Genomic DNA, 109,120 nt, shown 5'->3' with positions numbered 1-109,120 from the left:
CCGCCGGAACCATGCGCGAGATGCGGTCCTGCTCGGCCGCGTAGGGTGTTCCGGCCGCCACCTTGGCCTTGAGATCCGAGAGCGCCTGCGACAGGGCCGAGGTCGCCTGCGCCTCGCCCGTTCCGCCGGGCGCGGTCTTGAGGCTGGCCACGTCCTTTTCCAGGGCGTCGATCCTCTGACCGAGGGCGGCGAGCGCTGCCGTATCGACCGGGCCTGCGGCACCGGAGGTGCCCGGCTGCGGCGAGGAAACGGATTTGCGGAAGGCGGCGAGATCGGTCCGGGCGCTTTCCAGCGCCTGCTCCACGGCGGCAAGCCGCTGCTCCGACTGGTCCAGGCGGGCGGCAAGATCGGCCGTCTGCGCCGAAGCGGCGCGCGCGGCTTCGCCGGCCTGTGCGGCCGCATCGCCGACGGAGGCGGCGGAGCCCGCCGCGGCGTCTGCAGCCTGCTTCACGGCGGCGAGCTCGCCGGAGAGCGACCCGACATTGGTTTCGAGCGCGGCCACCTGGGCCCGCAGGGACCGCATCTCGTCCGAAGGAAGATAGGCGGAAAGGACGTCGCGGTAGAGCCAGCCCCCGGCGAGCGCGCCGAGGATCAGCGCGGCGATGATCCAGCCTGCCATGCCGCCGCGCCTGCGCCGGGGTGCCGGGGCGTGCGGCGGAAGCGGCGAAGCCGTGCTCTCGTCGGGCTCATCCGCGGCGGCGGGGCGCGGGGCGTCGGCCTCGGGCCGGATCTCCTCGGCCTCGAGATCGATCACCTGGGGCCCTTCGGGGCCGGTGTCCTCGTGTCTCTGATCGGTCATCCTCTAGGGCCTAAAGGCTTCCCCCGATTTGATCAAGCAGCGCCAGCATGGAGGCCTCCTCGGGCGCGGCGGCGGTGCGAACGGGCCATGCGCCCGGCAGGGCGGCGGCGACGTTGCGCGAAAGGCACAGGTGGATGACCTTGCCCGCCGCCCCGCCGAGCCCGGCCGCCTCGACAAGGCTCCGCCAGATGCGGGCAGTGCGCGGCGAATAGAGGAGCACGGCGTCGAGCGAACCTTCCCGCAGCGCCGTTTCCGCCGCACCGAGGCTGCCGGCGGGAACGGCATCGTAGAGCACCACGCGGCGGCAATCGAAGCCCGCGGATGCGAGCTGCCCCGCGAGGTCGCCCGCCGTCTCGGCTCCCGAGAGATAGAGGATGGGGCCGGCGTTCGGATCGAGCGCGCTCCGGATGAAGGCGGCGAGCCCGTCGACGTCGCCGCCATGTGCCTCGGCCGTGAAGCCAGCCTGCGTGGCAGCCTTCAGTGACTGCGGCCCTACGGCCAGCATGCGAAGGCCGTGAAGGTCATGGCCGGAAGGAAGCGCGCGGATGCCGTTGGCGCTCGTCACCGCCACGGCCTGCCAGGGGAGGGCGGGAATGGCAACGCCCTGGCGCGGGCGGATCGCCAGCAGCGGCGCCATCACGGCCGCGTGGCCCAGCGCTCCGAGCTTCACGGTGAGCGGCCCGGCATCCTCCTCCGGCCTGGTGACGGCGATGCGCATCAGAAGGCGATGAGGCTGCCGCCCTCGGCCTTGACCTGCTCGCCCGCATCCCGACCCATGCGCGCGGCATCGGCGGGAGAGCCCTCGCGGGTCGTCTCGAAGCAGTGGAGGCCATCGGGCGTCAGGGCATGGCCGCGGAACTTCAGGCGCCCGTTCTCGATCACGGCGTGCCCGGCGAGCGGCGTGCGGCAGGAACCGTCGAGCGCCGCGAGGAAGGCCCGTTCGCAAGTGACGGCGATCGCCGAAGCCTCATGGTCGAGGGGGGCGAGCAGCGCCCGCGTCGCCACGTCGTCTTCGCGCGCCTCGATGCCGATGCAGCCCTGCGCCACGGCGGGCAGCATCTGCTCGACGGGCACCGCACAGGTGATCTTCCCGGCCATGCCCAGCCGGTTCAATCCGGCGCAGGCGAGAAACGTGGCCTCGGCCACGCCCTCCGCCAGCTTGCGGAGCCGGGTTTCGACATTGCCGCGGAAAGGGATCACCCTGATGTCGGGGCGCAGGCGCTTCAGCTGGGCGGCGCGGCGTACCGAGGAGGAGCCGACGGTCGCCCCCTGCGCCAGATCGGCGATGGACCTTGCCACGGGGCTCAGGAAGGCGTCGCGCGCATCCTCGCGCGGCAGCAGCGCGGCCATGACGAGCCCGTCGGGGAGCCGGGCGGGCATGTCCTTCATCGAGTGGACGGCGAGATGGATCTCGCCGGCGAACAGCGCCTCCTCGATCTCCTTGGTGAACAGGCCCTTGCCGCCGATCTCGGACAGGGGCCGGTCGCGCACCCTGTCTCCCGTCGTGGTGATGACCACGATCTCGACGTCGGCATCCGTGAGCCCGTGGGCCGCCATGAGCCGGCTCTTCGCCTCGTTCGCCTGGTAGAGGGCGAGGGGCGAGCCACGTGTTCCAATCCTGAGTTTCGGCATTTGCAAGTCGGTTCCGGCGGATGCTAGACGGTCGGCGTCTCTCTTAGCTGCAAAGCCCGGTGCCGTCACCCGTCCATGGAACATGCCCCGACCCATATTCTCGGCATCGAGACCTCCTGCGACGAGACCGCGGCGGCCGTGGTGCGCCGCGATGCGCTGGGAAGGGGCGAGATCCTCTCCAACGTCGTGCTCTCGCAGCTGGAGGAACACGCGCCCTATGGTGGCGTGGTGCCGGAGATCGCGGCGCGGGCGCATGTGAGCCACCTCGACGGGCTGGTGGCGCAGGCGATGAAGGAGGCGGGGCTTTCCTGCGAGCAGCTCGACGGTGTGGCGGCGACGGCCGGGCCGGGCCTGCTCGGCGGGGTGCTCGTCGGGCTCACCATGGCCAAGGCGATCGCGCTCGCGCATCAAAAGCCGCTCCTCGCCGTCAACCACCTCGAGGGCCACGCGCTGACGGCGCGGCTCCTCGCGGATGTCGAGTTCCCCTATCTCCTGCTCCTCATCTCGGGCGGCCACACGCAGTTCCAGATCGTCGAGGGGGTCGGGCGCTACCACCGCCTCGGCACCACCATCGACGATGCCCTCGGCGAGGCCTTCGACAAGGTGGCCAAGCTCCTGGGGCTCGGCTACCCGGGGGGGCCGCAGGTCGAGGCCCATGCCCGCCGCGGCAATCCCGCCCGCTTCGCCTTCCCGCGGCCGCTCAAGGGCCGGAAGGACTGCAATTTCTCATTCTCCGGCCTCAAGACGGCGGTGCGCGAGACGGTGAACGATCTCGGCACGCTGTCCGCGCAGGACGTGGCGGATGCCTGCGCCTCCTTCGAGGCGGCGGTGGCCGAGACCGTGGCGGACAGGCTCGCCGTGGCGGTGCAGATGTTCCGCGCGGCGCACCCGGCCGTGGAGCGCCCCGCGCTCATCGTCGCGGGCGGGGTTGCCGCCAACCAGAAGCTGAAGGCGGTGTTCGAGCAGGCCGCCGGGCGCCACGGCCTCCGACTCATCGTTCCGCCGGCGAAGCTCTGCACCGACAATGCGGCGATGATCGCCTGGGCAGGGGCAGAAAGGCTGGCGCTGGGGCTCGTCGACGATCTCTCCTTTGCGGCCCGCGCCCGCTGGCCGCTCGACCAGGCGCAGGCCCCCGTCTACGGCTCCGGCAAGCTGGGGGCCAAGGCGTGAAGATCGGCGTTCTCGGCAGCGGCGCCTGGGGCACGGCGCTGGCGCATGTGGCGCGGCAGGCGGGACATGAGGTCCAGGTCTGGAGGCGCGGTGGCCCCTGGGAGCCCCTTGGAGGGGCCGAGGGCTTGATTCTCGCCATACCAGCACAGGGGGTACGGGATGTCCTGTCAGGCCTGAAATCAATCGTTACGAACCGCAGGGCGCTCATCATCGCCGCCAAGGGCATTGAGCAGGTCACGGGCCTGTTCATGAACGAGGTCGTGGCCGAGGTCGTGCCCCGGGCGGAGGCGCTCGTCCTTTCCGGCCCCTCCTTCGCGGCGGACGTGGTGAAGGGGCTTCCCACCGCGGTGGTGATGGCGGCGGAGCGGCTCGAGGAGGCGAGGCGCTGGGCGGAGGCGCTGTCGCTGCCTGAGTTCCGCATCTATGCCTCGGATGATGTGAGGGGTGTTGAGATCGGCGGCGCGCTCAAGAACGTTCTCGCCATCGCCTGCGGGATTTCCGATGGCCGCGGGCTTGGCGACAGTGCCCGTGCCGCGCTGACGACGCGGGGCTTCGCGGAGCTCACCCGTTTCGCGGCGAAGCTCGGCGCGAGGCCCGAGACGCTGATGGGGCTCTCAGGCCTGGGCGACCTGCTGCTCACCTGTTCCTCGCGCCAGTCGCGCAACTATTCCTTCGGCTTCGCCATCGGCGAAGGGAAAACTGTCGGCGAGGCGCTCAGCCTGTCGCGCGGCGTGGTCGAGGGCGCCTTCACGGTGAAGATCGCCCAGGCGCTCGCCCACCGGCACGGCGTCGACATGCCGATCGTGGAGGCCGTCCACGCCATCCTCGACGAGCACCGCCCGCCCGACCAGGAAATCGCCCGGCTTCTCGCGAGGCCGCTCGGACCCGAAATCAGACAAGGATGACACCATGCTCTTCGCACTGATCTGCACCGACAAGCCCGCCAGCGTCGATCTCCGCATGGCGGTGCGGCCGGACCATTTGAAATATCTCGAAAGCCTCGGCGGCGCGCTGAAGGCGGCGGGACCCTTCACGACGGAGGAGGGTTCTCCCACCGGCAGCCTCGTCGTCATCGAGGCGGCGGATAGCGCGGCGGCCAGGGCCATCGCCGATAACGACCCCTATGCCAGGGCCGGGCTGTTCCACTCGGTCGAGATCAGGCCGTGGAAATGGCTGATCAAGAACCCGGAGGCGGCGTGATGGCCAATTACTGGCTGTTCAAGTCCGAGCCCGAGGTGTGGTCCTGGGAGCAGCAGAAGGCAAAGGGGGCCGCGGGCGAGGAATGGACGGGGGTGCGCAACTACCAGGCGCGCAACCACATGCGGGCGATGAAGCTCGGCGAGAAGGGCTTCTTCTATCACTCGAACGACGGCAGGGCGGTGGTCGGCATCGTCGAGGTGTCGAAGCTGGCGCACCGGGATTCGACCTCCGACGCCGACACCTGGGAGTGCGTCGACATCCGCGCCGTGGCCGACATGCCCCGCCCCGTGACGCTGGACGAGATCAAGGCAGACCCGAAGCTCAAGGACATGGTGCTGGTGAAGAACTCGCGGCTCTCCGTGCAGCCCGTCAGCGCGGCGGAGTTCAGGCACATCTGCAAGCTCGGCGGCGCCAAGGTTTGATTCCCGACCGCGCCGCCTTCATCCGCGCCAACACCTCCGTGATGAGCCCGCCGCTGGTGCCGGAAATCTCCCTCCACCTCGCGCACGAGGCGGTGCCGCTCTGGCAGAAGACGGAAGAGGAACTGGGCGGCATGGGGTTGCCGCCACCCTTCTGGGCCTTCGCCTGGGCGGGCGGGCAGGCGCTGGCGCGGCACGTCCTCGACCGGCCGGAACTCGTGCGGGGCAAGCGGGTGATCGATCTCGCCTCGGGTTCGGGCCTCGTCGCCATCGCCGCGCTGAGGGCCGGGGCGGCCGGCGTTCTCGCCGCCGACATCGACCCCTTCTCGCTCGAGGCGATCCGCCTCAACGCGGCGCTGAACGGCGTTGCGCCCGAGGTCACGGGAGAGGACCTGCTCGGGGCGCCCGCGCCGGATTGCGATGTGATCCTGGTGGGCGATCTCTTCTACGAGAAGGACCTGGCGGAACGCGTCTTCTCCTGGCTTCTCTCCGCCGGGGAGAGGAACATCGCCGCCCTGATCGGCGATCCTGGCCGGAGCTATCTGCCGCGCGCCGACCTCACGAAGCTCGGCGAATACCGCGTGGCGGTGACGCGCGATCTCGAGGATGCCGAGATCAAGCTGACGTCGGTTTGGCGGCCGAGCCGGTATTGTTGAGATAGAGCGCCCCCATCAGCACGGCGAGCGAGACGAAGAGCCAGACATCGGCCCCGCCATAGAAGGAAAGGGCGATCACCACCGCCGCGGGGGTGGAGAGATAGACGGCCTGCACCGTGAAGACCGCGCCCTTTTCCTGGATGAGGGTGAAGAAGGCGATGCGCTCTACCGTCCACATGGCGCAGGCCAGCAGGATCGTCCAGTAGGCGGCAGGCCCCAGCTGGTCGGCCGACCAGGGCGGCGCCAGGAGGAGAAGGAACGGCAGCGCCACGAGGCCCGACCAGATCGATTCGGCAACGCCGGCCGCCATGGCATGGGCGCGCGGCGGCCACCAGATGGCGGCGAACCAGTTGTAGGCCGAATAGAGGAGGGGCAGCGAGAAGGCGGCGATCAGCCACCAGGAGACCTTGCCCGACAGCATGCCTTCCCGGGTGACGACGAGGATGGCGGTCGAGACGAAGCCGAGCAGGATCGCCAGCAGGCGGCGGGCCGCGGCATTTTCGCGGCCGGTCGCCAGCGCCACAAGGTAGTTGACGATGGGAGCTGTCGAGATGATGAGGGCGAGCTCGGTCGGGGGCACGTGCCGGGCGAAGACGAGGCCCAGGCCGAAGGGCACGTTCATGAGCACCGCGCAGCCGAGCCCGAAGAGCTGAAGCCTGCTTCCGCCCCACCAGTCGATGCCGCGCATGTGGCAGATCGCCGCCAGGATCACGCCCACCCCCGTTCCGGTGAGGAAGATCACATGGGACACGGGCATCCCCAGCATTCCCCAGTGCCTGTAGAGGGTCGGAGAGACGCCCCAGAACAGGCCGAGGGAGAGGAAGAGGGCGAGGTGCCGGGGGGAGGTCATGCCGCTTCTTAGACAGGAGTCTCATTGCAGGCTATAGATCGTGCAGCCAAAAGACACCCCAATATCGGCATGCCTGGGAGGAATGCGCCTATGTCCGAGAAGCTGTATCCGGTTCCGGCCTCGTGGAAGAAGAAGGCCTTGGTTGACGATGCCGCCTACAAGAAGATGTATGCGGACTCGATCAAGGATCCTGCCAAGTTCTGGGGCAAGCAGGCCAAGCGCCTCGATTGGTTCAAGGCGCCGAAGAAGATCAAGAACACGACCTACGAATATCCGAAGGTCTCGATCAAGTGGTACGAGGACGGCATCCTCAATGTCGCCTACAACTGCATCGACCGGCACCTGAAGAAGCGCGGCGACCAGGTGGCCATCATCTGGGAGGGCGATGATCCCTACTACGACAAGAAGATCACCTACAACGAGCTCTACGAGAACGTCTGCCGCTTCGCCAATGTCCTGAAGAAGAACGGCGTCAGGAAGGGCGACTGCGTCACCATCTACCTGCCGATGATTCCCGAGGCGGCCTATGCCATGCTGGCCTGCGCGCGGATCGGCGCCATCCACTCGATCGTGTTCGGCGGCTTCAGCCCGGACTCGCTGGCCAGCCGCATCAACGACGCCAATTCCAAGCTCATCATCACGGCCGACGAGGGCCTGCGCGGCGGCCGCAAGGTGCCCCTCAAGGTCAACACCGACGAGGCGCTGAAGCGCTGCGCGGGCAACGAGAAGGTCATCGTGGTGCGCCGCACCGGCGGCCAGGTGGCGATGATCCCCGGCCGCGACATGTGGTACCACGAGGAGGCAGCAGGGGTGCCGGCCGAGTGCAAGCCGGAGAAGATGAAGGCGGAAGACCCGCTGTTCATCCTCTACACCTCCGGCTCCACCGGCAAGCCCAAGGGCGTGCTCCACACCACCGGCGGCTATCTCGTCTATGCCGCGATGACGCATCAGTACGTCTTCGACTATCACGACGGCGACATCTACTGGTGCACGGCGGATGTGGGCTGGGTCACTGGCCACAGCTACATCGTCTATGGGCCTCTCGCCAACGGCGCCACCACGCTGATGTTCGAGGGCGTTCCGAACTATCCCACCAACTCCCGCTTCTGGGAGGTGATCGACAAGCACAAGGTCAACATCTTCTACACCGCGCCCACCGCGATCCGCGCCCTGATGGGTGCGGGTGAAGGGCCGGTCGCCAAGACCTCGCGCAAGTCGCTGAAGCTCCTCGGATCGGTGGGCGAGCCGATCAACCCGGAAGCCTGGGAATGGTATCACCGGGTGGTGGGCGACGAGCGCTGCCCCATCGTCGACACCTGGTGGCAGACCGAGACCGGCGGCATCCTGATCACGCCGCTGCCCGGCGCCACCAAGCTCAAGCCCGGCTCGGCGACGCGGCCGTTCTTCGGAATCAAGCCGGCGCTGGTCGACGACAAGGGCGAGATCCTCGAGGGCGACACGTCCGGCAACCTGGTGATCCTCGATTCCTGGCCGGGCCAGATGCGCACGGTGTTCGGCGATCACGACCGCTTCGTGCAGACCTATTTCTCGACCTACAAGGGCATGTATTTCACCGGCGACGGCTGCCGCCGCGACCGGGACGGCTATTACTGGATCACCGGCCGCGTCGACGACGTGATCAACGTCTCCGGCCACAGGTTGGGCACGGCTGAGGTCGAATCGGCCCTCGTCGCGCACCCCAAGGTGTCGGAAGCCGCGGTCGTCGGCTATCCGCACGACATCAAGGGCCAGGGCATCTACTGCTATGTCACGCTGATGGCGGGCGAGCAGGGCGACGAGGCGCTGCGCAAGGATCTCGTCGCCCATGTGAGGAAGGAGATCGGCCCGCTCGCCACGCCCGACAAGATCCAGTTCGCGCCCGGCCTGCCGAAGACCCGCTCTGGCAAGATCATGCGCCGCATCCTCCGCAAGATCGCCGAGGACGATTTCGGCTCGCTGGGCGACACCTCGACGCTCGCCGATCCGGGCGTGGTCGACGACCTCATCGAGAACCGGCAGAACAAGCGCGGCTGATCCGCACCACGTGCTCTCCGAAAGGGCGGGAGGAACTGGCCTCTCGCCCTTTCCGTTTTCCGGTCATGATTCTGCCCGCTGCACCGGCTTAGTCCCGCGCGGGAGGGCAAGGAGTGGAAGATGGACCGGAGAACATTCATTCTGGGGGCCGCCGGCGCGGCGGCGATGGGGCGAGGCGCCCTCGCCTATGCGGGCCGCGCCGTCGTCGACCTCGAAACCCCGGAACGCCCGGGAACGCTGATCGTCAACACCGGCGAAAAGGCACTGTTCCGCGTGCTGGGCGAGGGGCTGGCCATGCGCTATCCGGTTGCCGTGGGCAAGGAAGGCCATGACTGGGCCGGCGTCGCGGAGGTGGGCCGCAAGGTCAAGTGGCCGAGCTGGACGCCGCCAGCCGCGATGATCGCCCGCAAGCCGGAACTCGCGAGATGGGCGAACGGCATGCCGGGCGGGCCCGACAACCCGCTGGGAGCGCGGGCACTTTACCTTTACGCCAGCGGCAGGGACACGCTCTTCCGCATCCACGGTACGAACGAGCCGGACTCCATTGGCCAGGCGGCATCATCCGGCTGCATCCGCATGCTGAACGCCCATGTCGAGGGCATCTACGACCAGACGCCGCTCGGAACCAAGGTCATCGTGCTTTAACCCCTCACGGCGCTGTGTCTTGCCGTAGCTGGAGCTTCTGCATAAAACACGTCCCCAAGAAAACGATGTCAGGGGACGGAGTTGTGAAGAGACGTGGATTTCTGTCGATCCTGGGCCTGGCGGCGCTGGCGCTGCCCGTGGCGAGCGCACCGGCGCAGGCTTTCCTGTTCGACTGGGAGGAATACCGCCGCACGGGCAAGCGCCGCACCGGCGAGACGCTGAAGAAGAAGACCAAATCCGCCCGGAAGACCGAGAAGAAGACGCCCAAGTACAAGGGCCGCGAGATCGTCGAGTTCGACAGCCCCGAGAAGCCGGGCACGATCATCGTGCGCACGCGGGAGCGCGCGCTCTATCAGGTGATGCCCAATGGCAAGGCCAAGCGATACCTGGTCGCGGTCGGGAAGGAAGGCTTCGCGTGGTCGGGCGTCGCCCGCATCGGCATGAAGCGCAAGAACCCGACCTGGACGCCGCCCGAGGCGATGATCGAACGCATGCCGAAATACGCCAAGTGGCGGAACGGCATGCCCGGCGGCATCCCGGAGAATCCGCTGGGCGTGCGGGCACTCTACCTCTTCGACAATGGCGGCGACACGATGTACCGCATCCACGGCACCAATGCCCCGTCCTCGATCGGGACGGCGGCTTCCTCCGGCTGCATCCGGATGCTGAACAAGGAAGTGGTCGAACTCTTCGACAACACTCCCCTCGGCACGAAGGTCATCGTCCAGTAAGGCGTCAGGCCCTCGAAGCCTCGCGCACCCATTGCACGATCTGGCCCGCCGGCATCGCGCCGGACTGCCGGGCCACCTCGCGCCCGTCCCGGAACAGGATCATGGTGGGGATGGAGCGGATGCCGAGGGCGGCGGCCTGATCGGGTGCCGCCTCGGTGTCGAGCTTGGCGAAGCGGACGTGGGGTTCCATGGCCTCCGCGGCCTTGCGGAACTCGGGCGCCATCATCTTGCAGGGTCCGCACCAATCTGCCCAGAAATCCACCACCACCGGAATGGTGTTCCGGTTGATGTGCTTCTCGAAGTTGCCGGCGTCAAGCGTCGCGGGCTGCCCATCGAACAGCGGCGCGCGGCACTTGCCGCAGCGGGCCTCTCCGGCCGCCTTGTGGGGCGGCACCCGGTTGACGGCGGCGCAGGCGGGGCAAACGATCTCGGTCATGGCGGGCATCCTTCAGGCTTGTCCCCTATCTGGTGAGCCTGCCGCATGCCAGCCATGATCTGCGTCAAGCGGTCTCAAGGGCGAGCCGGTCTATGCCTTTCGACGTATTTGCGATAGTGCACCGCACAAGGTACAAATTCGCTCCGGGAACGGGAAAAGTCACATGGCACAAACCAGCAACGCAGGGCGGCCCCTCTCTCCGCACCTGCAGATCTACCGCGGCGGGCTCACCATGGCGATGTCGATCGTGCATCGCGCCACGGGCATCGCGCTCTATGCCGGAACGCTCCTCCTCGTGTGGTGGCTCACCGCCGCCGCGACGTCGGAGGCCTATTTCGATACCGTCCAGCGCGTGTTCGGAAGCTGGATCGGGCAGCTCGTGCTGTTCGGCTTCACCTGGTCGCTCATCCACCACACGGCGGGCGGCATCCGTCACCTGATCTGGGACACGGGGCGCGGCTTCGATCTCCCCACCGTCGAGCTGGGAGCGCGCATCACGCTGGCCTCCTCCATCGTCATCACGATTGCCCTCTGGGCGATCGCCTACGGAGTGATGTGATGCTGCGCAAGACACCGCTCGGCAATGTCCTGGGCCTCGGCTCGGCCAAGGCCGGCACCGAACACTGGTGGGCCCAGCGGGTGACGGCGATCGCCGGCATTCCCCTCACCGTGTTCCTCATCGGTTTCATCCTGGCCCATCTGGGCGCCAGCCGGGCCGAGATCGTGGCGAGCCTGCAGAACCCGCTGGTGCCGATCCTGCTCGCCCTCACCATGGTCAATCTCCTCTGGCACATGCGGCTCGGCATGCAGGTGGTGATCGAGGACTATGTTCACGCGCCGCGCAACAAGTTCGCCGCCCTGCTGCTCAACTCCTTCTTCACCGCGGCGATGGGCGTCGCGGCGCTCTATGCAATCCTCAAGATGAGCTTCGGACTCTGATGGCTGTTGTCGATACCAGGAAAAAGGCGCCGAAGAGCTTCTCGGTGGGCGGACGCGCCTATCCGGTGGCCGATCACACCTTCGACGTCGTCGTGGTGGGCGCGGGCGGGGCCGGATTGCGCGCCACGCTCGGCGCCTCGCAGGCAGGGCTCCGCACGGCCTGCATCTCCAAGGTCTTCCCGACGCGCTCGCACACGGTGGCGGCCCAGGGCGGCATCGCCGCCTCGCTCTCCAACATGGGGCCGGACGACTGGCGCTGGCACATGTACGACACGGTGAAGGGAGCCGACTGGCTGGGCGACCAGGACGCGATCGAATATCTCTGCCGCAACGCGCCGACCGCCGTCTACGAGCTCGAGCATTTCGGCATGCCCTTCTCGCGGACCGAGGACGGCAAGATCTACCAGCGCCCCTTCGGCGGCCACATGATGAACTTCGGCGACGGGCCGCCGGTGCAGCGCACCTGCGCGGCGGCCGACCGCACCGGCCACGCCATGCTCCACACGCTCTATGGCCAGAGCCTGCGCCATTCGGCTGAGTTCTTCATCGAGTTTTTCGCGCTCGACCTCATCATGGAGAACGGTGCCTGCCGGGGCGTGGTGGCCATGAACATGGAGGACGGCTCGGTGCACCGCTTCCGCGCGCATGAGACGATCCTGGCGACCGGCGGCTACGGGCGGGCCTATTTCTCCGCCACCTCCGCCCATACCTGCACGGGCGACGGCAACGCCATGGTGCTGCGCGCCGGGCTTCCCTGCCAGGACATGGAATTCGTGCAGTTTCATCCGACCGGCATCTACGGCGCGGGCTGCCTCATCACCGAAGGTGCGCGCGGGGAGGGCGGCTATCTCACAAACTCCCAGGGCGAACGCTTCATGGAACGCTATGCGCCCTCGGCGAAGGACCTCGCCTCGCGCGACGTTGTCTCGCGCTCGATGACGATCGAGATCCGGGAGGGCCGCGGCGTGGGCGAGCACAAGGACCACATCCACCTGCATCTCGAGCACCTCGATCCCAAGGTGCTGCACGAGCGGCTGCCGGGCATTTCCGAATCCGCCAGGATCTTCGCCGGCGTCGACGTGACGCGCGAGCCGATCCCGATCCTGCCGACCGTGCATTACAACATGGGCGGCATCCCCACCAACTATCACGGCGAGGTGCTGGCGGGAGACCCTTCCGACCCGGAGAAGACAGTGCCCGGCCTGATGGCGGTGGGCGAGGCGGCCTGCGTCTCCGTCCACGGCGCCAACCGGCTGGGATCCAACTCGCTGATCGATCTCGTGGTGTTCGGGCGTGCCGCGGCGCTGCGCTGCGCGGAGCTGGTGAAACCCAATTCGCCGCACGCCGACCTTCCGGCGGATGCCGCCGAGATGGCGGTGGCGCGGCTCGACCACTACCGCTTCGCCGCGGGCGGCACGCCCACGGCGGAACTGCGGCTGCGCATGCAGAAGACCATGCAGGAAGACGCCGCGGTGTTCCGCACGGGCGAGACGCTGGCGCAGGGCGTGAAGCGCCTTGCGGATGTCTGGCAGGGGATCGACGACATCCGTGTCACCGACCGTTCGCTCGTCTGGAACAGCGATCTCGTCGAGACGCTCGAATTCGAGAACCTCATCCTGCAGGCGGCGGCCACGGTGGTGAGCGCGGAGGCCCGCCAGGAAAGCCGAGGCGCGCATGCCCGCGAGGACTTCCCCAACCGCGACGACGCCACGTGGATGAAGCACTCGCTCGCCTGGGCCGACCGCGAAAAGAAGACCGTCGCGCTGGGCTATCGCCCGGTCCACGACTTCACCATGTCCGGCGACATCGACTACATCCAGCCCAAGGCGCGGGTTTACTAGCGGAAATCAAAATGGCCGAATTCACGTTACCGAGGAACTCGAAGGTCCAGCAGGGCAAGGTCTGGCCGAAGCCGGAGGGAAAGCGGCTCAGGGACTTCAGGATCTACCGCTGGAACCCGGATGACGGGCAGAACCCGCGGATCGACACCTATGCGGTCGACATGGACAAGTGCGGCCCGATGGTGCTGGACGCCCTCATCAAGATCAAGAACGAGCAGGACCCGACGCTCACCTTCCGGCGCTCCTGCCGGGAAGGCATCTGCGGCTCCTGTGCCATGAACATAGACGGCACCAACACGCTGGCCTGCCTGAAGGCCTGCGACGAGGTGAAGGGCGACATCCGCATCTATCCGCTGCCGCACATGCCGGTGATCAAGGACCTGGTGCCGGACCTCACCCGCTTCTATGCCCAGCACCGCTCGATCGAGCCCTGGCTCAAGACCGTGACGCCGGAGCCGCAGGCCGAGTGGAAGCAGTATCCCGAGGACCGCAAGAAGCTCGACGGCCTCTACGAATGCATCCTCTGCGCCTGCTGTTCCACCTCCTGCCCCTCCTACTGGTGGAACGGCGACCGCTACCTCGGCCCCGCCGCCCTGCTGCAGGCCTATCGCTGGCTGATCGATTCGCGCGACGAGGGCACGGGCGAGCGCCTCGACGACCTCGAGGACCCGTTCCGCCTCTACCGCTGCCACACCATCATGAACTGCGCCAAGACATGCCCGAAGGGCCTGTCGCCCGCCAAGGCCATCGCCGAGATCAAGAAGATGATGGTGGAACGGCGGGTCTGATCCGGGAGGGCCTGGTCCGTCCACCCTTGGTTCAACTGGTGCCGCATTGCAAAAGCGATTATAGCGTGCGGCATCCTAGCTTTGAGAAGAGGCCCAGATGTCGCTCGACAGCTTCAAGTGCCGCAAGACCCTTCGGGTTGGCGCCAAATCCTACACCTATTTCAGCCTGAAGGCCGCCGAGAAGAACGGGCTCAAGGGCATCTCGCGGCTTCCCTATTCGCTGAAGGTGCTGCTCGAGAACCTGCTCCGCCACGAGGACGGTCGCTCGGTGACGAAGGACGACATCCTGGGCATCGCCAAGTGGCTCAAGAACCGCGGCAGGGAGGAGAAGGAGATCGCCTTCCGCCCGGCCCGCGTGCTGATGCAGGACTTCACCGGCGTTCCCGCCGTGGTCGATCTCGCCGCCATGCGCGACGCCATGAAGGGGCTGGGCCAGGACCCCAAGAAGATCAACCCGCTGGCCCCGGTGGACCTCGTCATCGACCATTCGGTGATGGTGGATTTCTTCGCCAACTCCAAGGCCTTCAGGCAGAACGTCAACCTCGAGTATGACCGCAATGGCGAACGCTACACCTTCCTCAAATGGGGGCAGGGGGCCTTCGACAATTTCCGCGTGGTGCCGCCCGGCACCGGCATCTGCCACCAGGTGAACCTCGAGTATCTCGCCAAGACGGTTTGGACCAAGACCGAAACGGTGAAGGGCAGGGCAGTGACCTATGCCTATCCCGACACGTTGGTCGGAACGGATTCCCACACCACGATGGTCAACGGCCTTGCCGTGCTCGGCTGGGGCGTGGGCGGCATCGAAGCCGAGGCCGCGATGCTCGGCCAGCCGATCTCGATGCTGATCCCGGAGGTCATCGGCTTCCGGCTCGAGGGCGAACTGCCCGAGGGCACGACCGCGACCGACCTCGTGCTGACCGTCACGCAGATGCTGCGCAAGAAGGGTGTCGTCGGCAAGTTCGTGGAGTTCTGCGGGCCGGGCCTTGCGCACCTCTCGCTCGAGGACATGGCGACGATTGCCAACATGGCGCCCGAATATGGCGCAACCTGCGGCTTCTTCCCCATCAATGCCGAGACGATCGGCTATCTCAAGGGCACCGCGAGGCCCTCGGCCCAGGTCGCCCTCGTCGAGAAATACGCCAAGGCGCAGGACATGTTCTGGACGGCCAAGGCCGAGGAGCCGGTGTTCACGGACACGCTGGAGCTCGATCTCTCGACCGTCGTTCCTTCCATGGCCGGCCCCAAGCGGCCGCAGGACCGGGTGGAACTCAGCAGCGCTGCTTCGGGCTTCGCCCAGGTCATGGCGGAAGAGTTCAAGAAGGCGGAGGAGCTTTCCAAGCGCTGCAAGGTCGAGAACGCCAATTTCGACCTCGGCCACGGCGACGTGGTGATCGCCGCCATCACCTCCTGCACCAATACCTCGAACCCCAGCGTGATGATCGGCGCGGGTCTGCTGGCGCGCAACGCGGCGAAGCGGGGGCTCACCTCGAAGCCGTGGGTCAAGACCTCGCTCGCCCCGGGATCGCAGGTCGTCACGGAGTATCTCGATTCCTCCGGGCTGCAGAAGGACCTCGACAAGATCGGCTTCAACCTGGTGGGCTATGGCTGCACCACCTGCATCGGCAATTCCGGCCCGCTGCCCGAGAACATCTCGGAATCGATCCGCAAGAACGACCTCGTGGCGGCCGCCGTGCTCTCGGGCAACCGCAACTTCGAGGGCCGCGTGAACCCGGACGTGCGCGCCAACTATCTCGCCTCGCCGCCGCTCGTCGTGGCCTATGCGCTGGCGGGCTCGCTGAACGTGGACCTGACGAAGGACCCGATCGGCCATGACAGGAAGGGCCAGGCGGTGTTCCTGAGGGACATCTGGCCCAGCGCCAAGGAGATCGCTTCCTTCGTGCGCAAGAACGTCACCCGCAAGGCCTTCGCCAAGCGCTACAAGGACGTGTTCCGCGGCGATGCGCAGTGGCGAAAGATCAAGGTGACGAAGGGCATGAACTATGCCTGGGACCCGGAAAGCACCTATGTGGCGAACCCGCCCTATTTCGAGGGCCTCACCATGGATCCGCAGCCGGTGAAGGAGGTCGAGAAGGCTCGCATCCTCGGCCTCTTCCTCGACTCGATCACGACGGACCACATCTCGCCCGCCGGCGACATCAAGGCGGCCTCGCCCGCCGGCAAGTACCTGAACGCGCGCGGCGTGGAGAAGATCGATTTCAACTCCTACGGGGCGCGGCGCGGCCACCACGAGGTGATGATGCGCGGCACCTTCGCCAACATCCGCATCAAGAACCAGATGGTGCCGGGTGTCGAAGGCGGCATCACCAAGCATTATCCCGGCGGCGAGACGCTGCCGATCTACGATGCCGCGATGAGATATGCCGCGGATGGAACGCCGCTCGTGATCTTCGCCGGGAAGGAATACGGCACCGGCTCCTCGCGCGACTGGGCTGCCAAGGGCACGCGGCTGCTCGGGGTTCGCGCCGTGATCGCCCAGAGCTTCGAGCGCATCCACCGCTCCAACCTTATCGGCATGGGCGTCGTTCCCCTGCAGTTCCGCGAGGGCGACAGCTGGCAGACGCTCGGCCTCAAGGGCGACGAGCAGGTGACGATCCGGGGGCTGGCCGAGGGCCTGAAGCCGCGCGCCGCCCTCACCGTCGAAATCACGCGCGCCGACGGCTCACGCAGCGAGGCGCAGGTTCTCTGCCGCATCGATACGCTGGACGAGCTCGATTACTACAGGAACGGGGGCATCATGCCCTATGTGCTGCGCAACCTCGCCCGGGCGGCCTGAATCCGCCCAACGCATTCGTGAAGACGTGCCGACGGCTCGTGAGTGGTGCTCGCGGGCCGTTTGGTTCATATAGTCGGCATGCCTCTCCCGCCTGCCATCTCCCGCCGCCGCTGCCTTGCCCTGGGGGCCGGCCTCGGCGCGGCCTGGTTCGCCGGCGGCGCCGCCGCCGCCGCACCGCCCGTCGAGGTGGTGGTGGAGCTGTTCAGCAGCCAGGGCTGCAAGTCCTGCCCGCCGGGTGACAGGCTGCTCTCGGAGCTACGCGACATGCCGGGCGTGCTGGCGCTCACGCTCCACGTGGACTACTGGGACTATCTCGGCTGGAAGGACACGCTGGCGAGCCCGGATTTCTCGCAGCGGCAGTATGACTACGCCAAGGCCCGCGGCGACATGGATGTGTTCACGCCGCAGATGGTGATCAATGGCGAGACGCCGATCGTCGGCAGCCAGCGCTCGGAGGTTCTGGCGGTGGTCGAGCAGTCGCGCAGGAGGAGCTGGCCGGCCGCGGTCAAGGTTTCGGACGGCGGCAGCGAAATGGTGATCGACATCGCGGCCTCCGATGGCGCGCATGACGCAACGCTTTGGGTGATGCCCGTGCTCGGGCGAACCACGGTCAAGATCGAGAAGGGCGAGATGGCGGGCCGCGAAATCGCCTACACCAACGTGGTGCGGAGGCTCGTGCCCGCGGGAATGTGGAAAGGCGGCGCCACGCGCATCGCCCTGCCGAAGGACGGCCTGCTGACGGCCGACGCCACGGCCTGCGTGGCGCTGCTGCAGAAGGGCAAGGTCGGGCCCATACTGGGCTGCGCCTGCTGGGGCAGCGTCACCAGCTGACGACGCTGCGAGGGGCGGGACCCTCTCCCGCGGCGGGCCGCCAGGGAGAGGGCAGGACAGGGCGGGAGATCAGGCCGCGCGCAACATCAATTCGCCGATCACCGCCGCATAGTCGTTGGCGGGAAGCGACGGGCGGATGGTGTCCGAGAGAAGGGCATTGAACACGGTGTCCGGCATTGCCTTCTGCAGCTTGACGAGAAGCATCACACGCTCGCCGTGGTTCAGGGCCGGGGCCATCAGCGCCAGGGCCGCCGCCATCTTCTGCGGCGGAATGGCGGACACGATGCGGCCCTCGATGGCGTGGAGTTCCTCGTCCGTGAAGGCATCGTGCAGCGCGGTGAGAAGCTCCGTCTCCTCCTCGTTCATGTGCTCGATGTCGTGGGCGGCGAACAGCGCATAACGCTTGTAGAGCGCGGCACCGGCGCGCTCGCGCTCGGCTCCGGAGGCGGTTTCCAATGCCCGCATCAGCGCCTCGAGTTCAACGAAGCTCCGCTCATGATCCTCGTGGTCGTCCGCCGCATGGGCCGAGGCGCCGGGAGAACGTTCCTCGAGGGCACGGTGGATCTCGCGGTTCTCGCCCTCGAGATGGGACTTGCCGAGGGCCAGCAGGTTGCGGAGCTCGGCCATCAGGGTCTCGGTCTTCAGCCGGTCGCGATAATCATGCGAGCCCAGTGCGGCGAGCATGCGGCAGTGGCCAAGCCGCAAGGCCTTGTGAATGGCGTGGTAGAAGTTGGGGCGGGTCTCGTCCGGAACGCGGTTCTTCAGCATGGCAGGGTTCCCTTCATTCGGTTGACGGGCACCGGTTAGACCGTTGAAGGGCGATCTGTAGTGATATGAATCACACTCGACAACGAATGAAACAGAAATTTCAGAAAGGGCCGCAGCAGGAGCGCCGCGCCATCAACCTGCCGGGGAAGCGGGCTGGCTGGCGATGGCGGTGGTGAGCTTTGCCAAGGCGGCGGGCCTCTCCGAGGGGCTGAAGGCTGGCCCCGACAAGCTCATGCAGGTTTCGAGTTCGTCCCGGCTGAGCGTGCGCAGGATCCGGCCTTCCATGTCGCGCAGTTCGTCGTCGGTGAGGGCCTGGTGGAGGAGGCCGAGGAGTGCGGTTTCCTCCGCATCCATGCGCGCCATGTCGGAGGCGGCAAACAGCGCGTAGCAGCGATAGAGCGATTGGCCCGCGATGTTCCGGCGCGCCGGAGCGGCCACCTGGACGGAACGCACCAGCGACTGAAGCTCTGCCAGCGCGGCGAGATGGCCGGCGTGGTCTTGTTTCGCATGGGCGGCAATCTCCGGCGCCTTGGAAACGGCGCGGTCGAGTTCCGCTTGCTCCGCTTCCGCGTGGCGCCGGTTCAGCGCCAGAAGGCCGCCAAAGCCGGCGAGAAGCTCGGCCGTCGACGCGGCATCGGCGAAATCATGGGCGCCAAGGGCCGCGAGCATCCGGCAATGGCCGAGCCGCAGCGCCTTGTGGAGATCGTGGAACGGGTTGTGCCGGCACTCGTTCGGCATGCACTTCGTGAGCCTCGGATACGGCAAAATGGGATCTCCACCGGTGGACAAGCACCCCTGGATAGCCCAGCTGCCGAACGGCGGATGTGACGGATATCACACCCGCCCCGAAGGCGCTCGAATGCCTCAGGCCGCCTTGCGGATGAGCCCGCGGTTGATGAGGCTCTCGGCGATCTGCACGGCGTTCAGTGCCGCGCCCTTGCGCAGGTTGTCGGAGACGACCCACATGTTGAGGCCGTTCTCGATCGTGGCGTCCTCGCGGATGCGGGAGATGAATGTGGCGAAGTCCCCCACGCATTCGACCGGCGTCACGTAGCCGCCGTTCTCGCGCTTGTCGACCACCATGCAGCCCGGTGCCTCGCGCAGGATCTCGCGCGCCTCTTCCGCCGAGATCGGCTGCTCGAACTCGATGTTGACCGCTTCCGAGTGGCCGACGAACACCGGCACGCGCACGCAGGTGGCGGTGAGCTTGATCTTCGGGTCGAGGATCTTCTTGGTCTCGACCGTCATCTTCCATTCTTCCTTGGTGTCGCCCGAGTCCATGAACACGTCGATATGGGGGATCACGTTGAAGGCGATCTGCTTGGTGAACTTCTTCGGTTCCGGCGCGTCGGTGACGAAGATGCCCTTGGTCTGGTTCCACAGCTCGTCCAACCCCTCCTTGCCGGCCCCCGAGACGGACTGGTAGGTGGAAACGACCACGCGCCTGATCTTCGCCACGTCATGGAGCGGCTTCAGCACCACCACGAGCTGCGCGGTGGAGCAATTGGGGTTGGCGATGATGTTGCGGCGGTTGGGCCTCGCCATGTACTCCGCCAGCACATGGGCATTCACTTCCGGCACTACGAGGGGCACTTCCGGGTCGTAGCGCCAGCAGGAGGAGTTGTCGATCACGATGCAGCCCTTGGCGCCGATCTTCGGCGACCATTCCTTGGACACCGCGGAACCTGCCGACATCAGGCAGAAATCCACCTTCGAGAAGTCGAACTGCTCGAGATCCTGGCACTTCAGCGTCCTGTCGCCGAAGGACACCTCGACACCCATGGACTTTCGCGAAGCAATGGCGTGGCACTCGTCCACCGGAAACTGGCGTTCGTCGAGGATCGAGAGCATTTCGCGGCCCACATTGCCCGTGGCGCCGACGACTGCAACCTTGTAACCCATCTTCATTCTCCTAGAAGCAAGCCGTCCAGCCCGTCCCCCGCGAGCCGTTCCGGCTCCGCTCTCGGGCAAAGGGGGTTCGGCCCTCCACCCCCGCGGGGGAAGGCCGGGGGAGAAGGCTCACGCCGTTTTGGTGGTTTTCGTGAGTTTCACGCGAACGGCCCGTGCAGCACGGCCCGCGAATGCGGCGCGCCAAAGACCGATGCTGGCAATCCCTGAGGCCATGTCCTGCCTGTCCGTGAACGGGGGCGTTCTAGCACGCGCGGCGCCCGAGTCAACCGGCCCGGCGAAAAGGGGTTGGCAGCCGCCGTTCTCTCGGCTATCTAGCCCCCGCGGTCACATCAGGCACGCCTGAACGCGGAGAGGTGGCAGAGTGGTCGATCGCGCCGCACTCGAAATGCGGAGTACGGGTGACCGTACCGGGGGTTCGAATCCCTCCCTCTCCGCCACTTTAAAGTTGCAAACTCCCAAACACTCCATATGAGCACCGAAATTCCTTTCGGTTTCAAAAAGGTTTGGCGGAGGCGACCGTACTGCTGAGACTGCGTACGAGTCGGAAATCGGTCTCAGAAGCACGTCCGTCTCATTCCGACCGGACTTTCGTGAAATTGGTACGGTCTGAAAATGCTGGGCTAGACCAGTTATTTGGCGTTTTGAGGCGCCCGAACTTTTGTGCGCGTTTCTCTCCCGTTCGGAAGGGATTAGAACTAGTGGAGCGGATCAGGCCCGGAGTATGATCTGGTGGCGCAGCTTGAGACCGTCTTAGCGAACGCCTGCATTTGCCCTGCGGAAATCAGCTGACGCTGTCGTCTTCGATCTTTTCCGAATCGGCAAGCACACCCAATATGCACCTCTCAGTACGCATCGGTGATCTCGGGTGTCGGTAGCAGATCGATTTAAAACCCTTCTCAGCAACATCACACTGAGCCAAGTTCAGCTCGACGACGGGTCAACGAAGAGGGGGAGCGTATGTGCTCCTCTCAACGCAAAATACTATTCGTCGTCCTCAAGTACTGACAACAGCCAGTATGTGGGCTCTTGGGGCAAGTATACGCGGATTAGGCCCCCCAGAGATGTGGATGTCCTGTTCAGGCTACCCTATTCAGTATTTGAGCGTTACGAACTCAAGATTGGCAACAAACAATCCCAGCTTCTTCAAGAGATTAAGTTGGAACTGCAGAAATCGTTTCCCCGAACCGAAATACGTGGGGACGGACCTGTGGTCGCCGTCCCCTTCCAGACCTACTCAGTCGAACTACTGCCTGGTTTCAAGTTGCAGAACGGACAATATTGGATTCCCATAACGACTGGAGGAGGGACATATAAGAACTTCGATCCAGAAGCCGAAAGCAGTCATATTCAAGCGTCGAATTCCAAGTGGAATAACAATACTCGCGACCTAATTCGCATGTTGAAATGTTGGCAGTCGTATTGTTCAGTCCCACTTAAGTCGTTCTATCTCGAGCTCTTGGCTGTCAATTTTTTGGATCAATGGCAGCACGCCGGTCAATCGGCGACCTTCTATGACTGGATGATTCGTGATTTTTTCCTTTGGCTGTCAAAGCAGGGAACAACCACACTGTATGTCCCAGGAACTTACGAACCTATTCGCTTGACGAGCGATTGGGTGTCCAAAGCGCAGAGTGCTTTTGAGCGATCTGCCAAAGCTGCCCACTATGAGAGCGAGGACTCACACATTCTCGCAGGTATCGAATGGCAGAAGATATTCGGAAAGGACATACCGCTCGCATGAATGAATCACTTTCGAATGCACTAAAAACTCTATGCGCGGAGCAGAGAGAGCGTTGTCTCTATAGCTCAACGACGCTTCTCATATGGCTGCGAGCCCTCCGCTACCTGAGAATAGCCTTCGTAGTGGTCCCAATCGTTTTGGGAGCAATTGCAGGGTGGGACCTTCTCAAAGGTAGCAGTAATTATGCAGGACTTACAGCACTGTCGGCTTTGTTGGCCGGGCTGGTGCCAGCGATTTATACTGCTTTGAAGCTCGATGAACATTTGCCTACTGCGGCGCGCTTGGCAGGTGAGTACAAGAATCTGGAGATCGTCTTCGCCGACTTAGAGAGAGCCGGCCCTCACAAGCTTATTGGCGACTTTGAGACGGATTACAGAGCTGCGCGTGAGAGGTTAGAGGCAGCCAACGGTGAATCTTACACTGCCCCTGAGTGGTGCTTTCGACGGGCTCAGAAAAAAATCAAGCATGGCCACTATGACTTTGCGAAAACGTGAAGGTTGTATTGGTTAGTCTGATTGATTAGCCGTGCTCTCTCATGCGATTTGAGCCTTCGCTGAATACCTGATTTTGCTGTTCAGCCCATGATAGGAGTGTGGTGGCGATTAACTCGGGCAGTTTGAGCGAAGGTGGAATGCGCTTCTCTATGAGAATTTCAAGAACTTGCGGCGCCAGATACGACAGTCTCATTGTACGACTAACGAACCGCTCCGTTACAAATTCCATCTTAGCCAGTTCGCCTGCCGTGGCAACTTCCCCGCTCTCCAGCTTCCGCCGCCACGCCCACGCCCGTCCGAGTGCCCTCAGGATGTGAGGAGTCTGGACCCGCACCTGTTGCTCCAGAATATCTTCTGGTGGCAGGATCTTGGGACGACCGTTGCGGCGACGGTTGCTGAGGGGAATGACGACCCGGATGTTGTCGTTGACGCTGGTCATTGTTCTGCAGCCCCCAACGCTGTGCTGACAGTCAATTCCCTGGCCAGCATCGAAATGCCGTTGTTGCGAAGGTCGACTGCAAGGCCGTTGGCGCTGACGGTCACACGGTCGACGAGGAGCCTAACGACACGTGACTGCTCCGCCGGAAACAGCGTCTCCCAGAGGCCATTGAATTTCCGGAGTGCCTCGACCATAGATCTTTCGTCGATACAGCCGTCGCCCTTCCGGCACGCCTCAATGACCCTTGCGACTACGTCGGGCGTCGCAACGAGGCGCCGCAACTCTGCGACTACGGCACCTTCCACCATTGCCGCAGGAAGTCGCGCAGGGCCCGCGCCGTCAGGTATGTCGCGATTCCGCAGCAGATCCATCGAGACATAGTAGTGGTAGAGGCGTTCGCCCTTTCGGGTGGAGGTCGGTGTCATGGCGGTGCCATTGGCGGCGAAGATGATGCCTTTGAGCAGGGCGTGGGTTCCGACGCGGTTCTTGGCCCCTCGGGCGCGGGGGCTTTCCTTCAGGATGGCGTGGACGCTGTCCCACAGGTCCTGGGAGATGATGGCCTCATGTTCGCCGGGGTAAGAGGACCCCTTGTGGACCGCTTCGCCCAGATAGACCCGGTTGTTGATGAGCTTGTAGATGAAGCCCTTGTCGATCTGCTTGCCGCGCTTGTTATGCACCCGTTCGGTCAGCAGTGCCCGCGCCAGCGTGGAGGCAGAGCCCAATACCACGAAGCGCTCGAATATCATCCGGACGGTCTGGGCCTCGGCTTCATTGACCACCAGCTTCCTATCCCTGACGTCATACCCCATGGGAACAAAGCCGCCCATCCACATACCGCGCTTGCGGGAAGCTGCGAACTTGTCCCGAATGCGCTCGCCGATAACCTCCCGCTCGAACTGGGCGAAGGAGAGGAGGATGTTGAGGGTCAAGCGCCCCATCGAAGTTGTGGTGTTGAAGCTCTGGGTGACCGAGACAAAGGTGACGCTGTTCCGGTCGAACACCTCGACCAGCTTTGCGAAGTCCATGAGCGAGCGGCTGAGGCGGTCGATCTTATAAACGACGATCACATCGATGAGGCCGGCCTCGATGTCGGCGAGCAGCTGCTTCAGGGCAGGGCGCTCGAGGGTGCCGCCGGAGAATCCACCATCGTCATAGCGCTCCCGGATGGCTGCCCAGCCCTCCGACCGCTGGCTGGCGACATAGGCCTCGCAGGCCTCGCGCTGGGCGTCGAGGGAGTTGAACTCCATGTCGAGGCCCTCTTCCGAGGACTTGCGGGTATAGATGGCGCAGCGGGAACGTTTCGGCATCTGGACGACGGATGGCTTGCTCATGCCAGCTTCTCCCTCTTCTTCTCGCGCATGCCGAAGAACCGGAAGCCGTTCCAGTTAGTGCCGGTGATTCCCTTGGCAACCGAGGAAAGGGAGCGGTATTTTCGTCCCTGCCATTCATAGCCGTCCCTCATCACCGTCACGGTGTGTTCGGCCCCATCCCACTGACGAACCAGCTTCGTGCCGACAACCGGGTTACGTGGGTCGGCCACCATGCTCTTGCGGGTGATCTTGCCCTCCACCTCATCGGCCAGGAGGTCCAGCACCCTACGCGTTTCCCTGGTGAGGCCGCCATAGGTCAGTTCCTGGATTCGGTACCCGATCCGAAGCTCTAGGAACGCACGGGCATTGTTCGGGGCAGGGGTGCCGAACAGGGCCTCCCACTTCGCCTTAAGCTCCTTGACCGACAGGCGTTGCATGGCGGCCAGCTGGGCCAGCACGGCGTCGTCGGTGCCAGCATCCTCGCCTGGTCGCGGCAGTGCGGTAGCTTTAGGTGTCGTCGCAGATCGCATCATCATCCTCCAACTCGGTTGCGTGGTTTGCGAGGGTGACCACCGCTCTCGGCGGTTGATAAGTCGACAACTGTCTGGGGCCGCGGCGGAGATAAAGAACTGGACTGTGCGGCAAACATGCGGATGAGACCGGCAGCCAGTATATGGCTCACTTCTGCGAGACGGTTGTCCGGGGACATGCGATCCGGATGGAGAATGAACTTCATGCTTCCATAGTAGGAATTGCACCCATCCGTTTTGCCACAAGGTCCCGGGAGGGCAGTTCAAAACCGGCTGCCAGCAGCCCTTGCGTTGAGCAGTATGGATGTCTACATTCCTGGTGTTCCCCAACATGTGAACCGCAGGGCCGTGATCCCTGGCGGGATCGAAGGTCCGAGAGCAGGAGATCTCGATGACCACTATCGTGCTTGTCTCGCAAGCTTATGCCTTTGCCGCGGAGCGGCACACGAGCCAGCGGCGAAAGGGCGTCAGGGAGGAGCCCTATGTCAATCACTTGCTGGAAGTGGCCGCCCTGGTCGCCGCGGCGACGGATGGCTCTGACCTCAACCTGATTGCAGCTGCAGTGCTCCACGACACGATCGAAGACACTGACACCACCCGTACGGAGCTGGAAGGAACGTTCAACCGCGACATCGCGGAACTCGTGGCCGAGGTGACGGACGACAAGAGCCTGCCGAAGCAGAGACGCAAGGACCTTCAGGTCCTGAATACCCCCAAAAAGTCGTCACGCGCAAAGATGATCAAGATCGCCGACAAGATCTCGAACATCCGGTCGCTCGTGAACTCGCCGCCCGGAAACTGGCCCCCGGAGCGCAAGAAGGATTACCTGGACTGGGCGCGGCGGGTGGTCGAAGGCGCCCGCGGGATCAACGCCTGGCTAGACGATGTGTTTGACGAGGCAGCGCGCGAACTCGAAGCCGATCTGCTCGGTGGGAAGCCGGCCGGGACGTAGCCAGCGCCATCAGCAAGTAACCCCGATCACCCTTGAGTAAACCGCATCGCCGGTTATCCACAGCTTGTCCACAGCGGGCTCGTGCGATTGCGCGTTTACTAAAATTCCTATGGACAGGAACCTTCGCTTATGGAACAAAAAAGGAACAAATTTCGTGAGAGGATGCGTTCCATGTCCCCGATCATCGCCTGCTTCCGCCATTCCGCCCTGAGCCATGAGCCGGTGCAGCTGTCCAATCGCGAGATCTGGACTGTGGCCCAGCAGGTGCGGAGACAGCTCCCCGGCGAACCGCTGGCGCGACGACTGGATCTTGCCGCCATGGAGGAGAAGGCCTCGCGGTTCGAGGTGAATGGCATCCGGTACGACGTCCTCTGGGACTTCGACCATGACGTCCGCAATGCCGAGGACGAGGAGGTGCTGGGGGTTACCGAGTACCATGACGCCACGCCGCTCCATGTGCTGGTGTCGATCAACGGGCCCCGCCTGAACACCTCGGAGACCCTGCTCCGCTCCACCGTTGCTCATGAACTGGGCCATGTCGTCTTCGATGCGCCGGTCTGGCTCAGCAGGCCCGGCGAGACCTTCGTGCGGGTCGCCTCGGAGATCAACCCACGCCCGGCCATGGCGTGGAACCCCATGGAAATGCGGGCCAACGAGTTCATGGGAGGTCTTCTCGTGCCAGCACCCCTGATCCGCGTCGACTGGTTGCGTCAAGCCAAGCGCAACCGGCTGCCAATGTCCGAGAAACCATCCCAGGTCATCCCGGGGGCGCCGGCGGTCGATGGCCGCTCGCTCAATCCGGAGCAGGCGATGGAACTGATGTTCGAGCTCGGCGAACTCTATGGGGTTTCCGCTGAATTCATGAGGGTGCGGCTGGCGCGCTACGATCTTCTGCGCACGCCGCGGCCCAGGACGTTTCACTGAGGGGACAGGCCATGGCCTTTGGACAGTGGATCCGCGCCAGGCGCGAGGAAGCCAACATCATGCTGATCGACTTCGCCCGCGACATCAACATCTCGCCGGCCTACTGGTCGCGGATCGAGCGGGGGCTCGAGAAGGCGCCCAAGGACCAGCTGATCATCTCGGCTTGCCGGAGGCTGGGGCTTGGCACCGACCGCGCCTTCATCGAGGCCCAGCGGCTGCCACCCGACATGCAGGACGACATCTCGGTCGCGGTGTCGGTCTACCGGCAGTTCAAGGCGCTGAACCGCTGATCCTCTGAACCACACCACATCCTGACCGATTTCACCGCGGTCTCCGGGCCGCCGAGGGCAGACGTGCATGTGCGCGTTTGCGCATGTGCGCAATCAAGCAATCCCGTGGGGAGGCGGACTTGTCGAATACGGCCACCAGATGTCAGACCACCCGGGAGAACATCAGCCGCCGGGACCTCCAGGTGATGATGACGACCGCCGCCGCGCAGTCACGGAAGTTGGCGCGGTCGCTCAGGCTGTCGCAGGCGGAGCAGGAAGACGCCGAGCAGGACATCCTCGTTATGCTGGTCGAGCGCTGGCACTATTTCGATGATAGCCGCGGCAGCAACGTCGCCTTTGCCATTCGCATCGGCCGGCAGGCCGCACAGGTGATTGCCGACCGTATCGTCGCGGGCTGGGATCGGGAGACCGTCAGTCTCGATGCCTCTCTCGATCCGGACGGCGAGGGTGGCTTGAGCCTCTCCGATACACTTGTGGACGACGCACTTCCCTCCGAGGCGGCGCTGGTCGAGGCAATCGCGGTGAATGATGTGTTGGGTGCCCTTCCGGATGACTATGGGCTGGTCGCCAGTTCCATCCGCGAGACCGATGGCGATGTGGGCGAGGCTCAGCGCCTGTCGCGGCTCTCCTCCAGCGAATTCCACCGCCGTCTTCGCGAACTCCGCTACCGGCTGGTCGCGGTGGATCTCGCACCGCGGCGCTGGCTGATCCGCCCATGACCTCCTGGGAAGACGCGAGGGCCCGCTCGCTACTCTAGGGGCAGAGAGGAACGCCGGGCACGCAAGCTCCGGGACCGCCTCCCTCCGACATCACAGGGTTCAGCGGCCGCAAGCGCCTTGCGGCTGAACGAGAAAGGTTTGACCGATGCTTGCCCGCCCCGACCAGGTACCCCGCCACCATGTTCCAACCCTCTCGGCGATCGTCGAAGAGAATGGCTTCGTCGACTGGCTGATCGACGCCGAGCCCGGAGAGACGCTCGTCTACTACCGCGGCCACCTCTCGCATGACCGCATGCCCTCGGTGAGTGGTCTCACCGACCGCGAGCGCCGCAAGCTCAGCGATGTCGCGGACCGCGTGCTCTCGACCGAATCGATGGGGCTCGTCATCCCGGTCCAGCGCAGGGTCGGAAACCACGACTGGCTTTACCTCGCGGTCCGCACGCGGGGCGCACTCCACGCCCTCCGCCGTCCGACGTCCCCCAGTTCCCGTGGCCGGAGGCTGCAGCATGCTTGAGGCCCAGGACCCTGCAACACGCCTTTCGGGTATCAGGTCGATGAACGTCGGCGAACTGGCTGTCCTTCCCGCCGCGACCCTCGCCAACCTCAAGAGTGAGGTCGAGCAGGTGCTCGAGGAGGCCCAGCGCCTCGACGACAAGCTCGATGCCGCCCTCGACTACCGTTATGGGCCCCGGGCCCGCCAGGCCCGTGCGGCGCTCGAGAAGGACACCGGCACCGTTCGCTTCGAGGACAACGGTTTCGTGGTCGTCGCCGATCTGCCGAAGCGCGTCAAATGGGACCAGCAGCGGCTGAAGGAAGTGGTCGAACTGATCCGCGCCGGCTGGGGCGAGGACCCTGCGGATTATGTGAAGATCAGGTTCGAGGTGTCCGAGCGTGCCTACGAGGCATGGCCGGCCCGCCTCAGGGAACTCTTCGGCGGCGCCCGTACCGTGGAGACGGGACGCCCGAGCTATCACCTTCTCCCGCCTGACCACGGGAGGCGCCTGTGAGCCTGCGCCTCGTCACCGCCGACATGCGGCTCTCGGCCGCCATGGCCAAGACCACGATGACGATTCTCGGACCCAGCGGGGTGGGCAAGACCAGGCTCGCCGTCACGCTGCCAGGCCCCGACACCCTCTGCCTCGACTTCGAGGCGGGCCTCATGTCGGTCCAGGACTGGGATGGTGACAGTATTCCGATCAGGAGCTTCGAGGATGCGCGCGACCTTGCCTGCCTCATCGGCGGGGTGAACCCGGCCGCGGACCCGCAAGGGTACTACTCGGAGGGGCACTATACCCATGTGGCCAGGAGTTACCCGGACCTGGCTCAGCTCGTGACGGCGAAGCGCTACATCTTCGTCGACTCGATTACCGACCTGACACGGCAGGCCATGGCCTGGTCAAAGCAGCAGCCGGAAGCCTTTTCCGATCGGACGGGAAAGCCCGACGTGCGCGGCGCCTATGGCCTGCTCGCCCGCGAGGTGATTACGCTCCTGAAGCATCTCCAGCATGCCGAGGGGAAAACCACTATCTTCGTCGGAATCCTCGAGCAGGTGACGGACGAGTTCAACCGGTCGAACTGGCAGCCACAGCTCGAGGGCGGAAAGGTTGCCCGCGAGCTTCCGGGCATTGTCGACCAGGTCGCCACCTTGGGCCTGTTCGAGCCGGACGGCGACGGCTGGCGGCACGACCCTGCCAAGGGCCGGACCCGCCGCCTCGTCTGTCAGACAGTGAACCCCTATGGCGTTCCCGCCAAGGACCGCTCCGGCAAGCTCGATCTGACCGAGCCTGCCGATCTCTCCATCCTTCTCTCCAAGATCCACTCTCCCCGGAAAGGTTGATCCCCATGACCTATGACATGAACGACGCCCAGCCGCAGGTGATGGGCGAACTGATCCCGGACGGTACCTACGCCCGGGTGGCGATGCATATCCGCAAGGGTGGTGTCGACGGCGCCGGCGACCTCGACAAGGGCCTCCTCAAGGCCTCGAACCAGCCGGGAAGCGATGTCCTGTCGCTCGACTCCGAGTTTACGGTGCTCGAGGGACCCCACGCGCGCCGGAAGTTCTGGCAGGCCTTCACGGTATCGGGCGGCAAGCTCGACGAGGAGGGCCAGTCGATCGGCTGGAAGATCTCGAAGTCGACCTTCCGCGCCATGATCGATAGCGCGCTGGGGCTCAACCCCGAAGACATGAGCGAGGCGGCGAAGGCGAAGCGCGTGCTCAGGGGTCTCTCGGACCTTGACGGTATCAGCTTCGTCGCGAAGATCGCCGTCGAACCGGGCCGCGGCGCCTACCGCGACCAGAACCGGCTCGCCCATGTGGTTCTGCCCACGGCACCCGAATGGCAGAAGGTGATGAATGGCGAGCCTGTCGCCGCGGCGCCGGCCAGCAGTCCGCGGGCGGAGAAACCAGTGACTGAGAAGCCTGCCTGGGGGCAGGGCGGCGCGACAGCCCGCCCTGCTGACCCGAAGCCCTCCTGGGGCGGCGCGCTCAGCGGTGGCGGCGCGGCTCAGCCTGGATCCGCCCCTCCCCGGCCGGCAGCTCCCGCGCAGCCCGCCAGGGCCGCACCGGCGTGGCTCAGCAGCTGAGCCTCGCCCCATGACCGAGGACGAGTGGCAGGCGCATGTGACGCGTGAGGCAGCAAGGGAGATCGGAGGATGGCTCGAGGCAAGAGGCCGGCTCGACCAGCCCATCCGGTCTCTCACCATGCGCGATCTCGAGGCGATCGCCGACAATGTGATCTCCCGCTTCATTGTCCTGGCCTCCCGCAGGATCGCGGCGAAGCCGGAGGAGACAGCCGTGCTCAGGAGCTTCCTGCTGGCGGGCTAGGTCCGTGCGCGCTCTGCGGCCGCGAGGCCCGGGGCTTCGGCTACTGCCGCGAGCTGCGTCGCGACCGCTATCCGCAATACCGCTTCTGCTCGATGCGCTGCCTCGAACAGGGCTCGAGCCTCGCTCTGGAGAACCACGGCATGATCGACAAGACGGATATGGAACAGCGCGCCATTCGCGATGCGCGCGCCTTTCTCGCGGCAACGCTCACCGAACTGGGGCTCATGGAACCCTTCTTCGACCGCTCGCCCGCCGACATCGACCGCATCATCGAGACCTGCGTCGACGGCTTCCAGGATTCCATGCTCCGCCAGTCGGGGCGGGGTGACGTACCCTTCTGAGGCTTGCATGCACCTCGATCTCAATCATGGCTCCGGCTCGATCTACACGGCTGCGGAGCTGCCGCTCAGCGCCCGCGTCAATCAGCTCATCGACCGGGCGCTCCTGGCACAGCATGCCTCGCAGCCCAAGCGCAGCTATCTCGGCGTCAGCCGAATCGGCGAGGCCTGCAGCCGCCGGCTCGTCTACGAATACACCCATACCCCTGAGGATCCCGACAAGGGGTTCTCCGGCCAGGCGCTGCGGATCTTCGCGGCCGGGCACGCCTTCGAGGACCTCTCGATCCACTGGCTGAAGTCAGCAGGCTTCGAACTCCTCACCCAGCGCCGCGACGGCGGTCAGTTCGGCTTCGAGACCGCCGGCGGCCGAATCAGGGGGCATATCGACGGCGTGATCATCGGTGGTCCCGATGTCGGCATCGCATGGCCAGCACTCTTCGAGCACAAGGCGCTCAAGCACAAGTCGTGGTCAGACGTCGTGAAGCGCGGCGTCGAGCTGTCGAAGCCCGTCTATTACGCCCAGCTCCAGCTCTACATGGCCTACATGGAGCTCGGGGTGGCGCTCTTCACCTGCCTGAACAAGGACACGCAGGAGCTCCATCACGAGCAGGTACCCTTTGTGCCCCATGTGGCACAGGTGCTCTCCGACAAGGCCGCCGATATCATCCGTGCCGCCGAGGCCAATGACCTGCCGTCTAGGATCGCCGCCAGTCCGGAATTCCATGTCTGCCGCTTCTGTGCCTTCTCCACGCGCTGCTGGAAGGATGCTGGATGAGCGCGGTACTCATCGATCTCAACGACGTCCAGCCGCCTCGTGCAGGCCGCGCGGCACACTACGACCTCGACCTCGTGGTGCAGCGGCTTCGCGAGACGGCGGAGGCCTGGGTGCCGAAGCTGTTCCCCAATGGCCGGCGCCTAGGCGATGAATGGCGGCTGGCCAACATCGGGGGTGCCGAACCTCGTAGCTACGGATCCTGTGTCATCAGCCTGAAGGGACCGCATGCCGGGGACTGGCATGACTTCGATGGCGACCAGGGCGGAGGTCCCATCAATACGCTGGCGCATGCAACCGGCCTCGATGGCGCAGCCCTCATCGGGGCGGCGGCGGATATGACCGGCGTCCTGGCCGGAATGCCGGAATGGCGGGCGCCGGCAACGACGCCATCTCTGCCGAAGCGCGATGCCGCTCAGGAGATGGCACACATCCAGTCGGGGCTCTTGCCGATCGCAGGTACCCCGGCGGCGCGCTACCTTGCAGGTCGCGGCCTTATCATGCCGGTGGGGGCGGATCTCCGGTATCACCCGGATCTCACGCACTGGGAGGCGAAGGCAGGCTTCGCGGCAATGGTGGGCCTCATCCGCGATCGCTCCGGGACGATTAGCGGGCTGCATCGGACCTGGCTCGAGGAACGTGCCGGCGGAGCCGTGACCAAGGCGTCTGTGCCGAAATCCCGCATGATGTTGGGGAAGGTCGCCGGCGGCGCCGTCAGGCTGGCATCGTTCGCAGGGGAAGGTGCGCTCGGGATCAGCGAGGGCATCGAGACAGGGCTCGCGGTGATGACGGCGTGTCCCGGCCTTCCCGTCTGGGCTACCTTGTCGACGTCCGGCCTGGAGCAGGTGCAGCTGCCTCCCGCTGCCCGCCGGGTCATCATCCTCGCCGACAATGATGCCTCCGGAGCGGGTCTCCGCGCTGCCGAGACGGCGGCACGACGGCTACGCATGGAGGGCAGGGAGGCCGTCATCGCCTTGCCGCCGATGGCCGGTCAGGACTTCAACGACCTGCTGACGGCCTCTGGTGCGGACGCCGTGAAGGCGGCCATCATGCGCGCTCTCCCGAAGGAGGAAGATGCAGCGCCGGAGATCGGGCAGCATCGCCCGCTCAACTATGTGACTGAGCCTGACGACCTGCCGGTTCTCCGCGCCGACGAGGGCGATCTTGCGCGTGCGGTCGAGCGGGTGTGGTCGCTGCTGTTGGCGTCCAACCGCACGCCCTGGCTCTTCCGCTATGCCGGCCAGCCCACCTGGGTGGTGCCTGACGATGAGGGCCGCCCCGTTGCCGCCGCGCTGAATGAGGATCGGCTCCGCCACATGCTGGCACGGCTTGCCGCCTGGGTTCGCCAAAATGCGAAGGGGGAGATGGTCCCCGCGCCGCCGCCACTCGCCGTCGTCAAGTCCGTGCTCGCCACGCCCGATCCCGGTCTCCCGGTGCTCATGGGCATCGTCAACACGCCCGTCTTCGGACGGAATGGCAAGCTCCTCACCAGCCCCGGCTATCATCCCGACGCGCGACTGCTCTATCAGCCGGCGCCGGGCTTTGCCGTGCCTGCCGTTCCCGAGCGCCCCACCTCGAAGCAGATTGCCGAGGCGCGCGCCCTCATCTGCGAGGACCTTCTCGGCGACTTCCCCTTCGTCTCGCCGTCCGAGATGGCGCACGGCGTGGCGCTCCTGCTCCTGGGGTTCCTTCGCTCGATGATCAACGGTCCAACCCCGCTGCATTTGATCGAGAAGCCCACGCCTGGCACCGGCGCCACCCTGATGGTGGATTCGATTGCCACCATTCTCACCGGCTCCGGCGCCAGCGTCATGACCGAAGGTCGGGATGACGAGGAATGGCGGAAGCGCGTCACGGCCAAGCTCCGCCAGGTGCCATCCATCCTGCTCATCGACAATCTGCGCAACAAGCTGGACAGCTCGGCCGTGGCCGCGGCGCTCACGGCTCCGTTCTGGGAGGACCGTATCCTCGGGGCGTCCGAGATGGCGCGGCTTCCGATCCGCTGCGTGTGGATCGCCACTGGCAATAACCCGGAGTTCTCCAACGAGATGGCGCGCCGCCTGATCCGCATCCGTCTCGATGCCCATGTCGAGCGGCCGTGGCAGCGTGGAAGCTTCCGGCATCCTGATCTCATGATTTGGGTGCGCGCCAATCGGGCGCAGCTTGTTGCCGCCTGCCTGACCCTTTGCCAGGCGTGGATTGCCGCTGGCCGCCCGCGAGGGACAAAGACCATCGGCTCCTACGAGAACTGGGCCGGCACCATCGGCGGCATCCTGGAGACCGCCGGCATCGAAGGCTTCCTCGGCAATCTCGACGAGATGATGGCGTCCTCGGATACTGAAGGGAGTGCCTGGGCTGCCTTCGTGACGGGCTGGTGGCATCGCTATGGCACAGCCGAGGTGAAGTCGGCCGATCTCTACGAACTGGCCCTGATGGCCGAGCCGCCGCTGCCGCTCGGCAACGGCAACGATCACTCCCGGCGTATCCGGCTCGGCAAGTCATTGGCGAGGATGCGCGACAGGGTGTTCAAGGTCGGCGTCCATGATCTCCGCCTGGCCGCACTTGGCATCTCTCACCAGGCTCAGCAGTGGAGTCTTCGGATGGCCGGGGAGTGTGGGGAGTGTTTTCCGGAACCGAATCCGGCTGTTAGCGGGGAGTGTTGCGAAGTCGCGGGGAGTGTCCCCACCCAACACTCCCCTCTTCAACCTATTGATCCGCAAGGCTCCGGGGAGTGTGGGGAGTTTTGGGAATGTTTTTCAACACCTACACGCGCGCACGCGCGCGCGTATGAGGAGAAAGGTACGCAGAAACACTCCCCAAACTCCCCACATTCCCCTGGGCTCACAAAATCAGAGGCTTCGCCCGGGGAGAGTGGCGGGGAGTGTGAGGCAGCTCACTCCCCCATGTTCCCTGACCGGAAAGCAGTCCCGGCATGGCTGCGGGAGGTGACGGATGAGTGACATCCGCCTTCCGCGACCGCCCTGACGCAGGCGCCGCCACCCGCCACATCGACAATCCATCTCATTCAAGGAGGCCATCATGATGGTTGCCAACGCCGTCCCTTCGCTCGCGTGCAATGTAACTCCATCCACCCCCTCCATCCTCGCCCTGGACCTCGGCAGCACGACAGGCTGGGCGCTCCGCACCGGGCGTTGCCGCATCCTCCACGGCACCGCCGAGTTCCGGCCCACCCGCTTCGAGGGCGGCGGCATGCGCTATCTCCGCTTCGGCAAGTGGCTCGATCAGACGCTCGCGGTGAGCGGCGGTCTCGACACTGTCGTCTTCGAGGAGGTTCGCCGGCACATCGGCACGGATGCCGCCCACATCTACGGGGGCTTCCTCGCGGCACTGAGCAGCTGGTGCGAGGCTCAAGCTATCCCCTACCAGGGTGTCCCCGTCGGCACCATCAAGCGCTTCGCCACGGGCAAGGGCAATGCCGACAAGCAGGCAATGATCGCCGCCGTCCGCGAGCGCGGTTTCGAGCCTGCCGATGATAATGAGGCCGATGCCATTGCCATTCTGCTCTGGGCCATCGAGACCCGGGGAGGTGTGGCATGAGCAGACCTGCCGAGCAGTTCCTGAAACACGTCGCCAATGTCATTGCCGAGCGCGGCAGCGAGTACGGCGAGGCCGCTGGCTCCATGGCGGCGGTTGCCAGCCGGTGGTCGGTCACGCTGGGCCGCGAGATCACCGCCGCCCAGGTGGTCCTTTGCCTTCTCGATCTCAAACTCGCCCGCCTCGCCCATGACCCGGCGCACGAGGATTCCGCAGTCGATGTCTGCGGTTACGCGGCACTCCTCGCCGAAATTGCGAACACGCCCGAAGCGGAAGGACACTGACCCATGGCACCTGGACGCAAAAGAAAGCCGGGCAGGCGTTACCCCTGTGGCAAGCGCACCCGCGAGGAAACCGAGCGCGAGGCCATGAGCACGGTGATCGAGGCCCGCCGCCGGCACTTCGGGGTGACAGCGAAGCAGGCCACTGACGAACGGCTTGGGTCAGCCCTTGGCCGTCTCGCTTTCCGCGAATTGATCAGCGAGAAGCAGTACCAGGCAGGCATGGCTTTTGCCGAGCTCTACAAGCACCACCACGGGGTGCTCGGTCTCCCGGCCCCCAGCCCCCGGTCCATCGCAGGCCTGCTGATCAACGAGGGGATCTTTGGGGGCAGCGTTGGAGAACCGGATGGGAGTGTCGTGCAAAGATTGAGGCGTCGTTTCAACGATGCCACCGGCGCACTTGACGCTTGTGACCGCGACCACCGGATGTCATTGGGCAGGCGGCCGACACTGCTGGTCTACCGCGTCATCTGCACCGACGAAGACGCCATGCGGTGGCAGAAAGAGGACATCGGCAACTTGAGAGTGGCGTTGAACGCACTGGTGCGGCTGTTCCGTCTGTGAGGCGCGAGGGATTCGGAAGAGCCATGCAGTGGCGTGGCTCTCCTGCCTGTTAGGCGAGTGCATTGAGCTGCGAGCCACATCCTGCTAGGTTCTGGCCTGCGGTTTTTCCTCACCCCTTGCGCCTGGATACTGAACGTAACCCGCAAAGGACGACTTGAATGGATAACCATCTCATCCACATGGCCAATGATATTGCCACGTTCCACCAGTCTTATCCGGAAGACGAGGCAACTCAGATGGTTGCGGAGCACATCAACAAGAACTGGGCTCCATCCATGCGGCAGAAGCTGTTCGAAGAGTTTCACGACCACCCAACGGTGTTTAACAACCTCATCGGCAAAAGCCTGCTGCAGATCAACTGCGAGAAGTACAATCCGATCAAGACACGGTTTCGGGAGAAGGACGGCACCGGGGGCTGAGAGAACTGGCAGCCTCTCGCAATCAGGAAAGCTCCACATTGGATATTCCAAGAATCTTCAACATCTCGGAAAGCGCTCACCGCATACACAATCCGTTCTCACAGGAGAAGCTCGCGATCCTGGGCGTTGCCTTACGGATGGCTTCAGGCTCGCGAATACTCGATCTCGGTAGCGGTTCAGGCGAAATGCTGTGCACATGGGCCCGCGATTTTGGCATCACGGGCACCGGGGTCGACAAGAGCAGGCTGTTCACCCAACAGGCCGAGCGCCGGGCCGCTGCACTCGGCGTGGCTGACAAGGTCCGCTTCATTCACGGCGACGCTGCCGGCTACGTCTCGGACGAGAAGGTCGATGTGGCGGCTTGTGTGGGTGCTACATGGATAGGCGGCGGGGTGGCCGGCACTATCGAGCTTCTTGCGCGTAGCCTTCGCACCTACGGCGTCATCCTCATCGGAGAACCATTCTGGCGGCAACTGCCGCCTACCCAGGAAATCGCCCAGCAGTGTCTTGCAGAATCGGTTTCGGATTTTCTGACGCTCCCAGAGCTTCTCAAATCTCTCTCTGACCTTGGTCACGACGTCGTCGAAATGGTGCTCGCTGACGAGGATAGCTGGGACAGGTACGAAGCAGCCAAATGGCTCACCATGCGGCGGTGGCTGGACGCCAACCCGCACGACGAACTTGCCTCAGAGGTGAGAGGCAAGCTGGCTACGGAACCCCAACGCTACGCGACCTACACGCGGGAATATTTGGGATGGGGTGTGTTTGCCCTTATGAAGCGGTGAGAGAGAGTTTGTAACTCGACTGCCAGGTGAGAGATTCTGGCAACAAAATTATGCCAGTATATTTCCTTACTTGAAATCTTCTCTTGACGCCATCCTGCGAGGCGGCTAAAAGTTCCGTTATTGGACGATCAGAAATGCGCCTGGAGATGAGTTCTCCGGGCGCTTTCCATTTGGAGGCTGATCATGAGAGTCCGCTTTCTCGAGGCAGACGATGTCAGGATCCGCTTCGAAGTTGCGTGCCATCGGGTCGGCGAAGGTGAAGCCCGCCGCGCGTTCTCAATGGCCCTCAACAAGGAAGGCCGCAAGTCGTTCACACAGCTGCGCCGTTCGCTTGTCCAGCAGTCCTCCATTCCGCGTGGTGCCGTCAACGCTGCCACACGATTTCAGTCCTCGACGCGCGGCACGATGGCCACGGTCACGTCGGGTACTGGGCGCCACCTGCCGCTGTCGTTCTTCGGCTCGAAGCAGTTCTCCTACGGCGTGCGCGCGAAGATCTGGGGCAGGGCGCAGACCTTCCGCTCGGCCTTCGTAGTGAAGCGCTACGACAATGGCGTCTTCAAGCGCACCAGCAAGGCGCGCTTTCCGATCGAGCAGCTGTGGGGACCGTCGGTGCCCAAGGAGATGCTGCGCGCCCAGGCCTATGCCGCTTGGCAGGACCAGAACCCGCGCATCCTGACCGAGTCGTCGCGCTTGATCGCATTGATGCTGAGCGGTGCTCAGCTGGGTGGCCGGCGGCTGGGAGCAAAGCCGCCTTGAGGGGCGGGGGCGGGGTAGGAGCCCCATTTGCAACCAGAGAAGAGCGCGGCCGCCGCAGCCCGGTTTTCGAGCGTTTTTCTGCTTTTGATTTTTCCGTTTTGTTTTGACTCGCACGCGCGGAAAGGCCCGGAAAATGGGCATTTCGATCGAGAGTTAGGGGTCCGATGATCGTCACCGATATGCCGGTGGAGAAGCTGGTCCCCTATGCTCGCAACCCCCGTAACAACACCGCCGCCATCGATGCCGTGAAGGCGTCCATTGCCGAGTTCGGTTTCCGCCAGCCCATCGTGGTCGACGAGAAGCTGGTGGTGATCGTCGGCCACACCCGGCTTGAGGCCGCCAAGCAGCTGGGGCTGAAGACCGTGCCGGTCCATGTAGCGGAGGGCCTCAGCCCGGCGCAGGCCAAGGCCTACCGTCTGATGGACAACCGCTCGCACGAGAATGCCGAGTGGGACGATGAACTTCTCCGGCTGGAATTCGGCGACCTGAAGCTCGACGATTTCGATCTTGCGCTGACCGGCTTCGTCTCCGACGAGCTCGACAAGCTGCTCGGCGCCGAGCAGATCGAGGGTCTCACCGATCCAGATGAGGCACCCGAGGTTCCCGCCAAAGCTGTCAGCAAGCCGGGCGACCTCTGGATCCTCGGCGGCCACCGGGTCCTCTGCGGTGACTCCACCGTGATGACGGATGTCGAGAAGCTGATGGGCGGCCAGCTCGCCGACATGGCGGTGACGGATCCGCCCTACAACGTCGATTACGGGAATTCGGCCAAGGACAAGATGCGCGGCAAGGACCGCCGCATCCTCAATGACGCCCTGGGCAAGGGCTTCCACCAGTTCCTCTACGATACCTGCGTCAACCTGCTGATGGTGACCAAGGGGGCCTGCTACATCTGCATGAGCTCATCCGAGCTCCATACGCTGCAGAAGGCCTTCACCGAGGCCGGCGGCAAGTGGTCGACGTTCATCATCTGGGCGAAGAACACCTTCACGCTGGGCCGTGCTGACTACCAGCGCCAGTACGAGCCGATCCTCTACGGCTGGAGGGAGGGCAGCCAGCATTACTGGTGCGGCGCCCGTGATCAGGGTGATGTCTGGTTCGTCGACAAGCCTCGCATCAACGATCTCCATCCCACAATGAAGCCGGTGGAGCTCATCGAACGTGCCATCACCAATTCCTCCAAGAGCCGCGATATCGTCCTGGACCTCTTCGGTGGTTCAGGCACCACGCTCATCGCCGCCGAACGGACGGGTCGTTCAGCGCGGCTCCTCGAGCTGGACCCCAAGTACACCGACGTCATCGTCGAGCGTTGGCAGAATTTTACAGGAGGAGTGGCGGTTTTGGAAGGCGAGGATCGGACCTTCGACGACCTGAAAGCGATTCGTGGATCAGAAGCGAATGTGCGCGGGCGCAACGGGCCAGAACAGCCAGAGCAGTAATCCGGCAGCGATGAGCCAGAGTGCGACAATTACTGCAAGCCCAGCTCGACTTGCGGGCCGCAATCGGACCGCAGCTGCCTTCTCCCGGAATTCCGCCATGAGCTCGGGCGGGACCAGGCGGACCACCAGAAGTATGCCGAGCGGCAGAAGGATGAGATCGTCCAGGTACCCGAGCACAGGAATGAAGTCAGGAATGAGGTCAATGGGGGAGAGCGCGTAGGCTGCAATGCCCGCTGCAATCACCTTGGCATGCCAAGGGGTTCTTGGATCACCTGCGGCGATCCAGACCGCCACGACATCGCGTTTGACATGGCGGGCCCAAGCCTTTGCTTGCTGCAGCATTCTGCTCTTCTATGCCGAGGCTGTGCACGGCACAAGTGACGGCCTTGGACAGGATCACGTGAGCGCGGGCAGGATTACCGCAAATAATGCTTCTTGAATGAAGACGGCCGAACCTTTGGCAAGCTGAGGACGGCATAGAAGCTGAGTCGAAGGATGGTACCCGATGCAGTCGCGTTGGATGTTCTTCATGGAGGCGGTGACGAACATTGTGGTGGGTTATGGCCTCGCGGTTCTGACGCAGGTCATCGCTTTCCCACTCTTCGGCTGCATGCACCGATGAGAATCTTATCTTTGCCCGTTCACAATGACGTCCCTGATTGGGGGATACGCGATCGGCCGGCAGTTCAACTCGGCGTGGATGGCGCGGCTGACAAAGCCAACTCTCAAAAACACTCACCAAGCCTGCTGGGATCTAGAAACGAAACGCTTCCGGAATGGGGGTGAAGGATGCCGGTCTACGGGCCGTCAGCGTCCGTGATCACTTTCAGATGACAGGCCACGTATGTTGTACGTGAGACCGCTTGGCAGTGAAGCAGTCCTCACTCTCTCTCCGCATCAGTTTTGCCGCCCCACACCGTGCTGGCGAGGGAGCGGGCGATGTGATGCTGGATGGCGGCAGCGAGCGCGATGGCGGGGAGCGCCATGAATACCGACGCGGCCGCCATGTGGGAGAGCTCCTCGGCGTCCCCGCCGGCCTGGGCCTCCTTGATGGAGATCTGGCCCGCCATCCAGAGCGTGAGGGTCTGAGCATGCCCCGATGTTAGATAGGCGGCGAAGAGATACTCGTTCCAGCACAGCAGGAAGATGACCAGGCCCGTGAACGCCAGGGGCCCGCGCAACATGGGGAAAAGGATCCCGAAACAGATCTCGAAGTGAGAGGCGCCATCGATCTGGGCGGCCTCTTCTTCCGGGGTTGCACGCGTACCGAACACTGGCACGAGCAGCAGAAGAGCCACAGGCAGGTTGAAGGCTGTGTAGACGCCGATGAGGAGCCCCCGAGTGTCGAAGAGACCGGACGCTTGGGCCATCATATAGAGTGGAAGCGCCACCAGCACGGGCGGAACGAGTCTGGTGGCCAGAATGATGACGATCAGCGGCCGCTGCAGAAGACCCGGCCATCGCCGCCGCACCGGAAAGCGGGTGATGCCATAAATCGCGAGGCCTGAAATGACGACTGCCGCAATGGCGGCCGTGCCGGCCGACAGGAGGGAGTTGAGAAAGCTCCAGACGAGACTATCTGCAGGGTCCCCTAGGATGAAGCGCCATGCGGCGAGACTCGGCATGAAGTCGAGGAAGGGAACATAGCTGGGCGCGCGCGCCAGATCGCCGACTGACTTGATCGAGGCAAGCCCGAGCCAGTACAGCGGGAACAGGCAGACGACCGCCCATGTCCAGAGCGCTGCGTAGATAGCAATCCGGCTGGGCGAGAAGCGCCTGTAGAATCTTGACATCCATCCTCCAGTGGCACGCCGAACCGATAACATTACTCCGGTTCTGCGGTAAATTCCGTAGTCAGCATCGTGCATCCCTCAGATCGGAAACAGCCATGTCCGACCCGGCCACGCTCCGCGCGGATGGGTCATGGCCCACCTCTCGCGAAAGCCAGTTTGCGAACCCATTGGGTCAGGGTCGGGAAACCGCACAGAGACCTGGACTGACACAACCAGCTGCCCCGCTGGCGGCTTCATTGTTTTCGACGCGGGGCGTCAGTTGCTGGCTTTGTACACTCGCCCTCTGGTCTCGTCTTTCTCGGAGTCGATAGCGAGGCCGAGCTTCTTCTTGAGGGCTCCCGCGAAGAATCCTCGTATGCTGTGGCTGGCCCATGCGGTGGCTTCGGCGATTTCCGCGATGGTCGCGCCCTCTGGGCGGCGAAGCATTCCGATCACCAGCGCCTGCTTCGTGCCCTCGCGGATGTTGCGCTCGGCGGTGGCAGGCTTTAGATCTGATTTCCGAGCCTTGCTCTTCAGAGGCTCTGCCTCGATGCCGATGGCGGTCAACCCTGCCTCGGTGATGAGCAGGCTGAGTCCCTGACCCTCATCGCTCTCGCGCCAGACGGGATCGCCAAGCTTGCGGTTGGCCTTCACCTCCCTGAGGAGGCCCTTGTCGACCATTGCGTTCACAACTTTGCGGGCGGCACCGCCCTTGAGGCTTTTGGGCAGCGGCAGAGCGAGGCGGTCGGTGCGCTGTGAGGCGGCGCTGAGGATCACGCGCTGGGTATCCGTGAGTTTGGTCATGGGTCTGCTCCGTGAGTTCATGGGCCGGAATGATCTCCGGCTCCTACGACCCCGGGCCCCGCGCACGAGGCGGGGTAGAGCAGTTGGCTTGGTGGCCGCAGTTACTCGGCGTGCTCCCCTTCCCGGAAGGCGGCGTTGGTGATGCGTCGCAGGTGGCGGGCATAGTCCTCGAGGGTCCCCACATCGCCCCAGTTCACCCGGTCCGGGTCGGCGCAGAAGTGGTCGGCGCTCAGTATCGCGAGCCTCGCCAGCATGGCGTCGATCTCGGCTTTCTTGGCAAGGAACGCGGTCAATGCTGTGCAATTGTTTTTGGAGAGGCGGTGCATGGTGGTCTCCGTTGTGCAAGCCATACATGCTCGGAAACCGGGAAAAGTGAAGCGGAATAGATGATAGTTTGATTTCTAACTCAAATGGACCTTAAAGGTGCATTTGGAGGCAGAAACGCGCCCTGTTGCCAGAGCGCGCGACACAGCGATGTGCAGGTTTCGTGCTCAGCCCTTGTTCTTAAGAATGTAGACGTAAGCCGTCGAAATGCCGAACTCCGCAGCAAGGCTTTGAGCGGACTTGCCGGCTTTCAGGCTCTTGATCACGGCCTTTTGGAGCTTCGCGACGTCGGCGCCGCTGCGGCGGGTTAGTTTTTGCTCGGGCTTCTTTCTAGCGGGCGACCCGGTCTTGGCGGATTTTCGCGCACTGGCTTTCGTCGTTTTCTTGCTTGCGGTTCTCGCTTTGGCGACCGATCTCTTTGCTTTTCGTGTCATGCTTGTCTGTATCTCACAGAGCGCGGAGTTGTTCGGCGGACGCCTTGCCGGTCCTACGGTCGGTCGTCACCTCAAAGGACACTGCCTGGTTCTCCTGAAGCGATTGGAGACCGGAGCGCTCGACTGCACTGATGTGAACGAAGACATCTTTACCACCGTCGTCAGGGGCGATGAACCCATAACCCTTCGTTGCATTGAACCATTTCACTTTGCCGGTCGCCACGTTGTGTTCTCGCTTTCGTTGTTTCAGTAAGTTGCTGCCCGGGGCAGCATGAGGACAAGACAGGTCCGACTAGACAAAGTCAACCAACTTCGGGTGCGGTTTTGTTGTCTAAGGCGTAGCCTGACGATCATTTGGGTGGAGAATGCAACGTGGCGGAACATGCAGGCCTGATCCCGATCGGCCAGGCAGCACGGCTGCTGATGATCTCGGAGGAGCGCATCCGGCAGCTGGTGAAGCAGGGCTACATACCGAGACCTGAGAAGCGTGGCTTCGTACAGCTCGTGGGTGCTGTGCAGGGATATCTGCGCTACCTCAAGGACGATGAGCGCCGCTCCGCCAGGTCGGCGGTCGATAGCCGGGTACGTGATGCCCGGGCACTCGAGATCGAACTCCGCATCGCCGAGCGTTCGCGGGAACTGATCCCGGTCGAGGACGCGCTGAACGATATGGCGGAGTTGGCCGGCATGGTGAGGTCGGAGCTTGCAGGCCTTCCGGCGCGGCTCACCCGTATCGTGGCCGAGCGCCAGAAGGTAGAAACGGAAATCGATGGTGTCCTCTCGCGCCTTTCCGAGCGAGCCGCAGAAAAGGCTGAAGTGCTGGAGGCTGGCAGAAGCAATTCTACGGCCCGCGCCGAAGCTGCCGCCGGATGAGTGGGCGCGCGCCAACAGGGTTTACGCAGAAACCTCAGGACTGCCCGGTCCGAGGGATCCAGGGGTCACGCCCTACGTCATTCCTGTGGAACGGGCCATTTACGCCGGCACGCACAAGCGGGTCGTCATGGTGTGCGGCGCCCAGATGGGGAAGACTGACGGGCTGCTCGACGTCCTGGGAGCGCGTCTCGACCAACGGCCTGCGCCGATCCTCTACGTTGGTCCGATCAGGGACTTCCTGACTGACCAGTTCGAGCCGCGCCTGATGAGCCTGCTCGATGAAGCGGAAACGCTCTCCGCCAAGGTGGTCCGTGGCCGCCGCATGAAAAAGACACTGAAGGTGGTCGCCGGGGTGCCGGTACGTCTCGCCCATGCGGGATCATCGGCGGCACTGAAGTCGAGCCCGGCAGCCCTCGCGCTGGTCGATGAATACGACGAGATGCTCGCCAACGTGAAAGGACAGGGTGACCCGTTGGGCCTCGTGGAGGCGCGTGGCGAAACCTATGCTGACTTCGTCACGGCCATTACCTCGACCCCTTCGCGGGGCCTGGTTGAGAGCGGACTCGACGAGAGGAGTGGCCTTCGCTTCTGGAAGGAAGCCGAGCCTGAGGTAGTCGAGAGTGCCATCTGGAAGCTCTGGCAGTCCGGAACGCGGCATCACTTCTGCTGGCCATGCCAACACTGTGAGCGTTACTTCGTCCCTCGCTTTGAGCAGATGCGGTGGCCGGAGAATGCGACCCCGGCAGAAGCCGCAAAGGAAGCCCAGCTGCAATGCCCGCACTGCGGCGGGCTGCACCAGGATAGTGACAAGCAGGAGATGAATTTCCGGGGGCTCTACGTGGCGCCCGGACAATGGATCGAGGAGGGTGAGGTCCAGGGTTCACCGGCGGATAACGCGGTGATCAGCTTCTGGGCGAGCGGGCTTGCCAGCCCCTTCGTCACCTGGGGTACCAGGGTCGAGCGCTATGTCCGAGCTTTGGCGTCAGGGGATCCCGACCAGGTGCAGACGGCTCTCAACGCCGGCTTCGGGGAGTGCTTCACGCCTGCGGCAGGACGAGATGCACTCGACTGGCAGGAAATCCTGCAGCGGCGGCAGCCTTACCGGCTCAAGGAAGTGCCCGATGGCGTCCTCCGCCTCGGCATGGGCGTCGACGTCCAGAAGCTGTCGCTTTACTACACCATCCGGGGTTTCGGAGCCCGGGGGCGCTCCTGGCTGATCGACCGCGGGCAACTATATGGTCCGACAGACGATGACGAAGTGTGGAACGCCCTTGCTGACCTGATGCTGACACCTATCGTCGGGCTGCAGATCGAACGGGTGTTCATCGACTCTGGCTTCCGGCCGAACAAGCCCGACGCCGGCGACGAGCACAAGGTCTATGAGTTCGCGCGGCGCTATCCTTGGCTGGTCTCGCCCACCAAGGGCCGGGCCACCATGTCGCCGCCTTACCGGGTGTCGAAGATCGAGGTGACACCCAAGGGCAAGAAGGCGTCCTACTCGATCGATCTCGTCTGGCTATCAACCGACTTTTTCAAGTCTCTGCTGGTCTCCAGGATCAGTACACCACTGGACCAGCCGGGCTCCTTCATCGTGCCCGATGACATCGACGAGGATTACGCCAAGCAGCTGGTCTCGGAGGTACGCGTCGTCGACGGTGCCACGGGTAAACCGCAGTGGGTACAGAAATCGCGGGCGAACCACTATCTCGACTGCGAGACGCTCGCGATGGCGATCGGCTATTCGCTGAACGTCCAGCGCATTCCTGAGGGTGTGCTGCGGGATGCGAGGAAAAATGAACCGGAAGCAAGCGAGGAAGAGCCGGTCAGAACGGTTGCGGCGCTTGCCGTTGCTGCCGCTCCAGATCTTCGCTCGCGCTTTGCAGGGCTGTCTTCAAGACTGAACAGGTGAACCGATGGGCATGATGGATCGCGTAAGGGACTGGCTGTCGCCGTCCCGCGCGAGATCCATCCCACCTCCGGCGATCGGCAACGACTTCATGCGCGGAAACCGCGGTGTGGTGTTCGGCGGTTGGCGGCCCGCACTCCGGGAAGCCTCCGACGACGTCGGTGCCTCTTGGGATCTGGCAGCAGCGCGGGCCATCGACCTGATTCAGAACTCCGGCTGGATGGCCGGCGCGATCGACCAGGCAGTCGCCAACACGGTGGGCACCGGTCTCCGCCTCAAGGCCATGCCGGAGAACGATCTCTTCGGCATGAGCAACGCCAAGGCTGAGAGCTGGTCCCAGACGGTTGAGCAGCGCTGGAGCCTGTGGGCCGACAGACCCTACGAATGCGATATCGAGGGCAGGCGCTCCTTTGGGCTCCTGCAGGCCGCGGCATTCCGCTCCTGGTTTGCCACCGGCGAGATCTGGGCAGAGATCCCGTGGCGGGAACGTCCGGGCAGCCGTTATGGCACTAAGGTGCGGCTCATTCCGCCGCACCGGGTCGTTCGCCGGAGCGACGCTCAGCGCAATATCGTGCAGGGCGTTCGGATGGATGGTGACGGACTACCTGTCTCTTACCTTGCGACCCGCAAGGACGTCTCCCGTGGGTCGGTCGAGTTCGAAGTTGACGCGCGAGATGAGCTAGGCCGTTCGCGAGTGATCCATGTCTTTGACGGACTGCCGGGGCAGGTGCGGGGCATCTCGCCCTTGACGCCGGCCCTGCAGGTCGCCCGGCAATTCGACCAGCTGTCGGACGCCACCTTGACGTCGGCCATCCTGCAGACGGTCTTCGCGGCCTCCATCACCTCGGATGAGCCGACCGAGGAGGTGCTCTCTGGGTTGCTGACGCCGCAGGAACAGGCACGGCTTTCCGCCAGCGGAATCTCGCCGTGGGACGCCTATATCCAGGCGCAGTCGGGCTGGTACGACAACGCCACCATTAATCTCGGCATCAACGGCCGCATCGCTCATCTCTTTCCGAGTCAGAAGCTGGAGCTGCACCGGGCGCAGCACCCGCATTCCGACTACCGGGACTTTGCCACCCATCTGCTGCGTGAACTCGCCCGCTGCATGGGGCTCACCTACGAGAGCGCCACGGCGGACTACGCAAATGCCACCTATTCCAGCGTCCGGATGGCTTCCGGCGAGATCTTCCAGATCACCCTTTATCGCCGCGCCCACATCCTAGCACCCTTCTGTTCGGCCATCTACGAAGCCTGGCTCGAGGAGGAGATCGCACGCGGCGGCATTCCATTCCCGGGTGGGCCCGATGGCTTCCTCGCCAACCGCTCGGCGGCCTCGCGCGCCGTCTGGCGCGGGGTTCCGAAGCCTCAGGCCGATGATCTTAAGATGGCCAAGGCCCACGAGATCTGGTGCCGCCTCGGTGTCATGACCGACGCCGCCATTGCCGAGGATCTCGGCCATGACATCGAGGACGTCTACGCGCAGCGGGCCCGCGAAAAGGCGCTGCGCGAGACTTACGGTCTGCCCGGCCACCAGTACCAGGGGATCACTAATGCCCCGGGCGATGGTGACGCCCAGGATCAGAACGGGGACACAACGAACCCATGACCATCATCACCGACTATGCCGATCCCTGTGCCGTTCTGCCGCGGATCCGTGAGGCTTACTACGCCCTACTCGAGGGCAGACGTGCCGAGCTCATCGAGTTCGACGCCGGCAACGGGGTGCGGCGCAAGGTCCAGTACGGCCGCACCGATCTCAGTGCACTGCGCGCCGAGCTGTCGCGTCTTGAGATTTTCTGCTCTCGGAACGGCGGCACGCGCCGCCGCTTCGGCCTGCGGGCGGGGGGGTACTGATGCCCGGACAGCTTCTCCGCCTCAGCGACCGGCTGCTCAACACGCCGCTCCTCATCCATCCGGCCAAGGCCCAGATCATACTGGGTGTTCTCAGCGGTAGAATTGGAGTCGAGGGCAATCTGTTCGAGGTCGACGACAGCGCTGAAGGCCCAGACGCAAGCCGCTTCGTCGGCTCCTCGCGCCGTGCCGATGGATCCTCATCGCTGTCTCGGACTGTCGACGGGACAGCTATAATCCCGGTGCTCGATACGCTGGTGAACCGGGGTGCCTGGCTCGACAGCAGGTCGGGACTCACCAGCTACGAGGGGATCGCCGCCCAGCTGCGTGCTGCTGGATCTGATCCTGATGTCCATGCGGTCCTCCTCGACATCTCCTCGCCCGGTGGAGAATCGGCGGGGATGGCAGGTCTGGCGGATTTGGTCCGCTCGGTTCGCTCATCCAAGCCCGTCACCGCCTTCGTCAACGACATGGCGGCCTCAGCCGCCTATGGCATTGCCAGTGCCGCAAGCGAGATCGTCATCTCGCCCACCTCGATCGTCGGCTCGATCGGCGTCGTCATGCTGCACGCCGACAGATCCGGCGAACTCGCTGCACAAGGTGTGAAACCGACGCTAATCTTCGCGGGCAGTCACAAGGTCGACGGCAATCCCTTCGAGCCCCTCTCGGACGCGGTGCGCTCTGACCTGCAGGCGAGCGTCGACGCCCATTACCGCCAGTTCCTCAACACTGTGGCGGCAGGGCGCGGCGGCAAGCTCACAGCCGACATGGCGCGAGCCACCGAGGCTCGCACCTTCATCGGAGCGGAGGCCATCGGCCTCGGCCTCGCTGACCGCATCGCCAGCTTCGATGAGGTGCTGGCTTCACTGGCCGAGGCCAGGTCCACACCAACGACCCGCCCATCCGGGCGCAATGCTCGCAAAGGAGGGATATCCATGAGCACAGAAGAAAGGGCTGCTGCGGAAGTAGCCTCCGCCGCTCCGGCTGCAACATTGCAGCCGGCGCGCACAGAAGCACCGGCGCCGCAGTCTGCGGTCCGGCTGGAGGAAGCGGTCGCGGCGGCTCGGCTCGAGGAGCGGGCCCGTATCCGCGCCATCGTCAACTGCGAGGCAGCCGAGGGACGCCGCGCGCAGGCACTCGTGCTAGCGACCGAAACGTCTCTCACCCTTCCGGAAGCTGAGAAGATTCTGAGCGCCTCCCCGAAGGAAAGCCGCATCGATGCATTGGCGCAGCGCGCTGGGGCGGGGCCTGAGTTCGGGGCAACCCGCGAACCTGAGCGCCCCGACCCCAGTGCCCGCACGCATGAGGGCTGGAAGCGAGCCATTGCGAACGCCAACCGCCGCTTCGAGCGCGCTTAAGGAGGGACACCCATGACCGTTCTCGCCGAATCCCGCCATCCGGCCGAGTTCATCCTGTCCGAGGCCAGCGGCCAGCGCTCGCGGGAGAATATCACCCTAGCATCCGGAGCGGGTGTGGTGGCTCCCGGCACCGTACTGGGAAAGGTCACCGCAACTGGCAAATACATCGCCAGTGCGGTTGGCGCCAGTGATGGCAGCGAGGTGCCGGCCGCGATCAACATTTATGGCGCCGACGCCACTGCCGCCGATGCGAAGGTATCCGCCATCCTCCGGGATGCCGAGGTCAACGGCAACTGCCTCACCTACCACGCCGACCGCGACCAGCCCGCCGAGAAAACCGCAGCCAACGAGGCCTTGAAGAGCCTCGGCGTCATCGTGCGCTAAGCTTCAGGAGAACCAATCCCCATGACCATCATGAACATCTTTGCCCAGGACGCCTTCAGCGTCATGCGGCTCACAGACGCTCTGCGCGAGATCTCCTACGTCCCTTCGCTCATCGGCCAGATGGGGCTGTTCCAGGCGGTGAGCATCGACACGCTCGACATCGCCATCGAGAAGGACAAGGCGCAGAACGGCATCCTCATCCAGGCAAGCCCGCGCGGTGGCCCCGGCCAGACCTTCGGCAAGAACAAGCGCTCGATGCGCACCCTGCGCATCCCGCACTTCCAGGTTGACGATGCGATCAATGCCGACGAGGTCCAGCAGGTCCGCGCCTTTGGCGAGGAAGTGGCGGTCGAGCGGCTGCAGGCCAAGATCGCCGAACGGGCGGCGGAGGCCTCGCAGTTCTTCGCCCTGACCGAGGAATATCACCGCATCAACATCCTCAAGACCGGTCGCCTGCTCGACGCCGATGGCTCTGTGCTGTTCGACTACTTCACCGAGTTTGGCGAGACGCCTGCCGCCGAGATCGACTTCGACCTCGACAATGCGACGCCCGCCGAGGGCATCTTCCGCAAGCGCTGCGCCGGCGTTATCCGTCAGATGGCCTCGATCCTCGACGGTATCCCCTACACGGGCATCATGGCGCTGTGCGGGGATGCGTTCTTCGACGATCTTATTGCCCACAAGGAGGTGCGCGACACCTACAAGAGCTATGCCGAGGCCGCGAGCCTCCGGGGCGCCTACATCAATGCCGGTGACAGCGGACTTCACGGCGCCTTCGATTTCGGCGGCATTACCTGGGCCAATTACCGCGGCGGTGGCAGTGTCGGCGTCGACCTCAACAAGTGCCACCTCTTCCCCAAGGGTGTGCCGGGCCTGTTCCGCACCGTTTACGGGCCTGCCGACTACATCGAAACAGTCAATACGCCGGGCCAGCGCCTCTACGGCAAGCAGTGGGACATGCTGAACGGCAAGGGCGTGAACCTCGAGTTCCAGATGAACGCGCTGCACTACTGCACACGCCCCCGCGTGCTCATCCCCGGCAAGCGCACCTGAGGTGACGTCGTCCTTCGATGACTTCGATGCGCTGTCCTCCGGAGCGGTGCTCGGCGCGTTCGGCGAAGAGGCGGTGCTGAATCCAAGGCGGAACAACCAGTATGTCGAGGCGGCAGCCGATGCAGACCGGATGGCGGTAAAGGTCAGGGGCATCTTCTCGGCCCTTGCCGCGTCCTCCGACCTCCGGGGCCAGAGCCGGGGTGGTGAGTTCACTGGCACGACGCGCATGGTCTCCGAACAGTCCGCCTTCTGGATCGCGGCCGCGCAGGTTGCGGAACTCGGGTTCCGTCCTGCAAAGGGTGACCTGCTCAAACTGCCGGCGCGGTGTGGAAGCCCCTCCTTCGCCATTGCCGCGGTTCATCCGACCAGCATGGGCGATCTCAACCTTCTTCTGGTCAGGGAGAATGTTTCGGCATGAGCCTCGCCCGTCTTGCCATGCGCATCGCTGCAGCACGCTGCCTGCGTGGTGCAACACTGGCGGAAGTGCGTGTTTATGACAGTGCCATCGCGCCCATCGACCAGACCATCGCCGAGGAGCGCCAGCCCATCCTGATCGTGACCACCGACGATCACGGGATGGAGGTGACGGGCCGGGATCTGTTTCATGGCAACGCCTCCTGCGACCTCGTCATCGAGGCTGCCATCGCAGCACGGGTCGAGGTTGCGGGTGAGGAAAGCGTCATTACCATTCCGCACACCGATGAGGGGATGGAACTGGCACTCGATCTCATGGAACACCAGGTGATGGCGGCGCTGACGCGCGAGCGAAGTCAATGGTCGCGCGTGTGGATGAAGCTCGTGCCGCGCATCTCGCGGCGTCTGTCACGACGCGGTGCATCGGTCGAGAAGGGTGTGCGCTTTGCCGCACGCCAGATCGTGCTGACCTGTGATCTGATCGAGGCACCAACTGACGGCGCGGAAATCGCCGAGGGGACGGCCTGGGCAGATCTGCTCGGCGTGATGGAAGGCGACACCGATCTGGCGCCCATCGCGCAGATGCTGCGCTCGGAAATCGAAGGCACGCCGCTCGCCGACTGGCGCCGTGCGGCCAACATGCTGGGCATCCACCTCGAAACTGCGAATGCCATCGGGCTCGGTCCGATGCTCGATCTTTCCGAAGACCCTCAGACTCTCGAGGAGATTGAGATCACGAGCCATCCCGACCCGGCCATCGTCAACCACCATACCTCCCTGGCCCGCATTGCCGATGCGTGAAGTGGTGGAACTTGCCGCCCGCATCGCCGAGCTTGAGCGCCGCTTCTCCGGTGTCATGCGGCACGGCACGGTGGAGGAGGTCGATGCAGCCCGGCAGCGGGTCAGGCTGAACTTCGGCAAGGACGTCGAGGGCCAACCTTTTCTGTCGCCGTGGGTGCCCTATGCTCAGACTGCCGGTGCCCTGAAGGTTCACACCCCGCCGTCGAAAGGTCAGCAGTTCACGGCGCTGTCGCCCAGCGGCGACTGGCAGCAGGCCGTGGCGCTCCCGATGACGTGGAGCGACCACAACAAGTCACCGTCTTCCAAGGGCGACGAGAACGTCCTCACCTACGGCAACGTTACTGCAACCCTTAAAGACGACCTCTGTGAGGTCGTTGTTGGCACCGCCACCCTGAAACTCACCTCCGCCGCCGTGATGATCAAGGTTGGCGGCGTCAACGTTGAAGTGAGTGATGCTGGCGTCGCCATCACCGGCGGCAAGGTCACGCACCAGGCAAAGAACATCGGGTTCACCCACGTCCATGGCGGAGTGGTGCCCGGCGGTGGGCTGACCGACGTGCCAGCGAACTGAACTCCAGCAAAGGATTGACAGATGCCACGCTACGCCATCACCGAGAGGGCGGGCCCCTTCGTCGCGGCCCATCACAACACCGGAGTCGGGACCGTTCTCGACCTCACCGAACGCCAGGCGGAACACGAGCTGCGGCTTGGCACTCTCGTCCGGCTGCCTGGGCCTCATGAGACCGCTGCTGCTGGGCCTCGGGTCGATCCTCCTCTTGACGTGGCTGCGCGCCCCGAACCCGCCTCCGCACCGGTCAGCGAACAGGAAACCGATGCCGCGGCACCGTCCCGCAAGCCGAAGCGGTCTGCTACGTGAACCTTCTCGATCCCTCGGTAGGTCTCGATGCCGCGACCGGTGGCACGGTCACCGGCTGGGACCATGTCGTCCAGTCGCTCCGGGACATATTCGACACGCGCTTCGGCTCGCGCATCATGCGCGAGTGGTACGGGTCATTTGTGCCGAACCTGCTGGGGCGTCTCATCACGCCCGACGAGGTGGTGCCGTATTTCGCGGCGATTAGCTCCGCCATCGAGCAGTGGGAGCCCCGCTTCCGGGTGACCCGCATCGAGGCAGTGAAGGTCACGCGCGACGGGCAGCTCCATGTGTTTCTCGAGGGCGAATACCGCCCGCGCGCTGTCTTCGGGGATTTCACGGCGGCGGGTGCCAGGCGGCTCGACGCCTACGCCAATCCGGACGGCATGCTGATCGAGGAGAGGCTGTCCACATGAGCCGCTTCACCGCCATCAATCTCTCGGGGCTCGCTCCGCCTGACATCATCGAGACGCTCGACTACGAGGCCATCGTCACCGCGATGCGGAACGACCTGGTCGAGCGCTTTCCGCTCATCGCCGGGGTGATCGACCTCGAGAGCGAGCCTGTCCGCAAACTGATCGAGGCCGTCGCCTACCGGGAGATGGGTCTCCGCGCGCGCATCAACGATACGGCAAGGGCCGTGCTACTCGCCTCGTCCTACGGCACGAACCTCGATCATCTCGGGGCCCTGTTTGCCACCGCGCGGCAGGAGGGCGAGAGCGACGCACGTTTCCGCCGCCGCATCCAGCTGGCGCCCGAGGCCTTCTCGGTCGCCGGGCCGGAAGGCGCCTATCAGTACCATGCACTCACCGTGGCGCCCTGGGCGCGGGATGTTTCGGCGGTATCGCCCCGCCCGGGCGTCGTGCGCGTCACGGTGCTGAAGGAAGGTCCCGAACCAATACCCACGCTCGCCGAGCGCGAGGCGGTCCGGCTCCACCTCAAGAACGAGGCCGTTCGCCCGCTCACCGATGTGGTCGAGGTGATGGCCCCGGCCATCCGCCGCACCCGGATCGTGGCGAAGCTGACACTCTATCCCGGCCCCGATGGGGAGCTGGTTTGCCAGCGGGCGCTCGCCGCCGTTACCACATGGGCTGAGAAGAACCGCATGCTCGGCATGAACCTCCGCCGCTCAACACTCTATGCGGCCCTGCATCAGGAAGGCGTTCATTCGGTGGACCTCGTCTCGCCGGCAGAGGATCTCGTCCTCGACAACACCGAGGTCTATGCCATGGACGCCATCGCGGTGAGCGTGGGTTCCATCCGTGATGAGTGAGGCCATGACCCGGCAGACGCTGCTCCCGCCGAACCACACACCTTTCGAGGAAGCTTTCGACCTCACGGGTGCGCGCATCGACGAGCTCCCTGTCGATGTCCCGAAGCTGGTGCGGCCATGGGAGATCCCGCCCTCGCATTTGCCGTGGCTGGCCTGGGGCCTGTCGGTCGATCTCTGGGAGCCGGACTGGTCGGAAGAGAAACACCGGACGCTCACGGCTCGTGCGCTGCCGATGCATGCGCGGAAGGGTACGCAGGCCTCGATCGCCGAGCATATTCGCATCATGGGCGCGGATCCCCGCCGCTTCATCGTGCCACCGGCCAAAACCTTCCTTATGGAGACGCTCACAGAAGAGGAACGAGAAGCCTTCCTCGCGCGCTTTCCGCAGCTGCGCATCTATCCCTTCGTGGCGCGCGGGACCTATCGCTTCGCCCACTTCACCTCGGCGGCCTTTGGCAGGGCCAAGGCGTTTCTGGATGCCTGCTGCATCAAGGATGTCGGCGCCTGGTCGCGATTCATCCGTACCGCAAGGCTCTGGGACCGGGGCGCGGAATCCCCGCTCACCCTCCGCGCCGTCACGCCGGAAGGTGTAGGCCGGTTCCACGCCGCCGCCTTCGATGAGGTCGTTCTGGGCGCCAGGTCGACCCGGGCGCTGCATCTCGATGCGCCGCCGAAGGCAAAGGCGTTTCTGGTGGATGATTTCGGGGTGGCGCAGCGGCTGATCCGCATCCCGCGCGCTGCCAGCTACGATTACCGTCTCGGCCGCGAGACCTACACGACCACATATCCCGATGCCGTTCTCGTCGACGTCCGGCCGCAGAACGTTGCCGAGCGGCACGAAGGCCAACCGAATGCCCTCTACGCAACACGCCGGCAGTTCATCTCTGGCAAGCATCTGCCGCAGAGCATCGCCTGGCAACATATCTACGAGCGCTGGCATCTCCACGACCCCGACCGGGTGCCGGATGTCCGGGTCCGCTCCACGCACCTTGGCTACGCGCGGCTCGGCATGCCGCCCTTTCACGCCGAGATCAGGACCCGGATCTCAGGCACGCAGGCCCCGCGCACGGCAGGTCTCTTCGTCACCGGTCATCTGATGACCGGCGATCGCAGGCCCATCTCTCAGGTCCGCGCGGCGGTGCGGGTCTCCAAGGCGCTGCGGGACCGGATCCTGCTCGACACCAGGACATACCGCCTCCCGCGCGTTGGCGACCGGCCCAAGGCCGGGACCGTCACGCTCGGACGCTTCATCGCGGCATAAAAGGACCAGGCACGTGGAACAGACCGTCATCTTCCGTGACCGGCAGGAATTGCAGTCCGCCGATCTCAACAACGCGCAGGACTTCGCACGGGGCTCTCTCGACCATGTGGTGAAGGACGCGATCGACGGCGGCAAGGCCTATACGGGCTTCAGCGCGTCCAAGACGGCCGCCACCGAGATCACCCTGTCGCCGGGGCGCTATTACGCCGGTGGGCAGGTCTTCGCCCGCAACGAGAACGTGGTCATCGACCTGTTCAACTCGCTGCCGCTGGTGACCAAGAAGCGGGTCGCCATCGTCGCCTTCGGCCAGTCGGTTGACACCGACGTCCAGCCGCGGGACTTCCTGATCGACGCCCAGCTTGGCACCACCGAGCCCCAGGCCGTTGCCATGGAGAATATGCGCCGGGCGGAACTGTCGGCGGTCGCTGGTGTGGAAGGCCCCGATCCCTCCTATCCGCCGACCGATGCCGCCACCGTGGTGATCTGCTATGCCGTCGTCGACACCGCGGGCATCGTCTCGATCGAGCAGTGGGCGCCCAGCCAGCTTCCCAACCTGAGGCTGGTGGCCAACCGGGTTACAGCCCTGGAAGTGTGGCGCGGCCAGATCAGTGGCCAGGTCGACACGCTGCGGACCGACCTCTCGGCGCTGGCCGATCGGCTGGGGGCCTATGCCCTGAAGAGCGAGACGGTCGACCTCACCGAGCAGCTGGAGGAGCTCCGCCGCAAGGTCTACGAGCCCGGCGCCTACATCTATTACGGCACCAATCATTTCCTCACCGACGAGGGCAGCAACTTCGACCACCCTGCCTTCGATGCGATTGTGGGCGAGGGCATCCGTTTTCCCGAGGCGGGCTCCGCTACTTCGGCGCTGGCGCTCCTCAACCCGAACAATGCTTTCGTCAATGTCAACGGCGGCTTCGTGCTGCCCAGGTATGCCCACGGCCTGCGCATGAATCTCGCCGGCTACTCGGGCGAGCTGCGCATGGCGCAGTACACATTCGAGACCACCGCCATTCGCCAGCTGTTCCGCTCGCGCGAGCGCCGCCGCTATGGCGCGACGAAACAGGTCTGTACCAACTCGGCCTGGTGGCGGCAGGGGATCTACGACCAGGCCGCCAGCACCTTCACCCGCGCCGGCGAGACCTGGGAGGTGGTGAACGGCATCCCGGACCGCATGCCCAACGGCCAGGTCATTCCCAACGGAAACGTCCACTGGGTGCGCCTCACCCAGTTCTGGATCGACATCTTTCTCGAACCCTACTGGGACCGGGTGAGCGCCACCACCACCTTGAACGGCCAGCAGGTGGCCCAGACCTTCCTCAACAGCCAGGACGGCTGGCTGACCCAGGTGGGATTGTATTTCAGCAGGAAAGCGGCGGCGGGTGATGTCCATGTGCTGGTCTGCGAGACGGCTTTCGGCATGCCGGACCTCTCCCGGGTGATTTCCCGGACGGTTCTGCCCGCAGCTGACATTCAGGTCGGGGCCGCCGCCGCCAACGCCGCCCTTCCGGCGCTTCTCGAGACCACCGTCCCCATCATCCCGGCCTATCTGGTCTCCGGCCGCCGCTATGCCATCGTGCTGGTGACCACGGGCGACCACTATGTCGCCATGACCAATACCGACAACGGCATCGTCCAGGGCACCTTCTTCGTCTCGACCGACGGGGCCTTCTTCGCCGGAAACCTGGCCGACGACCTCAAGATGCGGCTCTACTTCGCCAAATTCGAGCGCGCCCGCCTCTCGGTCGAGCTGAGCCCCCTGCAGCTGGCGGGTGGCATCCTCGATCTCGACATCCTGAACGAGGGCATCACGCCGCCGGCCTGCCGCACCGACTTCGAGGTGCAGGTGAACGGCGCCTGGATCCCGCTCGACGCGGCGCCCAATGGCCCGAACCTCTCGGGGCTCCCGGCCATCCTTCCGCTGCGCGTGACGCTCACCGGCACCACCGACCTGATGCCGGGCTTCGGACTGAGCAACTCGCAGGCCATCGTCAGCCGGTCCAAGACCGCCTTCACCTGGGTGGGCGAGACCCGGACACTGGGATCTCCCACCACCAGCATCAAGATCATCGCGGATTTTCAGGCCTTCGACGAGACGAAGCACGATTGCACCGTGACCTTGCTGACCGGCGCGGACCTGTCCGGCAGCGAAACCGCCGATGTGGTGGAGGACATCGTTCTCGCCAATGGCGCGATCCGGCGGACGTCGGTGTTCAACCTGACATCAGTCAGCACCTATGCGGTGAGGATCGCCGGCGCCACCACCAGCGCGGCAGAGCAGTTCCTTGTCGCGGAACTGATCGAGTTCGCGCAGTCGTAAAACAGCAGGCAGGAGAGCGTGATGGCCAGGAAGCCCACCCACTACCGGATCACCGTCAACCGGCCGCTCGAGGTGATGAACGCCCGCTTCCGTCCGGGCGCGCGCTACACCGTGAAAGCCGCCGTGCACGATGCGCTCCGCGAGCAGGCGCCGGATGCAATCGCCGCCGCCGAGCCGATGCTGATGGAGTGACAGCGCCATGTTGAGGTTCGAGGATCTCCGGGTCCGCGACAGCCAATCGCTTGACCGGGATTTCTTCAACCGGCGCTTCCGGCTGATCGCCGAGGCGCTGGGACAGCTGGGAACCGAGGTCACGTCGGTCACCACCGATACCGACCGGCTCGTCACCCTCGGGCTGACACGGGTCAACGAGGTCCTGGGGCCGCTGCTCGCCCGGCTGCAGGCGGCCGCGGAGAACGGCTTCCTCGTCGCCGCCTCCGACACGCCGCTCACCGTCACCGGCGGCCTGCAATCGACACTGGCGATTGCCAGCGACGCCGAGCGCGACCTGTTCACGCCCACGCCTTACGTCCTGCTGACCCGCCGGGCGGAGGGCACGGAGCATGACTACGCCGTGCTGCGGGTCGAGGGCTATGACCGCGCCAGCGGCGGCCTCGCCTTCGAGGTGGTGCTGGTCAATGGCGCCATCGGCGATGGTAGCCATGACGACTGGGTGATTTCGGCGACGGCGGGCATCAGCGTCGCGGTGCTGAAAGCCGCCACCTCGGTGCAGGCGACCCTGGCACTCGCCCAGCAGGCGGCGCAGGACGCCGCCGGAGCAGCGGCCACGGCGGAGGCCGTCCTCGCCTCGGGCCCCGTCTCCTCTGTCAACGGCCGGACGGGCGCCGTCGTGCTCGGCATGTCCGACATCGCCGGCCTGGTGAGCGCACTCGCCGCCAAGGCCGACAGCAGCCACGGCCACACCATCGCGCAGGTTTCCAACCTACAGGCGACGCTCAATGCCATCAGCGATGGCGGAACCTACTGAGTGCCCGGAAACAAGGTGAGGAACGGGAAATATGACGCAGTCGCTCATGGCACAGCTGTCTCAGAAGCTGTTCATCTCAGCCGTGAAGGACATCGAGGTGACCGGCATCGGCGAGGATGGCGCGGGTGGCTGGGTCCGTTCGGTGCGCTTCTACGGTTCGCCCGCATCGGGCATGAACAAGGCGCTCGTCCTCGAGGTGCTGCTCCAGTCCGCCGAGAAGGCCGACCTTGCCATCACCACGCCGGAGATCGATTTCTGATCCTGGCTCATCGCCGTTTCTGATCCTGCCCCCAATTCACCATCGCTCGCTGCACGGAAACGCCATGCGGCGGGCTCCTGTCATGGAGAGACGTGATGTCCGATCCGACCTTTGGCATTTCCATCACGCGGATTGTCAATGAACCGCGTCCCGCCGTCTACAGCGACATGTCTGTCGTGGGCCTCATTGGCACCGCGCCCGAAGCTGATCCGGCGGTGTTTCCGCTGGATATGCCGATATTCCTCTATTCCGACGACGCGGCAAAGCGTACCGCACTCGGCACGCAAGGCACGATTTCGGATGCGCTGAACCTGATCAATGCCCAGCTGGGCGAGTTCCAGGTCGCGGCCAAAGTCGTGGTGGTGCGGGTGGAGGAGGGGGAGACCGTCAACGGGACCATTGCGAACATCGTGGGCGACGGGATCTCGACGGGACTCGAGGCCTTCGTTCAGGCGGGGCCCTTGCTCGGCATCATCCCGCGGCTACTCTGCGCGCCGGGCTTTACAAGCCAGCGGACGGGAACCGATGCCAATGCAGTCTGCGCGGCCCTGCCCGCGCTCTGTAACAAGCTCCTTGCCCATGCCGTCGTGGAGGGTCCCGCCACCACCGAACAGGCGGCCATCGACTGGCGCGAGACGATTTCTTCGAGCAGACTGATCCCGGTCGATCCTGCTGTCCGAGTCATGGCGGGAAGCGATGTCGCGGTGATGCCGCTCTCCCCCGCCGTCATTGGCATTGGCGTCAGGCGCGATCACGAGAAGCAGGGACGGCCCTTCCATTCATGGGCGAACCAGCCGGTCGCAGGCATTGTCGGCCCGTCGCGGCCCATCAACTTCTCGCTCACCGATGGCGCCACGGAAGGCCAGCGGCTGCTCTCGCACAATGTCGGCGTGCTGCTGCGGGGCGAACTCGGCGTCGAGACCGCCATCGCGAGCGGGGGCTTCGTCTATGTCGGAACCGACAATTCCGGCGAAGACGATCTCTGGCGCTTCTACAACGTCACGCGCGGCCGCGACTACATCCACCTGATGTTCCTGCGCACGCTACGCTTCTACCTCGGTCGCTTCAACCTCACCGGCCAGACCATCCAGGCGGTGCTCAACACCATGGGCTTCGCCATGCGCGACCTCAAGGCCGATGGCGACATCCTCGGCTACGAGGTCAAGTTCACGCGGGACCAGAATTCGCCGGAAGAGCTGCGGCAGGGCCGATTCACGGTGAACTTTGCCGCCGAGGAGGCGCCGGTCCTTAGGTATCTGGGCATCCAGTCCGCTCGCTATCGCCCCGCGCTCGACGCGCTGCTGGATGATCTGCTCGCTCAGGTCGACGCCGTCACCGGCTGACCCCCACATACCAAGGAGGAATTCCCATGAGCACCATCCATGTCATGGAGGCGGCAAATCTGTTCGCCGGCGATCACGACCCCACCGCCTCGAAGCACCTGACGCTTGCCGAGCTCAAGCTCCCCACGCTGCAGGAGATGTACCAGGATCACCATGCCGGGGGTTCCCGCGTCCAGATCGAGGTAGCGGTCGGCATCCAGAAGCTGGAGCCCACCTTCAAGCTCAATGGCTGGGATCCGGATCTCCTCACCCAATTCGGTCTTGGCTCGTCGCGCCAGAAGGTGTTCACCGCCTATGGCGTGATCCGCGACAAGCGGACCGGCCTTGCGATCGAATCCAAGGCCGTCATCGAGGGCCGCCTCGGCAAGATCGAGTCCGACGCCTTCCAGCGCGGCGAGCTGCAGGGGCACGAATACGCCATCAACGAGGTCATGCACTATGAGCTTTGGTTCAATGAGAAGGAAAAGCTGTTCTGGGACTTCTTTTCGACCGAGTGGCGCCTCGACGGCGTCTCGCAGAACGATGACGAACGCCGCATCCTGCGCGTCCAGCGCTGAGTGACTGATTTTCCGGAGACGACAGCATGACCGATACTGCCCGCGTGAAGCTCGTCCGGCCCTTCAGGGTGGAGGAGCGCATGATCACCGAAGTCACCATTCGCCGGCCCAAGGTAAGAGACCTCCGCGCATTGGAGAAAGTCAGGGAGCCCGGCGTTACGGAACTCGATCAGAGCATCGCCATGACAGCCACGCTCTGTGATCTGTCGACCGAGGCCATGGACGAGATGGACGCCGCCGACTTCGCAGCAGTCTCGGTGGTGCTCGGGAGTTTTTTGCCCAAGGCCCCGGCGTAGAGGGGTGGCGCGGCGTCGTTGCGGAAACCGCGCATGTGCTTTCGACGCCGGTGACGGCCTTCGACGACATGGACTGGGCCGAGGTGCTGCTGTGGCACGCCGAGGCACGGCGGCTGAGCGGGCGGTCCCGCCAGTCCTGATCAGCTTGCCTTGCGCTCGGGCTTCAGCGCCTTCAGGGCATGTTTCGGGTCACGGTTCAGGATGCGAAAGAGGGCACGCGCTGCCGGATCGATGCGCACCCGGCCCTGTTCCCAGTTCCGCAGCGTCGCCACCGGGATGCGCAGCACGTTTGCAAACTCGACCTGCGTCATGCCGATGCGCTCGCGGATCTGTGCGGGCGGCACATCCTCGATGAAGGCACCGGGCGCGGCACCCGGATCCTCACCGTCCTCGCGCATGTGGCGGGCGATGTCTTCTTCGCTTGTCGCCGCGATCTTTGCGCGGTTCACCTTCGGCTTTGACGCCTTGATCTGGTCCAGTGTCATGCGTGCCATAATGCGCGCTCCTTCCTGTTTGCAAGACGGGCCGAGATGATCCAGCGGACCTCGTCCCGATCCGTATAAATCACAACGAGCACGATGCCGTCGGCCTCGCCGATGGCCTTCACCCGGACCTCGCCGTAATCCTCGCGGTCGTCTACCTGGGTGAGAACGCGGCCCAGAAAGATCCGGGCAGCGAAGTCGAAACCGAAGCCGCGCTCGGCCAGGTTCTTTTCGTGCTTGGCGTCGTGCCAGTCGAACTCCATTCGGCATATATACGCTGTCAGCGCAGTATCGTCAAAGAGGAACTGCGCTGCCAGCGCAGTGGTTCCCGGGAGACCATGATCATGGCCAGCCAGACCACCCAGCTCATCGTCGAACTGCTCGACCGGGTGTCGGGGCCGGCGCGGGGCGTGGCAAACAGCCTGCGCGGCATCACCCGCGCGGTGCGGGACGCCACGGGTGGCCCGATCACCATGGCCGACAGGCTCGATGCCGCCATCACCCGCAACAACCGCGCCATCGATACCGCGCGCGGGCGCATGCTCGATGCCGTGGGCACGCTCTACGTGCTCAAGACAGCGCTCACGGCGCCGGTGCAGTCGGCGCAGGAACTCGAACGGGCACTCGCCGAACTGGGCGCTAAGGGCAACCTCTCCGCCCGGCAATTAAAGGAGATCGGCGACGCCGCGAAGGTCACGTCGGGCCAGGTCAACCAGTTCACCACCGACATTGTCCGGGCGCAGGACTTCCTCGTCGGCATGGGCCTCGACGTCGAACGCTCCACCCGGGCCATGCCGTCGATCGGCAAGGCTGCAACGGCGACCGGCGCCAGACTCGAGGACCTGTCGAAGGCGGGCTTTGCCGCCATGTCAAACCTCGGCGTGGGTGCGGAGGACCTTGCCCGCTCCTTCGACATCATGGCGGCTGCCGGCAAGGCGGGCGGCTTCGAGCTGAAGGACATGGCGCAGTATCTTCCCTCCATCACCGCGCTTGCCAGTTCCAAGGGCATGACCGGGCAGCAGGGCCTGGGCCAGATCGCGGCCGCCCTGCAGTTCGTCCGCCGGGGTGCTGCCGACAGTGCCGAGGCCGCCACCAACTTCAACAACATCCTGCAGAAGATCAATTCCAACGACGCCATCAAGAACTTCCGGAAGAAGGGCATCAACATCCAGAAGGTCCTGAAGGACGCAGCGGCCAAGGGGGCAGACCCGCTGGAGGCCGCACTCCGGGCCATCAACAAGGCGATCAAAGGCGACACATCCCGGCTCGGCGAACTGTTCTCCGACGCTCAGGTCCAGAAGGGCCTGTTGCCGCTCCTCGCCGGGCTCGACGATTACATCCGGCTCCGCGACGAGGCGTCGAAGGCGTCAGGCGTGGTCGATGCGGACTTCCTGCGCATGATGGAGACCGGCGTCGAGAAGATGAAGGCGTTCCGGATCGCCATCCAGAACCTGCAGACCAGCATCGGCAGTGCGCTGATCCCGATCCTGGGGAGCGCCGCCGGAGCGCTGAAGCCTCTTGTCGAGGGGCTCATCTCCATTGTCGACGCCCATCCCCGGATCGCCGGCGCTCTTGTGGCCATCACAGCCGGCTTCGTCGGTCTCAAGGCCGCGATGGCCGGGCTCTCCTACCTCGGCCTCATGGGCAAGGGCGGGATGCTCGCCACGGTCTCCTTCGCGGTGAACACGCTTGGCGGTTCCTTCGCGCGTCTGCGGGCCGGGGCCTCCGGCATGATTGCGCTCCAGATGGCGATGGCCGGCATGGAAGGCATGAAGATGTCGGGCCTTCAGACCGCTGCGGCGGGACTTCGCGGCATGGCGCTCGCGGTGCCGGGCGTTTCCGGCCTCGCGACGGCGATGACGGCGACAGGCGCCGCCCTTGCCGCTGTTTCGGCGCCCGTCTGGGCCGGCATTGCAGTTGCGGTCGCGGCCGTTGCGGCTGCCGCCTATTCGCTGTGGAAGTATTGGGACAGGATTTCTGCCTTCGTGGGCGGCTTTGCCTCGGCGCTCTCGACGCAGCTTCAGCCGGCCTTCGCCGCCTTGGAGCCGGTCATGCGACCGCTGGCCGGTCTGGGGCGGGCAATCGGTTACGGGTTCTCGTGGGCGTATCAGAAGCTGCGGGAGTTCGGCAACTGGATCGGCTCATTCTTCTCCCGCGAGGTCCTCAGCGAGGGCCAGAAGGCAGCCTATGCGCAGGCCGGTGCCGATCTGGCGAACGCCATGATCGAAGCCATCAAGAGCGCCTTCAACGGCCTCCTCGCCTGGTTCTCGACGCTGCCGTCCCGGATTGTCGCCGCCATTGGCAGCATTGACGTTTCGAGCCTCATCAAGTGGCCGTCCATGCCGTCGTGGCTTGGAGGTGGAGAAGCCAGCCCCGTCCCGGCAGAGAAGCCACCTGGAAAGGCCGCCGGTGGTCCGATCTCCCGCGGCTCCACCTACATGGTGGGCGAGCGTGGGCCCGAACTGGTCACCGCCGGGCGGTCGGGATACGTCAACAAGGCCGGTTCGACTGCCGGTGGCGGCATGACGGTCAACCAGACGATCAGCTTCAACATCACCGGCAAAGCCGACGAGGATGTGGTCGAGAAGATCCGCCGCGTGCTGCGTGACGAGGTCCGCGAGGCCTTCCGCGGTGTTTATGCCGATGCCGGACTGAGATTCGCCTGATGTTGATGACGCTGGGCCCGATCCGCTTCGAGGTCTATCCGTTCAACGCGACGGAATACGACCACGGCCATGAAACGGGCTTCGTCGAAAAGCCGGTGCTCGGCGCCAGGCCGCCCCTCGAATGGGTCGGAGAGGGGCCCGAGACCTGGTCGATCAGGGCCATCATCTTTCCGCACAGGTTCGGCGGGCTGGGCGACCTGAAGAAGCTCTACCAGGCGCGCGCCGCCGGACGCCCGCTCTACCTGATGCGGGGCGACGGGGCGCAGATGGGCTGGGTGGTGATCGAGAGGGTGTCCGAGCGGTCAAGCTATCTCGACGCCGAAGGCATCGGCCGGGTGATCGAGGTCGACATCTCCGCGCGCCGCGCGGGCAAGCCCTCCAACGGTAGTTTCTTTTCGGTATTTTCGGGGATGTTCTCATGATCGTCGAGCCGGTGACCGTCGAAGGCGAGTTCATTACGGTCTCGCTCATCGTCTGGCGGCGTTTCAAGCGGCCTATGCACGGGCTCGTCGAACAGATCCACGACATCAATCCCGGGCTCGCCGACCTTGGCGCCTTCCTGCCAGTGGGCACGAGCTTCGACATGCCGGTGCCCACGCCCCGCGAACCCGCCATCCTCGAGCCGATCAAGCTGTGGTGATCCTTCGTGTCCAAGCGCGCGGTGTTCATGGTGAGGGTGGCGGGCAGCAACATCACCACGACTCTGATGCCGGTGCTGCTCTCGCTGAGCGTGTCGGACAAGGTGGGAACCCACTCCGATACGGCGAGCCTCGAGATCGACGATACCGATGGCCGTATCGTCCTGCCGCGGATTGGCGCACCGGTCGTCGTGGCGCTTGGCTGGGAGGGCGATGGCGTCCGGGTGGTGTTCACCGGTACCGTGGACGAGGTCAGGTCATGGGGCTCGCGCGGCGGCGGGCGCATCATGTCGATTTCGGCCAAGGGCATGGACACAACGAAGAAACCGAAGGAGGGCCAGCAGCGTCACTTCGATGACAGGACGGTCGAGGACATCCTGAAGCAAGCGGGCCAGACGGCGGGCGTTACGGAGGTGGAAATCGATCCCTCGCTGGCCTCCATCACCCGCAAGTACTTCGAGATGCGCGACGAGAGCTTCATCCACATGGGAGAGCGCCTCGCGCGGGAGATCGGCGGCAACTTCCGCATCCAGGGCTCGAAAGCCGTCATGTCGAAGCGCGGCGGCAGCTATACCGCGGCGGTCATTGCCGCCTGGGGACAGAACCTGCATGGCTGGGACATCTCTCCGGCACTCGGGCGTGCGCAATATTCGAAAGTCCGGGCTCGCTGGTACGACGCGCAGAAGGCCGAATGGCAGGAGGCGGAGGAGGGCACCTCTCTTTCTATCGATGCGCGGCACGATCACCGCTACGCGAAGTCGAACGAAGATGAAGCCACCCAGCAGACTGGTTCCGACAGGGCGACCTCGGAGCGCGACGCCGGCGAGGGCTCCGTCACCATCGAAGGGGACACCGCCGCCATTCCGGACGGCGTCTGCATCGTCACGGGCGCGAGGCCCGGAATTGACGGCTCGTACCGCATCGAGAGCGTCACCCACAGCTACTCGCGCGGCGGTGGATTCGTCACGCAACTGAGCCTCAAGCAGCCGGGATCCGGCGGCGCAGGCAACATCTGACTGGAGACATCCTGATGATACAGGACTGGACCGGGGACATCCCGGCGGCGGTGTATTTCGTGGTGGGACTCGGCGGCGTGGCGGGCGCACTGCTCGCCATGGTGAAGCTCAAGGAGGCGCTTGTCCCCGATGCCGGCCAGCAGGTCAGGAAGGACATTGCCACGGTCAGGGCCGACATCCACGACATCCGCGCCCGCGTCGGCATGCTCGAACTCGATGTCGCCCGCATCGACCAGCCGTCCATCACCCGGCGCTTCGACGCCATCGAGAGCAAGATCGACAAGCTCTACGAGTTCCTGCTCGAGCGCCTGACCAAGCTGCCGCCCTGAGCGACCACCACTTTTTCTCCCATCCAGTTCTCAGACCCAACCAACCTGCAGCCAGAAGGCTTCGCCGGAACAAGGAGGCTTTTTCCCATGACCCACATGACCCTCGCCCGCAGCTATCTCGGCGTGAAGGAGGCGAAGGGCTCCGCCGATAACCCGAAGATCATTGAGATGTACCGCACCGTCGGCCACCATTGGGTGGAGCATGACGAGGTCGCCTGGTGCGCCGCCTTCGTCGGGCACTGCCTTGAGAAGGCGGGCTTCACCTCGACGCGCAAGCTCAACGCACGCTCCTACCTCACCTGGGGCGAGAAGGTCGCTGGCCTCGAGCAGGCAAAGGAGGGTGACGTCGTCGTCTTCACGCGCGGCACATCCGCCGCGACCGGCCATGTCGCCTTTTTCCTCAAGGCAACGGGCAGCCAGGTCGAGGTGCTGGGCGGCAACCAGTCGGACGGTGTGACCATTGCCCGATACGCGAAGTCGCGACTGCTCGGCATCCGGCGAACCATGCGCACCGATGCGGCGCAGCAGCCCGAGATGAAGGTCATCCAGCAGCAGCTGAAGGACCTCGGGTATTTCGAGGTCGGCATCGTGGACGGGCACTACGGCCCCCGCACGCGTGCCGCCGTCCTTGCCTTCCGGGCCGACAATGGCTTGGGCCTCAGCCCGGATGTGGACCCTGTCCTCGTCGAGGCATTGCAACAGGCCAAGCCCCGCACCGTGTCGCGCGAGCGGGCCGAGGGCAAGCCTGATGGCTCGCGCATCGTGAAGGCGGCGGACGCCCAGATCGCCACCGGCATCGTCGGCATGGCCGGTGCCGCCGCCTCGGTCGTCGTGCCAGCCGTCGAGACCGCCGAGCGGGCGAAGGATGTGACCGAGCGCACCGTGGGAATTCTCAATCTCACCGACTGGCTGTTGCCGGTGCTGCCCTGGGCCGGTGCAGCAGTCTTCTTCGTCGTCATCCTGCTGGCGTGGAAGGCGAAGGCAGCCCGCATCGAGGACTACCGCACGGGGAAGACGCCATGATCGCCTTGTTCACTTCACTGTTCGGGGCCGCCTGGTCCCGCGTGTCGGGCTGGACGGTGCTGGCAGGCGGCCTCGCCGCGGCACTGGGAATCGCCTGGTTTAGGGGCAGGGCGGCAGGAACGGCCGCCTGGGAAGCGAAATGGCAGGCGGCCCGGGACAGGGCCATCCGGCAATCAGGGGAGATCAGGCATGACGTTCAAAACAGCAGCGATCCTGCTCTCGATCGCCGTCTCGACCGCTGGATGCGCGACTGACCCGCGGTTGAAAGGCGACTGCGACTGGGCCCAGCCCATTCGGCCTTCCCGAGCGGACGTGCTTACCCGCCAGACGAAGGAACAGATCCTCGCCCATAACGAGGCTGGCGCCAAGCTCTGCGGGTGGCGCCGATGAGCGTCTCGGTGCCCGACGGACCGGCCATCGTCGCGGGCTATGAGTACCGGCTGCAGCTCGAAGCCGACAGCCCGGTGTTTCCGACGAGCTGTGCGCTCGCGGCGCAGATCCGGGCCAAGGTCAGCGACAGCTCCGTCATCGCGACGCTGACCACCGCGAACGGAGGCCTCGCGCGGATCTCGGATACCGTCGTCGAAATCACCATCCCGGCCGCCGCCACGGCCAATCTCCCGCCGGGCAGCGCCGTCATGGACATGGTGCGCACCGATCTCGATCCGGACCGGCATCTGAACTTCATCCTCGAGATCCCCGTCATCCGGCCCGTCACGCGGGGGCTGTGATGGCGGAGAAAATCGAACTCGCACCCCATACCGGCCCGATCCGCATCCGGGTATCAGGGAAAGAACAGGTCAAGGTGCGGGTGAGCAGCGTGCCCGTCGCCGTCAGGGTGCTTGGCCTGCCGGGGCCGTCAGGCAAGCCGGGAGCACCCGGACCGGTCGGACCGCCTGGCGCACCCGGCAATCTCGAGTCGGGCATTGTGTTGGATGGCGGAAACTTTTGACTGCTGACTGACAATACGCAGGCTACTTGGTGGTCAGCGCGCCTCACAGGGAACTCGCCTGCTATGGTCCAATGGCCTTACCCGCTTGTGAGCGCGTCGTGGCGCTGGAGAGGCTCAAATAAGTTCGAGCCAGTCATCACGAAGTTTTCTGCAGGCCGACCCGCTTTTGCAGCTCGGCAGTAGTGTTCCTTGACGGATAGGGAGCCTCCGGGACCGGAACACCCAGATGAGCGCACAGCGGTTCCCACCCGTCCCCGGGATTGTGCACCAGCAAGCGGTTTTTCGGGACCATGGCTATGACCGCCGCCACGTTTGCCTCATATGCCGCGATCATCTGGGCGCGATCGGCGGCTCGATCGCCAAATGCCTTCTCGATGATCCTGACCCCGACCGATTCGCGGTCCTGCGCGCTCTGGACATAACGCAGAATGGTGGCCTCGAAGCTGGTCCACCAGCTTTCCGGATCGCGCCAGGTGAGGATCACGCGGGCCTGGGGATAGAAGGGCACGAGTTCGCGCCAGTAATGAGCCGATGGCCAATCCACGCAGGACCGGTAGCCCTCAAAGAGCGCCGGCCAGTCGGGCACATCGCTGTTCATGAATTCACGCCATCGCGCCTTCATCAGCGGATTGTCCGTTACTTCGAACATGTGGTGGCAGGGGCCGAACCCCAGGATGTTCAATGCCTCTCGCATCGAATCCGTGCCTGTCCGGCCGAAGCCGGTGCCGATTACCTCGAGTGCCATGGCCGTCTTCCTTCCCAAAAGTCCGGGGGCATTCCCGCCGAGTGGCGATGCCGGCGCCGGGGCAATTGCTCTGAGACCTCCACCCGGCATCGCGTGCGCCACGCTGCATCTGTAGCCAGAAAGGACCGTAACGGCCATGGCAAATGTCATTCGCATCAAGCGCCGCGCGTCGGGCAATGCCGGGGCGCCTGCGTCCCTCAAGTCCGCCGAACTGGCCCACAACGAGCTCGATGGCACGCTCTACATCGGCAAGGGCGACGACGGCGCAGGCAACGCCACGACGATCGTGGCGCTGGCGGGCTCGGGCGCCTTTGCCGATCTCTCGACCACCCAGACCCTTGGTGGAGCCAAGTCCTTCTCGATTGTTCCCAAGTCAGCTCAGGACGCATCCGCCGGTACCGATCTCGTGCGCAAGAGCCAGGTCGATACGCTGCTGGCGGCAAAGGCGCCGCTCGCGTCTCCAGTCCTGACCGGCACCCCCACAGCGCCCACCGCAGCCGCCGCCACCAACACCACCCAGATAGCCACCACTGCCTTCGTGCAGGAGGCGCTGTCGGGCGCCGGCGCAGGCGACATGTCGAAGTTGGTCTATGACACCACCGACAACGGCAAGGTGGATGTCGCCGAGGTGGCGGAGGCCGTGCCGTGGACGGGCGTCACGGGCAAGCCCTCGACCTTCACGCCCGCGACGCATGGCCATGCCACCTCGGACATAGCCGGGCTCGATGTGGCGCTGGATGCGAAGGCCCCGCTGGCCTCTCCCGTCCTCACCGGCGTACCGACGGCTCCCACCGCCTCAGCCGGTGCAAACAGCACGCAGATCGCCACCACGGCCTTCGTCGCTGCCGCGATCTCAGGCGTAATCAACGGCGCCCCCGGCGCACTCGACACGCTCAACGAACTGGCGGCAGCCCTTGGCAATGACGGCGACTTCGCCACCACCATCACCAATGGTCTCGCGGAGAAGCTCGCCAGGGCCGCCAACCTGTCCGACCTGACGGATGCAGCCGCGGCCAGGGCGAACCTCGGTCTCGGCACCATGGCAACGCAAAACGCCGCCAGCGTTGCGATCACGGGCGGCACCATCGACGGTACGACCATCGACGGCGGCACCTTCTAAGGCCCCGCGTGCCGACGCCAGCCGGACAGCAGCAGAAAGGGACCGGGTATGGGAATCAAGTTGAAGAGGTCGGCGGTCGCCAGCAAGGCCCCGGCCATCGCCGACCTCGAGCTGGGCGAGCTGGCCGTCAACACCTTCGATGGAAAGCTCTACCTCAAGAAGAATGATGGCGCGGACGCCGTTGTCGAGGTCGGGCCTGTCCGCGCGGTCGCCGGGAGGACAGGCGCGGTTGTCCTGGCCATCGCCGACGTTGCCAGCCTCCAGACGGCACTCGACGGCAAGCAGGAGGCAGGCTCCTACGCGGCCGCCTCGCACACCCACGCCATCGCCAGTGTGACGGGCCTGCAGGCCGCACTCGACAGCAAGGCGAATCTGGCTGATGTGCTGGGCAAGCAGACCATCAGCATTCCCACTGGCGGCATGATTGCCCGCACGACGAGCGGCGGCGCCTACGGCAAGGAAGAATCGGCCACAAACAAGGTGATGGTCGATTATTGGGCCTTTGACGCAACCACCTCGGAAGCCGTGCAGGCGCGCGTCAGAATGCCCAAGGGCTGGAACGGAGGGCCAATCGAGGTCGAGTTCCAGTGGAAGCACCCGTCGACAACCGTGAACTTCGGTGTCCAGTGGGGCGTCCGTGCCCGCGCGCTCGGTGATAACGAGACGGTGGACGGCACGTGGGGGTCGGCAGTCGAAATCGCCGATACGGGTGGCATCACAGGCAACCTCTACAAGACCGCCTTTACCCCATCCCTTGTCATCGGCAGCACTCCCGCCGAAGGCGATCTCGTGATCTTCGAGTTCTACCGCGCGCCTGCTGACGGGGCGGATACGCTGGCTGTGGATGCGCATCTCATGGGCGTCACCATCATCTACACCACCAATGCCGCGAAGGATGACTGATCGATGCTCAAGGTCAACCAGCTTGTGGGGCTGGGCGCTGGTGCCGGGAGGCCGTCGGGGCAGCAGGTCTTCCTCGTCGGTGGCGAGGCGCAGTTCGTCGTTCCCGATGGCGTCACGGAGATCAGCATCCTTTGCGTGGGTGCCGGCGGCTCTCTCGGCACGACCACGGGCATCTCGCGCGGCGGCGCTGGCGGCGGCGGCCTGTCATGGGTCAACAATGTCCCGGTGACGCCGGGTGAAACGCTCACGGTGAATGTCGGCGCTGCGGCTTCCGGCGCGGCTGGCGGCAACTCCGAGGTCTTGCGCGGGACCACGCCGCTCTGCCGCGCTGGCGGCGGCGGCACCACGGCCTCGACCACCGGCGGCTCTGGCGGCCTCGGCGGCACGGGCGACTATGCCTATGTCCAGGGTGGCGGGCGTGGCGGTGCGGGCGGAACGGGCAACGGCACGAATGACAGCTATGACGGCGGTGGTGGTGGCGCAGGCGGCTACACGGGCAAGGGCGGCGCAGGTGGCGCGGGCCTCAACGGCAGCGGTGGCGCTGGCAGCGGGGGTGGTGGCGGCGGTGGCGGCGGATGGTTCACCAGTGGCGGCGTCAACCCCGGCGCGGGCGGCGGCGTCGGCATTTACGGCCAAGGTAGTAACGGTGCTGGCGGAAACGGCGGCGCGTCCAGCAATGGCGGTGGCGGCGGCTCGGGCGGCTCGGACGGCCAGACCGCAAGCTCCACGTCCTGGGGCGGCGGCCAGTTCGGCGGCGGCGGCACGGGGGACACCAACGACAACTCACGGCTGGGCCGCAACGGCGTGGTGCGGATCCTCTGGGGGCCGGGGCGTTTCTTTCCTGACAACGCAGCGGATGTTCCGCAAGTCAGGCTCGGCAACACGGGCACGGCGACCAGCACTTCCGATCTGACGACCTACAACTTCGCCAATCAGGACTTGGGCGAGGAAGCCGATGACCGCCATGTGATCGTGTTCACGACCACTGGCGATACGGGCGCCGGCAACTTCGGCGTCTCGACGCTCAAGGTCAACGGTATCACCGCGACGGAAGCCACGGACAACGCCGGCATCAATGCCAACTGGTACATGAGTTGTGCGATACATTGCGTGAAGGTGCCGGCAGGCGGTCTCGTCAACATCGAGGTCACGCACACCGAAGCCGTCACCGGATGCCGCATCGACTGGATGGTGGTTTACGGCCTTACCTCCACAATCCCCATTCAGTCGAACAACAGCGTGTGGTCCTCCCCAACCACCACCCGAACCTTCAACCTGTGGACCCTCGACAGCAGCGTTGCGGTGGGCATGATCATCAGGGCCAACGCCGCGACGGTCGGTGTCAGCTCCTGGTCTGGCGCGCTGGACATCCCGCTTTGCGACGGACCGGCCGGGTCGAATGAAGCCGTGGCTGTTGGTTATAAACTAAACCCTGGATTTGGCGCCCCAGCGTCCGCTGCCGCAATACTCGCATCAGCGCCCTCAGCTGCGACATACGCATGGGCCACTTTCCACTAGGAGCAAACTGAATGCCTGAGTTCGCGCTTCTCATCGACGGCGAGTTCAAGGAAATCCGCCACCTCGACAGTCGACCCGCTGACATTCCGCACAAGCAGGTGAACTGGCATCCGGTCGTGCGGGAGCAGGCTGAGCCGCCCTATGTCGGTCCCGAGGGTGGCAATTGGATGATCCGCACCGCGCCACCTTCGCTGGCCGACAGAAAAGCCGAAAAGCTGGCGCTTCTCTCCGACTACCGCTGGCAGAAGGAAATGGGCGGCACCACCTTCTCGGGCTTCACGCTTGCGACCGACGCGGTGAGCCAGACCAAGTACATCGGCGCCGTGGTGGGCGCCCAGCTCGACCCAGGTGCCGTCGTCAACTGGAAGATGGCGGATGGCACGTTCGTGCCTCTCGACGCGCAGGCCATCACGGCTGTTGCCATGGCGGTGCGGGCGCATGTGCAGGCGTGTTTTGACCGGGAGGCGGAACTGCGGGCGCAGATCGCGGCGACAATAACAGTTGAAGAGATCGAGGCACTGGAGCTGAACATCGGCTGGCCGTGAGATTGAGGCAGGGTGCCGCCCACCCCGGCACAACCTCAGTTGTAGAATCCAGCGCCGGCCGACCTCCCGAACCACCTCCGGCCTACTGTATCAGCCACCTTCATCCTCCCGGACGGCGGCCGTGGCGACGGGGGGCGTGCTGTAGAGGCGCTCACCCCGGGCCGAGATCTGGACATCCACGAGATAGCGCGCGATTCCTTCCTCGCTCATGACAATGCCGAGGCCCGGCGCATCTGGGAGAAGAATTTCGCCATTGCGGTCGGGCAGAAGGTGGGTCTCGGTCATTTCGTAAGCGACAGGCTTGGGCGCGAAGGGGTATTCGCAGATCCTGTCCTCCTCGAGCCCCGCGAAGGGCTGGAGCGAGGCGCAGAGCGCCAGGTGCGAAGTAAAGGTGTGGTTCACGTAGGTAACGCCGCGCGCCGCAGCATGATCCGCCACGCGCTTGGCGGGGCCCAGTCCACCGATTCGGCCGCAGTCGATCTGGATGAAGGAGACGTGTCCATAATCGATGAGCTGTCGTGCCATGTGATAGTTGTGCGAGGCCTCGCCGCCCGCGAGCTTGACCTCTCCCGCGCGTGCCGCAAGGTTCGCATAGGCCTCATAGGCGCCGCCGAGGAAAGGTTCCTCGAGCCATCCCGCATTTACCTCCTCTAGAATGGCGATGCGTGCTGCCGCGGCGTCGACGTCCTCACGGAAGATCTGTCCGGCATCGATCAGCAGATGCCCTTCCGGTCCGAGCCCCTCGCGCGCCGCCTGCAACTGGTCGCGGTCCTGCTTCAGCGTGCCCCGCCCGAAGGGTCCCCATCCGCATTTCACCGCGCGATAGCCGTTGTCGCGCGCTTTCTTGCAGGCAGCGAGCGTCTGCTCCGGCGTGTCGCCGAATAGCTGCGAGGCGTAAGGAAGCTTGGGATAGGCCTTGTCGTAGCCCAGCAAACGGTAGGCGGGTACGCCCTTCATTTTGCCGAGAAGATCCCATAGTGCCATTTCGATGCCGGAGAAGGTGTGCGCCGCCTGCAGCAGGTCCATGCATTGCATTTCGACATCGGCGGCGAGCGCGGCGATGTCGGTTGGACTATCGATTCTCTTGCCCATGACAACGTCGCGCACCGGCTTGCAGGCGCCATGCGACATGGGGGCCACGAAGGCGGCGATGGACACCAGAGGTGAGGCCTCGCATTCACCCCAGCCCTCAATCCCACCTGCGGTGACGCGCACCAGCAGCGCATCCTGGCTCCCGTCGCCGATGTCCTCGACCTTCGGCATGGACAGATAGAAGAAATCAACCGTCTCGATCTTCATTTGGACCTCACGCGACCCGGAAGCGGGAGAGTGCCTCTTCGTTGATGGTGACGCCGAGGCCAGGCTCCGCCGGCAGGGGAATGTGGCCGTCGACGACAGGGAGTTCACGGCTGCAAAGGTCGCGCCGCAGGGCCGAGTCGGCAAGCTCCCTTGGCAGGAACTCGATGAAGGTGCAGGTGGGCGAAACCGCAGCGAGATGCGCCGAGGCTGCGATGCCGATGGCCGACTTCCAGCAATGCGGCACCACGCCGAGGCCGCGGTCGCGCGCATGGAGTCCCACCCGCTTGGCCTCGGTGAGCCCACCCACGCGGCCCACGTCGGGCTGCACCACGTCCACCGCTTTCGCATTCATGAACTCGAGGAACTCGAAGCGGGTGTTCTGCCACTCCCCCAGCGCAATCTTGACCGGCGAGGCGTGGCAGAGCCTGGCATAACCCTCGACATCATCCGACGGCAGCGGCGTCTCGACGAAATAGATATCCTGGTCCGCGAACATCGCGATTGCTCTCAGTGCTTCTTTCCAATCGGGCCAGGCATATGCGACGTCGACCATCAGCGTCATCTCCGGGCCTACGGCCTTCCTCACGTCAGCGACCATGCGGGCACATTCACGGTCATCCGGGATCTGCAGCGAATTGTGCGAGTAGGGGCCCTTGAGGCAGATCTCGAGTTTCGCCGCACGAAAGCCCAGCTTCTGAGCCGCCAGCGCCCGCTCGCGCAGCACGCGGCCATAGGTCTCGAGGTCGTCACCCTCCGGCAGTAGCGAGGCGTAAGGCACGATCTGCTGGTTAGTGGCGCCGCCCATCAGCTGCCAGCACGGTTTGCCCTCGATCTTGCCGACGAGGTCCCACAGCGCCATGTCGAGCGCGCCAATGGCGCAGATACCTAGGCCCCTCCGCCCCGTCATGGCGGAGCCGCGGTACATCTTCTCCCACAACCCTTCGACGTTTCGCGGGTCCTCGCCGATCAGCATCTCGGTGAGCCCCAGCCCCATGATGTGCGTGCCCGGCGCTTCGATCATGGCGCGGGCCACCCACGGGTTGGTGTCGGTTTCTCCGATCCCGACGTGCCCGTCGTCTGTGTGGATCTTCACCACCAGGTTGTCCTGTGCGGAGGAGCAGGCATCCGCCCGGTAGTCCGGCACGAGCAGGACAAAACATTCAACTTTCGTGATTTTCATGGGTCTGGCGGTCCTCTCTCCGCGCGTGGCGGGTTCGCTTGTCGAGCTCTTCGAGTGAATGGTGGCAGCGGATCGCATGCCCCCTCCCGCTCTGGCGCAGGGGCGGCGGCTCGGTCTGGCAGAGGCCGGCAATCTCCACCGGGCAGCGGCCCGCATAGGGGCAGCCGAAGCCGCTGGCAGTGCCAAGCACCCGGCTGCTGCGCGGCGCTCCCCCCTTCTTGAGCGGGGTGGACACGGCTTCGAGAAGCGAATGCGTATAGGGGTGGAAGGGTGGCGAGTACACCTCTTCGCGTGAGCCTATTTCCATGACTTCGCCCCGAAACAGCACGCAGACCCGGTCCGCCAGCATCCGCACCACCGCGAGATCGTGCGAGATGAAGAGCATGGCGATGCCCGTTTCGGATTTCAGGCGCTGCAGCAGGTCGAGAATGCTAGCCTGCACGGAAACGTCGAGGGCAGAGAGAACCTCGTCGCAGAGGAGGAGGTCGGGCTCGGCGATCAGGGCTCGAGCGATCGCCACGCGCTGCCGCTCGCCGCCCGAAAGCTGATCGGGGTATCGTGCGGCATAGCCAGCGTCGAGGCGGACCTCCGCAAGGGCCTCTCGGATCTTTTCGGCCCGGCCCTCGGTATTGCCTGGAAAGAAGAACTCCAAAGGCCGTGCGAGGCTGCGGCCTACGGTGGCTCGCGGATTAAGCGAAGCGTCTGGGTTCTGGAAAATGAACTGGATGAGGCGGCGCTGCTCTTGGCTTCGTTGCTTCACCTGGCTCTGAAGCTCGGCGCCCCGAAGCCGGATGACGCCAGCGGAAGGGACGAGCATGCCAGCTATGGCCCGTGCCAGCGTCGACTTGCCACTGCCGGACTCGCCCACCAACGCCAGCGTTTCGCGCTTCTGAACGTCGATAGAGACATCTTTCAGGGCCCTGAAGGCGCGCCGGCCCGAGCCATAGGTGACAGAGAGCTTCTGGACACTGAGCAGCGGCTCGGCACGTTCCAGCGCCATCTCAATCCCGCCCTTGAGAGAAGCGGGTGCGGAGTTTGGCGGGAGGTCTGGCACTCTCCAGCAGGCCGCATCGTGCCTCTCCTTCACGCGCGCCAACTTCTGCGGCTCCTCGAAGCAGCGCGGCAAAGCAAAGTCGCAGCGTGGCGCGAACGGGCACCCCTGTGGCAATCCTTCCCGCTGCAGCAGGCCCCTCAGCGGCTTCACAGCTCGGTCATCGCTATCGAGCCGCGGCAGCGCGCCGATGAGGCCGCGCGTATAAGGATGCCGCGGGTCCGCGAACAGGTCGTCTGTCGGCGCGATTTCGACCATCTGACCGGCATACATTACGCCGATGCGGTCGGCGATCTGCGACAGCAGGCCGAGATCATGCGTCACATAGAGCATCGACATGCCGAGTCGCGCGCGCAGATCCACCAGAAGGTCGACGATCTGTTCCTGAGTGGTTACGTCGAGGCCGGTCGTTGGTTCATCCAGCACCACGAAGCGCGGGTCGCAGGCGAGCGCCATGGCAATGCAGACGCGCTGCTGCTGCCCGCCGGAGAGCTGGTGCGGGTAGCGCCGCAGGAAATCATCCGTCGTCGGAAGGCCCACAAGGCCGAACATCTCCCGCGTCCGCTCTCTCGATTCTCTGCCATGTGTGCTGAGAATCTCGTCGATCTGCGCGCCCACGCGCATGCCGGGGTTAAGGGCGGTTGTCGGGTTCTGCGGCACGAAGCTCACTTCGGCGCCGCGCATGCGGTCGAGCCCTGCTCGGTCGAGTCCCAGAACGTCGGTCCCCTCCAGCGAGATCTTCCCGCTATCGGTGCGGAGGGAGCCGTGACGGAATCCCAGGAGCTGAAGCGCAACCGTCGACTTGCCGCAGCCCGACTCGCCCACGAGGCCCAAGACTTCTCCGCGCCGAATCGCGAAGCTGACGCCCTCGACGACGCGTCGCCAACCGAGGCCCTGGCGATATGAGACCGAAAGGTCCGAGACCTGGAGCAGCGGCTCGGTCATCTGGTACCCAGCTTCACGGTTCGTCCGAACACGCGCGCCAGTCCTTCGGTGAAAAGGTTCAACCCCACGACCAGGGAGGCGAGCGCCATGCCGGGACCCAGCACGGTCGAGGGAGAGACGATGATGAGCGCCCGGTTCTCGCTGATCATCAGGCCCCATTCAGGTGTGGGCGGCCTCAGTCCGAAGCCGAGAAATCCGAGAGATCCGATCAGCACCGGCGCATAGCCAGCCCGCAGCGCGAATTCAACGAGGAGAACGCTCGTGGCATTTGGCAGCAGCTCCCAGCGCATCACCGTCCATGCGCTTTCCCCCCGGAGCCGCGCCACCGTCACATAGTCCCGGGTCGCGATGTCGATTGCCGCGGCTCGTGCCATGCGCGCGATGCGCGGCGCATATACGAGCGCCACCACGCCGATGAGCAGGTAGGGATTGCCCGAATACTCGGTACCAGCCGCCGCGATGGCAATGAGCGCCAGCACGAGGAACGGAATGCTGATCAACGCCTCGAGCACGCGCTGCACAACCTCATCGACCCAGCCTCCTACATAGCCTGATAGCAGCCCGACCACCGCGCCCAGGACGGTGCCGGCCAGGGTCCCCGCCAGCGATAGGGTGATGACGATCCAGCTGCCGTGGACCACGCGGCTAAACACGTCCCGGCCGAGTTGGTCTACGCCGAAGGGGTGGTATAGGCTCATGCCCGAGAGCGGCGCCCCGGTGCCCATCTGGGAATAGCCATAGGGTGCCCAGAACGGTCCCGTCATGGCGACCGCAGCATGGCACAGAAGGATGACGCTGCCGATCCTGAAGCTCAGCGGCATCTGTCGCCAAATCAAGAGCCAGTCCCGTTTCGGCGTCGGAGTTGCAGTGAGCCCGATTTCGGCATCGCTCATCGTTCAGCCCGTCCTCAGCCGCGGATTGAGAAGGATCGTCCCCACGTCGGCCAGCAGATTGGCCCCGACATAAACGAGCGCCGCGAGCATGACCGTCGCCTCGATCACCGGCAGGTCGCGCAGCTGCAGAGAGTCGACCAGCAGTGTGCCGAATCCGGGATAGGAGAAGACCTTCTCCACGACCACGACGCCGCCGATAAGATAGGCGAGGTTCAATGCCGTGACGTTCAGCGTCGGCACCAGAGCGTTGGGCAGCGCATGGCGCAGAAGAACGCGCGTGCGCGACAGGCCCTTGAGCTCCGCCATGCGCACATAGTCGGAATCGAGCACCTCGATGAGATTGTCCCTGAGCATGCGCACCGCGTAGACTGCCATGACGATCGCCAGCGTGAGGGCGGGCAGCGTCATGGCGTGCATGTATTCCGCGAAACTCGACGTCTCGTCCACCAGCGATATGGCGGGAAGCACGGGAATCCATAACACGAACAGTAGCAGCAGGATTGTGGCGAGCAGGAAATCGGGCAGTGAGAGCAGCACCAACGTCATCACCGAGAGCGCGTGGTCCGCCGTCCTGTCGCGGGTCAGAGCCTGCAGCAGGGCGGGAACAACGGTGAGCGGCAGGTAGAGGAGAAAGGCATAGACAGAAAGTGCCAGCGTATTGAAGATCCGTGGCCTCAGAACCTCCGAGACCGAGCGGCTGGAAACGAGGGATTGCCCGAGATCACCGGTCAGCAGTCCGCCAAGCCAGTTAAGGTAGCGGGTCAGCACGGGCTGGTCGAGCCCCAGTTGTTCCCGCAGCACCTGCAGCGATTCCGGCGTTGCGTCTCGGCCGAGGATACGGGTGGCAACGTCGCCGGGAAGCACCTCGAGCACGAAGAACACGAATGCCGAAACAAGCAACAATGTCGCGGCCGAGAACACGAGACGCCGGCCGATCAGCAGCGGAATCTGCAAGAATGCCTCCAGGGAGACGTCAGGGCGAGGCTGGCCTCGCCCTGCGCAAACCCGTCAGTTGTGGAAGAAGTGCTTCAGTTGCAGCTCAGGTTCTCGAAGTTGAGATTGAAGTTCTGCGCCCGCGGCTCGTAACCCTCGCAACCCTTGCGCAGCGCCAGCACCTGGTGAACGAACATGGGGAGGATCAGGCCACCCTCCTTCGCCAGGAGTTCGCCCGTCTTTTGGAACAGCTTGAGGCGTTCCGCTTCGTCCACCGTGGTGTTGGCTTGCTGCAGCAACGCATCATAGTCCGGTCGCTCCCAGTGCGTCTCCTTCCACTTGGCGTTCTGCGTATAGGCAACCGCGAGTCCCTCGCCAGGCGGCCGCATCGACCATGCCGAGGTAACGATCGGCTTCTTCAGCCATACGTCATCCCAAAAGCTCTCGGCGGGTGTTACGATCACGTTAATGTCAATCCCTGCGGCTTTCGCCATCTCGGCGTAGACCTGCGCCATGCGCACCATCCCAGGTACGCCTTCAGCCGTATAGAGATCGAACTTTAGTCCATCCTTGTAGCCTGCCTCCTCGAGTAGCTTCTTCGCTCTCTCGATGTCTTGCTTTGGAGCCTCTTTGGTGAAGGAGGCAGGATTGCTGACCGGAACCGGATTGTCCGCCCCGGCCTGTCCGAAGCCCAGCAGCACCGTGTCGACCATCGCCTGCCGGTCGACGACGAGCTTCAGCGCCTCCCGAACCTTCGGATTGTCGAAGGGCGGCGTGTCGACCCACATGGACACCGTCATCGAATTCGAGGCGCCGGTCTGTAGCATCTGGACGTTGGGGTCATCCTTGACCGTGGCGATGACCGATGGATCGACGTTCAGCATGAGGTCGGCCTGGCCCGATTTCAGCGCCGTCACCGCTGCAACCGCCTCCTGCGCCACGGTGATCTTGAGGCATTCTGCCTTGGGCTTGCCTGCGTCCCAGTAATTGGGGTTCTTGCGCAGTATCCGGACCGGGGCATTGGGCGTGAACTGCTCCTGCATGAAAGGGCCGGTGCCGTCACCCTTGAGCCGCAGGTCTTCTGCCTTCGCGCCCTCGGGCACGATGTTGGTGAACTTGTTGGAGATAAGAACCGGCAGCTCGACAACAGGCTTCTTCGTCGTGAAGGTCACCGTCAACGGATCAGGCGCGGCGATACCCTCGGCATCGAGGAACTCGAGCACGGCGCGGGCACCTGAGCCCGTGTTTTCGTCGAGCAGCCGCTTGAAGGTGTAGACCACGTCGGCCGAGCTGAAGTCCTTGCCGGAATGGAACTTGACGCCGGACCTCAGCTTGAAGGTCCAGGTCAGCCCGTCACCCGATACCGACCATTCGGTCGCGAGTTCGGGCAGAACGTTGAAGTTGTCGTCCACGTCCACGAGCCGGTTGTAGACAGCGAAGGTGTGATAGGCGTCGTCGCCCGAGTGCATGTCGGCGGGGTCCATCGACTGCTTTTCGCCGCTCCACTCATATCCAAGAATCTTTACGCACTCGTCGCCGGCCGCTGCGTAACCCGGTGTCGCTGCGGACAGTCCGATCACGGCAACGGCTGCGCCAGACAACCATCTCTTCACTCTCATGGGCGTTCTCCTCCAGTTGCTTTCTTGTGTTCACACATTCCGAAATGCCGGACGTTTGTGCAACTTGCCAGACAGAACTTGAACTGCAATAGTTCGTCAGTCAAGTGAACGGGGAAGGAATGGCGGAGATCAGGCTCAAGGGCATGACCTGGAACCATCGCCGCGCCGTCGATCCGCTGCTCGCCGCGAACGAGAGCTTTACGGAACGCTACGCGGGGATCGCCGTGGAGTGGCATGCGCGTCCATTGAGCGGCTTCGAGTTCACGCCCATAGAAGATCTCGCTGCAGATTATGACCTGATCGTTCTCGATCACCCTTTCATGGGCCAAGTGGCGCGTAGCGGCTGTCTCCTCTCTCTGAACGGACTTGCACTCCGAAAGTATGATTTCGTCGGCTCCTCGCTTGCAACCTACGAGATGGGGGGCGAACTTTGGGCCGTTCCCATCGACGCCGCCTGTCAAGTCGCTGTGTCGCGTCCCGACCTCATGGCGCGCCTGAAGGCGGAGACGCCGTGCGACTGGGCCGAACTTTTGGCGCTTGCCGGGCGTGCCAGGGTGCAAGGCCTGTCACTGGCGATCGGCCTCAAAGGCGTTCACAGCCTCATGACCTTCTTTACTCTGATGGCCAATCTCAGCACCCCATGCGCCACGAAACCCGAGGATCCCTTATTTGCTCATGCCGACGCCCGCCAAGCGCTGAACTTGATCCGGGAACTCCTGTCCTTCTGCCCGCCTGAAGTGCTCGACTGGAACAGTATCGCGCTTCACGACCGCATGGCGGTCAGCGACGATCTCGTCTTCTGCCCCGCCGTCTACTGCTATGCGACCTATGCCGAGGCGGACCAGCACCATCCATTGCGCTTTCACGACCTTCCGGGTCCCATGGGCCCGGGGGGCTCGACGATCGGCGGCACCGGGCTTGCCGTTTCAGCCCGCAGCGCCCACCCTCAGGCGGCGCTCGCCTACGCCGGCTTTGCTGCCAGTATGGAAACTCAGAGGCTGTTTGCGCATCACCATGGCCAACCAGCACGCACAGAGTGCTGGGAAGATGCTGAAATCGACGGTCGCTTCGGCGGCTGCTACGCCAACACGCGCTCAACCATGGAACGGTGTTGGACCAGGCCGCGCTATGACGGCTACCTCGCATTCCAGGAGAAGGCCGGAGACCTGATCGAGGCGCATTTGCGTGGCAACCTCACCGAAGCATCACTTTTCGATGCGCTCGAACGCCTGCATCGAGCCGCTATGCCAGGCGGCGGGAGAGCCGCTCCGCGGCGCCTTTGACACTTGCGATCAGCCTGTCGCGGTTCGGTTTGTTCAGCCGCTGTTCGGGAACCACCGTGCTGATTGCTGCGATGCAGCGGCCCGAGGCGTCGATCACCGGCGCCGCTATGCAGCCGGCGTGGGCGTTGGCCTCGTTCAACTCGATGGCATAGCCGAGCCGCCGGTACTTCCGGATTTGCGCCACCAGCTTGGGGAGGTTCATGACCGCCTTTCCCGTGGGTGACTGGCGGATCGTGGCCTTCAGAAGCTTTATTAGCTCCGCATCGTTTAAATCCGACACGAGAAGCCTTCCGGCGGCCGCCCAATTCACAGGCACGCGCGTTCCCACATTGCTGATAATGCGCAGGTGCCCACGGCCTTCTTCCTTTATCAGCACCATCATCAGCTGATTGTCCAGCACGGAAAGCTGGACCGTCTCGCCGGTTTCGTTCCTTAGTTCCTCCACGATCTGCGCGCCGTCGCGCAGCAGGTCCACATGGCTGCGGTAGGCCATGCCAAGCTCGTACAGCTTTCTGCCGATGAAGAATCCCGCGCCCCGGCTCGGAGGCGCGATGTAATCCGCTTCGCTCAGTGTGCGAACGAGCTCGTAGGCAGTTGATTTGGGTATGCGGAGCTCGGAAACGATCTGGGCCACCGTCACCGGTCCGCCGTGCGACAGCATGAGCGAGAGAATATCCATGGCCCGCCGCACGCTGCGCGAACCTTCGCTACCGCCCTCATCCCCGATAGCCTTGCCGGGCTTCCGCCTCTGCCGGCTTTCAGGAGCCATTGTATCCGTGATCATTTCCGATATCCTAAACCGAAGTCCGGCATTTTGAAACAGCAAGTTTGACCTTGGGAAGGTCTTGAGATGGGGGCCGCATGAGGATCACCGACATCGAAGTCATCGAACTGCGCGTGCCCGGCTGGACCGGCGATACCTTCGACGGCTCCTATGACAATTGCCTCGTCCTTGTACACACCGACGAGGGGATTTCCGGCATCGCCGAAGTCGACAGCGTTCCCTCCGTGATCCGCGCAATCGTGGAGGCGCCCCGCTCGCATACACACGCCATGGGACTGAAGCAGGTGCTGCTTGGCGCCGATCCATCCGACATCGAAGGTCTCTGGGACCGTATGTACGACCTTACAAGCTATTACGGGCGGCGCGGCGTGGTGATCCACGCCATTTCTGCCGTCGATATTGCGCTCTGGGACCTCCGCGGCAAGATCTTGGGCACCAGCGTCGGCCGCCTCCTGGGCTTGCGCCAACGGGATAGCGTGCTGGCTTACGGCACCGTCTATCCTCTGGGGGAGGCGCCAGACGACGTTCGCCGCAACATCGACAGGGGACTGGCGCTGGGCCTAAAGGCTATCAAAATCGTCGCAGATCCCTTCTGGCGCGAGGATGTTGACGTGGCGGCGCGCCTGATCCGCACCGCACGCGAGCATGTGGGCCCCGAGATCCGCCTCATGGTCGACGCGGCGACCGCATGGTCGACGGCCGAAGAAGGTCTGCCGCTCATGCCCATCTTCGTGGAGAACGGCTTCAGCTGGGTGGAAGCCCCGCTGCCAGTTGACGATCTCGACGGCCACGCCCGCTTCCAGGGCTATGGCATTCCGATCGGCGGCGGCGATCTCGGGCTCACCACCCGATACGAGTACGAAGAGGCGTTCTTGCGCGGGAGGATCGACATCGCGCAGCCTGATGTCACGATGGCAGGAGGCCTCACTGAGCTGATGCGCATTTCGGCGATGGCGAAGCGGCTCGACCGCCGCGTCGTCACCCACGGCTACAAGTCCAACATCACCATCGCGGCCAACCTCGCCTTTCTCTCGCAGCACTGGAGGGACGAACCCCTTGAATACTCGACAAGCCGGTCGCCGCTTCGCTGGAACCTCACTCGCGAGGCTTTTCCGATTGGCACTGACGGGCGCGTCGATGTACCGGACAGGCCGGGCCTTGGCGTGAGCCTTGATCGCGAAACCGTGGAGAAGTATCGAGCCCGGGGATGAGCCCCAGGCCGGCGGGCGGCGCTTGACGGTCGGTCCGCTGCATTTATAGTGGCTCTCCGGCAATTCAGATCAATGTCCGCCATTTCGGAATTTCGCGCGGACGCAAAGCTGCAAAGGGCCCGGCATGGGATTGCTCGACGGGAAGGTCTGCATGGTTTCCGGCGCGGGTCAGGGTCTCGGCCGAGCTGTCTGCCTGGAGATGGCGGGCGAGGGCGCGGAAGTGGTCCTGCTGGAACGCAACGCCGCGACGCTCAAGGCCGTCGCGGCCGAGATCGCGGCGGCCGGTGGCAAGGCTCATTCCTTCGAACTCGACGTCACGGACTATGAACGTTACGCCACCGTGGTGGACGAGACCATCAGCCGGCTCGGCCGCATCGACGTCCTCGTCAACAATGCCGCCATAAATCCCGCCACTCGCACCATCCTCACCGACACGCTGGAAGAGTGGCGCCGCACCATCGCCATCAATCTCGAGGCCGTCTACATGGGCTCGAAACTCGTGGCGCCCCACATGGTGAAGCTGCAGGGAGGCCGCATCATCCACATCGCGTCGATCCAAGGCTTCGCCTCGAGCGGCGATTGCGGCGCCTACAACGCGGCGAAGGGCGGCATCATCGCCTACACGAAGTCGATGGCGGTGGAGCTCGGCCCCTACGGCGTACTCGTCAATTCAGTGGCGCCCGGTTTCATGGCCACGCCCATGTCGATCGTGAACGGCGTGGACGAAGCGACGACGCCGGAATTCCAGGAATGGTACGTCGCCCGCCGCAAGATCCCGCTCGGCCGCACCGGCTATCCGGAGGACGTATCGGGCACCGTGATCTTTCTGGCGTCCGGGTACTGCCGCTACATGACAGGCCAGTTGCTGGTCGTCGACGGCGGCCTGATGAGCACGTTCTGAGACGATGATATAGGGAAGGAAACGAGCATGAGCGCTTCACGGATTGCAAACATCTCCCGCCGCGACCTGGTGCTGGGCGCGGCCACGCTCACCGGCGCGGCCGCATTCCCAGCTGCCCGCGCGGCGCTGGCCCAGGAGAAGACCCTCGACATGTGGTGGTGGGGCGAGCAGGAACTCCCGGGCCTCCAGAAATTCGTCGACAGTTCCATTGCCGCCTACAAAGACGCGGCCGTGAAGGCGATGCTGCAGGACACCGCCGTGGTGATCTCGCAGTTCCAGACCGCCGCCGCGGCGGGCAACGCTCCCGACATTCAGTATCTGTGGAACGGCATCTATCACATGGAAAGCGTCTGGCTCGGCTATGTCCGGGCGGTCAACGGCCTTGTGAAGGACGACGTGATCAAGGCCTCAAATCCAACGATCCTCAGCAATTTCGGAGGCAGCACCTACAGGCTCGGCTGGTATCCGCTGCCGATGTTCTGGTGCTACAACAAGGTATTGTTCGAGAAGGCGGGCCTCGACCCCGAGAACCCGCCCAAGTCATGGGATGAGTTGCTGGTCACATGCGACAAGCTCAAGTCCTCCGGCGTGGAGGCCATCGGCGGCGGCATCCAGGACGGCTACTGGAGCGAATGGTACATCAGCCACAGCCTGGTCCAGAACCTCGACAGCTTCGGGGAGGCAGTGCAGCTTTTCATCGGCGACAAGGACTTCCGGGATCCGAAGTACCACGAGCACTGGGTCAGGCTACAGGAGTTGCGCGACAAGGGTTTCCTCAACAGGGACATGCCCTCGCTCGAACTCTACCCCGGCATTGACCTGGTAGTGGCAGGCAAGCTCGGAATCGGCCAGACCATCGGCACGAGGCTTCCGGCGGATAGCAAGGCGACGGAAGGCAAGATCGGATACATGGTGATGCCCGTCTACGGCACGGGCAAGCTCGCCGGCATCCCCCTTGTGGACATGCAGGGCCTCGGGATCTCGAGCAACGCGGAGGACCCTGCCGCGGCTGCTGCATTCCTCGAATTCCTCAACTCTCCCGAACGCCTCAAGGCCTTCTGGGACGCGACGGGCTGGCTACCCTCCAACACCACCTTCGATTCGAGCGTCATCACCGATCCCGCCGTGCGCGACATGTGGCAAAAATGGGGACTCTCACCCAACATCTCCAACGTCACCAATCTCGTTCCTGGCCAGTGGTACGAGCGCGCCGCCATTCCCACCGGGCAGCGCATCGTCTCGGGCGAGATCACCGGCGAGCAGGCCGGAGAGCTCGCGTCAGACGTCGCCAAGGAATGGCGCGAGTTCAATCCGGATATGGTCGAGAATTACCGCAAGTGGGCCGATGATCTCTCGAAGATGTGATTTTCCGGTGAAGCGGCTCCCAGGCGGGGAGCCGCTCCTGCCATGAGGGTGGCGGCGCAACGGTTCGAGGCCTATCTCTATGTGCTGCCGCTGGTGGCGCTGCTTCTCTTCGTCTTCGGTTATCCGCTCGTCCGTATCTTCGAGTTCAGCTTCAAGATGGTGCGCGGCATCGACGGGCCTTGGATCGGGTTTCGAAATTACGAGCTCATCCTTTCGCAGGGACTGTTCTGGGAATCCGTTCTCCACAATCTGCAGCTCCTGCTCGCCATCCCGGCAATGGTGCTGATTTCGCTGATCGTCTCGATCATGCTTTATGAGCGCGTCGCGGGCTGGAGGCTCTACCGCGTTATAGTCTTCGTGCCCTTCATCCTGGCCGTGCCGATCATCGCGGTTGTCATGAAACGTATGTTCCAGTTCTCTGGGCCGGTGAACGAGGTGCTGCGGTGGCTGTCGCTTGACTTCATGGCGCTGGACTGGATTGGCTCGCCCGATGTGGCTCTGTGGACGGTCATGGTACTCATCATCTGGCGGGAGTCGGCGCTCGGCATCATCCTCTTCCTCGCCCGGCTGCTGAGCCTCGACGAGGCGACGATCGAGGCCTCGAAGATCGACGGCGCCTCGTGGTGGCAACGCGCTTTCCACATCATCGTTCCGCAGATGCGCGGTGTCATTGAATTCTATGTCATCGTCAGCGTCATCACGCTGCTCTCCGCGGTTTTTGCCTATGTGTATATCGTCGGCGGCGGGCGCGGCGGGCCGGGCACGGCCACCATGGTGATCGAGCTCTACATCTTCAACGCGTTGATCCGCACCAGCCTTCCCGGCATCGCGTCGGCGGCCTCGGTGCTGCTCTTCTTGGTGGCGGTGGCGCTCATGTATCCGCTGTTCCGTGCAAGGCGTCGGGTGGCTGCGGAAGAACGCGGCCCATGAGATCACTTTCCGCGGACACCATCGTGAAGCAAGCGGTCATGCTGTTCGCCGCCTTCCTCGCCCTTGTGCCGACGGGCTTCATGATCATGACCGCCCTCAAGCCGGACGAGGAATACGCGCTCGACAAGATCGGACCCCCGTCGCGCCTGGTGCTCGAGCATTTCCACGCCGTACTTGCCGACAGTCCCTTCCTCGGATGGATGGCCAACAGCGCGGTTCTCGTCCTCGGTTCCGTCCTCCTCAGCACGGTGGTCTCCTGTCTAGCCGCCTATGCCATCGCCACCATGAGCTTCCGCGGCCGCGACGCGCTGTTCTTCACAAGCACCACGTTGATGGCCGTACCCCCCGTGGTGATGATCGTTCCGCTGTTCGTGCTCTATACGCGGCTCGGCCTCATCAGCACCTATACCGGAGCCGTTATCATCTACGCTGGCCTCATTACGCCTTTCTCGGTTTATCTCCTCACCACCTTCTTCCGCACCGTGCCGCGCGAGCTCTTCGAGGCCGCTCGGATGGACGGCGCAGGCTCCTTCACTATACTCTGGAGAGTGGTGCTGCCGCTTTCCCTGCCGCCGCTCCTCACCCTGATGGTGGTCAACTCCCTCTTCGTATGGAACGACCTCCTTATCGCCATCATCTTCCTTCAGGACGATGCGAAGCGAACACTCATGGCGGGGATCAGCGTCTTCCAGGGCCGCTACAACAACCAGGTGCCACTCACCATGGCGGGCATGGTCATCGCCAGCGCGCCGATGTTCATTCTCTATGTCCTTTTTCAGAAGCACTTCATCCGCGGACTCATGGCCGGATCGCTGAAATGATCACTCTGGAGAGCGCCGAACTGGCTATCACACTCGATCCCCGCGTCGGCGGCACGATCACCTCCATCATGCACCGGAAAACTGGACTCTCGATCCTCGGCACCGTGCCGTGGGACACGCAAGAGGGCCCGTTTCCAGGAACAGGGGCGCAGGACGAGAACGCTTGGCTTCCCTATTATACCGGCGGCTGGCCGCTGCTCTTTCCCAACGGCGGCGATGCCTGCAACTTCGGAGGTGTCTTCCACGGCTTTCATGGCGAGGCCTCGATCACTCCCTGGCGCGCGGAGTTGCGGGAGGGCAGGGTGACGCTCACGCGACGCTTTTTCACGGTTCCCGTCACCATGAGCCGAACGATGTCGCTCTCTGGGGCTGAACTCGTCATCGAGGAGGAGGTGGAGATGACGGGCGGAACCCCCGTCGACGTCATGTGGGGCCACCACGCAACCTTCGGCTCGGATCTTCTTTCCGGCCCCTTCGAGATCACATCGGGTGCCGGACGCGTCATGGTCGACGGTGTCTACGACCCGGCCGCCAACATGCTTCTCCCCGGCGCTTGCGGCGAACTCTCCGCCATGCCGGGCAAACGTGGCGCGGTCGACATCAGCCGGCCGAAGGCCCCGCTCTCCGCCTTGCTCTATCTCGACCGGTTCGATGTCGCCTGGGCCGCGATCCGCCGCTTGGACGACGCCATTGCCGTAAAGCTCGAATGGGATTCGAAACTCTTCCCCTGCGCTTGGCTTTGGTGCGAGTTGCAAGGACTGGTGGATCCGCCCTGGCACGGTCGCGCCATGTTGATCGGCATTGAGCCAAACACCACCAGGCCGGCGTTCGGGCTTGCGCAGGCCACGGCCAGGGGCGGCCGCCTGTTGCAACTCGAGCCGGGCAGCTGCCACCGCACGAGGCTCTCGCTTTTCGTGTTCCGCCCCTCAGGCCCCATCGGGAGCTCTCCACCATGACCAGCCGTATCGCCCGTATCGAGGTGATCCCCGTCTATTCGCCCGCCGGCTCCGCCAACGATCTTGACGGTACGGCCGACACGGTGATCGTGAAGGTCTATGACGAAGACGGCCGATACGGCTTCGGCGAGGCCGATGCACCGCCCTCTGTGGTGAAGGCTTTCATCGAGATGCCGACCGCGCATCTCTGGAGCCGCAATGCGAGCGAAATCCTCGTCGGCGAGAACCCGGTCGAGATCGCGGCGATCTGGCAGAAGCTCTATGACGGTACCTTCTGGCCGGGCCGCCGCGGCCTCGGTATCCACGCGCTCTCGGCAATTGACATCGCGTTGCACGATCTCGCGGGAAAGCAGCTCGGCATTCCCGCGTACAAGCTCATGGGCGGCGCGCGGCGCGAGAAGCTGCGGCCCTACTGCACTATCTATCCCGGTCTCTCCCAAGGCCGCGGCGTGGGTGAGCTGATGAAGGAGATCGGCCGTCAGTTCGATGCTGCGCGTGCCGCTGGGTTCCGGGCGGTGAAGATGGAAGTCCTGTTCTACGATCTGGTCAGCGACCGCGAACTCGTGGGCCTCATCGGCGAAGGCCGCCGCATGCTGGGTGACGGGATGCTGATGGCGCTGGATTTCGGGTACCGCTGGCATAACTGGCACGATGCGCTTTTCGTGTTGGAGCGCATCGCTGAGTACGAGATCTTCTTCGCTGAGGCCACGCTGCAGCACGACGATATCGAAGGCCATGCCAGACTTGCCGAGAAAAGCTCTATTCGCATCTGCGGAGCGGAAGCCGCCGCCACTCGCTTTGAAATTCGCGAATGGATCACCAGGGGAAAGGTTGGCGTCGTTCAACCGAATATCGGCCGCGGCGGCGGCCTTACCGAAATCCGCCGCATCGCAGATTTTTGTGAGCTGATGGGAGCAGAGGTCGTTCCTCATGGTTGGAAGACGGGCATCACCTCGGCGGTTGGCCGTCACTTCCAGGCGGCGTGCCCGGCCGCACCCGTCTTCGAATATGTATCCCCGTATGTGTTCGACAGTCCCATGCGGCGCGAGCTCGTTTTCCCTGAACCCGCTGTCGTGGATGGCGTCATGGATCTGCCGGAAGGCCCCGGGCTCGGAATCGAGCTTAACGAGGAGCTCGTCGCAAGGTGGCGCCGGGACGAATGACCCCGGCTCAGACCCGCCGCCCCGCCGTTGCCCCTCCATCGACGGAGATCAGGTTGCCCGTCGCAAAGCTGCAGTCGGGAGAGGCCGCGAAGACGATGGCGGCGGCAATTTCCTCTGGCTTTGCCACCCGCCCCAGCAGCGTCAGCTTGGCCCAGCTGGCACGCGCCGTCTCCGGCTCGGGCTCCGCTGCCACGGCCTTTCGCATCATGTCGGTGTCGACAGGGCCCGGGCACACGCAGAGCGCCCGCACATCAGGGGCAAGTTCCACGGCGAGCGCCCGCGTGAGCCCGATGAGCGCACCTTTCGACGCGCAATACGCGCTGTGCCCGGCGTAGCCGAGAAGTCCCGCATCCGAGCTGACATTGACGATGAGCCCTCGCCGCGACCTGAGCGTGCTCAGAAGTCCGCGCGCCAGAATCCAGGGCGCCGTGGTGTTGACGTCGATGACGCGCTGCCAGTGGCCAGCATCGGTATCCGCGAGGGGGCGGCTCTCCAGCACACCCGCGCAGTTGATCAGCACGTCCACGTCGCCCGCGGCGCGGCAGAGCGATCGGCATTGCTCTCGATCGGCGAGATCGGCTGGATGCCCCTCGACCCGGCTGCCATAGGCTTGGCGAAGCGGCCCCGCTGCCGATCGCACCGCGCCCAGCGATCGGCCATGGAGGATCACGGTTGCGCCCTCGTCCAGCAGGCGGGTTGCCACCGCATTCCCGATGCCGCGCGTCGAACCGGTGACCAGAATGCGTTTGCCGTTGAAGTGCGCCATCACCGCCTCCCCGCTGTGCTGCCACCGTCGATGGGGATCGCCGCGCCGGTCAAATAGGCGGCCGCCGGCGAGGCGAGGCACAACGCGAAAGCGGCGATCTCCTCGGGGATCGCAAGCCGACCAAGGGGATGGTAGGCGCGGAAGTCCTGATAATACGTTTCGGGGTCGCCGCTGTCGCGGGCGCAATCGTGCATGAGCTCGGTGTCCATGGTGCCGGGGCAAAGTGCATTGACCCTAATGTTGTGCGGTGCCAGTTCGATGGCCAGCGCCTTGGTGAGCGCCACCAGCCCATGCTTCGCCGTGACATAGGCCACGTTGTTGGCGATAGCATGTAGTCCCAGTTCGGACGCGATGTTGATCACCGATCCTTCCGATGCCGAGAGAAGCGGCAGCGCGGCCCGGGTGGTGAAGAGAGGCGCACGCAGCACCACGCCCAGATGCAGGTCCCAGTGCGCGTCGTCCGTCTGCTCGATGGGGCGCTCGACATTTACAGCGGCATTGTTCACCAGCACATCTAGGCGCTGCAGCTGCAGCGCCGGCGCAACCGCGGCTTCGGCGCCCTCCGCACGCGCAAGATCGGCGGGCGCGGCGAAGGCGTTGGGCGTATCGAGCCGCGCGATCGCCCGGGCGACGATCTCCTCCGTCCGATCATTGAGGATCACCTTGGCCCCCGCGTCCAGGAAGGCGCGCGCGATGGCGAAGCCGAGGCCTCGCCCCCCGCCTGTGACGAGCACGATCTTGCCGCTGTAGTCGTATGTGATCATATTCAGCGCCTGTAATCGATCAGCTTGAGGGCCAGCACGGTGGAGCCGATGCTGAGGGCGAGCAGCAGGCTCGCGATGGCATTGATGGTGGGATCGAGCGCGGTGCGTACGAGGCCCCACACCAGCGTCGGCAGCGTATTGCCGCTTCCGATCGTGAAGAAGGTGATGACGAAGTCGTCGAGCGAAAGCGAGAGAGCGATCAGGCCCGAGCCGATGAGCGTAGGTCGAATGATCGGCAGCGTCACCGTCATGAAGGCGCCGAAGCCGCTCGCACCCAGATCCCGGGCACTCTCGACCAGTGACCAGTCGAAGCTCGACAGCCTGGCATGAAGGATGGCGATGACGAAGGGCACGATCACCACGAGCTGCCCCAGTATTACCGTCGGCAACCCAAGTGGCACCGCAATGACCCGCACGAAGAAGGAGAGCAGCGCCACGCCGATGATGAGCGCGGGCAGCATCATGGGCGCGCTGAGCACGGCCAGCACCGCTTGCGGATAGCCCCACTGCATGCGCGCAAGCCCCAGCGCGGCGAGCAGGCTGACCGCGACTGAGAGCACCGACACCACGCCACCGACGACGAGACTGTTCGTCAGTGAGGGCCAGAAGCTCTCATTGGCAAAGAGCCTAACATACCAGTGCAAGGTGAAGCCTGTGAGCGGAAAGCTCGTCAGCGCCGAATCGTTGAAGCTGAATACGACAACGAGCAGCAGGGGAAGCACCAGCAGCGCCAGCACCGCCGCGAGAAACAGCATCCACATCGCTTTGGCGGTAATCCCGATCGTCATCGTGCAAGACTTCGCCGCAGAACGGTGCGAAAGAGCGTCACTGCCAATAGCGAGACCACCAGCAGCGTAAAGGACATCGCACTCCCCATCGGCCAATTAAAGCCGAAGGAGAATTGCGTTTCGATGAAGTGTCCCATCATTGAGGCCCCGCCGCCGACGAAGCGCGGCGTCACATAGTCCCCGGCCGAGATCAGGAAGCAGAACAGGAAGGCCACGTTGATGCCGCGTTCGGAAAGCGGCAGCACCACGTCGCGTGCCGCGCCGAAGGGACTTGCGCCGAGATCGCGCGCGGCCTCGATGAAGTCGTCGGGGATGGCGCGCATGTTGCCGTAGACCGGCAGCACGGCGAACGGCAGGAGGAAATAAACGAGCGTGATTACGACGGCCCCTTGGGAGTAGATGAGAACGCCGATCGGCTCCTCGATGAGTCCCGCGGATTGCAGCAACCCATTGATGATGCCATCCCTGCCAAGAATGCTCTTCCAGGCATAGATCTTCACGAGGTAGCCGCCGAACAGTGCGATGAGCGTGACGAATAGCAGAAGATCACCATAGCGCCCTGCGCGGAATCTGATCGCGTATGCGAACAGATATGCGATCAGGGTGGTGGTCACGGCGATCATCAGCGCCGTCAGGAGCGTCCACAGCAGCACGTCGCCATAGTCAGTGAAGGTCGCAATGTAATTCTTGAACGTGAAATCGGGCCGCATAATGCGCGCCCGCACTGACCAGAAGCTGAAGACGAGGAAGCTGAACAGTGGAATGGAGAAAAGGCACAGCCATACCAGAAACGCAGGCATGAGTAACGGCGCCTGCCACTCCGTGAGGCGGCTTCGCAGGATCTTCAAGTTAAAGCCTTAGGCTTTCTGCAGCCTCGCATACTCGGTAAGGAAGTCATCATAGCTTGCCGTAGTCCCGTCATACTCGGAAGGCGGCACCGGCTGCAGGCGCGCCTTCTGCATGAAGCCGTCTAGGTCGGCGTAGTTGTAGGATTGCGCGAGCTCCGGCGGCAGCAGCGGCACCGCCTTCAGGTTGGTGATGCCGGCACTCTGCTCAGTGGCGAAGATCTTCTGCGGCTCCGGCGAGATCACGTGATTGATCATCTTGTAGGAGAGATCCTGGTGCGGCGCGTCCTTCGGGATGCACAGGCAGTCCATGAACATGCCCGTTCCCTCCTTCGGGATCGTGTAGCGTATTTCCTTGCCCTTGCTTTTCGTCCACACCGCCACTGCCTCCCACCCGATCGCGCTCACCACGACCTCATTGCGCGCGAAAGCGTCTGACATGTCGCCATAGGTGGCGAAAAAGGCTCGCGCGTGGTTCTTCTTGATGTCGATCAGCTCGTCGATGACCTTGGCAAGCTCCTCGCGCGTGAGAAGCGTTCCCATAGGCTTGCCCGTTACCACGGTGCCCCAAACCAGCAGGTTACCGAGGGGATCGTCCACCATCGCGACCTTGCCCTTGAACTCCGGCTTCTTGATGTCGAGCCAACTCTCGGGCGGCGCGGCGACCGCGGCCGGGTCATACATCAGCGGCAGCGAACCCCAGTTCCACGGCACGCCATAGAGTTTATCCTGGAAGCGGATCGCCTGCTGGGATGTGAACTGCGGCACGAGGTCGCCGAATTGATCGACTTTCGAAGGATCGATCGGCTCCAGCAATCCACCCTCCGCCATGATCGGCAGATAACCGAAATACATGGTGATCAGGTCGGTCTTGCCGATGCCGCCCGCCTGGAGTTTGGTGATGATCTCCTCGTTCGAGGCGACGAAGGTCGGCTGGAAGTCGATGTCGTTGTCCTTCAGGAAGCTGCCGGAGGTGATCGGGGTTTCGTAGCCCTGCCAGCCCATCCACGTCATGGTGGTGGCCGCCTGAGCGGGCCTCGCGTGAAGGCCGAGCGCGCCGACGGCCGCCGCGCCGAGAAGACCGCGCCGCGAAATCATCGACATCTGCGAGAGGGCAAGAATGGATTGCGTGGATGAGGCGAAGCTGGGCATGGTCTTTTTCCTCCCCGAGCGTTGTGCCGGACGTGACAATGCGTTTCCCGCTCGCCGCCCTGCGATGGGGCGCGCTGTTATATGCAGGAAGTTAAGACCATTGCTGAAAGGCCGTCAATCCCGCGGCTCGAACAGGGGCTCGGGCAGTCCCGCGATCCCGGCGTCAAGGGCGAACAGGGAGCCGCCAGGCCCAGTTTCATCCCCCGCCTGGGTGATTCCGGGGCTCCAGCCAGTGGTGACGAACAGCGTCGTCATGTTTTCCCCGCCGAAGCTCATGCTCGTCACCGTGGGGCAGGGGAGCGTGACGGCGCTCCTCACGCTGCCGTCCGGTGCATAGCGCGTGACGCGGCCAGCACCATAATGCGCGCACCACAGGCAGCCCTCCGCATCGACGGTTAGCCCGTCAGGCATCCCTTCATCGGGAGCCATCTCCGCAAAGATCCTTCGATTGCGCAGTACCGGTTTCTCGCGATCGAGGTCATAAGCGAGGATGCGCTTAGCGGCCGAGTCGCTGAAATAGAGCACCCCGCCGTCGGGAGAAAAAGCGGGGCCATTGCACACAGCAAAACCGCTGTCACCCACGGTCACGCGACCATCGGGCTCGATGCAATAGAGAATGCCGCGCGGTTCGGTCTCCGCGAGGTCGAACGTGCCGACCCACAGCCGCCCGGCCCGGTCGATCTTGCTGTCGTTGTAGGAGACCTGCTCGCGCCCGCTATTGGGATCGGCGAAGGGCGAAAGCGCACCGGTCGCGGTGTCGAACAGCACGAGTCCGCTATCGACCGCTAGCATCAGCCAGCCGCCCGCCGCGAACACGAACGAGCCGATCAGCGTGCTGCCCGGAATGGTCCAACTCTCCACCTTGCCGCCCGCCTTCATGCGGTGAAGCACCGGGCCATACCAGTCGACCCAATAGATCGCCTGTTCGTCCGCATGCCACATGGCGCTTTCGCCCAACCTGTCGCGTGTCTGAGCCACAACTTTGGGAACTGATGCTGCCATGGTTATGTTTACCTCTACCTTTGTCTTTGTTGAGGAAAGCTCAAGTGAACGCGCTCTGGCGTCAGCTGTGGTCCGCCCCCGCCCTTAAGATTGCCACAGCGGCTGCCCGTGATCATGCTCCAAGAGGCGATACAAGCGGTGCGCCTTCCCTCTGCTGGTCGTGCATTGAGACTAGCAGAAATCGAGGCTGGGGACAGTGTTATTGCCGAGAGGCGCAGACAATCATACCGCGGTTCAGTTGGCTTTGTCGCGTTCCTGATGGCCTGGTATTTCTGCTGCCGCTCGTCGTTGTGTTCCCGTTTTTCGGTCAGGTCACGAAGCCTACGGCAAAGTTGATGCAGCCGATGCAGCTATGTCTGTTGGTCTAGTGAGAATATTCGCAATAGCTGCTCTTGTGGTCGCCTTTAGTGCCGGATTGGGGGCTCCGACCGAATTGGCTGCGATCCGGCCGACGCCACACCCAATAAGGTCCCCAAGTCCGGGCTTTAACCTGGCGGGATGTTCTGGTTCATATGGAACAGATTGGCTGGATCGTACCTGCTCTTCAACTCTCGAAGTCTCTGGTAGTTTGGCCCGTAAGCTGCGGCGACGCTGCCGTTCGCTTCATCGTCACCAAGATAATTGAGATAGCGGCGAGGTGCCTGGAAAACCTTAAGCGCCTCGTATGTCTCGCGTGTCCAACTTAAGTTCGCTGCCGTCTGAGAGGCATCAAGCCACTCGCTCATTATGCCAAGGTTCGTGCTAGGCGCGCGCTGGGCGTAGGCTGTCGCTTCCACTGGAACCCGCGTGACGGCGCCATGGAAGACCTCAAGCAGCATGCTGCTCATTGGCGAGGGACAGCGCGCAAACGCGGAGATCATCGTCTCGATCGCGCTGTCACTCAGATCCTCAAGAAAGCTTGACTTCCAATAATTGAGTGCGCCCTTCGGGAAGCCGTCATCCAGCATCGAGTTGATGGATGCGTAGGGGATGGGCCCTAAGGCATCCAAGACCGGGGAAGCAAAATTCTTGAGCGGGGAAAGCGCCCTTTCGCCGGCCGCGAGCTCACCACAATGGGCGGCGACGACCGCAGCCAGCTTGGCTCCGGAGCCGTCGGGCGCGTGCACCAAGCCTGCGACCACCATGATCTCGTCGGGAAGCTTGGCGGTAAAGTCGCGCACAAAGCGGAGTACATCGCGTGCCCTCTCGAAGGGGTGGGCAACGAGGCCACCATAAATAATGGGGCCAACCGGATGGAGGTTGAACTCGAAGGAAGTCACGACGCCAAAGTTGCCACCACCGCCGCGGACGGCCCAAAACAAGTCAGGATTGTCGCTATCGTTGGCGGTCAGCACCTTGCCGTCCGCCATCACGACTTCTGCGGAGATCAAGTTGTCGAGGGCAAGACCATATTTAGGCATGAGCCATCCGAGGCCGCCGCCTAATGTCAACCCAGCAACCCCAGTGCTCGAAATCGCTCCGCCAGTAGTAGCCAGTGCATGGAGCTGAGTCTCGCGGTTGAATTCGCCCCAGGTGACTCCACCTTGACAGCGGATTGTGCGATTCTTGGGGTCAACATGGATGCCTTTCATGGCCGCCAGATCGATCATCAGTCCGTTATCGACCGTGGCACGCCCACCAACATTGTGTCCGCCGCCACGCACGGCAATTTCAAGACCCGTGTCGCGGCCAAGGTTCACCGCCTTCACAACGTCTGATGTTCCCTGACAACGGGCAATCAGCGCCGGGCGTTTGTCGATCAGTCCGTTATGGACACGTCGGGCCTCCTCGTAGCCCGCCTCCCCAGGCCGTAGGAGCTTGCCCGAGAAGTCCTTGGCGAGCGCGTCCGCGGCCATTCCGAACTGCGATGAAACCTGTACCATACCAGATCAACCCTCGCTTTGGATGCTCACGTTAGTACTCTCCAAACACCTGACACGTCATCGCTCATACTAAATGGCGCAGGGTTTGGACACAAGGATTAACGATGCACCGCATCGGGTGTAATCCGGCGCTTCTGACCTTCTGCGAGCGTGTCTGGCGACCTCGTACACAATGCGTGAAGTTGGGCCTCGAGTGCCGCGCCATGGTTCAACGAATACAGATGATAATTGGCGAGGGCCCAGTGGGACCATGAATCGCTATCATCCTGCTCAATCGCTTTCACTGCCCATCGGCGAGCGTGCTCCAGTGAGGCGTGATGATCGTCGGCCCAACCACCACACACGTCCGCCAGGTGACTCAGAGCCATTTTGCTATACGCCTTCGCAAGCCGTGGGTCGCAGTCGATCGCCTTTGCCAAGTGTTCTCGCGCGCTGGCTCTTCTGGACAGGATCGAGAGCAACGGGGTCCGGGTGGTTTGTCGAGGATGCCTGCCGATTTGCCCGTCATGTGCTCGTGCAGGAGCTGGGCGTCATGGCCCTGCAACAACGCGGTGTCCAGGTATTCACCGCCGGCGGCGACGAGCTGACGGCCACGGATGACCCGTCGAAGTTCATGGTGCGGCAGATGATGGCGGCCTTTGCCCAGTTCGAGAAGGCGCTTATGGTGGCGAAGCTGGCGGTAGCGCGGAAGCGGAAGCGCGAGGCCACCGGCAAGTGCGAGGGTCGGAAGGGCCGTGCCGAGCTGCGGCCCAAATGTCGTGGCGCTGGCGAATCAGCTGCGCCATGTGGGTGCCGGCCGGAAGCCGAAGAGCGGCGTTTTGAGGAGCCTTTTGGCCGAACTGGCTGCGGCAAGGCACGTGGACGAGCGGGGGCGGCCCTATCCCAAGAGCGTCTCGGCAATGTTGGGGCATGATCCCTGTCACAAGACGCGGCCGGTCGCGATCACAACAGTGCGCTCGCTTAGGCTCTCGGCGTCATGGGCCATGCGGGTGCAACGCAGACAGCACATCTCATGCAGAAGATTCCAAGCCTCCGGAAGGATGTCGCAGCATGGCTCTAACCAATGGGCGGGCCAACGGTCAGACTCCACAAAGTCATCTGACAGGGCGTGGCTTAGCTGAAACATCGCAACCCTCCCAATGGGGTAACAAGAGGCACCGCCCTCGGGGCTAAGAATACGCCTCTTGCTGCCATTCGTGAAGGACGTGGATTCACGCTTGGCGATGTACGGCGCAAAGGCAATCCCCACTTGGTTGCCTAAGCTCTTGCACTTGCTGAGTAATGTACGATTGACCCAGTTGGCGGCACCGCTGCGGCCATATCCCTGGAACTGGCCTGTAGAAACAGGCGTGGGCCAAATCCCCTTTTTTTCCGTTACGGTTGTCGATTGGATCGTTTTGGAAGGGGGGGGGGTACACCCACGGCTCCAGAGCTTGCGCATATTGCGGCGCAGGCTTGTTGCTGCGTGGCGATTATGGCACTCTCTCGGGTGCTGAGTTACGACGTGCTTTGCAAAGATGCTGTGGAGGGTAGCTCCTTGGCAGATGAGGTGCACGACGATCCGGCCGACCCCGCGTCTGCATCTGACGAGGAGCAGTCCCGCATTATTTGGTCGCCTCTGGGCAAGGCGGTACTTATCGGATTGGCGTTCAGCTTGGCAGTTTGGGCAATCGTCATAGCCATATTCCGGCACCTGTTCTTTTGACGGCTGTGACGCCAGGAGCGGAGCCAGCCGGTTTTCGTGGTCATCGAAGATTTGTTGCCCGAGATAGCTGCTGACACGAGACAAGCCCTGCAGCTGTGGCCAGCTGCAGGGCCTTGCCTCGGAGCTGCATGCAGACGATGCAACCCAGAACTCCGCACCAGGCACGCAACACGCCCGATGCGGCGTTAAACGCCCTGACGTGCCTTCTTCATCAGGGCTGACTACTCGTGTTCACAAAACGAGCGAATTATCTTGAGGTTCCCCGTCTGGGTTACCTGTTGCACAGCGATCCTGAAAGGGATCACAACGTGTGCAATCCAGTCAGCCATCTTGGGAACCTAGAAGAAGCCCTGGCCGGCATTCGCTAGAGAACAGAGGCGGAAGGCTGTCACCCCATGGTCATTCGCCTGGTATTACACCAACCTCGAAAGGAGCCACACATGGTTTCCCTACTTCGAGGGACCGTAGCCCTCCCGAACAGCCGCTTGTAAGTACACTTTCGAACAAGATACTGCTGACGAGCCAGTTCGACGGCCTAATAGGGCAACGCTTGATCGAAAGTTGAACAGTAAGGGTACCAGCGGACGCTCACCGATGAGTTGGCGTGGGCAGGAAATGGGGCATCCTTTGTCATAATATGAGTAACTTCCTGAACCGGTTAGGGCAATGCGCCGCCGGGGAGCTAGTAAAACGGCCAATATTTAAATGCCCTCGGCGCTGGAACACTAAGGCCGGATTTCCGCGTTTACCCGACGGGCACGCATAACTCGCAACAATTCGATTCAAAGGGAACCTGTCCATGAAACACCCCATGATCGCGGTCGTATTGCTGGCGCTGCCTGTTCTCACCACCGGGAGCCAGGCCCAGGACGTGACGGCGGAGCAATGCCAGCCGCTCTCCGAACAGAACCGTGCCCAGTGCTGCAATGCGCCGAACTGGCGGGACATCGTCCTTCCGGAATTCCAGGGCATGTGCAGCAACGACAACACGAGCACGCAGCAGCAGTCCACCGACGATGCCGTGGGTTCGGTCACCAGCCCCGACGATGACGGCAACGGTCTGCCCGGCACGCCGGATGGTGGCGGCACGGACTCGGGTGGCGGAACGGGCTCTGCCCAAGGCAACCCGGGCAATTCGAATGCCGTCGGGAACGCAGGTGAAAAGGGCATGGACAACGAAAGCCCGAGTTCCGGCACCGAGGGCAACAGCAACTAGAGAGCAGTTTTCGGCTCCGCGTTTACACGAGCAGGACGAACGGCGCAGCATTAAGCCCAAGCGGCTGCGCCGTGCCATCATGGGTGAAGAAACGCGCCGCCGTTGATTTTCTGCTCACGCGGGTGCACAGTAGTTGCATCGTCGGGCAGTGCAGACACCGAGCACCGACGACTGAGACGCCAGAACTCCCTCTCTACTGCGAGGAGCCGCCTGTGCCCGACTTGGGAGAAGGTCGCGAGGTGCACGGTTGACGACGTTTAGAAGTTCCGGCGAGCCTGCAGATGCCTGGTAAAGCGCGGGTACAATCTAATACACGGCTCGCCCACGGGATGGTGATCTGCGAACGGAGCCGCCTGTTAGTTGCGTCGGATTAAACCTGGCTTCAACGATTCCTGCTTAGGAGTCTCCACTGGGGTGAGGAAGATTAAGGGGAATGCTCCAGCTCGTGCCTCACCCCGCTCTATCGCGTCATCAAAATACCGGTGGTAAATTTCAACCTCCGCAGGCTGGGCGGGGCGAACGCTGTAGTGGGGACAGCGTGCGAAATACCGCGCGAACGCTGTAGTGGGGACAGCGTGCGAAATACCGCGCGAACACTGGAAACTGTCTCAGAGGGCCCACAAACCACTCCGTGTTTGCCAGCCGCTTGGCGGCCGCGAGATCAGGTGCCTGGAACACCCCGATTTCCAGGTCTCCACAAGCCAGGACATAAAGAGCATTGCTCGTTATCATGAGGCTCACGTTCCTCGCGAACCATGATAGGTGATGGCACAGGATCTTTCGAGTCCGACGTCCACGATGCCGCCGCAGTCAGGGACACCGAGAAGGTGCTGAAGGAGCATGACCTGTCTCGTGGGAGGCCTGCTCGGAAGCTGGGGCGACGGGTGGCGGCTACAAAAAGGGGCAAAAGGGGCAAAAGCCCCCGCGGAAGCAGAATTGTTGACTTTTGTGCCTCGCGTCGGGCGGGCGTACTTGCCAAACTTAGCCGCATGGGTGCCAGATGGCTTAGGGTCAAAGGGAAATTCGATGATTGTTGGAGGAGGAAACATGGCTGATGGTGACGAACAGGAGATTTTGGATATCTTGCGCCAACAGTACGCAAGCCTAAGTTGGACACCCAGCAAACCAGGTGACTGGCAGCGTTTCCTTGCAGTTTTTCTGCCCGATGCGGTGCTGTTTCCGTCGGCCCGCCCGGTCCGGAAGCAATCAACTGCCGAGTTCGTCCAACGAATGACTGACCTTGCCAAGGGGTCGCTAGCAACCTTTGATGAGAAGTTGCTGGGTACACGGATCCTCGTTTTTGGCAACGTCGCCGTGGCTGTGGCAGGATCAGAAGTCGTTGAGAACGAGGCCACGGTGAGCCGCGGCGTCGAGATGGCCCTTCTGGTCAGGGAAGCCGGGTCCTGGAAGATAGCGGCCCAAGCTTGGGACAACGAAAGCAGGGCAAACCGGCTTCCTGCGTACCTCGAAGGACCTCATGAGACCTTGTGAGTTCATCAAAATGACTCACCAATACTTCTGTCCGAAACAACCCCTCCCGCAGCTAAGAGGGTGCCGTTTGTAGCGAATTTAGTCCAGTGGGGGCGCAACACCACCATGGGCAAATATATTGTAGCCTTGGAGCGTTTGACACTAGGAAACGATCGGGCACGAATTACGATCACCGCTTTTCCCCTCCCAAGGACCCAAGCCAGCGGGCGCTCGCCCAGTGAAGTGGGTGAGGTGCATCTCATTGACACGTTGACGCGAGGGTGTTTCCATCCGCGAAATGGAGTTCATCCAGACCTACATTCAAGGTCTAACGCTGAGTGGTATCTTCGGCGTGGTGACTGGATTGTCGTTTTTCCTGATGCGACGTTTGCTTGGGAAACGAAAATCCAAACCGATTGTGCTCGCCCCGCTTGCTTCCAAGTCAAGTCCCAAGGGGGCGGTTGAAATCCCCAGAACCGCACCCATGCAGCGCTTCACCACCAAGAAAAATCGCCGCCATCGACCATATTTCCTGATGCGTTCTAATCGCCTTCAACAACTGATTACGTGGGGGCTTGTTGCCGGTTTCGGTGTCGCCCTTGTTGCATATCAAACCGGAATCGGACCCCGGTTGATTGGCTGCGGCATAAAGGGGAACATCGCCGTGGGGACAGGAGAGAAGATCTATCATGTGCCCGGTCAACAGTATTACCCGGACACGCACATTAACCTGATGAAGGGCGAGAGATGGTTCTGCTCCGAGAGGAGCGCTGTTGCTGCGGGATGGCGCAAGTCCAGAATTTGAGCAGGACGCATGCGGACCACGGTTGATCCCAGGCTTCACCGGCAAGCCTCACAACGAAGTCGCTCGCCCCCGGTGGCTATTCCGTGCAGATCGACGGCCTGCGGGCCGGAAGCAGCCGAAGCTATTTGGGGAGACAAACCTGGCTATGGAGTGTCACCGACCTGGCCTTAGTGCAGGCGGGCCCTGCCTCTTCGGGCAATACGGAGACATTGGATGACGCTCGGCAGGCCTCTCGGGAGGCCTTCGGCGCCTGGCAAGCATGGGCGCTGGCCCATGCCGGATCCATCCATTGGATAGCTGACGCGCGGCAATGGGGCCGCTTCAATGTTGTAGACCTGATGGTCCCATCGCTTTTTTTGCGAAGTCTGAATTACCCGCAAGTTTCGAACGCCGGGAGGTCCCGGTGGAGGAGCGTCGGCGGGCCGTTGACTTGAGCACAGCCCATGGCGCGACATTTACGCGCATACTTCGGTGGCTCACTGCAAATTGAGAGCTACTCTGCTGCACGGCTTATGGGCTTATGTGGTTAGTGGACTTTGTACCTCAAAGGTGTTCCTGATTAGCTGTGGGAATGGGTTTGCGTATGTAAGAATGGAGTATGTTCATGAAGAACTTTCTTCTCGCGTTATCGGCGCTTGCCCTTATCGGTGTCACTCCTGCGCTCGCCAACAATGGGTTTGGTTCTGAGAGTGATACCACCACCAGCCAAACTCAGGGAATGAGTGGGAAGCCCGCCAAGGACAACGGCAACGAGGGCACAACAACCACAGAAACCACCACGACGACCACAGGACCGAAGGGGGCGCTGAAGAACGACAAGACAACGCCCAATCAGACCACAACCACTGAAACCGAAATCACCGATTACCCAGGGAAGAATAAGTGATCTGACTCTCTTCTCGGAACTCCTAGGGCCAGCCATTCTGGCCCTTTTTATGTGTATTGGCCCACCTGCGATTCTGTGGGCACAACTCGTCAGTTAAGACGGTTCCGAGTCGAGAAGCCCTTCGCCCGGCGATTGAGGATGCTCTGACCACTGTCGCGGAGCGCCTTTATCAGGCAGGGCGTGAAGGAAAGGGAGTCGGCCAATAGCTGACCCGAATTAGACGACCCCGCCCCTGGGATGGTGAGTCTCTGGTGGCGGAGCCGTCCGCCGGGTGCACGAGGCACCTGCGAAATAGACTATATACCTTCGAAGCACTCAATGCGCTCGGGCATTGCAGCGCAGGGAGCCGCCTGACAGCTTGAACCTTTTCCCCTGCAGCGGGTTTTAACCAGTGCAACAAGCACACGCGTAGCCCTCCAGGGGATTCAGCCCTTGGCATTCTTACCCCTGCAGCCTGCCTCTCAGGTGTGGCTGCCGGGGCTTCTACTCGCGTGATCGACAGATCCGAGAAATGGTCCACTTCTGGACACAGCTTAAACGGAGGAAGTAGCATGCGACTTTGTCTCTCTGTTATGGCAGTGCTTGCAATCGCTCCGGGTCTTGCTGCTGCGGAGAGGAAGGATTAGCTTTCACCGTCTCGGACGGCACAACTACAATTTCCAAGTGAGGTGTGGGACGGCCGACGCGAATGGCGGCCGCTAGACGACGGACGGAACCGTCTATAGCGCGACCGGTGGGAGCGCCAAAGGTATACAGCCTCTCAGTGTTTCCGGTTGAATCAGCATGCAGCCTATTGAACTTTGTGCAGTTCGGCGCATGATGCCCGTCACCACCGGTTAGTGCATGCACGGGGCACCGATGGCCGAGAGGCGTATGTACTCCCGCTCTGCGAGGGTGGCATGAATGCCGGACCTTGAGAAAATGGGCGAGATTCTTCAGGCGGAGATCGATAAGGGGCACGTCGTCAACGTGGACGAGTTCTGCCGCATGGTGGCACCCCACATTCCACATCTGTCGCATAACCAGATCCAAGACATGGTCATCGCGGCCGTGGGGCATTCAGGCGGGGGCGCGAGTCGTGGAGATAATCGCGACAATGGCGGAGGCGACGTTTGGAAGCTGTCCGGCGAGCCTGCGGAAGCAGAGCGCAAGAACAATGAAGGACGGCTCCGCCCATTGGGATGGTGATCCGCGAACGGAGCCGCCTGCCAGTTGCACGGATTAAACCTGGCTCCTGACCCTAACACGATTACTGCTCAGGTGTCAGTGCTCTAGTGGGTGAGGAAGATAAAGGGCAATGCTCCAGCCTGGACGCTTCCCCTCTCTGCGTCGTCAACCTCCGCAGGCTGTGTGGGCGCCTCAAAGTGATGATAATTCGGTGTGTGCCTCCCGAACGTTCACTGCGATCTCGTCAAGGTGTCGGTCCCAGGTGCCACAGCATCCTCCCCAAATATCCACGTGGGGGTATCGCTTCGACAGCATTCCCATTTGCCTTCCGAGTTCCGTCGGATTGCCGTCCACGAGGTGTCCGATCTTGCATAGAGCCTGTTTTTCCATCAAAGCAGCGTTGGGTCTAAAACAGCGCACTCGTTTGATCCATTCCCCCTTTTCGAAAGCCGGTTCCATTTCAACTGGATGGGAACAGTTGATCCCATAGAAATCCGGCCGGCTGTCGCCCGCTTCAGCATCGATCCGCTCTATAGCTTGGCGAACTGTCGGCCCGGATTTGAGCCGGCCTGAGCCGTCGAGGGTGAGATGCACTGAAATTGGGAGCTTGACGCGGGCAGCGGCTCGAACCACCCCAACGGCCTCCGCGACATTGTTGAAGGTCATGGCACTTGCCAAATTTACGCCGGCCCGCTGCAGCGTGGCGAGCTGAACACTGTGGTATTCTTCCGCCTCAGCTTCGGTGATATTCCGATTAAGCGAGTAGGCGTCCCCTCTCGGGCCGACGAGGCCGACCACCATAACTCCCGGCAGCTGACCTTCAAATGGCTTAGCTACTTCGCGGAGGAAGGCAATCGAGCGGAGCTGCGCCTCTGCGAGTTCCTCTGCAGAGTAGCCGAGTTTTATTCCCCAATCGGGGCTCGCCCGGTAGTCCAGCCCTCCCATGAGAGCAATAAAATGATGTCGGGCGGCAGTCTCCAGGTAGCGTTGATACATCGCCCGAAGATCTGCAACAGCTGCGGGGTTGTCCAAGAGCGGAAACATCGCGAACTCTGGAAGATTGTGACCATGCTTGTACATGATCTCCGTCTCTTGTCCGCCCTCGGTCAGGTAAAAAACACCTGCTCGCTGTTTGGGAAACCCTGCCATGCTCACCTCAGAGATGAATGAAAGCTCTCAACGACAATACTGCCAACCAGATTAGGTGCAAAGTGTCTGCGGAGCCGGGATCCGCAGGGTCCGACAGCCGCGATTAGGTCTTCAGGACGGTCAATGAAGATGGAGGCCCCGGTTTCCTGAGGCCTCCTGACGGTCGGCTGAGGAGCGTAGACGCCACGCAGCCTCGTCGGTGCTGAGAGCTCAAGTCCGAACTCCACAGCGCCGATGTCCCGGCATACAAACGCACAAAACACGTCGAAGGTTACTTCGAGGGAGCTATTTCCCTGTACAGCGGAACAAAAGTAGCGCCGGGAGCTACGGTTATTCGCGAGAGTTTTAATCACGCTGGCGTCGATACATCTATTGTAGTTGAGCGAGCCCGCCATGTGCCCCGCGGGCTCGCTCACGTCTAGCAGCGGGTAGCGTCAGACTCTGGCTGATGTTATCTTGAGACTGCCCTTTCGAGGACGGCACGGAGCGCAGCAGTGTGGCGCAGCACCCCCCCCCCCCCCGGTCCTGTGCCACACTACTTTGGGTGGACCATTGAACGCGCGCTCCCCCAATGTGCCGGGGCCTCTCGGTGTATAATTGCTCGCGAACCGAATTCATCGCCGGGTCCACCAACTGGCGATCGCCGGCAGGAGCACAATTCCGAGGATGAGGCCGGCCAGCAGCCCGTAGACGAGCAGGAAGTCATCGCCACCCTGCACCTCAGAGGTGTCCGCCGTCTGGGCAAAAAACACTGCTCCCAGGAGACCGCCGGCGCCACCAAGTCCGTCTACCCTGATCATGGCGGGGATGAGCAGGATGATCTCGAGGGTGGCGAACATGGTTTCAGCCTCGAGATCAGTGGCTAGTCGAGCTTAGTACAACGCCCCTCGAGCAGAAGCGCCTCCGTTCCAGACTCGTACCAGTTCTTGATAGAACCTGTCATGCTGTTGATCTCCAGCCGCTCATAGATGTCCGCTCCATCAGCCTCATAGCTCACCTGTGCCATAATCGTCCTGTCGATATGAGTGGCCTCAAACTTCGTTCCTAAGCCTTCTCCGGTAAGCACTCCAACCCCTTCTCCGGTAGGTTGATATGCAAAGACTATCGAGCCAGCGATGTCTTCTTGCTGCGCCGAGTTAAGGTCCGACCTGCTCTGCCACTCGCATTGAAATCGGAGGGGAGCCTCTGCAGCAAACGCAAGTGAGGTGGCGACCAAGTACGTTTGACAGGTGGGGAGGATCATGGTCTTGATCATTGGTTTATTCCTCGGGGCCGCTTCATGTTGGACAGTTGTTCGGAGGAGCTTGCGGGCTTCGCTGGGGAATTTACATGCTGCCATCTGATAACACTAATCGGAAGTTTCCGATTGAGACTTTCGCGGTGTGATTGCGGAACGTGATCGGGCCTAACATCCGAAAGGACTCCCGCCATGTCTGAGCTCTCCGCCCTGGTCGAACTTATCGACGACCCGGACACACCCGATGACGAAGCTCTTGCCGCCAACGAGAGGCTGGCCGCTGCCATAGACGCGGTCATGCGGGGACCGAGCCCGTTGAGGGCAAAACTTGGAGCCGTTCGCGTCGTCGTCGAGGGCGGGGGCGGCGCTTGTCGGCGGCTTGGCAGCTCATTTTGCGACGAGCGGCGCCATACCCGGCCTTTCGGGGCTCACCTTGGCCTCAAAGACCTTCGGCATCTGCGGCATGACCTTCAGGAGAGACTGCGTCATCGACGGGCGACACCATCTCGATGCGCCAGCGAGTACGCACTGGACCAAAAGGCCAAGTTCAGGTTGCTGGATCTCCTGAATTCGGGAGTGGTGGAGGTTCGGCCGTGCGGGGCAGGCGATGTTGACAAGTACGGCCGCCGTCTCCGGCTGGTGCATGTCAACGGGAAATCCGTGGGAGACACGTTGATCGACCAGGGGCTGGCTTGGCCTTGGGAGGGCCACCGGCACAAACAATTAGGCAGCCCCAAGGTAAGGGGCTATGGCGAATCTCCGTACGGACCGGAGCTCGGAAGCATCCGCAGCTCCCGCCTTCCCAAAAACTGACCCGTTGTTTGCAAGCTCTTGCAGCCGGCAACTGCCTGCAGTACAAGCTTCCCATGGGGCAAGTCGCTACCTTGAACTCGGGTACGGCCACACTCGGTGGTGACACACACTTGTTAGTGGAGCCCACTCGGGATCGTATCGCAGCGGCTTGTGCCTCGATCGCCTCTAGTCCAGGATTTGTGAAGAGGCAGCGCGTCACTCGGCTGCTGCAGTACCTTGTCGCCGAACAGCTGGCGGGCCGTGGGACGTCGCTGAAAGCGTATACGATAGCCACCGCAGTGCTCAATCGCTCCGATAGCTTCGACGCACAGCGCGATCCGATCGTCCGTATCGAAATGGCCAAGCTCAGGCAGGCGCTTGAGCACTACTACCTCACAGACGGTTTGCATGATCCGGTGAGGATAGAAATCCCAAAGGGAACCTACGTCCCTCGGTCAGTGCTGATTGAAGTGCGAAACGACAAACAGCAGCCGCAAGTGCAGAGTCGCGTGCAATGGGACACACGCCGGCTAGCGGCTGCCGCGGGCGTCTTCCTAAGCGTATTGTTGGCTTGGTCGGTTCTGCAAGGCGTTGATCATGCAGAGGGCAACGGTGAGAGCGCCGCGAACGTATTGCCGGAAGGTGTAATCGTCGCTGAACTGATAGTTGATTCAGACACCCGCACTTCAAGAAGCTTGTCTCGGGGCCTTACTGAGAGAATTGCTGAAACGCTGCTGCGGATGGACAAAGTGGCCGTGTTCATGGCCAAGGACGAGATGGTGACACCGCCCGACACGAGACCAAGCTACCTGCTCAGCGGGCGTGTTCGCGAAGTGGACGATACTCTCGCAACCCATTTCCGACTTGTCGAGCGTACGACCGGGAGGGTGATCTGGGCTGAATGCTTCCACATCGCTCGCGCAAATGCCCACACAAGCCAGACAGAAGTCAGAATTGCTAACCAGGTCGCTAACGTGACGTCCGACTACATACGTCCCAGCAACCAGCATTTGCATCTGCAGTGAAATATCCGGCTAATGCTGGCTCAGCACCTGATGATAACTCTTGGAGCGGAGTGAGCCCCTATACACGATAACCAACGGAGCGCCGATTGCGACCTTTGACTCGCCTCTTCAGCAGCATTCTTCGGGCTCTGCGCGAACCTGAAGTACAGGGTGTACTGACGTTGGCTTTAACCGTCATCTCTGTCGCAACCCTGTTCTATTGGCTCGTGGAGGGATGGTCGCTGCTGGATTCAGCCTACTTCTCGGTAGTGACCATAGCGACAGTTGGTTATGGCGATCTCGCGCCACAAACCACCGCCGGCAAGATTTTCACCATTCTCTACATTATGGCGGGGATTGGTCTCTTTGCGGCCGCAGTAACGACTCTTGGTGTGAGCCCCTTCTACGATCCATCCGTGAGTAGAGTCTCGGCGGTATGATTGCCCTGTTGGGCGGTTGATGCAATGGCCATGGGCGCGGAGCCCTCAGGCTGCGCAGCGTCCGATGGC

At 63.6% G+C, this 109,120-nt stretch carries 123 protein-coding genes and 1 tRNA gene (1 of these 124 cut by a window edge); 87 read left to right on the top strand and 37 right to left on the bottom strand.

Going from position 1 to position 109,120, the window contains the following annotated elements; all coding sequences use genetic code 11:
* The 3 genes in view from ACK4HL_RS00620 to hemC are tightly spaced (at most 10 nt apart) and all read right to left on the bottom strand, a layout consistent with a single transcriptional unit that may run on beyond the window.
* Nucleotides 1-799: the 5' portion of a COG4223 family protein gene (locus ACK4HL_RS00620; protein ID WP_409755534.1), read on the bottom strand. Its footprint begins 410 nt before the window's first position; the window shows 799 of its 1,209 coding nt (coding positions 1-799); its start codon is at nt 797-799; its stop codon lies off the left edge, out of view.
* 10 nt (nt 800-809) lie between these two features.
* Complete coding sequence (locus ACK4HL_RS00615; RefSeq protein WP_409755531.1) at nt 810-1,517, bottom strand: uroporphyrinogen-III synthase; 708 nt, start codon at nt 1,515-1,517, stop codon at nt 810-812.
* Nucleotides 1,517-2,431: a hydroxymethylbilane synthase gene (hemC, locus tag ACK4HL_RS00610; RefSeq protein WP_409755528.1), complete on the bottom strand. Its 915-nt coding sequence runs from the start codon at nt 2,429-2,431 to the stop codon at nt 1,517-1,519. The genes ACK4HL_RS00615 and hemC overlap by 1 nt, the downstream gene beginning before the upstream one ends.
* A 75-nt stretch (nt 2,432-2,506) precedes the next feature.
* On the opposite strand from hemC, the gene tsaD reads away from it, so the two are divergent.
* Genes tsaD through ACK4HL_RS00585 form a run of 5 tightly spaced genes read left to right on the top strand, consistent with a single transcriptional unit; the run spans nt 2,507 to nt 5,876 of the window.
* Complete coding sequence (tsaD, locus tag ACK4HL_RS00605) at nt 2,507-3,601, top strand: tRNA (adenosine(37)-N6)-threonylcarbamoyltransferase complex transferase subunit TsaD (RefSeq protein ID WP_409755525.1); 1,095 nt, start codon at nt 2,507-2,509, stop codon at nt 3,599-3,601.
* Nucleotides 3,598-4,506 (top strand): NAD(P)H-dependent glycerol-3-phosphate dehydrogenase, encoded by a 909-nt coding sequence (locus ACK4HL_RS00600; RefSeq protein ID WP_409755522.1) that lies wholly within the window; start codon nt 3,598-3,600, stop codon nt 4,504-4,506. The genes tsaD and ACK4HL_RS00600 overlap by 4 nt, the downstream gene beginning before the upstream one ends.
* 4 nt (nt 4,507-4,510) lie before the next feature.
* Nucleotides 4,511-4,801, top strand: a complete 291-nt coding sequence (locus ACK4HL_RS00595) for a YciI-like protein (RefSeq protein ID WP_409755519.1) — start codon at nt 4,511-4,513, stop codon at nt 4,799-4,801.
* A complete protein-coding gene (locus ACK4HL_RS00590) occupies nt 4,801-5,223 on the top strand; it encodes an EVE domain-containing protein (RefSeq protein ID WP_409755516.1) in 423 nt (140 codons plus the stop codon). Before ACK4HL_RS00595 ends, ACK4HL_RS00590 begins: the two co-directional genes overlap by 1 nt.
* Before the next feature lie 41 nt (nt 5,224-5,264).
* Nucleotides 5,265-5,876 (top strand): class I SAM-dependent methyltransferase, encoded by a 612-nt coding sequence (locus ACK4HL_RS00585; RefSeq protein WP_409756110.1) that lies wholly within the window; start codon nt 5,265-5,267, stop codon nt 5,874-5,876.
* Here the strand turns inward: ACK4HL_RS00585 and ACK4HL_RS00580 are convergent.
* Complete coding sequence (locus ACK4HL_RS00580) at nt 5,836-6,726, bottom strand: hypothetical protein (protein WP_409755513.1); 891 nt, start codon at nt 6,724-6,726, stop codon at nt 5,836-5,838. The genes ACK4HL_RS00585 and ACK4HL_RS00580 overlap by 41 nt on opposite strands.
* Nucleotides 6,727-6,816: 90 nt before the next feature.
* Here ACK4HL_RS00580 and acs point away from each other — a divergent pair, with 90 nt between their 5' ends.
* From acs to ACK4HL_RS00565, 3 genes are all read left to right on the top strand, one after another.
* Nucleotides 6,817-8,760 (top strand): acetate--CoA ligase, encoded by a 1,944-nt coding sequence (gene acs / locus ACK4HL_RS00575; protein WP_409755510.1) that lies wholly within the window; start codon nt 6,817-6,819, stop codon nt 8,758-8,760.
* 120 nt (nt 8,761-8,880) lie between these two features.
* Nucleotides 8,881-9,405: a L,D-transpeptidase gene (locus ACK4HL_RS00570; RefSeq protein ID WP_409755507.1), complete on the top strand. Its 525-nt coding sequence runs from the start codon at nt 8,881-8,883 to the stop codon at nt 9,403-9,405.
* Nucleotides 9,406-9,488: 83 nt separating this feature from the next.
* A complete protein-coding gene (locus ACK4HL_RS00565; RefSeq protein ID WP_409755504.1) occupies nt 9,489-10,136 on the top strand; it encodes a L,D-transpeptidase in 648 nt (215 codons plus the stop codon).
* 4 nt (nt 10,137-10,140) lie between these two features.
* On the opposite strand, the gene trxC is transcribed toward ACK4HL_RS00565, so the two are convergent.
* Nucleotides 10,141-10,581 (bottom strand): thioredoxin TrxC, encoded by a 441-nt coding sequence (gene trxC / locus ACK4HL_RS00560; protein WP_409755501.1) that lies wholly within the window; start codon nt 10,579-10,581, stop codon nt 10,141-10,143.
* A gap of 154 nt (nt 10,582-10,735) precedes the next feature.
* Here trxC and sdhC point away from each other — a divergent pair, with 154 nt between their 5' ends.
* From sdhC to ACK4HL_RS00530, 6 genes are all read left to right on the top strand, one after another.
* Complete coding sequence (sdhC, locus tag ACK4HL_RS00555; protein ID WP_409755498.1) at nt 10,736-11,131, top strand: succinate dehydrogenase, cytochrome b556 subunit; 396 nt, start codon at nt 10,736-10,738, stop codon at nt 11,129-11,131.
* Nucleotides 11,131-11,511, top strand: a complete 381-nt coding sequence (sdhD, locus tag ACK4HL_RS00550; RefSeq protein WP_409755495.1) for a succinate dehydrogenase, hydrophobic membrane anchor protein — start codon at nt 11,131-11,133, stop codon at nt 11,509-11,511. The genes sdhC and sdhD overlap by 1 nt, the downstream gene beginning before the upstream one ends.
* Nucleotides 11,511-13,352: a succinate dehydrogenase flavoprotein subunit gene (sdhA, locus tag ACK4HL_RS00545; RefSeq protein WP_409755492.1), complete on the top strand. Its 1,842-nt coding sequence runs from the start codon at nt 11,511-11,513 to the stop codon at nt 13,350-13,352. The genes sdhD and sdhA overlap by 1 nt, the downstream gene beginning before the upstream one ends.
* An 11-nt stretch (nt 13,353-13,363) precedes the next feature.
* Nucleotides 13,364-14,140 (top strand): succinate dehydrogenase iron-sulfur subunit, encoded by a 777-nt coding sequence (locus ACK4HL_RS00540; protein WP_409755489.1) that lies wholly within the window; start codon nt 13,364-13,366, stop codon nt 14,138-14,140.
* A gap of 97 nt (nt 14,141-14,237) precedes the next feature.
* Nucleotides 14,238-16,937 (top strand): aconitate hydratase AcnA, encoded by a 2,700-nt coding sequence (acnA, locus tag ACK4HL_RS00535; RefSeq protein ID WP_409755486.1) that lies wholly within the window; start codon nt 14,238-14,240, stop codon nt 16,935-16,937.
* Nucleotides 16,938-17,015: 78 nt separating this feature from the next.
* A complete protein-coding gene (locus ACK4HL_RS00530; RefSeq protein WP_409755484.1) occupies nt 17,016-17,768 on the top strand; it encodes a DUF1223 domain-containing protein in 753 nt (250 codons plus the stop codon).
* 69 nt (nt 17,769-17,837) lie between these two features.
* Here ACK4HL_RS00530 and ACK4HL_RS00525 read toward each other — a convergent pair whose 3' ends face one another.
* The 3 genes from ACK4HL_RS00525 to ACK4HL_RS00515 form a co-directional block, all read right to left on the bottom strand.
* A complete protein-coding gene (locus ACK4HL_RS00525) occupies nt 17,838-18,536 on the bottom strand; it encodes a hypothetical protein (RefSeq protein ID WP_409755481.1) in 699 nt (232 codons plus the stop codon).
* Nucleotides 18,537-18,668: 132 nt separating this feature from the next.
* Nucleotides 18,669-19,274, bottom strand: coding sequence for a hypothetical protein (locus ACK4HL_RS00520; protein ID WP_409755478.1), 606 nt, complete (start codon nt 19,272-19,274; stop codon nt 18,669-18,671).
* A 126-nt stretch (nt 19,275-19,400) separates the two neighbouring features.
* A complete protein-coding gene (locus tag ACK4HL_RS00515; protein ID WP_409755475.1) occupies nt 19,401-20,438 on the bottom strand; it encodes an aspartate-semialdehyde dehydrogenase in 1,038 nt (345 codons plus the stop codon).
* A 356-nt stretch (nt 20,439-20,794) separates the two neighbouring features.
* Between ACK4HL_RS00515 and ACK4HL_RS00510 the strand changes: the two genes are divergently transcribed.
* The 3 genes from ACK4HL_RS00510 (at nt 20,795) to ACK4HL_RS00500 (ending at nt 22,682) form a co-directional block, all read left to right on the top strand.
* Nucleotides 20,795-20,884, top strand: a tRNA-Ser gene (locus ACK4HL_RS00510).
* A 428-nt stretch (nt 20,885-21,312) separates the two neighbouring features.
* Nucleotides 21,313-22,188, top strand: coding sequence for an SMODS domain-containing nucleotidyltransferase (locus ACK4HL_RS00505; protein ID WP_409755472.1), 876 nt, complete (start codon nt 21,313-21,315; stop codon nt 22,186-22,188).
* A complete protein-coding gene (locus ACK4HL_RS00500) occupies nt 22,185-22,682 on the top strand; it encodes a hypothetical protein (RefSeq protein ID WP_409755469.1) in 498 nt (165 codons plus the stop codon). Before ACK4HL_RS00505 ends, ACK4HL_RS00500 begins: the two co-directional genes overlap by 4 nt.
* A gap of 25 nt (nt 22,683-22,707) precedes the next feature.
* Here the strand turns inward: ACK4HL_RS00500 and ACK4HL_RS00495 are convergent, their stop codons facing one another.
* Genes ACK4HL_RS00495 through ACK4HL_RS00485 form a run of 3 tightly spaced genes read right to left on the bottom strand, consistent with a single transcriptional unit; the run spans nt 22,708 to nt 24,961 of the window.
* A complete protein-coding gene (locus ACK4HL_RS00495) occupies nt 22,708-23,121 on the bottom strand; it encodes a hypothetical protein (protein ID WP_409755467.1) in 414 nt (137 codons plus the stop codon).
* On the bottom strand, nt 23,118-24,452 hold the full coding sequence (locus tag ACK4HL_RS00490; protein ID WP_409755464.1) for a recombinase family protein: 1,335 nt from the start codon (nt 24,450-24,452) through the stop codon (nt 23,118-23,120). The genes ACK4HL_RS00495 and ACK4HL_RS00490 overlap by 4 nt, the downstream gene beginning before the upstream one ends.
* Complete coding sequence (locus ACK4HL_RS00485) at nt 24,449-24,961, bottom strand: DUF2924 domain-containing protein (RefSeq protein WP_409755461.1); 513 nt, start codon at nt 24,959-24,961, stop codon at nt 24,449-24,451. Before ACK4HL_RS00485 ends, ACK4HL_RS00490 begins: the two co-directional genes overlap by 4 nt.
* A 391-nt stretch (nt 24,962-25,352) precedes the next feature.
* On the opposite strand from ACK4HL_RS00485, the gene ACK4HL_RS00480 reads away from it, so the two are divergent.
* The 19 genes from ACK4HL_RS00480 (at nt 25,353) to ACK4HL_RS00390 (ending at nt 39,582) form a co-directional block, all read left to right on the top strand.
* Complete coding sequence (locus tag ACK4HL_RS00480; RefSeq protein WP_409755458.1) at nt 25,353-25,913, top strand: HD domain-containing protein; 561 nt, start codon at nt 25,353-25,355, stop codon at nt 25,911-25,913.
* Between the two features lie 171 nt (nt 25,914-26,084).
* Complete coding sequence (locus ACK4HL_RS00475) at nt 26,085-26,837, top strand: ImmA/IrrE family metallo-endopeptidase (protein WP_409755455.1); 753 nt, start codon at nt 26,085-26,087, stop codon at nt 26,835-26,837.
* 11 nt (nt 26,838-26,848) lie between these two features.
* Nucleotides 26,849-27,127, top strand: a complete 279-nt coding sequence (locus ACK4HL_RS00470; protein WP_409755452.1) for a helix-turn-helix domain-containing protein — start codon at nt 26,849-26,851, stop codon at nt 27,125-27,127.
* A gap of 119 nt (nt 27,128-27,246) precedes the next feature.
* Entirely contained in the window at nt 27,247-27,846 is a 600-nt protein-coding gene (locus tag ACK4HL_RS00465) for a sigma factor (RefSeq protein ID WP_409755449.1), read from the top strand.
* Nucleotides 27,847-27,991: 145 nt separating this feature from the next.
* Entirely contained in the window at nt 27,992-28,360 is a 369-nt protein-coding gene (locus ACK4HL_RS00460) for a hypothetical protein (RefSeq protein WP_409755447.1), read from the top strand.
* Nucleotides 28,353-28,853, top strand: a complete 501-nt coding sequence (locus tag ACK4HL_RS00455; protein WP_409755444.1) for a hypothetical protein — start codon at nt 28,353-28,355, stop codon at nt 28,851-28,853. Before ACK4HL_RS00460 ends, ACK4HL_RS00455 begins: the two co-directional genes overlap by 8 nt.
* Nucleotides 28,850-29,683, top strand: coding sequence for an ATP-binding protein (locus ACK4HL_RS00450; RefSeq protein WP_409755441.1), 834 nt, complete (start codon nt 28,850-28,852; stop codon nt 29,681-29,683). The genes ACK4HL_RS00455 and ACK4HL_RS00450 overlap by 4 nt, the downstream gene beginning before the upstream one ends.
* Nucleotides 29,684-29,688: 5 nt before the next feature.
* Nucleotides 29,689-30,432 (top strand): hypothetical protein, encoded by a 744-nt coding sequence (locus tag ACK4HL_RS00445; protein WP_409755438.1) that lies wholly within the window; start codon nt 29,689-29,691, stop codon nt 30,430-30,432.
* 10 nt (nt 30,433-30,442) lie between these two features.
* Nucleotides 30,443-30,673 (top strand): hypothetical protein, encoded by a 231-nt coding sequence (locus tag ACK4HL_RS00440; RefSeq protein ID WP_409755435.1) that lies wholly within the window; start codon nt 30,443-30,445, stop codon nt 30,671-30,673.
* Nucleotides 30,674-30,765: 92 nt separating this feature from the next.
* Nucleotides 30,766-31,014 (top strand): DUF6511 domain-containing protein, encoded by a 249-nt coding sequence (locus tag ACK4HL_RS00435; RefSeq protein WP_409755432.1) that lies wholly within the window; start codon nt 30,766-30,768, stop codon nt 31,012-31,014.
* Nucleotides 31,015-31,021: 7 nt separating this feature from the next.
* The gene (locus ACK4HL_RS00430) at nt 31,022-31,786 is read left to right on the top strand and encodes a hypothetical protein (protein ID WP_409755429.1); all 765 of its coding nucleotides are present in this window, start codon (nt 31,022-31,024) and stop codon (nt 31,784-31,786) included.
* Entirely contained in the window at nt 31,783-34,743 is a 2,961-nt protein-coding gene (locus ACK4HL_RS00425) for a toprim domain-containing protein (RefSeq protein ID WP_409755426.1), read from the top strand. Before ACK4HL_RS00430 ends, ACK4HL_RS00425 begins: the two co-directional genes overlap by 4 nt.
* Nucleotides 34,744-34,822: 79 nt before the next feature.
* Nucleotides 34,823-35,341 carry a crossover junction endodeoxyribonuclease RuvC gene (locus ACK4HL_RS00420; protein ID WP_409755423.1) on the top strand — a complete coding sequence of 173 codons (519 nt, stop codon included), beginning with the start codon at nt 34,823-34,825 and terminating at the stop codon, nt 35,339-35,341.
* Complete coding sequence (locus tag ACK4HL_RS00415) at nt 35,338-35,622, top strand: DUF6378 domain-containing protein (protein ID WP_409755420.1); 285 nt, start codon at nt 35,338-35,340, stop codon at nt 35,620-35,622. Before ACK4HL_RS00420 ends, ACK4HL_RS00415 begins: the two co-directional genes overlap by 4 nt.
* A gap of 3 nt (nt 35,623-35,625) precedes the next feature.
* Nucleotides 35,626-36,183 carry a hypothetical protein gene (locus ACK4HL_RS00410; protein WP_409755417.1) on the top strand — a complete coding sequence of 186 codons (558 nt, stop codon included), beginning with the start codon at nt 35,626-35,628 and terminating at the stop codon, nt 36,181-36,183.
* A gap of 158 nt (nt 36,184-36,341) precedes the next feature.
* On the top strand, nt 36,342-36,602 hold the full coding sequence (locus ACK4HL_RS00405) for a formate dehydrogenase subunit delta (RefSeq protein ID WP_409755414.1): 261 nt from the start codon (nt 36,342-36,344) through the stop codon (nt 36,600-36,602).
* A 38-nt stretch (nt 36,603-36,640) separates the two neighbouring features.
* Entirely contained in the window at nt 36,641-37,387 is a 747-nt protein-coding gene (locus tag ACK4HL_RS00400) for an SAM-dependent methyltransferase (RefSeq protein WP_409755411.1), read from the top strand.
* A 183-nt stretch (nt 37,388-37,570) separates the two neighbouring features.
* Nucleotides 37,571-38,143, top strand: coding sequence for a hypothetical protein (locus ACK4HL_RS00395; RefSeq protein WP_409755409.1), 573 nt, complete (start codon nt 37,571-37,573; stop codon nt 38,141-38,143).
* A 164-nt stretch (nt 38,144-38,307) separates the two neighbouring features.
* Nucleotides 38,308-39,582 (top strand): DNA modification methylase, encoded by a 1,275-nt coding sequence (locus ACK4HL_RS00390; protein WP_409755406.1) that lies wholly within the window; start codon nt 38,308-38,310, stop codon nt 39,580-39,582.
* Here the strand turns inward: ACK4HL_RS00390 and ACK4HL_RS00385 are convergent.
* The 6 genes from ACK4HL_RS00385 to ACK4HL_RS00360 form a co-directional block, all read right to left on the bottom strand.
* Nucleotides 39,532-39,924, bottom strand: a complete 393-nt coding sequence (locus ACK4HL_RS00385) for a YkvA family protein (protein WP_409755403.1) — start codon at nt 39,922-39,924, stop codon at nt 39,532-39,534. The two genes, ACK4HL_RS00390 and ACK4HL_RS00385, sit on opposite strands and share 51 nt — an antisense overlap.
* Before the next feature lie 539 nt (nt 39,925-40,463).
* Nucleotides 40,464-41,375, bottom strand: a complete 912-nt coding sequence (locus ACK4HL_RS00380) for a carbohydrate ABC transporter permease (protein ID WP_409755400.1) — start codon at nt 41,373-41,375, stop codon at nt 40,464-40,466.
* 255 nt (nt 41,376-41,630) lie between these two features.
* The gene (locus ACK4HL_RS00375; protein ID WP_409755397.1) at nt 41,631-42,131 is read right to left on the bottom strand and encodes a DUF3489 domain-containing protein; all 501 of its coding nucleotides are present in this window, start codon (nt 42,129-42,131) and stop codon (nt 41,631-41,633) included.
* 128 nt (nt 42,132-42,259) lie between these two features.
* Nucleotides 42,260-42,451 (bottom strand): hypothetical protein, encoded by a 192-nt coding sequence (locus ACK4HL_RS00370; RefSeq protein ID WP_409755394.1) that lies wholly within the window; start codon nt 42,449-42,451, stop codon nt 42,260-42,262.
* 198 nt (nt 42,452-42,649) lie between these two features.
* Nucleotides 42,650-42,916, bottom strand: a complete 267-nt coding sequence (locus ACK4HL_RS00365) for a hypothetical protein (protein ID WP_409755391.1) — start codon at nt 42,914-42,916, stop codon at nt 42,650-42,652.
* A 13-nt stretch (nt 42,917-42,929) separates the two neighbouring features.
* The gene (locus ACK4HL_RS00360; RefSeq protein ID WP_409755389.1) at nt 42,930-43,139 is read right to left on the bottom strand and encodes a cold-shock protein; all 210 of its coding nucleotides are present in this window, start codon (nt 43,137-43,139) and stop codon (nt 42,930-42,932) included.
* A 149-nt stretch (nt 43,140-43,288) separates the two neighbouring features.
* Here ACK4HL_RS00360 and ACK4HL_RS00355 point away from each other — a divergent pair, with 149 nt between their 5' ends.
* From ACK4HL_RS00355 to ACK4HL_RS00255, 21 genes are all read left to right on the top strand, one after another.
* Nucleotides 43,289-43,789 (top strand): hypothetical protein, encoded by a 501-nt coding sequence (locus tag ACK4HL_RS00355; protein WP_409755386.1) that lies wholly within the window; start codon nt 43,289-43,291, stop codon nt 43,787-43,789.
* Nucleotides 43,686-45,698, top strand: a complete 2,013-nt coding sequence (locus ACK4HL_RS00350; protein WP_409755382.1) for a terminase gpA endonuclease subunit — start codon at nt 43,686-43,688, stop codon at nt 45,696-45,698. Before ACK4HL_RS00355 ends, ACK4HL_RS00350 begins: the two co-directional genes overlap by 104 nt.
* Nucleotides 45,699-45,708: 10 nt before the next feature.
* The gene (locus ACK4HL_RS00345) at nt 45,709-47,304 is read left to right on the top strand and encodes a phage portal protein (RefSeq protein ID WP_409755379.1); all 1,596 of its coding nucleotides are present in this window, start codon (nt 45,709-45,711) and stop codon (nt 47,302-47,304) included.
* Entirely contained in the window at nt 47,301-47,552 is a 252-nt protein-coding gene (locus tag ACK4HL_RS00340; RefSeq protein ID WP_409755376.1) for a hypothetical protein, read from the top strand. The genes ACK4HL_RS00345 and ACK4HL_RS00340 overlap by 4 nt, the downstream gene beginning before the upstream one ends.
* Entirely contained in the window at nt 47,552-48,907 is a 1,356-nt protein-coding gene (locus ACK4HL_RS00335; RefSeq protein ID WP_409755373.1) for a S49 family peptidase, read from the top strand. Before ACK4HL_RS00340 ends, ACK4HL_RS00335 begins: the two co-directional genes overlap by 1 nt.
* A gap of 12 nt (nt 48,908-48,919) precedes the next feature.
* Nucleotides 48,920-49,291, top strand: coding sequence for a head decoration protein (locus ACK4HL_RS00330; RefSeq protein ID WP_409755370.1), 372 nt, complete (start codon nt 48,920-48,922; stop codon nt 49,289-49,291).
* A 21-nt stretch (nt 49,292-49,312) separates the two neighbouring features.
* Nucleotides 49,313-50,344, top strand: a complete 1,032-nt coding sequence (locus tag ACK4HL_RS00325) for a major capsid protein (protein ID WP_409755368.1) — start codon at nt 49,313-49,315, stop codon at nt 50,342-50,344.
* Nucleotide 50,345: 1 nt separating this feature from the next.
* Nucleotides 50,346-50,762, top strand: coding sequence for a hypothetical protein (locus ACK4HL_RS00320; protein ID WP_409755365.1), 417 nt, complete (start codon nt 50,346-50,348; stop codon nt 50,760-50,762).
* Nucleotides 50,759-51,559 carry a hypothetical protein gene (locus tag ACK4HL_RS00315; RefSeq protein WP_409755362.1) on the top strand — a complete coding sequence of 267 codons (801 nt, stop codon included), beginning with the start codon at nt 50,759-50,761 and terminating at the stop codon, nt 51,557-51,559. The genes ACK4HL_RS00320 and ACK4HL_RS00315 overlap by 4 nt, the downstream gene beginning before the upstream one ends.
* A complete protein-coding gene (locus ACK4HL_RS00310) occupies nt 51,552-52,130 on the top strand; it encodes a phage baseplate assembly protein V (RefSeq protein WP_409755359.1) in 579 nt (192 codons plus the stop codon). The genes ACK4HL_RS00315 and ACK4HL_RS00310 overlap by 8 nt, the downstream gene beginning before the upstream one ends.
* 21 nt (nt 52,131-52,151) lie before the next feature.
* Entirely contained in the window at nt 52,152-52,436 is a 285-nt protein-coding gene (locus ACK4HL_RS00305; protein ID WP_409755356.1) for a hypothetical protein, read from the top strand.
* Nucleotides 52,433-52,849 (top strand): GPW/gp25 family protein, encoded by a 417-nt coding sequence (locus tag ACK4HL_RS00300; protein ID WP_409755353.1) that lies wholly within the window; start codon nt 52,433-52,435, stop codon nt 52,847-52,849. Before ACK4HL_RS00305 ends, ACK4HL_RS00300 begins: the two co-directional genes overlap by 4 nt.
* A complete protein-coding gene (locus tag ACK4HL_RS00295) occupies nt 52,846-53,706 on the top strand; it encodes a baseplate J/gp47 family protein (RefSeq protein ID WP_409755350.1) in 861 nt (286 codons plus the stop codon). The genes ACK4HL_RS00300 and ACK4HL_RS00295 overlap by 4 nt, the downstream gene beginning before the upstream one ends.
* Nucleotides 53,707-53,710: 4 nt before the next feature.
* Nucleotides 53,711-54,967: a phage tail protein I gene (locus ACK4HL_RS00290; RefSeq protein WP_409755347.1), complete on the top strand. Its 1,257-nt coding sequence runs from the start codon at nt 53,711-53,713 to the stop codon at nt 54,965-54,967.
* A 13-nt stretch (nt 54,968-54,980) separates the two neighbouring features.
* Nucleotides 54,981-57,287 (top strand): hypothetical protein, encoded by a 2,307-nt coding sequence (locus tag ACK4HL_RS00285; RefSeq protein WP_409755344.1) that lies wholly within the window; start codon nt 54,981-54,983, stop codon nt 57,285-57,287.
* 21 nt (nt 57,288-57,308) lie between these two features.
* Complete coding sequence (locus tag ACK4HL_RS00280) at nt 57,309-57,479, top strand: hypothetical protein (protein ID WP_409755341.1); 171 nt, start codon at nt 57,309-57,311, stop codon at nt 57,477-57,479.
* 7 nt (nt 57,480-57,486) lie between these two features.
* Nucleotides 57,487-58,275 (top strand): hypothetical protein, encoded by a 789-nt coding sequence (locus tag ACK4HL_RS00275; RefSeq protein ID WP_409755338.1) that lies wholly within the window; start codon nt 57,487-57,489, stop codon nt 58,273-58,275.
* A gap of 31 nt (nt 58,276-58,306) precedes the next feature.
* Nucleotides 58,307-58,534: a hypothetical protein gene (locus tag ACK4HL_RS00270; protein ID WP_409755335.1), complete on the top strand. Its 228-nt coding sequence runs from the start codon at nt 58,307-58,309 to the stop codon at nt 58,532-58,534.
* A gap of 95 nt (nt 58,535-58,629) precedes the next feature.
* Complete coding sequence (locus ACK4HL_RS00265) at nt 58,630-59,877, top strand: phage tail sheath family protein (RefSeq protein ID WP_409755332.1); 1,248 nt, start codon at nt 58,630-58,632, stop codon at nt 59,875-59,877.
* A gap of 26 nt (nt 59,878-59,903) precedes the next feature.
* Nucleotides 59,904-60,434 (top strand): phage major tail tube protein, encoded by a 531-nt coding sequence (locus ACK4HL_RS00260; protein WP_409755329.1) that lies wholly within the window; start codon nt 59,904-59,906, stop codon nt 60,432-60,434.
* Nucleotides 60,435-60,460: 26 nt separating this feature from the next.
* Entirely contained in the window at nt 60,461-60,730 is a 270-nt protein-coding gene (locus ACK4HL_RS00255; protein WP_409755326.1) for a phage tail assembly protein, read from the top strand.
* A 140-nt stretch (nt 60,731-60,870) separates the two neighbouring features.
* On the opposite strand, the gene ACK4HL_RS00250 is transcribed toward ACK4HL_RS00255, so the two are convergent.
* Entirely contained in the window at nt 60,871-61,224 is a 354-nt protein-coding gene (locus ACK4HL_RS00250; protein WP_409755323.1) for a helix-turn-helix domain-containing protein, read from the bottom strand.
* The gene (locus ACK4HL_RS00245; protein WP_409755321.1) at nt 61,212-61,475 is read right to left on the bottom strand and encodes a BrnT family toxin; all 264 of its coding nucleotides are present in this window, start codon (nt 61,473-61,475) and stop codon (nt 61,212-61,214) included. Before ACK4HL_RS00245 ends, ACK4HL_RS00250 begins: the two co-directional genes overlap by 13 nt.
* An 81-nt stretch (nt 61,476-61,556) precedes the next feature.
* On the opposite strand from ACK4HL_RS00245, the gene ACK4HL_RS00240 reads away from it, so the two are divergent.
* From ACK4HL_RS00240 to ACK4HL_RS00200, 9 genes are all read left to right on the top strand, one after another.
* The gene (locus ACK4HL_RS00240) at nt 61,557-63,878 is read left to right on the top strand and encodes a phage tail tape measure protein (RefSeq protein WP_409755318.1); all 2,322 of its coding nucleotides are present in this window, start codon (nt 61,557-61,559) and stop codon (nt 63,876-63,878) included.
* The gene (locus ACK4HL_RS00235) at nt 63,878-64,300 is read left to right on the top strand and encodes a phage tail protein (RefSeq protein WP_409755315.1); all 423 of its coding nucleotides are present in this window, start codon (nt 63,878-63,880) and stop codon (nt 64,298-64,300) included. The genes ACK4HL_RS00240 and ACK4HL_RS00235 overlap by 1 nt, the downstream gene beginning before the upstream one ends.
* Nucleotides 64,297-64,518, top strand: coding sequence for a tail protein X (locus ACK4HL_RS00230; RefSeq protein ID WP_409755312.1), 222 nt, complete (start codon nt 64,297-64,299; stop codon nt 64,516-64,518). Before ACK4HL_RS00235 ends, ACK4HL_RS00230 begins: the two co-directional genes overlap by 4 nt.
* A gap of 6 nt (nt 64,519-64,524) precedes the next feature.
* Complete coding sequence (locus ACK4HL_RS00225) at nt 64,525-65,532, top strand: phage late control D family protein (protein ID WP_409755309.1); 1,008 nt, start codon at nt 64,525-64,527, stop codon at nt 65,530-65,532.
* A gap of 14 nt (nt 65,533-65,546) precedes the next feature.
* The gene (locus ACK4HL_RS00220) at nt 65,547-65,861 is read left to right on the top strand and encodes a hypothetical protein (protein WP_409755306.1); all 315 of its coding nucleotides are present in this window, start codon (nt 65,547-65,549) and stop codon (nt 65,859-65,861) included.
* Between the two features lie 87 nt (nt 65,862-65,948).
* The gene (locus tag ACK4HL_RS00215; protein WP_409755302.1) at nt 65,949-66,884 is read left to right on the top strand and encodes a TIGR02594 family protein; all 936 of its coding nucleotides are present in this window, start codon (nt 65,949-65,951) and stop codon (nt 66,882-66,884) included.
* Nucleotides 66,881-67,138, top strand: coding sequence for a hypothetical protein (locus tag ACK4HL_RS00210; protein WP_409755299.1), 258 nt, complete (start codon nt 66,881-66,883; stop codon nt 67,136-67,138). Before ACK4HL_RS00215 ends, ACK4HL_RS00210 begins: the two co-directional genes overlap by 4 nt.
* A gap of 132 nt (nt 67,139-67,270) precedes the next feature.
* Nucleotides 67,271-67,615, top strand: coding sequence for a hypothetical protein (locus ACK4HL_RS00205; protein ID WP_409755296.1), 345 nt, complete (start codon nt 67,271-67,273; stop codon nt 67,613-67,615).
* A complete protein-coding gene (locus tag ACK4HL_RS00200; RefSeq protein ID WP_409755293.1) occupies nt 67,615-67,836 on the top strand; it encodes a hypothetical protein in 222 nt (73 codons plus the stop codon). The genes ACK4HL_RS00205 and ACK4HL_RS00200 overlap by 1 nt, the downstream gene beginning before the upstream one ends.
* Nucleotides 67,837-67,972: 136 nt before the next feature.
* Here ACK4HL_RS00200 and ACK4HL_RS00195 read toward each other — a convergent pair whose 3' ends face one another.
* On the bottom strand, nt 67,973-68,581 hold the full coding sequence (locus ACK4HL_RS00195; protein ID WP_409755290.1) for a sulfotransferase family protein: 609 nt from the start codon (nt 68,579-68,581) through the stop codon (nt 67,973-67,975).
* A gap of 136 nt (nt 68,582-68,717) precedes the next feature.
* On the opposite strand from ACK4HL_RS00195, the gene ACK4HL_RS00190 reads away from it, so the two are divergent.
* From ACK4HL_RS00190 to ACK4HL_RS00175, 4 genes are read left to right on the top strand one after another with little or no spacing between them, the layout of a single operon-like run.
* The gene (locus ACK4HL_RS00190) at nt 68,718-69,701 is read left to right on the top strand and encodes a hypothetical protein (protein ID WP_409755287.1); all 984 of its coding nucleotides are present in this window, start codon (nt 68,718-68,720) and stop codon (nt 69,699-69,701) included.
* Between the two features lie 60 nt (nt 69,702-69,761).
* Nucleotides 69,762-70,604: a hypothetical protein gene (locus tag ACK4HL_RS00185; RefSeq protein ID WP_409755284.1), complete on the top strand. Its 843-nt coding sequence runs from the start codon at nt 69,762-69,764 to the stop codon at nt 70,602-70,604.
* A gap of 3 nt (nt 70,605-70,607) precedes the next feature.
* Nucleotides 70,608-72,122: a hypothetical protein gene (locus ACK4HL_RS00180; RefSeq protein ID WP_409755281.1), complete on the top strand. Its 1,515-nt coding sequence runs from the start codon at nt 70,608-70,610 to the stop codon at nt 72,120-72,122.
* A gap of 11 nt (nt 72,123-72,133) precedes the next feature.
* Nucleotides 72,134-72,667 carry a DUF4376 domain-containing protein gene (locus ACK4HL_RS00175; protein ID WP_409755278.1) on the top strand — a complete coding sequence of 178 codons (534 nt, stop codon included), beginning with the start codon at nt 72,134-72,136 and terminating at the stop codon, nt 72,665-72,667.
* 90 nt (nt 72,668-72,757) lie between these two features.
* Here the strand turns inward: ACK4HL_RS00175 and ACK4HL_RS00170 are convergent, their stop codons facing one another.
* From ACK4HL_RS00170 to ACK4HL_RS00145, 6 genes are all read right to left on the bottom strand, one after another.
* Entirely contained in the window at nt 72,758-73,966 is a 1,209-nt protein-coding gene (locus ACK4HL_RS00170) for a mandelate racemase/muconate lactonizing enzyme family protein (protein ID WP_409755275.1), read from the bottom strand.
* Between the two features lie 7 nt (nt 73,967-73,973).
* On the bottom strand, nt 73,974-75,146 hold the full coding sequence (locus ACK4HL_RS00165) for a mandelate racemase/muconate lactonizing enzyme family protein (RefSeq protein WP_409755272.1): 1,173 nt from the start codon (nt 75,144-75,146) through the stop codon (nt 73,974-73,976).
* Nucleotides 75,127-77,142 (bottom strand): dipeptide ABC transporter ATP-binding protein, encoded by a 2,016-nt coding sequence (locus ACK4HL_RS00160; protein ID WP_409755269.1) that lies wholly within the window; start codon nt 77,140-77,142, stop codon nt 75,127-75,129. The genes ACK4HL_RS00165 and ACK4HL_RS00160 overlap by 20 nt, the downstream gene beginning before the upstream one ends.
* The gene (locus ACK4HL_RS00155; protein ID WP_409755266.1) at nt 77,139-78,035 is read right to left on the bottom strand and encodes an ABC transporter permease; all 897 of its coding nucleotides are present in this window, start codon (nt 78,033-78,035) and stop codon (nt 77,139-77,141) included. The genes ACK4HL_RS00160 and ACK4HL_RS00155 overlap by 4 nt, the downstream gene beginning before the upstream one ends.
* Before the next feature lie 3 nt (nt 78,036-78,038).
* The gene (locus ACK4HL_RS00150) at nt 78,039-78,989 is read right to left on the bottom strand and encodes an ABC transporter permease (protein WP_409755263.1); all 951 of its coding nucleotides are present in this window, start codon (nt 78,987-78,989) and stop codon (nt 78,039-78,041) included.
* Between the two features lie 74 nt (nt 78,990-79,063).
* Entirely contained in the window at nt 79,064-80,587 is a 1,524-nt protein-coding gene (locus ACK4HL_RS00145) for an ABC transporter substrate-binding protein (RefSeq protein ID WP_409755260.1), read from the bottom strand.
* A 119-nt stretch (nt 80,588-80,706) separates the two neighbouring features.
* Here ACK4HL_RS00145 and ACK4HL_RS00140 point away from each other — a divergent pair, with 119 nt between their 5' ends.
* Complete coding sequence (locus tag ACK4HL_RS00140) at nt 80,707-81,870, top strand: ABC transporter substrate-binding protein (RefSeq protein ID WP_409755257.1); 1,164 nt, start codon at nt 80,707-80,709, stop codon at nt 81,868-81,870.
* On the opposite strand, the gene ACK4HL_RS00135 is transcribed toward ACK4HL_RS00140, so the two are convergent.
* Nucleotides 81,830-82,639: an IclR family transcriptional regulator gene (locus tag ACK4HL_RS00135; protein ID WP_409756108.1), complete on the bottom strand. Its 810-nt coding sequence runs from the start codon at nt 82,637-82,639 to the stop codon at nt 81,830-81,832. The genes ACK4HL_RS00140 and ACK4HL_RS00135 overlap by 41 nt on opposite strands.
* A 92-nt stretch (nt 82,640-82,731) precedes the next feature.
* On the opposite strand from ACK4HL_RS00135, the gene ACK4HL_RS00130 reads away from it, so the two are divergent.
* The 7 genes from ACK4HL_RS00130 to ACK4HL_RS00100 all read left to right on the top strand — a co-directional run bounded on the left by ACK4HL_RS00130 (nt 82,732) and on the right by ACK4HL_RS00100 (nt 90,001).
* Nucleotides 82,732-83,865, top strand: a complete 1,134-nt coding sequence (locus ACK4HL_RS00130; protein WP_409755255.1) for a mandelate racemase/muconate lactonizing enzyme family protein — start codon at nt 82,732-82,734, stop codon at nt 83,863-83,865.
* A gap of 124 nt (nt 83,866-83,989) precedes the next feature.
* Nucleotides 83,990-84,766, top strand: coding sequence for an SDR family NAD(P)-dependent oxidoreductase (locus tag ACK4HL_RS00125; RefSeq protein ID WP_409755251.1), 777 nt, complete (start codon nt 83,990-83,992; stop codon nt 84,764-84,766).
* 27 nt (nt 84,767-84,793) lie between these two features.
* On the top strand, nt 84,794-86,131 hold the full coding sequence (locus ACK4HL_RS00120; protein ID WP_409755248.1) for an ABC transporter substrate-binding protein: 1,338 nt from the start codon (nt 84,794-84,796) through the stop codon (nt 86,129-86,131).
* Between the two features lie 42 nt (nt 86,132-86,173).
* A complete protein-coding gene (locus ACK4HL_RS00115; RefSeq protein WP_409755245.1) occupies nt 86,174-87,061 on the top strand; it encodes a carbohydrate ABC transporter permease in 888 nt (295 codons plus the stop codon).
* A complete protein-coding gene (locus ACK4HL_RS00110) occupies nt 87,058-87,882 on the top strand; it encodes a carbohydrate ABC transporter permease (protein WP_409755242.1) in 825 nt (274 codons plus the stop codon). The genes ACK4HL_RS00115 and ACK4HL_RS00110 overlap by 4 nt, the downstream gene beginning before the upstream one ends.
* On the top strand, nt 87,879-88,838 hold the full coding sequence (locus ACK4HL_RS00105) for a hypothetical protein (protein ID WP_409755239.1): 960 nt from the start codon (nt 87,879-87,881) through the stop codon (nt 88,836-88,838). Before ACK4HL_RS00110 ends, ACK4HL_RS00105 begins: the two co-directional genes overlap by 4 nt.
* Nucleotides 88,835-90,001, top strand: a complete 1,167-nt coding sequence (locus ACK4HL_RS00100) for a mandelate racemase/muconate lactonizing enzyme family protein (RefSeq protein WP_409755236.1) — start codon at nt 88,835-88,837, stop codon at nt 89,999-90,001. Before ACK4HL_RS00105 ends, ACK4HL_RS00100 begins: the two co-directional genes overlap by 4 nt.
* Before the next feature lie 7 nt (nt 90,002-90,008).
* On the opposite strand, the gene ACK4HL_RS00095 is transcribed toward ACK4HL_RS00100, so the two are convergent.
* The 7 genes from ACK4HL_RS00095 to ACK4HL_RS00065 all read right to left on the bottom strand — a co-directional run bounded on the left by ACK4HL_RS00095 (nt 90,009) and on the right by ACK4HL_RS00065 (nt 97,153).
* Nucleotides 90,009-90,767 carry an SDR family NAD(P)-dependent oxidoreductase gene (locus ACK4HL_RS00095; RefSeq protein WP_409755233.1) on the bottom strand — a complete coding sequence of 253 codons (759 nt, stop codon included), beginning with the start codon at nt 90,765-90,767 and terminating at the stop codon, nt 90,009-90,011.
* Nucleotides 90,767-91,531: an SDR family NAD(P)-dependent oxidoreductase gene (locus ACK4HL_RS00090; protein WP_409755230.1), complete on the bottom strand. Its 765-nt coding sequence runs from the start codon at nt 91,529-91,531 to the stop codon at nt 90,767-90,769. The genes ACK4HL_RS00095 and ACK4HL_RS00090 overlap by 1 nt, the downstream gene beginning before the upstream one ends.
* Before the next feature lie 2 nt (nt 91,532-91,533).
* On the bottom strand, nt 91,534-92,319 hold the full coding sequence (locus tag ACK4HL_RS00085; RefSeq protein WP_409755227.1) for an ABC transporter permease: 786 nt from the start codon (nt 92,317-92,319) through the stop codon (nt 91,534-91,536).
* Entirely contained in the window at nt 92,316-93,167 is an 852-nt protein-coding gene (locus ACK4HL_RS00080) for an ABC transporter permease (protein WP_409755224.1), read from the bottom strand. Before ACK4HL_RS00080 ends, ACK4HL_RS00085 begins: the two co-directional genes overlap by 4 nt.
* A 9-nt stretch (nt 93,168-93,176) precedes the next feature.
* Complete coding sequence (locus ACK4HL_RS00075; RefSeq protein WP_409755221.1) at nt 93,177-94,316, bottom strand: PotD/PotF family extracellular solute-binding protein; 1,140 nt, start codon at nt 94,314-94,316, stop codon at nt 93,177-93,179.
* Between the two features lie 114 nt (nt 94,317-94,430).
* Nucleotides 94,431-95,318 (bottom strand): SMP-30/gluconolactonase/LRE family protein, encoded by an 888-nt coding sequence (locus ACK4HL_RS00070; RefSeq protein WP_409755218.1) that lies wholly within the window; start codon nt 95,316-95,318, stop codon nt 94,431-94,433.
* Nucleotides 95,319-95,803: 485 nt separating this feature from the next.
* Complete coding sequence (locus ACK4HL_RS00065; protein WP_409755215.1) at nt 95,804-97,153, bottom strand: FAD-binding oxidoreductase; 1,350 nt, start codon at nt 97,151-97,153, stop codon at nt 95,804-95,806.
* Between the two features lie 199 nt (nt 97,154-97,352).
* Between ACK4HL_RS00065 and ACK4HL_RS00060 the strand changes: the two genes are divergently transcribed.
* From ACK4HL_RS00060 to ACK4HL_RS00035, 6 genes are all read left to right on the top strand, one after another.
* Nucleotides 97,353-98,093, top strand: coding sequence for a recombinase family protein (locus ACK4HL_RS00060; protein WP_409755212.1), 741 nt, complete (start codon nt 97,353-97,355; stop codon nt 98,091-98,093).
* A 1,591-nt stretch (nt 98,094-99,684) separates the two neighbouring features.
* Nucleotides 99,685-100,101, top strand: coding sequence for a hypothetical protein (locus tag ACK4HL_RS00055; protein ID WP_409755209.1), 417 nt, complete (start codon nt 99,685-99,687; stop codon nt 100,099-100,101).
* A 1,047-nt stretch (nt 100,102-101,148) separates the two neighbouring features.
* Nucleotides 101,149-101,592, top strand: coding sequence for a nuclear transport factor 2 family protein (locus ACK4HL_RS00050; protein ID WP_409755206.1), 444 nt, complete (start codon nt 101,149-101,151; stop codon nt 101,590-101,592).
* A gap of 277 nt (nt 101,593-101,869) precedes the next feature.
* Nucleotides 101,870-102,376, top strand: a complete 507-nt coding sequence (locus ACK4HL_RS00045; protein WP_409755203.1) for a hypothetical protein — start codon at nt 101,870-101,872, stop codon at nt 102,374-102,376.
* A gap of 604 nt (nt 102,377-102,980) precedes the next feature.
* Nucleotides 102,981-103,262, top strand: a complete 282-nt coding sequence (locus ACK4HL_RS00040) for a hypothetical protein (RefSeq protein WP_409755200.1) — start codon at nt 102,981-102,983, stop codon at nt 103,260-103,262.
* A gap of 903 nt (nt 103,263-104,165) precedes the next feature.
* A complete protein-coding gene (locus ACK4HL_RS00035) occupies nt 104,166-104,450 on the top strand; it encodes a hypothetical protein (protein ID WP_409755197.1) in 285 nt (94 codons plus the stop codon).
* Nucleotides 104,451-104,621: 171 nt separating this feature from the next.
* Here the strand turns inward: ACK4HL_RS00035 and ACK4HL_RS00030 are convergent, their stop codons facing one another.
* From ACK4HL_RS00030 to ACK4HL_RS00020, 3 genes are all read right to left on the bottom strand, one after another.
* Nucleotides 104,622-105,578: a homocysteine S-methyltransferase family protein gene (locus tag ACK4HL_RS00030; protein WP_409755194.1), complete on the bottom strand. Its 957-nt coding sequence runs from the start codon at nt 105,576-105,578 to the stop codon at nt 104,622-104,624.
* A 614-nt stretch (nt 105,579-106,192) separates the two neighbouring features.
* Entirely contained in the window at nt 106,193-106,417 is a 225-nt protein-coding gene (locus ACK4HL_RS00025) for a hypothetical protein (protein WP_409755191.1), read from the bottom strand.
* Nucleotides 106,418-106,440: 23 nt separating this feature from the next.
* Nucleotides 106,441-106,833 carry a hypothetical protein gene (locus tag ACK4HL_RS00020; protein ID WP_409755188.1) on the bottom strand — a complete coding sequence of 131 codons (393 nt, stop codon included), beginning with the start codon at nt 106,831-106,833 and terminating at the stop codon, nt 106,441-106,443.
* A 174-nt stretch (nt 106,834-107,007) separates the two neighbouring features.
* Between ACK4HL_RS00020 and ACK4HL_RS00015 the strand changes: the two genes are divergently transcribed.
* The 3 genes from ACK4HL_RS00015 (at nt 107,008) to ACK4HL_RS00005 (ending at nt 109,051) form a co-directional block, all read left to right on the top strand.
* Nucleotides 107,008-107,628: a thermonuclease family protein gene (locus ACK4HL_RS00015; protein ID WP_409755185.1), complete on the top strand. Its 621-nt coding sequence runs from the start codon at nt 107,008-107,010 to the stop codon at nt 107,626-107,628.
* Nucleotides 107,629-107,807: 179 nt separating this feature from the next.
* Nucleotides 107,808-108,632, top strand: a complete 825-nt coding sequence (locus ACK4HL_RS00010) for a hypothetical protein (RefSeq protein ID WP_409755183.1) — start codon at nt 107,808-107,810, stop codon at nt 108,630-108,632.
* A 161-nt stretch (nt 108,633-108,793) separates the two neighbouring features.
* The gene (locus tag ACK4HL_RS00005; protein ID WP_409755180.1) at nt 108,794-109,051 is read left to right on the top strand and encodes a potassium channel family protein; all 258 of its coding nucleotides are present in this window, start codon (nt 108,794-108,796) and stop codon (nt 109,049-109,051) included.
* Nucleotides 109,052-109,120 lie beyond the last annotated feature (69 nt).

Origin of the sequence: Aestuariivirga sp., from assembly GCF_046294715.1 — a bacterium.
GTDB lineage: Bacteria > Pseudomonadota > Alphaproteobacteria > Rhizobiales > Aestuariivirgaceae > Aestuariivirga.
Note: the sequence above shows the minus strand (reverse complement) of the source record. Positions and strands in the feature narration are given on the sequence as shown.

Bases quoted from the DNA above. Each gene is read 5' to 3' on its own strand.
- ACK4HL_RS00615 (WP_409755531.1), bottom strand. From the start codon at position 1,517: ATGCGCATCGCCGTCACCAGGCCGGAGGAGGATGCCGGGCCGCTCACC.
- hemC (WP_409755528.1), bottom strand. From the start codon at position 2,431: ATGCCGAAACTCAGGATTGGAACACGTGGCTCGCCCCTCGCCCTCTAC.
- tsaD (WP_409755525.1), top strand. From the start codon at position 2,507: ATGGAACATGCCCCGACCCATATTCTCGGCATCGAGACCTCCTGCGAC.
- ACK4HL_RS00595 (WP_409755519.1), top strand. From the start codon at position 4,511: ATGCTCTTCGCACTGATCTGCACCGACAAGCCCGCCAGCGTCGATCTC.
- ACK4HL_RS00590 (WP_409755516.1), top strand. From the start codon at position 4,801: ATGGCCAATTACTGGCTGTTCAAGTCCGAGCCCGAGGTGTGGTCCTGG.
- ACK4HL_RS00585 (WP_409756110.1), top strand. From the start codon at position 5,265: ATGAGCCCGCCGCTGGTGCCGGAAATCTCCCTCCACCTCGCGCACGAG.
- ACK4HL_RS00580 (WP_409755513.1), bottom strand. From the start codon at position 6,726: ATGACCTCCCCCCGGCACCTCGCCCTCTTCCTCTCCCTCGGCCTGTTC.
- acs (WP_409755510.1), top strand. From the start codon at position 6,817: ATGTCCGAGAAGCTGTATCCGGTTCCGGCCTCGTGGAAGAAGAAGGCC.
- ACK4HL_RS00570 (WP_409755507.1), top strand. From the start codon at position 8,881: ATGGACCGGAGAACATTCATTCTGGGGGCCGCCGGCGCGGCGGCGATG.
- trxC (WP_409755501.1), bottom strand. From the start codon at position 10,581: ATGCCCGCCATGACCGAGATCGTTTGCCCCGCCTGCGCCGCCGTCAAC.
- sdhC (WP_409755498.1), top strand. From the start codon at position 10,736: ATGGCACAAACCAGCAACGCAGGGCGGCCCCTCTCTCCGCACCTGCAG.
- sdhD (WP_409755495.1), top strand. From the start codon at position 11,131: ATGCTGCGCAAGACACCGCTCGGCAATGTCCTGGGCCTCGGCTCGGCC.
- sdhA (WP_409755492.1), top strand. From the start codon at position 11,511: ATGGCTGTTGTCGATACCAGGAAAAAGGCGCCGAAGAGCTTCTCGGTG.
- ACK4HL_RS00540 (WP_409755489.1), top strand. From the start codon at position 13,364: ATGGCCGAATTCACGTTACCGAGGAACTCGAAGGTCCAGCAGGGCAAG.
- acnA (WP_409755486.1), top strand. From the start codon at position 14,238: ATGTCGCTCGACAGCTTCAAGTGCCGCAAGACCCTTCGGGTTGGCGCC.
- ACK4HL_RS00530 (WP_409755484.1), top strand. From the start codon at position 17,016: ATGCCTCTCCCGCCTGCCATCTCCCGCCGCCGCTGCCTTGCCCTGGGG.
- ACK4HL_RS00525 (WP_409755481.1), bottom strand. From the start codon at position 18,536: ATGCTGAAGAACCGCGTTCCGGACGAGACCCGCCCCAACTTCTACCAC.
- ACK4HL_RS00520 (WP_409755478.1), bottom strand. From the start codon at position 19,274: ATGCCGAACGAGTGCCGGCACAACCCGTTCCACGATCTCCACAAGGCG.
- ACK4HL_RS00515 (WP_409755475.1), bottom strand. From the start codon at position 20,438: ATGGGTTACAAGGTTGCAGTCGTCGGCGCCACGGGCAATGTGGGCCGC.
- ACK4HL_RS00500 (WP_409755469.1), top strand. From the start codon at position 22,185: ATGAATGAATCACTTTCGAATGCACTAAAAACTCTATGCGCGGAGCAG.
- ACK4HL_RS00495 (WP_409755467.1), bottom strand. From the start codon at position 23,121: ATGACCAGCGTCAACGACAACATCCGGGTCGTCATTCCCCTCAGCAAC.
- ACK4HL_RS00490 (WP_409755464.1), bottom strand. From the start codon at position 24,452: ATGAGCAAGCCATCCGTCGTCCAGATGCCGAAACGTTCCCGCTGCGCC.
- ACK4HL_RS00485 (WP_409755461.1), bottom strand. From the start codon at position 24,961: ATGCGATCTGCGACGACACCTAAAGCTACCGCACTGCCGCGACCAGGC.
- ACK4HL_RS00480 (WP_409755458.1), top strand. From the start codon at position 25,353: ATGACCACTATCGTGCTTGTCTCGCAAGCTTATGCCTTTGCCGCGGAG.
- ACK4HL_RS00475 (WP_409755455.1), top strand. From the start codon at position 26,085: ATGTCCCCGATCATCGCCTGCTTCCGCCATTCCGCCCTGAGCCATGAG.
- ACK4HL_RS00470 (WP_409755452.1), top strand. From the start codon at position 26,849: ATGGCCTTTGGACAGTGGATCCGCGCCAGGCGCGAGGAAGCCAACATC.
- ACK4HL_RS00460 (WP_409755447.1), top strand. From the start codon at position 27,992: ATGCTTGCCCGCCCCGACCAGGTACCCCGCCACCATGTTCCAACCCTC.
- ACK4HL_RS00455 (WP_409755444.1), top strand. From the start codon at position 28,353: ATGCTTGAGGCCCAGGACCCTGCAACACGCCTTTCGGGTATCAGGTCG.
- ACK4HL_RS00445 (WP_409755438.1), top strand. From the start codon at position 29,689: ATGACCTATGACATGAACGACGCCCAGCCGCAGGTGATGGGCGAACTG.
- ACK4HL_RS00440 (WP_409755435.1), top strand. From the start codon at position 30,443: ATGACCGAGGACGAGTGGCAGGCGCATGTGACGCGTGAGGCAGCAAGG.
- ACK4HL_RS00435 (WP_409755432.1), top strand. From the start codon at position 30,766: ATGCGCTGCCTCGAACAGGGCTCGAGCCTCGCTCTGGAGAACCACGGC.
- ACK4HL_RS00430 (WP_409755429.1), top strand. From the start codon at position 31,022: ATGCACCTCGATCTCAATCATGGCTCCGGCTCGATCTACACGGCTGCG.
- ACK4HL_RS00425 (WP_409755426.1), top strand. From the start codon at position 31,783: ATGAGCGCGGTACTCATCGATCTCAACGACGTCCAGCCGCCTCGTGCA.
- ACK4HL_RS00420 (WP_409755423.1), top strand. From the start codon at position 34,823: ATGATGGTTGCCAACGCCGTCCCTTCGCTCGCGTGCAATGTAACTCCA.
- ACK4HL_RS00415 (WP_409755420.1), top strand. From the start codon at position 35,338: ATGAGCAGACCTGCCGAGCAGTTCCTGAAACACGTCGCCAATGTCATT.
- ACK4HL_RS00410 (WP_409755417.1), top strand. From the start codon at position 35,626: ATGGCACCTGGACGCAAAAGAAAGCCGGGCAGGCGTTACCCCTGTGGC.
- ACK4HL_RS00405 (WP_409755414.1), top strand. From the start codon at position 36,342: ATGGATAACCATCTCATCCACATGGCCAATGATATTGCCACGTTCCAC.
- ACK4HL_RS00395 (WP_409755409.1), top strand. From the start codon at position 37,571: ATGAGAGTCCGCTTTCTCGAGGCAGACGATGTCAGGATCCGCTTCGAA.
- ACK4HL_RS00390 (WP_409755406.1), top strand. From the start codon at position 38,308: ATGATCGTCACCGATATGCCGGTGGAGAAGCTGGTCCCCTATGCTCGC.
- ACK4HL_RS00385 (WP_409755403.1), bottom strand. From the start codon at position 39,924: ATGCTGCAGCAAGCAAAGGCTTGGGCCCGCCATGTCAAACGCGATGTC.
- ACK4HL_RS00380 (WP_409755400.1), bottom strand. From the start codon at position 41,375: ATGTCAAGATTCTACAGGCGCTTCTCGCCCAGCCGGATTGCTATCTAC.
- ACK4HL_RS00365 (WP_409755391.1), bottom strand. From the start codon at position 42,916: ATGACACGAAAAGCAAAGAGATCGGTCGCCAAAGCGAGAACCGCAAGC.
- ACK4HL_RS00350 (WP_409755382.1), top strand. From the start codon at position 43,686: ATGGTGTCCTCTCGCGCCTTTCCGAGCGAGCCGCAGAAAAGGCTGAAG.
- ACK4HL_RS00345 (WP_409755379.1), top strand. From the start codon at position 45,709: ATGATGGATCGCGTAAGGGACTGGCTGTCGCCGTCCCGCGCGAGATCC.
- ACK4HL_RS00340 (WP_409755376.1), top strand. From the start codon at position 47,301: ATGACCATCATCACCGACTATGCCGATCCCTGTGCCGTTCTGCCGCGG.
- ACK4HL_RS00335 (WP_409755373.1), top strand. From the start codon at position 47,552: ATGCCCGGACAGCTTCTCCGCCTCAGCGACCGGCTGCTCAACACGCCG.
- ACK4HL_RS00330 (WP_409755370.1), top strand. From the start codon at position 48,920: ATGACCGTTCTCGCCGAATCCCGCCATCCGGCCGAGTTCATCCTGTCC.
- ACK4HL_RS00325 (WP_409755368.1), top strand. From the start codon at position 49,313: ATGACCATCATGAACATCTTTGCCCAGGACGCCTTCAGCGTCATGCGG.
- ACK4HL_RS00315 (WP_409755362.1), top strand. From the start codon at position 50,759: ATGAGCCTCGCCCGTCTTGCCATGCGCATCGCTGCAGCACGCTGCCTG.
- ACK4HL_RS00310 (WP_409755359.1), top strand. From the start codon at position 51,552: ATGCGTGAAGTGGTGGAACTTGCCGCCCGCATCGCCGAGCTTGAGCGC.
- ACK4HL_RS00305 (WP_409755356.1), top strand. From the start codon at position 52,152: ATGCCACGCTACGCCATCACCGAGAGGGCGGGCCCCTTCGTCGCGGCC.
- ACK4HL_RS00295 (WP_409755350.1), top strand. From the start codon at position 52,846: ATGAGCCGCTTCACCGCCATCAATCTCTCGGGGCTCGCTCCGCCTGAC.
- ACK4HL_RS00290 (WP_409755347.1), top strand. From the start codon at position 53,711: ATGACCCGGCAGACGCTGCTCCCGCCGAACCACACACCTTTCGAGGAA.
- ACK4HL_RS00280 (WP_409755341.1), top strand. From the start codon at position 57,309: ATGGCCAGGAAGCCCACCCACTACCGGATCACCGTCAACCGGCCGCTC.
- ACK4HL_RS00275 (WP_409755338.1), top strand. From the start codon at position 57,487: ATGTTGAGGTTCGAGGATCTCCGGGTCCGCGACAGCCAATCGCTTGAC.
- ACK4HL_RS00270 (WP_409755335.1), top strand. From the start codon at position 58,307: ATGACGCAGTCGCTCATGGCACAGCTGTCTCAGAAGCTGTTCATCTCA.
- ACK4HL_RS00265 (WP_409755332.1), top strand. From the start codon at position 58,630: ATGTCCGATCCGACCTTTGGCATTTCCATCACGCGGATTGTCAATGAA.
- ACK4HL_RS00260 (WP_409755329.1), top strand. From the start codon at position 59,904: ATGAGCACCATCCATGTCATGGAGGCGGCAAATCTGTTCGCCGGCGAT.
- ACK4HL_RS00255 (WP_409755326.1), top strand. From the start codon at position 60,461: ATGACCGATACTGCCCGCGTGAAGCTCGTCCGGCCCTTCAGGGTGGAG.
- ACK4HL_RS00250 (WP_409755323.1), bottom strand. From the start codon at position 61,224: ATGGCACGCATGACACTGGACCAGATCAAGGCGTCAAAGCCGAAGGTG.
- ACK4HL_RS00245 (WP_409755321.1), bottom strand. From the start codon at position 61,475: ATGGAGTTCGACTGGCACGACGCCAAGCACGAAAAGAACCTGGCCGAG.
- ACK4HL_RS00240 (WP_409755318.1), top strand. From the start codon at position 61,557: ATGGCCAGCCAGACCACCCAGCTCATCGTCGAACTGCTCGACCGGGTG.
- ACK4HL_RS00235 (WP_409755315.1), top strand. From the start codon at position 63,878: ATGTTGATGACGCTGGGCCCGATCCGCTTCGAGGTCTATCCGTTCAAC.
- ACK4HL_RS00230 (WP_409755312.1), top strand. From the start codon at position 64,297: ATGATCGTCGAGCCGGTGACCGTCGAAGGCGAGTTCATTACGGTCTCG.
- ACK4HL_RS00220 (WP_409755306.1), top strand. From the start codon at position 65,547: ATGATACAGGACTGGACCGGGGACATCCCGGCGGCGGTGTATTTCGTG.
- ACK4HL_RS00215 (WP_409755302.1), top strand. From the start codon at position 65,949: ATGACCCACATGACCCTCGCCCGCAGCTATCTCGGCGTGAAGGAGGCG.
- ACK4HL_RS00210 (WP_409755299.1), top strand. From the start codon at position 66,881: ATGATCGCCTTGTTCACTTCACTGTTCGGGGCCGCCTGGTCCCGCGTG.
- ACK4HL_RS00205 (WP_409755296.1), top strand. From the start codon at position 67,271: ATGAGCGTCTCGGTGCCCGACGGACCGGCCATCGTCGCGGGCTATGAG.
- ACK4HL_RS00200 (WP_409755293.1), top strand. From the start codon at position 67,615: ATGGCGGAGAAAATCGAACTCGCACCCCATACCGGCCCGATCCGCATC.
- ACK4HL_RS00195 (WP_409755290.1), bottom strand. From the start codon at position 68,581: ATGGCACTCGAGGTAATCGGCACCGGCTTCGGCCGGACAGGCACGGAT.
- ACK4HL_RS00190 (WP_409755287.1), top strand. From the start codon at position 68,718: ATGGCAAATGTCATTCGCATCAAGCGCCGCGCGTCGGGCAATGCCGGG.
- ACK4HL_RS00180 (WP_409755281.1), top strand. From the start codon at position 70,608: ATGCTCAAGGTCAACCAGCTTGTGGGGCTGGGCGCTGGTGCCGGGAGG.
- ACK4HL_RS00175 (WP_409755278.1), top strand. From the start codon at position 72,134: ATGCCTGAGTTCGCGCTTCTCATCGACGGCGAGTTCAAGGAAATCCGC.
- ACK4HL_RS00170 (WP_409755275.1), bottom strand. From the start codon at position 73,966: ATGAAGATCGAGACGGTTGATTTCTTCTATCTGTCCATGCCGAAGGTC.
- ACK4HL_RS00165 (WP_409755272.1), bottom strand. From the start codon at position 75,146: ATGAAAATCACGAAAGTTGAATGTTTTGTCCTGCTCGTGCCGGACTAC.
- ACK4HL_RS00160 (WP_409755269.1), bottom strand. From the start codon at position 77,142: ATGACCGAGCCGCTGCTCCAGGTCTCGGACCTTTCGGTCTCATATCGC.
- ACK4HL_RS00155 (WP_409755266.1), bottom strand. From the start codon at position 78,035: ATGAGCGATGCCGAAATCGGGCTCACTGCAACTCCGACGCCGAAACGG.
- ACK4HL_RS00145 (WP_409755260.1), bottom strand. From the start codon at position 80,587: ATGAGAGTGAAGAGATGGTTGTCTGGCGCAGCCGTTGCCGTGATCGGA.
- ACK4HL_RS00140 (WP_409755257.1), top strand. From the start codon at position 80,707: ATGGCGGAGATCAGGCTCAAGGGCATGACCTGGAACCATCGCCGCGCC.
- ACK4HL_RS00135 (WP_409756108.1), bottom strand. From the start codon at position 82,639: ATGGCTCCTGAAAGCCGGCAGAGGCGGAAGCCCGGCAAGGCTATCGGG.
- ACK4HL_RS00130 (WP_409755255.1), top strand. From the start codon at position 82,732: ATGAGGATCACCGACATCGAAGTCATCGAACTGCGCGTGCCCGGCTGG.
- ACK4HL_RS00125 (WP_409755251.1), top strand. From the start codon at position 83,990: ATGGGATTGCTCGACGGGAAGGTCTGCATGGTTTCCGGCGCGGGTCAG.
- ACK4HL_RS00120 (WP_409755248.1), top strand. From the start codon at position 84,794: ATGAGCGCTTCACGGATTGCAAACATCTCCCGCCGCGACCTGGTGCTG.
- ACK4HL_RS00115 (WP_409755245.1), top strand. From the start codon at position 86,174: ATGAGGGTGGCGGCGCAACGGTTCGAGGCCTATCTCTATGTGCTGCCG.
- ACK4HL_RS00110 (WP_409755242.1), top strand. From the start codon at position 87,058: ATGAGATCACTTTCCGCGGACACCATCGTGAAGCAAGCGGTCATGCTG.
- ACK4HL_RS00105 (WP_409755239.1), top strand. From the start codon at position 87,879: ATGATCACTCTGGAGAGCGCCGAACTGGCTATCACACTCGATCCCCGC.
- ACK4HL_RS00100 (WP_409755236.1), top strand. From the start codon at position 88,835: ATGACCAGCCGTATCGCCCGTATCGAGGTGATCCCCGTCTATTCGCCC.
- ACK4HL_RS00095 (WP_409755233.1), bottom strand. From the start codon at position 90,767: ATGGCGCACTTCAACGGCAAACGCATTCTGGTCACCGGTTCGACGCGC.
- ACK4HL_RS00090 (WP_409755230.1), bottom strand. From the start codon at position 91,531: ATGATCACATACGACTACAGCGGCAAGATCGTGCTCGTCACAGGCGGG.
- ACK4HL_RS00085 (WP_409755227.1), bottom strand. From the start codon at position 92,319: ATGACGATCGGGATTACCGCCAAAGCGATGTGGATGCTGTTTCTCGCG.
- ACK4HL_RS00075 (WP_409755221.1), bottom strand. From the start codon at position 94,316: ATGCCCAGCTTCGCCTCATCCACGCAATCCATTCTTGCCCTCTCGCAG.
- ACK4HL_RS00070 (WP_409755218.1), bottom strand. From the start codon at position 95,318: ATGGCAGCATCAGTTCCCAAAGTTGTGGCTCAGACACGCGACAGGTTG.
- ACK4HL_RS00065 (WP_409755215.1), bottom strand. From the start codon at position 97,153: ATGGCCGCGGACGCGCTCGCCAAGGACTTCTCGGGCAAGCTCCTACGG.
- ACK4HL_RS00060 (WP_409755212.1), top strand. From the start codon at position 97,353: ATGCGTGAAGTTGGGCCTCGAGTGCCGCGCCATGGTTCAACGAATACA.
- ACK4HL_RS00055 (WP_409755209.1), top strand. From the start codon at position 99,685: ATGAAACACCCCATGATCGCGGTCGTATTGCTGGCGCTGCCTGTTCTC.
- ACK4HL_RS00050 (WP_409755206.1), top strand. From the start codon at position 101,149: ATGGCTGATGGTGACGAACAGGAGATTTTGGATATCTTGCGCCAACAG.
- ACK4HL_RS00045 (WP_409755203.1), top strand. From the start codon at position 101,870: ATGGAGTTCATCCAGACCTACATTCAAGGTCTAACGCTGAGTGGTATC.
- ACK4HL_RS00040 (WP_409755200.1), top strand. From the start codon at position 102,981: ATGAAGAACTTTCTTCTCGCGTTATCGGCGCTTGCCCTTATCGGTGTC.
- ACK4HL_RS00035 (WP_409755197.1), top strand. From the start codon at position 104,166: ATGCCGGACCTTGAGAAAATGGGCGAGATTCTTCAGGCGGAGATCGAT.
- ACK4HL_RS00030 (WP_409755194.1), bottom strand. From the start codon at position 105,578: ATGGCAGGGTTTCCCAAACAGCGAGCAGGTGTTTTTTACCTGACCGAG.
- ACK4HL_RS00025 (WP_409755191.1), bottom strand. From the start codon at position 106,417: ATGTTCGCCACCCTCGAGATCATCCTGCTCATCCCCGCCATGATCAGG.
- ACK4HL_RS00020 (WP_409755188.1), bottom strand. From the start codon at position 106,833: ATGATCAAGACCATGATCCTCCCCACCTGTCAAACGTACTTGGTCGCC.
- ACK4HL_RS00015 (WP_409755185.1), top strand. From the start codon at position 107,008: ATGTCTGAGCTCTCCGCCCTGGTCGAACTTATCGACGACCCGGACACA.